The 115,343-nt window shown below is 51.9% G+C and carries 96 protein-coding genes and 1 pseudogene (2 of these 97 running past the window's edge); 73 read left to right on the plus strand and 24 right to left on the minus strand.

Annotation, left to right across the window (positions count from 1 at the left end):
• The 9 genes in view from RJP21_RS19065 to RJP21_RS19105 are tightly spaced (at most 48 nt apart) and all read left to right on the plus strand, a layout consistent with a single transcriptional unit that may run on beyond the window.
• Positions 1-2,600: the 3' portion of an extracellular solute-binding protein gene (locus tag RJP21_RS19065; RefSeq protein ID WP_310860718.1), read on the plus strand. The gene continues 286 nt to the left of window position 1, outside the view; 2,600 of the gene's 2,886 nt are visible here — the last part of the coding sequence; its start codon lies beyond the left edge, outside the window; the stop codon is at positions 2,598-2,600.
• Positions 2,601-2,615: 15 nt separating this feature from the next.
• The gene (locus RJP21_RS19070; protein ID WP_310860719.1) at positions 2,616-3,575 is read left to right on the plus strand and encodes a carbohydrate ABC transporter permease; all 960 of its coding nucleotides are present in this window, start codon (positions 2,616-2,618) and stop codon (positions 3,573-3,575) included.
• A gap of 1 nt (position 3,576) precedes the next feature.
• Complete coding sequence (locus tag RJP21_RS19075; protein WP_310860720.1) at positions 3,577-4,452, plus strand: carbohydrate ABC transporter permease; 876 nt, start codon at positions 3,577-3,579, stop codon at positions 4,450-4,452.
• A 13-nt stretch (positions 4,453-4,465) separates the two neighbouring features.
• Positions 4,466-6,514: a YIP1 family protein gene (locus RJP21_RS19080; RefSeq protein ID WP_310860721.1), complete on the plus strand. Its 2,049-nt coding sequence runs from the start codon at positions 4,466-4,468 to the stop codon at positions 6,512-6,514.
• Between the two features lie 16 nt (positions 6,515-6,530).
• On the plus strand, positions 6,531-9,122 hold the full coding sequence (locus RJP21_RS19085; RefSeq protein ID WP_310860722.1) for a DUF5696 domain-containing protein: 2,592 nt from the start codon (positions 6,531-6,533) through the stop codon (positions 9,120-9,122).
• Between the two features lies 1 nt (position 9,123).
• Positions 9,124-10,023 (plus strand): carbohydrate ABC transporter permease, encoded by a 900-nt coding sequence (locus tag RJP21_RS19090; protein ID WP_310860723.1) that lies wholly within the window; start codon positions 9,124-9,126, stop codon positions 10,021-10,023.
• Positions 10,024-10,056: 33 nt separating this feature from the next.
• Positions 10,057-10,977 carry a carbohydrate ABC transporter permease gene (locus tag RJP21_RS19095; RefSeq protein ID WP_310860724.1) on the plus strand — a complete coding sequence of 307 codons (921 nt, stop codon included), beginning with the start codon at positions 10,057-10,059 and terminating at the stop codon, positions 10,975-10,977.
• A gap of 48 nt (positions 10,978-11,025) precedes the next feature.
• Positions 11,026-11,277 (plus strand): DUF4855 domain-containing protein, encoded by a 252-nt coding sequence (locus tag RJP21_RS19100; protein WP_310860725.1) that lies wholly within the window; start codon positions 11,026-11,028, stop codon positions 11,275-11,277.
• Positions 11,278-11,321: 44 nt separating this feature from the next.
• Positions 11,322-12,989, plus strand: a complete 1,668-nt coding sequence (locus RJP21_RS19105; RefSeq protein ID WP_310860726.1) for a DUF4855 domain-containing protein — start codon at positions 11,322-11,324, stop codon at positions 12,987-12,989.
• Between the two features lie 158 nt (positions 12,990-13,147).
• Here RJP21_RS19105 and RJP21_RS19110 read toward each other — a convergent pair whose 3' ends face one another.
• Positions 13,148-14,305 carry a winged helix DNA-binding domain-containing protein gene (locus tag RJP21_RS19110; RefSeq protein WP_310860727.1) on the minus strand — a complete coding sequence of 386 codons (1,158 nt, stop codon included), beginning with the start codon at positions 14,303-14,305 and terminating at the stop codon, positions 13,148-13,150.
• Positions 14,306-14,624: 319 nt separating this feature from the next.
• On the opposite strand from RJP21_RS19110, the gene RJP21_RS19115 reads away from it, so the two are divergent.
• From RJP21_RS19115 to RJP21_RS31475, 4 genes are all read left to right on the plus strand, one after another.
• Complete coding sequence (locus tag RJP21_RS19115; RefSeq protein WP_310860728.1) at positions 14,625-15,203, plus strand: TetR/AcrR family transcriptional regulator; 579 nt, start codon at positions 14,625-14,627, stop codon at positions 15,201-15,203.
• 513 nt (positions 15,204-15,716) lie between these two features.
• Complete coding sequence (locus RJP21_RS19120) at positions 15,717-16,229, plus strand: hypothetical protein (protein WP_310860729.1); 513 nt, start codon at positions 15,717-15,719, stop codon at positions 16,227-16,229.
• 193 nt (positions 16,230-16,422) lie between these two features.
• Positions 16,423-17,064 carry a peroxiredoxin-like family protein gene (locus tag RJP21_RS19125; RefSeq protein ID WP_310860730.1) on the plus strand — a complete coding sequence of 214 codons (642 nt, stop codon included), beginning with the start codon at positions 16,423-16,425 and terminating at the stop codon, positions 17,062-17,064.
• Between the two features lie 48 nt (positions 17,065-17,112).
• Positions 17,113-17,235: a WCX domain-containing protein gene (locus RJP21_RS31475; RefSeq protein WP_483874795.1), complete on the plus strand. Its 123-nt coding sequence runs from the start codon at positions 17,113-17,115 to the stop codon at positions 17,233-17,235.
• 202 nt (positions 17,236-17,437) lie between these two features.
• Here the strand turns inward: RJP21_RS31475 and RJP21_RS19130 are convergent, their stop codons facing one another.
• The gene (locus RJP21_RS19130; protein ID WP_310860731.1) at positions 17,438-18,631 is read right to left on the minus strand and encodes an acyltransferase family protein; all 1,194 of its coding nucleotides are present in this window, start codon (positions 18,629-18,631) and stop codon (positions 17,438-17,440) included.
• 160 nt (positions 18,632-18,791) lie between these two features.
• Between RJP21_RS19130 and RJP21_RS19135 the strand changes: the two genes are divergently transcribed.
• From RJP21_RS19135 to RJP21_RS19155, 5 genes are all read left to right on the plus strand, one after another.
• Positions 18,792-19,712 (plus strand): AraC family transcriptional regulator, encoded by a 921-nt coding sequence (locus RJP21_RS19135; protein WP_310860732.1) that lies wholly within the window; start codon positions 18,792-18,794, stop codon positions 19,710-19,712.
• Between the two features lie 140 nt (positions 19,713-19,852).
• Entirely contained in the window at positions 19,853-21,163 is a 1,311-nt protein-coding gene (locus RJP21_RS19140) for an ABC transporter substrate-binding protein (RefSeq protein WP_310860733.1), read from the plus strand.
• An 80-nt stretch (positions 21,164-21,243) separates the two neighbouring features.
• A complete protein-coding gene (locus RJP21_RS19145) occupies positions 21,244-22,191 on the plus strand; it encodes a carbohydrate ABC transporter permease (protein WP_310860734.1) in 948 nt (315 codons plus the stop codon).
• A 3-nt stretch (positions 22,192-22,194) separates the two neighbouring features.
• Positions 22,195-23,028 (plus strand): carbohydrate ABC transporter permease, encoded by an 834-nt coding sequence (locus RJP21_RS19150; RefSeq protein WP_310860735.1) that lies wholly within the window; start codon positions 22,195-22,197, stop codon positions 23,026-23,028.
• Between the two features lie 381 nt (positions 23,029-23,409).
• Positions 23,410-24,048 (plus strand): hypothetical protein, encoded by a 639-nt coding sequence (locus RJP21_RS19155; RefSeq protein ID WP_310860736.1) that lies wholly within the window; start codon positions 23,410-23,412, stop codon positions 24,046-24,048.
• 897 nt (positions 24,049-24,945) lie between these two features.
• Here the strand turns inward: RJP21_RS19155 and RJP21_RS19160 are convergent.
• Positions 24,946-26,013, minus strand: a complete 1,068-nt coding sequence (locus tag RJP21_RS19160; protein ID WP_310860737.1) for a hypothetical protein — start codon at positions 26,011-26,013, stop codon at positions 24,946-24,948.
• Positions 26,003-26,575, minus strand: coding sequence for a sigma-70 family RNA polymerase sigma factor (locus RJP21_RS19165; RefSeq protein WP_310860738.1), 573 nt, complete (start codon positions 26,573-26,575; stop codon positions 26,003-26,005). The genes RJP21_RS19160 and RJP21_RS19165 overlap by 11 nt, the downstream gene beginning before the upstream one ends.
• Before the next feature lie 154 nt (positions 26,576-26,729).
• Here RJP21_RS19165 and RJP21_RS19170 point away from each other — a divergent pair, with 154 nt between their 5' ends.
• A complete protein-coding gene (locus tag RJP21_RS19170) occupies positions 26,730-27,101 on the plus strand; it encodes a hypothetical protein (protein ID WP_310860739.1) in 372 nt (123 codons plus the stop codon).
• Between the two features lie 62 nt (positions 27,102-27,163).
• Positions 27,164-27,340: a hypothetical protein gene (locus RJP21_RS19175; RefSeq protein WP_310860740.1), complete on the plus strand. Its 177-nt coding sequence runs from the start codon at positions 27,164-27,166 to the stop codon at positions 27,338-27,340.
• A gap of 543 nt (positions 27,341-27,883) precedes the next feature.
• Here RJP21_RS19175 and RJP21_RS19180 read toward each other — a convergent pair.
• Entirely contained in the window at positions 27,884-32,320 is a 4,437-nt protein-coding gene (locus tag RJP21_RS19180; RefSeq protein ID WP_310860741.1) for a glycosyl hydrolase, read from the minus strand.
• Positions 32,321-32,819: 499 nt separating this feature from the next.
• Between RJP21_RS19180 and RJP21_RS19185 the strand changes: the two genes are divergently transcribed.
• From RJP21_RS19185 to RJP21_RS19195, 3 genes are all read left to right on the plus strand, one after another.
• Complete coding sequence (locus RJP21_RS19185) at positions 32,820-33,767, plus strand: helix-turn-helix transcriptional regulator (RefSeq protein WP_310860742.1); 948 nt, start codon at positions 32,820-32,822, stop codon at positions 33,765-33,767.
• Between the two features lie 66 nt (positions 33,768-33,833).
• Positions 33,834-34,376 carry a DinB family protein gene (locus tag RJP21_RS19190; protein ID WP_310860743.1) on the plus strand — a complete coding sequence of 181 codons (543 nt, stop codon included), beginning with the start codon at positions 33,834-33,836 and terminating at the stop codon, positions 34,374-34,376.
• Between the two features lie 311 nt (positions 34,377-34,687).
• Positions 34,688-35,224, plus strand: a complete 537-nt coding sequence (locus RJP21_RS19195) for a GNAT family N-acetyltransferase (RefSeq protein ID WP_310860744.1) — start codon at positions 34,688-34,690, stop codon at positions 35,222-35,224.
• A 75-nt stretch (positions 35,225-35,299) separates the two neighbouring features.
• On the opposite strand, the gene RJP21_RS19200 is transcribed toward RJP21_RS19195, so the two are convergent.
• Positions 35,300-36,058, minus strand: a complete 759-nt coding sequence (locus tag RJP21_RS19200; protein ID WP_310860745.1) for an SDR family oxidoreductase — start codon at positions 36,056-36,058, stop codon at positions 35,300-35,302.
• A gap of 191 nt (positions 36,059-36,249) precedes the next feature.
• On the opposite strand from RJP21_RS19200, the gene RJP21_RS19205 reads away from it, so the two are divergent.
• Both RJP21_RS19205 and RJP21_RS19210 read left to right on the plus strand, forming a co-directional pair.
• Positions 36,250-37,149: an AraC family transcriptional regulator gene (locus RJP21_RS19205; RefSeq protein ID WP_310860746.1), complete on the plus strand. Its 900-nt coding sequence runs from the start codon at positions 36,250-36,252 to the stop codon at positions 37,147-37,149.
• 147 nt (positions 37,150-37,296) lie between these two features.
• Positions 37,297-38,010 (plus strand): class I SAM-dependent methyltransferase, encoded by a 714-nt coding sequence (locus RJP21_RS19210; RefSeq protein WP_310860747.1) that lies wholly within the window; start codon positions 37,297-37,299, stop codon positions 38,008-38,010.
• 585 nt (positions 38,011-38,595) lie between these two features.
• Here the strand turns inward: RJP21_RS19210 and RJP21_RS19215 are convergent.
• The gene (locus tag RJP21_RS19215) at positions 38,596-39,030 is read right to left on the minus strand and encodes a VOC family protein (RefSeq protein WP_310860874.1); all 435 of its coding nucleotides are present in this window, start codon (positions 39,028-39,030) and stop codon (positions 38,596-38,598) included.
• Between the two features lie 201 nt (positions 39,031-39,231).
• A complete protein-coding gene (locus tag RJP21_RS19220) occupies positions 39,232-39,774 on the minus strand; it encodes a dihydrofolate reductase family protein (RefSeq protein WP_160043590.1) in 543 nt (180 codons plus the stop codon).
• 338 nt (positions 39,775-40,112) lie between these two features.
• Here RJP21_RS19220 and RJP21_RS19225 point away from each other — a divergent pair, with 338 nt between their 5' ends.
• From RJP21_RS19225 to RJP21_RS19245, 5 genes are all read left to right on the plus strand, one after another.
• On the plus strand, positions 40,113-40,994 hold the full coding sequence (locus RJP21_RS19225; protein WP_310860875.1) for a sigma-70 family RNA polymerase sigma factor: 882 nt from the start codon (positions 40,113-40,115) through the stop codon (positions 40,992-40,994).
• Between the two features lie 154 nt (positions 40,995-41,148).
• The gene (locus tag RJP21_RS19230) at positions 41,149-41,427 is read left to right on the plus strand and encodes an ArsR/SmtB family transcription factor (RefSeq protein ID WP_160043588.1); all 279 of its coding nucleotides are present in this window, start codon (positions 41,149-41,151) and stop codon (positions 41,425-41,427) included.
• Positions 41,428-41,522: 95 nt separating this feature from the next.
• On the plus strand, positions 41,523-42,599 hold the full coding sequence (locus RJP21_RS19235; RefSeq protein ID WP_310860748.1) for an LLM class flavin-dependent oxidoreductase: 1,077 nt from the start codon (positions 41,523-41,525) through the stop codon (positions 42,597-42,599).
• 103 nt (positions 42,600-42,702) lie between these two features.
• Positions 42,703-43,881 (plus strand): MFS transporter, encoded by a 1,179-nt coding sequence (locus RJP21_RS19240; RefSeq protein ID WP_310860749.1) that lies wholly within the window; start codon positions 42,703-42,705, stop codon positions 43,879-43,881.
• A 261-nt stretch (positions 43,882-44,142) separates the two neighbouring features.
• Complete coding sequence (locus RJP21_RS19245; RefSeq protein ID WP_310860750.1) at positions 44,143-44,940, plus strand: histidinol-phosphatase; 798 nt, start codon at positions 44,143-44,145, stop codon at positions 44,938-44,940.
• 85 nt (positions 44,941-45,025) lie between these two features.
• Here RJP21_RS19245 and RJP21_RS19250 read toward each other — a convergent pair whose 3' ends face one another.
• Positions 45,026-45,589, minus strand: coding sequence for a GNAT family N-acetyltransferase (locus tag RJP21_RS19250; protein ID WP_310860751.1), 564 nt, complete (start codon positions 45,587-45,589; stop codon positions 45,026-45,028).
• A 325-nt stretch (positions 45,590-45,914) separates the two neighbouring features.
• Between RJP21_RS19250 and RJP21_RS19255 the strand changes: the two genes are divergently transcribed.
• From RJP21_RS19255 to RJP21_RS19275, 5 genes are all read left to right on the plus strand, one after another.
• Positions 45,915-47,216: an extracellular solute-binding protein gene (locus tag RJP21_RS19255; RefSeq protein ID WP_310860752.1), complete on the plus strand. Its 1,302-nt coding sequence runs from the start codon at positions 45,915-45,917 to the stop codon at positions 47,214-47,216.
• 34 nt (positions 47,217-47,250) lie between these two features.
• Positions 47,251-49,077 (plus strand): ABC transporter permease, encoded by a 1,827-nt coding sequence (locus RJP21_RS19260; RefSeq protein WP_310860753.1) that lies wholly within the window; start codon positions 47,251-47,253, stop codon positions 49,075-49,077.
• Positions 49,078-50,220: an ABC transporter ATP-binding protein gene (locus RJP21_RS19265; protein WP_310860754.1), complete on the plus strand. Its 1,143-nt coding sequence runs from the start codon at positions 49,078-49,080 to the stop codon at positions 50,218-50,220.
• On the plus strand, positions 50,217-50,981 hold the full coding sequence (locus tag RJP21_RS19270; protein ID WP_310860755.1) for a PHP-associated domain-containing protein: 765 nt from the start codon (positions 50,217-50,219) through the stop codon (positions 50,979-50,981). The genes RJP21_RS19265 and RJP21_RS19270 overlap by 4 nt, the downstream gene beginning before the upstream one ends.
• A 68-nt stretch (positions 50,982-51,049) precedes the next feature.
• Complete coding sequence (locus tag RJP21_RS19275; RefSeq protein ID WP_310860756.1) at positions 51,050-51,883, plus strand: MurR/RpiR family transcriptional regulator; 834 nt, start codon at positions 51,050-51,052, stop codon at positions 51,881-51,883.
• Positions 51,884-51,930: 47 nt separating this feature from the next.
• On the opposite strand, the gene RJP21_RS19280 is transcribed toward RJP21_RS19275, so the two are convergent.
• On the minus strand, positions 51,931-53,919 hold the full coding sequence (locus RJP21_RS19280) for a DUF4832 domain-containing protein (RefSeq protein WP_310860757.1): 1,989 nt from the start codon (positions 53,917-53,919) through the stop codon (positions 51,931-51,933).
• 181 nt (positions 53,920-54,100) lie between these two features.
• Positions 54,101-55,123 carry a LacI family DNA-binding transcriptional regulator gene (locus tag RJP21_RS19285; RefSeq protein WP_310860758.1) on the minus strand — a complete coding sequence of 341 codons (1,023 nt, stop codon included), beginning with the start codon at positions 55,121-55,123 and terminating at the stop codon, positions 54,101-54,103.
• A 432-nt stretch (positions 55,124-55,555) separates the two neighbouring features.
• Between RJP21_RS19285 and RJP21_RS19290 the strand changes: the two genes are divergently transcribed.
• The 7 genes from RJP21_RS19290 to RJP21_RS19320 all read left to right on the plus strand — a co-directional run bounded on the left by RJP21_RS19290 (position 55,556) and on the right by RJP21_RS19320 (position 64,346).
• On the plus strand, positions 55,556-56,920 hold the full coding sequence (locus tag RJP21_RS19290) for a DUF4832 domain-containing protein (protein ID WP_310860759.1): 1,365 nt from the start codon (positions 55,556-55,558) through the stop codon (positions 56,918-56,920).
• Complete coding sequence (locus RJP21_RS19295; protein ID WP_310860760.1) at positions 56,898-58,205, plus strand: acyltransferase domain-containing protein; 1,308 nt, start codon at positions 56,898-56,900, stop codon at positions 58,203-58,205. The genes RJP21_RS19290 and RJP21_RS19295 overlap by 23 nt, the downstream gene beginning before the upstream one ends.
• Positions 58,202-59,290, plus strand: coding sequence for a DUF4832 domain-containing protein (locus RJP21_RS19300; RefSeq protein WP_310860761.1), 1,089 nt, complete (start codon positions 58,202-58,204; stop codon positions 59,288-59,290). The genes RJP21_RS19295 and RJP21_RS19300 overlap by 4 nt, the downstream gene beginning before the upstream one ends.
• Positions 59,291-59,647: 357 nt before the next feature.
• On the plus strand, positions 59,648-60,913 hold the full coding sequence (locus RJP21_RS19305; RefSeq protein ID WP_310860762.1) for a Gfo/Idh/MocA family protein: 1,266 nt from the start codon (positions 59,648-59,650) through the stop codon (positions 60,911-60,913).
• 191 nt (positions 60,914-61,104) lie between these two features.
• The gene (locus tag RJP21_RS19310; protein WP_236575728.1) at positions 61,105-61,908 is read left to right on the plus strand and encodes an ABC transporter permease; all 804 of its coding nucleotides are present in this window, start codon (positions 61,105-61,107) and stop codon (positions 61,906-61,908) included.
• On the plus strand, positions 61,908-62,804 hold the full coding sequence (locus RJP21_RS19315; protein WP_310860763.1) for a carbohydrate ABC transporter permease: 897 nt from the start codon (positions 61,908-61,910) through the stop codon (positions 62,802-62,804). Before RJP21_RS19310 ends, RJP21_RS19315 begins: the two co-directional genes overlap by 1 nt.
• A 72-nt stretch (positions 62,805-62,876) precedes the next feature.
• On the plus strand, positions 62,877-64,346 hold the full coding sequence (locus RJP21_RS19320) for an ABC transporter substrate-binding protein (RefSeq protein WP_310860764.1): 1,470 nt from the start codon (positions 62,877-62,879) through the stop codon (positions 64,344-64,346).
• A gap of 73 nt (positions 64,347-64,419) precedes the next feature.
• On the opposite strand, the gene RJP21_RS19325 is transcribed toward RJP21_RS19320, so the two are convergent.
• The 3 genes from RJP21_RS19325 to RJP21_RS19335 are packed head-to-tail and all read right to left on the minus strand — an operon-like array spanning position 64,420 to position 67,700.
• On the minus strand, positions 64,420-65,760 hold the full coding sequence (locus tag RJP21_RS19325) for a sugar phosphate nucleotidyltransferase (RefSeq protein ID WP_310860765.1): 1,341 nt from the start codon (positions 65,758-65,760) through the stop codon (positions 64,420-64,422).
• A 39-nt stretch (positions 65,761-65,799) separates the two neighbouring features.
• On the minus strand, positions 65,800-66,909 hold the full coding sequence (locus tag RJP21_RS19330; protein ID WP_310860766.1) for a glycosyltransferase family 4 protein: 1,110 nt from the start codon (positions 66,907-66,909) through the stop codon (positions 65,800-65,802).
• A complete protein-coding gene (locus RJP21_RS19335; RefSeq protein ID WP_310860767.1) occupies positions 66,906-67,700 on the minus strand; it encodes a DUF6492 family protein in 795 nt (264 codons plus the stop codon). Before RJP21_RS19335 ends, RJP21_RS19330 begins: the two co-directional genes overlap by 4 nt.
• Before the next feature lie 202 nt (positions 67,701-67,902).
• On the opposite strand from RJP21_RS19335, the gene spoVB reads away from it, so the two are divergent.
• From spoVB to RJP21_RS19355, 3 genes are all read left to right on the plus strand, one after another.
• On the plus strand, positions 67,903-69,459 hold the full coding sequence (gene spoVB / locus RJP21_RS19340; RefSeq protein ID WP_310860768.1) for a stage V sporulation protein B: 1,557 nt from the start codon (positions 67,903-67,905) through the stop codon (positions 69,457-69,459).
• A 455-nt stretch (positions 69,460-69,914) separates the two neighbouring features.
• Positions 69,915-70,823 carry an HD domain-containing protein gene (locus RJP21_RS19350; protein WP_310860769.1) on the plus strand — a complete coding sequence of 303 codons (909 nt, stop codon included), beginning with the start codon at positions 69,915-69,917 and terminating at the stop codon, positions 70,821-70,823.
• A 122-nt stretch (positions 70,824-70,945) separates the two neighbouring features.
• Entirely contained in the window at positions 70,946-72,340 is a 1,395-nt protein-coding gene (locus RJP21_RS19355) for an MATE family efflux transporter (RefSeq protein ID WP_310860770.1), read from the plus strand.
• A gap of 146 nt (positions 72,341-72,486) precedes the next feature.
• Here the strand turns inward: RJP21_RS19355 and chrA are convergent, their stop codons facing one another.
• A complete protein-coding gene (gene chrA / locus RJP21_RS19360) occupies positions 72,487-73,713 on the minus strand; it encodes a chromate efflux transporter (protein ID WP_310860771.1) in 1,227 nt (408 codons plus the stop codon).
• A gap of 486 nt (positions 73,714-74,199) precedes the next feature.
• Between chrA and RJP21_RS19365 the strand changes: the two genes are divergently transcribed.
• The 3 genes from RJP21_RS19365 (at position 74,200) to uvrA (ending at position 78,171) form a co-directional block, all read left to right on the plus strand.
• Complete coding sequence (locus RJP21_RS19365; protein WP_310860772.1) at positions 74,200-74,742, plus strand: NADPH-dependent FMN reductase; 543 nt, start codon at positions 74,200-74,202, stop codon at positions 74,740-74,742.
• A 259-nt stretch (positions 74,743-75,001) separates the two neighbouring features.
• On the plus strand, positions 75,002-75,493 hold the full coding sequence (locus tag RJP21_RS19370; RefSeq protein ID WP_310860773.1) for an EVE domain-containing protein: 492 nt from the start codon (positions 75,002-75,004) through the stop codon (positions 75,491-75,493).
• A 131-nt stretch (positions 75,494-75,624) separates the two neighbouring features.
• A complete protein-coding gene (gene uvrA / locus RJP21_RS19375) occupies positions 75,625-78,171 on the plus strand; it encodes an excinuclease ABC subunit UvrA (RefSeq protein ID WP_310860774.1) in 2,547 nt (848 codons plus the stop codon).
• A gap of 113 nt (positions 78,172-78,284) precedes the next feature.
• On the opposite strand, the gene RJP21_RS19380 is transcribed toward uvrA, so the two are convergent.
• Complete coding sequence (locus tag RJP21_RS19380) at positions 78,285-78,761, minus strand: hypothetical protein (RefSeq protein ID WP_310860775.1); 477 nt, start codon at positions 78,759-78,761, stop codon at positions 78,285-78,287.
• Positions 78,762-78,978: 217 nt separating this feature from the next.
• On the opposite strand from RJP21_RS19380, the gene RJP21_RS19385 reads away from it, so the two are divergent.
• Positions 78,979-79,854: an ADP-ribosylglycohydrolase family protein gene (locus tag RJP21_RS19385; RefSeq protein WP_310860776.1), complete on the plus strand. Its 876-nt coding sequence runs from the start codon at positions 78,979-78,981 to the stop codon at positions 79,852-79,854.
• Between the two features lie 104 nt (positions 79,855-79,958).
• On the plus strand, positions 79,959-80,723 hold the full coding sequence (locus RJP21_RS19390) for a hypothetical protein (RefSeq protein ID WP_310860777.1): 765 nt from the start codon (positions 79,959-79,961) through the stop codon (positions 80,721-80,723).
• A gap of 73 nt (positions 80,724-80,796) precedes the next feature.
• Here RJP21_RS19390 and RJP21_RS19395 read toward each other — a convergent pair.
• From RJP21_RS19395 to RJP21_RS31315, 3 genes and pseudogenes are all read right to left on the minus strand, one after another.
• Positions 80,797-81,015: pseudogene (locus tag RJP21_RS19395) on the minus strand (helix-turn-helix domain-containing protein); the annotation flags it as partial.
• Complete coding sequence (locus RJP21_RS19400) at positions 80,996-81,214, minus strand: hypothetical protein (protein ID WP_310860778.1); 219 nt, start codon at positions 81,212-81,214, stop codon at positions 80,996-80,998. The pseudogene RJP21_RS19395 and the gene RJP21_RS19400, both read right to left, overlap by 20 nt.
• Before the next feature lie 268 nt (positions 81,215-81,482).
• The gene (locus RJP21_RS31315) at positions 81,483-81,572 is read right to left on the minus strand and encodes a putative holin-like toxin (protein ID WP_397386245.1); all 90 of its coding nucleotides are present in this window, start codon (positions 81,570-81,572) and stop codon (positions 81,483-81,485) included.
• A 186-nt stretch (positions 81,573-81,758) separates the two neighbouring features.
• On the opposite strand from RJP21_RS31315, the gene RJP21_RS19405 reads away from it, so the two are divergent.
• From RJP21_RS19405 to RJP21_RS19425, 5 genes are all read left to right on the plus strand, one after another.
• Complete coding sequence (locus tag RJP21_RS19405; protein ID WP_160043554.1) at positions 81,759-82,442, plus strand: response regulator transcription factor; 684 nt, start codon at positions 81,759-81,761, stop codon at positions 82,440-82,442.
• 18 nt (positions 82,443-82,460) lie between these two features.
• The gene (locus tag RJP21_RS19410) at positions 82,461-83,495 is read left to right on the plus strand and encodes a sensor histidine kinase (protein WP_397386246.1); all 1,035 of its coding nucleotides are present in this window, start codon (positions 82,461-82,463) and stop codon (positions 83,493-83,495) included.
• Positions 83,496-83,758: 263 nt separating this feature from the next.
• The gene (locus tag RJP21_RS19415; RefSeq protein ID WP_160043552.1) at positions 83,759-84,544 is read left to right on the plus strand and encodes an ABC transporter ATP-binding protein; all 786 of its coding nucleotides are present in this window, start codon (positions 83,759-83,761) and stop codon (positions 84,542-84,544) included.
• Positions 84,531-86,462 carry an ABC transporter permease gene (locus RJP21_RS19420; protein WP_310860780.1) on the plus strand — a complete coding sequence of 644 codons (1,932 nt, stop codon included), beginning with the start codon at positions 84,531-84,533 and terminating at the stop codon, positions 86,460-86,462. The genes RJP21_RS19415 and RJP21_RS19420 overlap by 14 nt, the downstream gene beginning before the upstream one ends.
• A gap of 63 nt (positions 86,463-86,525) precedes the next feature.
• On the plus strand, positions 86,526-86,858 hold the full coding sequence (locus RJP21_RS19425) for a YxeA family protein (protein WP_310860781.1): 333 nt from the start codon (positions 86,526-86,528) through the stop codon (positions 86,856-86,858).
• Positions 86,859-87,192: 334 nt separating this feature from the next.
• On the opposite strand, the gene RJP21_RS19430 is transcribed toward RJP21_RS19425, so the two are convergent.
• Both RJP21_RS19430 and RJP21_RS19435 read right to left on the minus strand, forming a co-directional pair.
• On the minus strand, positions 87,193-88,128 hold the full coding sequence (locus RJP21_RS19430; protein WP_310860782.1) for an NAD(P)/FAD-dependent oxidoreductase: 936 nt from the start codon (positions 88,126-88,128) through the stop codon (positions 87,193-87,195).
• 636 nt (positions 88,129-88,764) lie between these two features.
• Positions 88,765-90,270: an oligosaccharide flippase family protein gene (locus RJP21_RS19435; RefSeq protein WP_310860783.1), complete on the minus strand. Its 1,506-nt coding sequence runs from the start codon at positions 90,268-90,270 to the stop codon at positions 88,765-88,767.
• A gap of 393 nt (positions 90,271-90,663) precedes the next feature.
• On the opposite strand from RJP21_RS19435, the gene RJP21_RS19440 reads away from it, so the two are divergent.
• The 5 genes from RJP21_RS19440 (at position 90,664) to mazF (ending at position 94,216) form a co-directional block, all read left to right on the plus strand.
• The gene (locus RJP21_RS19440) at positions 90,664-91,773 is read left to right on the plus strand and encodes an amidase domain-containing protein (protein ID WP_310860784.1); all 1,110 of its coding nucleotides are present in this window, start codon (positions 90,664-90,666) and stop codon (positions 91,771-91,773) included.
• Positions 91,774-92,083: 310 nt separating this feature from the next.
• Positions 92,084-93,142 (plus strand): 8-oxo-dGTP diphosphatase MutT, encoded by a 1,059-nt coding sequence (mutT, locus tag RJP21_RS19445; RefSeq protein ID WP_310860785.1) that lies wholly within the window; start codon positions 92,084-92,086, stop codon positions 93,140-93,142.
• Positions 93,143-93,177: 35 nt separating this feature from the next.
• The gene (locus RJP21_RS19450) at positions 93,178-93,543 is read left to right on the plus strand and encodes a nucleoside triphosphate pyrophosphohydrolase (protein WP_310860786.1); all 366 of its coding nucleotides are present in this window, start codon (positions 93,178-93,180) and stop codon (positions 93,541-93,543) included.
• A 107-nt stretch (positions 93,544-93,650) separates the two neighbouring features.
• Complete coding sequence (locus RJP21_RS19455) at positions 93,651-93,881, plus strand: AbrB/MazE/SpoVT family DNA-binding domain-containing protein (protein ID WP_310860787.1); 231 nt, start codon at positions 93,651-93,653, stop codon at positions 93,879-93,881.
• Positions 93,875-94,216, plus strand: coding sequence for an endoribonuclease MazF (gene mazF / locus RJP21_RS19460; protein WP_310860788.1), 342 nt, complete (start codon positions 93,875-93,877; stop codon positions 94,214-94,216). Before RJP21_RS19455 ends, mazF begins: the two co-directional genes overlap by 7 nt.
• A gap of 171 nt (positions 94,217-94,387) precedes the next feature.
• Here mazF and RJP21_RS19465 read toward each other — a convergent pair whose 3' ends face one another.
• On the minus strand, positions 94,388-95,392 hold the full coding sequence (locus RJP21_RS19465; RefSeq protein WP_310860789.1) for a phosphotransferase: 1,005 nt from the start codon (positions 95,390-95,392) through the stop codon (positions 94,388-94,390).
• Between the two features lie 497 nt (positions 95,393-95,889).
• Here RJP21_RS19465 and RJP21_RS19470 point away from each other — a divergent pair, with 497 nt between their 5' ends.
• The 9 genes from RJP21_RS19470 (at position 95,890) to RJP21_RS19510 (ending at position 107,311) form a co-directional block, all read left to right on the plus strand.
• A complete protein-coding gene (locus RJP21_RS19470; RefSeq protein ID WP_310860876.1) occupies positions 95,890-96,816 on the plus strand; it encodes an ABC transporter permease in 927 nt (308 codons plus the stop codon).
• 39 nt (positions 96,817-96,855) lie between these two features.
• Positions 96,856-97,737: a carbohydrate ABC transporter permease gene (locus RJP21_RS19475; protein ID WP_310860790.1), complete on the plus strand. Its 882-nt coding sequence runs from the start codon at positions 96,856-96,858 to the stop codon at positions 97,735-97,737.
• Between the two features lie 119 nt (positions 97,738-97,856).
• On the plus strand, positions 97,857-99,434 hold the full coding sequence (locus RJP21_RS19480; protein ID WP_310860791.1) for an extracellular solute-binding protein: 1,578 nt from the start codon (positions 97,857-97,859) through the stop codon (positions 99,432-99,434).
• A 93-nt stretch (positions 99,435-99,527) separates the two neighbouring features.
• The gene (locus RJP21_RS19485; RefSeq protein WP_310860792.1) at positions 99,528-100,571 is read left to right on the plus strand and encodes a response regulator; all 1,044 of its coding nucleotides are present in this window, start codon (positions 99,528-99,530) and stop codon (positions 100,569-100,571) included.
• Positions 100,571-102,421: a cache domain-containing sensor histidine kinase gene (locus RJP21_RS19490; protein WP_310860877.1), complete on the plus strand. Its 1,851-nt coding sequence runs from the start codon at positions 100,571-100,573 to the stop codon at positions 102,419-102,421. Before RJP21_RS19485 ends, RJP21_RS19490 begins: the two co-directional genes overlap by 1 nt.
• Positions 102,418-103,185 (plus strand): SDR family NAD(P)-dependent oxidoreductase, encoded by a 768-nt coding sequence (locus tag RJP21_RS19495; protein ID WP_310860793.1) that lies wholly within the window; start codon positions 102,418-102,420, stop codon positions 103,183-103,185. The genes RJP21_RS19490 and RJP21_RS19495 overlap by 4 nt, the downstream gene beginning before the upstream one ends.
• A 29-nt stretch (positions 103,186-103,214) precedes the next feature.
• Positions 103,215-105,560 carry a DUF4962 domain-containing protein gene (locus RJP21_RS19500; protein ID WP_310860794.1) on the plus strand — a complete coding sequence of 782 codons (2,346 nt, stop codon included), beginning with the start codon at positions 103,215-103,217 and terminating at the stop codon, positions 105,558-105,560.
• A 61-nt stretch (positions 105,561-105,621) separates the two neighbouring features.
• Positions 105,622-105,939 (plus strand): cupin domain-containing protein, encoded by a 318-nt coding sequence (locus RJP21_RS19505; RefSeq protein WP_310860795.1) that lies wholly within the window; start codon positions 105,622-105,624, stop codon positions 105,937-105,939.
• Between the two features lie 148 nt (positions 105,940-106,087).
• Positions 106,088-107,311 (plus strand): MFS transporter, encoded by a 1,224-nt coding sequence (locus RJP21_RS19510; RefSeq protein WP_310860878.1) that lies wholly within the window; start codon positions 106,088-106,090, stop codon positions 107,309-107,311.
• Between the two features lie 4 nt (positions 107,312-107,315).
• Here the strand turns inward: RJP21_RS19510 and RJP21_RS19515 are convergent, their stop codons facing one another.
• Positions 107,316-107,978, minus strand: coding sequence for a YitT family protein (locus RJP21_RS19515; RefSeq protein WP_160043681.1), 663 nt, complete (start codon positions 107,976-107,978; stop codon positions 107,316-107,318).
• A 258-nt stretch (positions 107,979-108,236) separates the two neighbouring features.
• Here RJP21_RS19515 and RJP21_RS19520 point away from each other — a divergent pair, with 258 nt between their 5' ends.
• From RJP21_RS19520 to RJP21_RS19530, 3 genes are all read left to right on the plus strand, one after another.
• On the plus strand, positions 108,237-110,123 hold the full coding sequence (locus RJP21_RS19520; protein WP_310860796.1) for a terpene cyclase/mutase family protein: 1,887 nt from the start codon (positions 108,237-108,239) through the stop codon (positions 110,121-110,123).
• A 123-nt stretch (positions 110,124-110,246) separates the two neighbouring features.
• Entirely contained in the window at positions 110,247-110,531 is a 285-nt protein-coding gene (locus RJP21_RS19525) for a hypothetical protein (protein WP_310860797.1), read from the plus strand.
• Positions 110,532-110,788: 257 nt separating this feature from the next.
• Entirely contained in the window at positions 110,789-111,295 is a 507-nt protein-coding gene (locus RJP21_RS19530) for a GNAT family N-acetyltransferase (RefSeq protein ID WP_310860798.1), read from the plus strand.
• 83 nt (positions 111,296-111,378) lie between these two features.
• On the opposite strand, the gene RJP21_RS19535 is transcribed toward RJP21_RS19530, so the two are convergent.
• On the minus strand, positions 111,379-112,116 hold the full coding sequence (locus RJP21_RS19535) for a GTP pyrophosphokinase (RefSeq protein WP_160043680.1): 738 nt from the start codon (positions 112,114-112,116) through the stop codon (positions 111,379-111,381).
• Positions 112,117-112,477: 361 nt separating this feature from the next.
• Here RJP21_RS19535 and RJP21_RS19540 point away from each other — a divergent pair, with 361 nt between their 5' ends.
• Positions 112,478-115,343: the 5' end (the start) of a phosphodiester glycosidase family protein gene (locus RJP21_RS19540; RefSeq protein ID WP_310860799.1), read on the plus strand. 3,254 nt of this gene lie beyond the right edge of the window; the window shows 2,866 of its 6,120 coding nt (coding positions 1-2,866); the start codon lies at positions 112,478-112,480; its stop codon lies off the right edge, out of view.

A 115,343-nucleotide genomic window follows, 5' to 3' on the forward strand; every position in this document is an offset into this window, starting at 1 on the left:
TTGAGGGTGCGAAAGGAACGGCTGTACTGTCCGATGAGGAAGGGGAGCTCACCTGGCAGGTGGATGTGAAGCAGGGCGGGCTGTATAACCTGGCGGTTCGATATTATCCCGTTGAAGGAAGAAGCGAAGAGATCGAGCGCTCGCTGCGGATTGATGGCAAGGCCCCCTTTTCCGAAGCGGAGCGGCTGATTTTCCCGAGAATCTGGGGCAATCAAAGCGATACGATCCAGCAGGATTCGCATGGCAACGACTTGCGGCCTTCCCAGGTGGAGAAGCCGGCTTGGCATGAGGTCGTATTGACGGATACGGACGGATATTTCGATGAGCCGTTCCGCTTTTATTTACCGGAAGGAAAGCACACGATTACGCTTCAATCGGTACGTGAGCCGATGTTGATCGACTATTTGCAATTACAGCCTGTTCAGCAGGTTCCGGCCTATGAAGAGTTAAAAGAAACGTACAAGCAGCATGACTTTTCAAGCCCTTCCGGGGTCATGGTCAAAATTCAGGGTGAAGCGGCCAGCTCCAAGTCCAGTCCTACACTGTACCCGCTGGCGGACCGGTCGAGTCCTGCGACGGAGCCGTATGATTTGACGAAAGTTCGTTTGAATACGATCGGCGGCAACAACTGGCGCATTCCCGGACAAATCATCACCTGGAAGGTAAACGTGCCGGAGGACGGGCTGTACAAAATCGGGATCAAATACCGGCAGAATTTGGTGCAATCCCTGGAAGTGACCAGAAAGCTGATGATCGACGGCAAGGTGCCCTTTGCAGAAGCGAACGATATCTCGTTCCGGCCTGGAGGGAGCTGGCAAATGCTGCAGCTGGGCAGCCGCAGCGATGAGCCGTATTTGTTCTATCTGAGCAAAGGCGAGCATGAACTGTCGCTTGAAGTGACGCTCGGCCAAATGACGCCGCTGCTTGCCAGCGTCGAATCGACGATATTGGAATTAAATCAGCTATACCGCAAAATCATCATGATTACGGGAGCATCGCCCGATCCTTACCGGGATTATGAGCTGCAAAAGCAGATCCCTGAACTGCAGCAGGTGTTCGAGAAGCAGGCCGGGCAGCTGAGCCGTGTGATTGCCGGAATGGAGGAGCTATCCGGCGGTAAAAACGAGCGTACGGCCGTTCTGAATACGACCGCTTTTCAGCTGAAAGACCTGGCGGCAGAACCGGAATCGATTACGAAACGGCTCGATGCTTTTAAATCCAATATTGTCGCTCTGGGAACCTGGATCCTGACGGCCAAAGAGCTCCCGCTGGAAATCGATTATCTCCTCGTCGCTTCGGAGGATCAGTCTTTCCCGAAGCCGGACGTTTCTTGGCTGAAGCACGCAATGTACGGTATCAAGTCTTTTGGAACATCCTTCTTTGTTGATTACGGAGATGTCGGCACGGTGGATTCCACATCCGATCAGGATGCAGTAGACGTGTGGGTTACAGGCGGCAGGGACCAGGCGCAGTTAATCAAAACGATGATCGACACTTCGTTTACGCCGCAAACGGGCATACCCGTGCGCTTACAGCTTGTTGATCCGTCGGTGCTGCTGCCGGCTACCCTGGCGGGATCCGGCCCGGATGTAGCGCTGCAACAAGACAATGTCGTGAACCTCGCTATGCGGAATGCACTGCAGGACTTGTCCCAATTCGGCACGTTCCAGAACGTGAAGAAGCGATTCATGGACAGCGCCTTTGTGCCGTTTGAGTACGAGGGAGGCGTGTATTCCATTCCGGAGCAGCAGACGTTCCCGATGTTGTTCTACCGCAAGGACATTTTGGAGGAAATCGGCGTTTCGCCGCCGCAAACCTGGGACGATCTTTACGCGTTGATTCCAGTGCTCAATAAGCGCCAGATGAATATCGGGCTGACGCCGGAGTTGACGATGGACATTTTGCTGTATCAAAACGGCGGCTCCTACTATAAAAACGGCGGAAAAGCATCCGGCCTGGATTCCGAAGAGGCATTGGCCGCCTTCAAGCACTGGACGGATTTGTATACGAATTACAAAGCGCCGCAGACGTTCGATTTCCTCAATCGTTTCCGCATCGGGGAAATGCCGGTCGGCATTGCCGATTATACTACGTACAATTCCCTTATCGTGTTTGCACCGGAAATCCGCGGCCTATGGGGTTTTATGCCGGTTCCGGGCTTTCGCGGCCAGGATGGAACGATTCACCGGGAAGCGGCTTCAACCACGCTTGGTTCCGTGATGTTCAAAACGGCGAAAAATAAAGAAAATGCATGGAAGTTCATCGACTGGTGGACGGATAAGGAAGCCCAGCTGACCTACGGACGTGAGATGGAGGCGCTGATGGGGTCGGCGGCCCGCTACCCGACCGCGAACATGGAAGCGCTTCGCGAGCTGCCGTGGCCGAAGAAGGATTATGATCAACTGCTTCAGCAGATGGAATGGGTGAGGGGTATTCCCGACGTGCCGGGCGGATATTTCACGAAACGCCACTTGAACAACGCGTTTTTTCAAGTGCTGAATAACGGCACGAATCCGCGCGAAACGCTGAAGGATTATGTAAGAACGATCAACCAGGAAATTACGGTGAAGCGCAAGGAATTCAAACTGCCGACTGATTAGAGAGGAGGGTGTGACATGGGCGTTTTGAATAAACAACCGGGGACTGCGGCAGCAGGATTTGGCCCGAAACGCGGCACCCGTCCGAAGAAATGGATACATGAAATCCGGGCACACAGGCAGGATTATCTTATGCTTACGCCATATTTTCTCATCTTCTTCACGTTTACGGTTCTGCCTGTGGTCATGTCCTTGATTTTGAGCTTAACCGATTTTAACATGCTGGAATTTCCGCATTGGGTCGGTTTGAGCAATTACGCCCGTCTGTTCATTACCGATGAAGTGTTTCTGATCGCGGTCAAAAATACGCTGCTGCTTGCAACCATTACCGGTCCGATCAGCTACATCGCCTGTTTTGTGCTGGCATGGCTCATTAACGAAATGTCGCCGAAGATCCGGGCGTTTGTTACGCTCGTATTTTATGCCCCGTCGTTGTCGGGCAACGCGTTTATCGTATGGAAGCTGCTGTTTGCAAACGATTCCTACGGTTATATCAACGCGTTCCTGCTGAAAAACCGGATTATTCTGGAGCCGATTTTATGGCTCTCCAGCCCCCGGTATATCATGATGATTCTAATTATTGTGCAGCTGTGGTTGAGCCTCGGCACCAGCTTCCTGGCTTTTATTGCCGGACTGCAAGGGATGGACAAAACGCTATACGAAGCCGGGGCCATCGACGGTGTTCGCAACCGCTGGCAGGAGCTGTGGTATATTACGCTTCCGTCCATGCGACCCCAGCTTATGTTCGGAGCGGTCATTCAAATTACAGCTTCGTTTGCGATCGCTGAGGTATCAACGCAAATTGCCGGCTTCCCAAGCGTTCAGTATGCGGGACATACGATCGTGACCCATCTGGACGATTATGGCAATATTCGCTATGAGATGGGCTACGCGTCAGCCATCGCCACCGTGCTGTTTGTCCTTATGCTCGGCTCTAACTTATTCGTTCAAAAGCTGCTGCGGAAGGTGGGTGAATAGGATGATGGCAATCCGCATCCCCCGGAAGAGGGTCCGCAACCGTTCATATATCGTGGACCTGATGTTGTTTTTAATTTTGGCAGGCATGGGAGCCTTTATGGCAATGCCGCTGGTGTTTGTCATCAGCAACGCTTTCAAACCGCTGGATGAGATATTCCTGTTTCCGCCCAAATTCTTCGTGCGTTATCCGACACTGGATAACTTTGTGCAGTTGTATCACTTGATGTCATCCTTTTGGGTGCCGTATACAAGGTACATTTTTAACACGGTGTTCATCGCCGTTGTCGGAACGGCCGGACACGTCATTCTGGCATCGATGGCGGCTTATCCGCTGGCCAAGCGGAATTTCAAAGGGCGAAATGCGCTGTTTACCATCGTCGTGCTGTCACTGATGTTCTCCGGGCACGTGACGGCGATTCCAAACTACATGACGATGTCATGGCTTGGACTGCTGAACAGCTACTGGGCCGTCATTATTCCGGCGCTTGGTTCTTCGCTCGGCCTGTTTCTGATGAAACAGTTCATGGAGCAGATGGTGCCGGATACGCTGCTTGAGGCAGCTCGGATCGACGGTTGCAGCGAGTTCCGGATTTTCTGGCGCATCGTGATGCCGATTGTGAAGCCGGCGTGGCTGACGCTGATCATCTTTTCGTTTCAAGGGTTATGGGGGTCGGGCGGGACCGGCAAAATCTACATCTACAGCGAGCAGCTCAAGACGATCGATTATGCGCTGGATCAGATTTTAGCGGGAGGCATTGTCCGTACGGGACCTTCGATGGCCGCTTCGCTTCTGATGATCTCCGTGCCGATCACGATCTTTATTATTTCGCAGAGCAACGTCATCCAGACGATGTCTACTTCCGGAATGAAGGATTAGAGGGGGCAAATGAATGAAACGCATATGGACGACGCTACTCTTGCTGCTCGCTGTTTCCATCGCTAGCCAGGCCGCTCCCGCTGCTGCAGCCCCCTATTACGGCTACAACTACTCTTCCACCGGGGAAGCGCTCCCTGCGCCTTTGCCCTATTTGCCTGCGAAGGTCATTTATGGCAAGGATGTATCGGCGGGGGCATTCAACAATCCGGAAGATGTGTTTGTCGATTCTGAAAAACTCGTGTATGTCGCCGATACCGGCAACAACCGCATTGTGGTCATGGACAGTGAATGGCGGCTTGTTCGCATTATTGATTCTTTCCGCCGCGAGGGCCGGAAGGATACGTTCAATCAGCCTAAAGGCGTATTTGTAGATAAGGCCGGTCATGTCTATGTGGCCGATACGAACAATGGACGAATCGTTGAACTGGGCGAACGTGACGAATTTGTCAGGGAGATCGGAGCACCAAAATCCGATGTCATCCGAAAAGATTTCAAATTCGTACCGACCAAGCTGGCGCTTGATTCTGCGAAAAGGCTGTTTGTCGTCAGCCAGGGAGTTTTCGACGGCATTCTCGAGTACGATGCCAAAGGGCAGTTTACCGGGTTTTTCGGCAAAAATCCGGTCCGTTTTACCGCGTCTGAACTGTTCTGGAAGCAATTTTCGACGGAAGCACAGCGGCAGCAAATGGCGCTTTTCGTGCCGATCGAATTCAACAATCTAGCCGTGGACAGCGAGCAGTTTGTTTATGCAACCGCTTCGGAGAACAGCCTGTCGAGCGAGATGGTTAAACGTTTGAATCCATCAGGCACCAATGTGCTGCGTCATGACGGATTTCCGGTCGTGGGCGATCTGAGGGTGACCCAAATAGGCAGCTTCCGCGGCAGTACCACGTTAACCTCGGTTGCTGTCAACAACAACGGCATTTACCTTGTTCTGGACTCCAAACGGGGTCGCACATTTGCCTACGATTACGACGGCAATCTGCTGTTTCAGTTTGGGCAGATCGGCGACAAAGAGGGGACATTCCGCACGCCGGTAGAGGTTGAATGGTTCGGTGACGATATTCTAGTACTGGACCGTTCGCTGAATCGGTTAACGCTATTCAAGCCGACGCGGTACGGCTCGCTGGTGCTGGACGCGGCATCGGCCTACTACAACGGCAAGGAAGAGACAGCAACGCGGTTGTGGAACGAAGTCGGCAAGCTTAATCACAACTTGGAGCTGGCGCATGTAGGCATCGGAAGAGCTGAGCTGGAGCAAGGAGAATACAAACAGGCAATGGCCAGCTTCAAGCTGGGAGGGACGCCGATGTATTATTCCAAAGCATTTGAAGGGTATCGGAAAATATTCCTCTGGGACAATTTTACGTATCTGTTTATCGGATTGGCTGTTGCGATTGTTGCAGTAGTGATCGGCAGACGCCTTATACCCAAAACGTCCAGCGACGATTATGGTCCGGTCCGAACCGCATTCTTCACCACGGTAAGACCCTTCAAGATGTTCTGGGAGCTGAAGTATGAAGGAAGAGGAAAGCTTTGGGTTGCGGTCACGATTGTCATGCTGGTCGGCTTTGTTTTTGTGCTCCGCGCCTTTTATTCCGGCTATCTTGTGACCAACATCGATTGGCTGCACATAAGCAGTGTGAAAGAATTTTCGTTTGTCATCATTCCGTTCTTCGTCTGGTGCCTGGCGAACTGGTCGCTTACGACGCTGATGGATGGCGAGGGGAAATTCCGCGACATTGTGATCGCCAGCGGCTACGCTATGCTGCCCTTGCTAATCGTTTACGCGTTGCAGCTAGTCTTCAGCTGGGTGATTACGCAGCAGGAGATGGCCTTCTATCTATTGCTTGGATCGGTAGGCACGCTGTGGTTCATACTCCTGCTGTTTGTGGCTACGATGACCGTGCACCAGTATACGCCGCTGAAGACAGTCATAACGATGATTCTAACGGTGGTTGTTATTGCCATTATTATCTTCTTGGCTTTATTGCTGTTCAGCCTGATTCAGCAGCTCGTTGTGTTCGTGTCGACCGTATACCGGGAGCTTTCATTATGGTAGTGGAGGGGGAGGAGCAATGAATAAGTCGTTTACGAAAAAATGGGTCCTTCCGGTTGCGGTAACGGCGTTGCTGCTCCTCGCAGCGGGAATATGGATGCTGCTTCCGCGAACCGAAAATCCATCCGCTGTGATCAGCGAAGCTGAGCATGAGCTGGATGCGAGCCGGGTACATACGGCAGCCCTTCAGGCGAAGGCGAAAAAAGCTTGGGCACCGGAAAGTGGGCCTGCTCCCGAAGGAATGAAAAAGATGGCGGAGAGCAATCAACTCACGTTATACATGAATCCGAAAACGACAGAGTTCGCTGTCAAGTACAAGCCGAGCGGCCGGATCTGGTACTCCAATCCGCCAAGCCGCGAAGAGGACACCATCGCCTCCGGCAGAAACAAGGGCCGATTGTCAGCCTTGTTTTCCCTGTCATATCTAAACGCATCGGGACAGAACAATGAGCTGGACAGCTTTATGGACAGTGTCGAGCTTGGGCAGTTTACAACGGAACCGCTTCAGGATGGTGTTCGGGTGATGTATACCGTCGGCGAAATCGTCCGAGGGATCGAATCCATACCGAAGGTGATCTCCAAACAGCGTTTTGAAGAGAGAATATTGAATCAGCTAACGGATAAGAAAGACATCAATGAGATCAAGAAGCGTTTTAAATATGATGATGACCGCGGCGTCTATACACGCAGGGAAATGTCCGAACTGGCTTTGCAGAAGGCGCTGGCCATTATGGATGAAGTCGGCTATGGGGATGAAGATCTCGCCTATGACAACAAGGAGAACAATATAGAAGCAGAAGCGGGCGCTGATCAGGCGCAGTTCATGGTTCCCGTCGATATTCGGCTGGAAGGGGATCAACTGGTCGTGCATGTCGATGCCGGAGCCATCAAGCAGCTCGGAACGCTGCCGATTCAAACGCTGACGCTGCTCGAATATTTTGGGGCGGCAGACACGAGAGCATCGGGATACCTGTTTGTCCCTGATGGATCAGGCGCACTCATACATTTGAACAACGGCAAAACGGTTGAGCCTGCCTTCCACGCGCCGGTGTACGGGGAGGAAAATGCCATCACTTCCGAGGAGCGCCTTACGGACAATGATCCGGTCAGGCTCCCTGTGTTCGGGATGAAGCAGAAGGATGGGGCTTGGCTCGGGATCATCGAGAAGGGGGAAGCCATCGCATCCATTAAGGCGGATGTCAGCGGGCGATTGAACAGCTACAACTATACGGCCCCGATGTTTACATTGCTTAATACCGATCGCGTCGTCATTAAGGGCGGCTCGGTGACGGTATCGAATCCAGTGCACCAAAAGAACCCCTATAAGGGAGACATCACCGTCCGTTACGGATTTCTGGCGGGCGAAGATGCCGATTATTCGGGAATGGCTAGGCTGTACCGCGACTATCTGGTTCAAACGGCTGGTTTGCGGAAGCTGGAGCCCATGAAGGATATACCTTTCATCCTGGAGCTTGCCGGAGGCGTTGAGACACGCAAATCACTGCTGGGTGTTCCATACGACTCTGTTGCGCCGCTCACGACATACGATCAGGCTAAGGAGTTGATCGAACGCCTCAAGGAGCGTCAGGTGAATCAGATCAAACTTCGCTATACGGGCTGGTTCAATGGCGGAATCAACCATCGCGTGGCTTCTCATATCAGCTTTGACAGCGCGGTAGGCGGGGAGAAGTCTTTTAAACAATTTTCAGACTATTTGCACAGCAGCGGCATTCCATTCTATCCCGACGCCGCGTTCATGAGCGTATATCATAACGGCTCGGGGTTCCAGGCATCCCGTGACGGAATCAAGTACATGTCGCAGCAGACGGTCAGTCAATACAAGGTCGATATGCCGACGTTCCTGTTGGTGGCCGACCAGTTCTCCCATTACCCGTTATCCCCGGTCAGGCTGCCGAACGTCGTGAAAGGTTTTATTGACGATGCGAAGCCGCTCGGCCTTGGCGGGTTGTCGCTTCGGGATCTGGGAGACACCGTATATTCCGACTTTGATTCCAAGAAGGAAGTCAACCGGCAGGAGACGCGCCTGATCGCCGAATCGCAAATCTCGGCTTTGGCCCATAATTTCCCCGACCTCTTAGCAAACGGGGGCAACGCATACGCCTTGCCTTATGTCCAAACGATCGTAAACGCACCCACAGCCGCGAACGGCTTCAATATTGAAGATGAAACGGTGCCGTTCTATGAGCTTGTCCTTCACGGGTATGCGGATCTTGCCGGCAAGCCGTTTAATCAGGCGGAAGATCAATTCAGCCGTGCCAACATCCTGAAAGCGATTGAGACGGGGACAAACGTTTATTACCGCTGGGTTGCCGAGCTGCCCGAAGAGCTGACGTCGCCTGTGGGATTAGAGATGTATGCCAACGAATACGGAAACTGGCTGGATGAAGCGATACAAGCGTACCAAGAAGTAAATGAAGCTTTGCGCTCTGTTCGTCATCTGGCGATTCAAAAGCATGAGCGGCTGATGGAAGGGGTTTACGAAACCGTGTATGAGGATGGCACTTCGATCATCGTCAACTATAATGACAAACCGGTCGAAGTCAAAGGCGCTAGAATTGATGCCGAGAGCTATCGGATGGGGGGACATTAACATGATCCGGTTCAAGTTTACCCTATCGCGCAGAAAAGCACTGATGGGATTCATGTTTACGCTGCCGTGGCTGATTGGCTTCGTATTTCTGTTCGCGATCCCTTTGTATCAGTCTCTGCAGTACAGTCTACACAGCATGAAGCTGGGAGAACGAGGGTTAGTCCAAAGTTTTATTGGTCTTGAAAACTACAAACATGCTTTCTACGTGCATGCCACGTTTAACCAGGAGCTGACGAAATCGGTTATCGGCATGCTTGTCAACGTACCGCTCATTATCTTTTTCAGCTTGTTTGTGGCTACGATTCTGAATCAGAAATTTACGGGCCGTTCCCTGGCACGACTCATTTTCTTTCTGCCGGTCATCGTTACCACCGGGGTTATTTCCTCCCTGGGTTGGGCGGATACGATGACGCAGGCAATCGGGGATACGTTGAACAGCGGCCAAAGTTCGGGCATTCTGAGCAATTTTCAGTTGGAAGCATTCTTGAAGGAAATGGGCCTTAGCCGCAGCATCGTGGGCTACTTGGCTGATGCGGTATCCCGTATTTACGACATTATCAGCTCCTCGGGCGTTCAAATCTTGGTGTTTCTGGCCGGACTGCAATCGATCTCTCCATCCTTGTACGAGGCTTCCCGCATTGAAGGGGCCACGGCATATGACAACTTTTGGAAAATAACCTTTCCAATGATGACGCCGCTGATTTTGACCAACACCATTTATTCGATTATCGATTCGTTTCTTAACAGCAGCATGGCCCAGCTGCTTAAGGATACGTCGTTCCGGCTGTTCGATTTCGGGCTCAGCGCGGCGATGGCATGGATTTATTTTGGCGTTATTGCGCTGATGGTCGGGTTGTTTGCGGGACTGATCTCAAGAAGAGCGTTCTATTATGATACTTAGCCCGCTGGCCTTAAATAGTGAGGAGGTCAACCAATGTCTGCATCTGCAATCATCAGATTAAAAACATGGTCGTGGAGAGTGTTTCGCACGGTCATGCTCACGGGGATCGCATACGTCATCTTGTATCCGATTCTGCTCAAGGTTTCATTGGCGCTGCGCGGCAGGGCGGACATCTATGATCAGACGATCATCTGGTTTCCGAAGCACGCTACCTTCGACAATTTTCTGTTTGTCATCGACAGAATGAAATATTGGGAGGCGCTGCTGAACACGGTAAGCCTTTCCGCTATGGCTGCTATTTTACAGACGGCTGCTTGCGCTTTGGCCGGATACGGTTTTGCCCGCTTGAAGTACAAGGGGCAGAGCATTCTGTTTCTGCTCGTCATCTTTACGATTATCGTTCCTCCGCAGACGATCATGATTCCGACGTATTTGCATTTTCGGTATTTCGATTTATTTGGGCTGGTGGAGCTGTTTACCGGAAAACCCGGGGTCAATTTGCTGGACACGAAGTGGCCGTTTATTCTAACCTCGCTGACGGCGACGGGACTTAAAAACGGTTTGTACATCTATATTTTCAGGCAATTTTTCCGCTCCCTCCCGAACGAGCTGGAAGAAGCGTCACTCGTGGATGGCGCGGGCGTCTTCAAAACGTTTTACCGCGTCATGCTTCCGAATGCGCTGCCGGCTATTGTGACGGTCGTCCTTTTCTCGTTTGTGTGGCAGTACAATGATTCCTTCTATGTATCCATGTATTTGATGGAAACCAAAGTGTTGTCGATGCAGCTCGCGGCACTGCCCGGCCTGCTGGCCGCTGACGCGCCGGATCACGCGCTTACTTCGATTCGCCTGAATGCAGGGACGGTGCTGGTCATCATACCGATCGTCATTTTCTACCTGCTATTGCAGAAGCAATTCGTGGAAAGCGTCGAGCGTTCAGGCATCGTCGGTTAGGCCGTAAGCAAATCGAGGTAGTGAAAGGAGTGGGGTGAACGTGAGCATGTGCAACCATTTGCACAAGACGATGAGCGCATGAATCAGGATCCCGGCATGCGGATCAAATATTTGCATTATTTAAACGGGGGGGGGGTGGATTATGGCTACATGAATGACGCCTTCAAAGCGTATTACCAAGGGAATGCCGCGCTGCTCGACAGCTCAAGAAGCAAAGACCCTTCTATTAGGCAGCTGTATGATTGGATGTACCAATTCATAAAAGGTACCTACGGGAAACAGCCGGAAACTGAACCGTAAACCGGTGATCTTAGCAATCTATAAAACAATCGGAGGTTGAGCTCATGAGATTTATGGGGAATATCGGACGTAAGCTGCTGATTTTGGGACTCGCTGGAATGACGCTTACAATGAATGCATCAATGGTGAAGGCCGGAGGGGATCAGGCACAGCCGAGAAATTTGGCTGCCGGCTTGAAATATACGCTGTCGGAGAACCCCGAAGACAGTTACCCGGACCGAAACTATGGGTTGACCGATGGCGTCTACGATCCAACCCTGACATATACTGATCCTGCCTGGCAGGGCCATCTGAGAGGTAAAGTGAGAGAGGTCGTCTTTGACCTGGGCGAATTGAAATCGGTCAGCGAAGTGAAGGCCCATTTCATGCAGCATTCCGAGTTTGGCATATTCTATCCGAACACGGTGTCCATGTATGTATCCATGGATGGCAAGCAATGGGGCACGCTGGCGAATGTCAATACAAAAATACCGATATGGGAGCAGGGACCTGCGACCGACCAGTTTTATCAATGGACTGGGAAGACGGACGGCGTACCTTCTGGTGGCAATACAAATGCGGTCATGGCTCAAGCTCGTTACGTCAAAGTAACGTTCGTGGCGGGGACGTTTGCGTTCCTCGATGAAATTGAAGTATGGGGCGTTGACGGAAAGGCTAATAACTCCGCCAAAATTCCGGTAGACGAACCTGCATATGCTGGGGCCACGGGGGGAATCAGCAACCTGGCGCTGCTTTATAACGGCTGGTATGACCATGGGGAAGGCGACTGGACCAAAGAGAAGATCATTCCTTACATCAGCTATGTCGATACGAACGGCCAGCCCAAAGACTGGTTGTATGACGGCGTGCTGTATCTCGGCTTGTATGGTGATCATTGGAGCGGCAACTATGGAACAGGCACGGCAACGCTGGCGGACTGGAAGTGGTATCTGGACAAAACCTTTGCTCCGGAAGGCGATCTGAAGCAGCTGGATGAAGCGACGAAAGAAACAGCCGCCAAGCTGGGGGACCCCAAGCATAAAACGAAAGTGGTGCTGATGATCCCGCATCCAGGAGAAACACTCAGCGATTTCGGCGATGTCGATGGCGACGGCATTTCGGAAAATATGGTGTCCGCAGAGGTTGGGAAAGAAGCTGCATTGGCCAATCGGGAAAAAGCTGTGAAGTGGTATATGAACGAGCTTCGTCAACGATGGAGCAGCGCCGGGTATTCCCACCTGGAGCTGACCGGCATGTACTGGCTGGCGGAAAGCGTAGGAGATGAAGACGACCGCAGCCTGGTTCAATATGCAAGCCAATTGGTGCATAAAGAAAAGAAACGGTTTTACTGGATTCCTTACTTCTACGGCAACCAAAACTATGCCGGAAAGCAGCTCGGCTTTGATGTCGCTTCGCTGCAGCCGAATTATTTCTTCGACGAAATGCCGGCCGACCGTATTGAGACGGCAGCCACTCTCGCGAAACAGTATCATATGGGCATGGAGATGGAGTTTGACGAGCGGATGAACACGGACCCTACCTTCCGGCAGAAGTATATAGAATATTTAAACGGCGGTATCGACTACGGCTACATGAAAAATGCGTTCAAAGCCTACTATCAGGGCAATACAGCCCTGTTTGACAGCGCGAAAAGCCAGGATCCGGCAGTGCGCGAGCTGTACGACTTTATGTACCAGTTCGTGAAAGGAACTTATGTGAAGCAAACCCCTTAATCTTTGTTTGGACCGTGAAAAAAGATCCCGAACAAACGGCGTTCCCTTGGCACGCAAGAAGAAGCTGACGATATTCGTTCAGCTTCTTTTTGCGTCTATAAGTTGAACCTATGATTTTGCACGGATGAAGGCAGCCGGGGTGAAATGTTCTGTTCAACTTATTCACAGCTGGGCTGAATAATCACTTCCTGGGAATGATCCTCCGGTGCCGCGAAATGAAGCAGACGCGCCCCTTCCATCAGCAAAGCGCCGGTCTCTTTCTGGGAAAGTGTAATGAAAGGTTCAATGCTCAGAACCGTTTTCTTCCGTTCTTGTATCAGCTTCCATGTTCCGGCAACATATCCGTCGATCAGTATCGTCGATCGGATAATTCCGTTTATCGTGAATACGCTGCTACGGTATTTGTCATCCAGTATTCTGCTGCGGTCCGCATGGGACAACAAGATATTGTCAAAATCGCCGAGAAACCGCGGTTCCGCCGGGGTACTTCCATCAGGCCGCGGAGCATCGGGCAGATCGAATAGTTCAGCTCCATGCACATCCCGGAAGGTGATCAACTCAGGACGAAGCTTTTCCATCGTTTGGTTTAAACCGGTTAGTCCTGACCATATCTGGATGTCTTTAACCGTAGCCGGACCAAATGCCGCCAAATACCGCCGGATCAAAGTTTCCGCATCGGGTTTTGGGCATAGGGATTGATGAAGCCATGTTTCCAACGTAGTATGTGCGGCTTGTCCTCCTTCCCCCCAAATCCCCCGTGGCGGTATTTGCACAAGCGGCACCAAATTCCGAATGGCAGCTGTAGCCGCCTTTGACGGAAGATCTGGCCAATGTTCCAGCAAATGCCCGCCCAATTCGCTGAACGTCATCGGTTTGTCTTCGACCAGTTTCCGTCCATTCACAGCGAGCTGTCCGAGATCCACATCCTTGAGCTGTCGGCCGTAACCCCCCTTTAAGCTTCGTTCCATGACGCTCTGCAGCCATGGGCGAAGCTGCAAAGCGTCGGGGGAAGAGACCAAGTGAAGGGTGGCGCGCATCAAGGCCATGCGTACCACCTTTCTATCCCGGATCAGCTCTGATAATTGATCCTGCTGGAAGTCTTCCATTCGGGACCATAAAGCGAAATACGGCGCGTTCTGGGATTGGGCTTGCAGACCGATCAATTTTTCTACAACATCCAAAACCGGAAGCTTTTCGCGCTTTAGCAGCATTTGCCTGGCGAGCGTGGCACGATTCAAGGCGCGGGAATCGAGCACTTTGGCGGATTCCTTTTCCATCCCGGAACCTGGTTTTCGTGTCGTCTTGTTTTTGTTCATGCTACAGTCTCCTATTCTTTCGTAACATGTTATTAAGCAGGATTTCCATGGAACCCGCGGAAGAAACGGCGGATATCGCCGATCATTAAATCAGGCGCATCGATCGCGGCGAAATGAGTACCTCTGTCGAACTCGCTCCAGTGGACGATATGGTTATTTTGCTCGGCATATCGGCGAATTGCAACCCTGCACGTGGAGAGCGTGGCTTGGTTGGTGAGAGATGGTACTGTAAATCATTTTACCCTACTGAAAATTCAAATCCAGCTTTGCCCCTCTGCCACCATTTGACAAACTACCTACCAGAAGGTAGAATGGCGATATGACCAATTTATCTAACACCTATGATGAAATCCTGGCTTGTGCGCGTTCTCTGATCATCGCTGGTGGCTACAACGGCTTCAGTTATGCTGACATCGCTGATGTGGTGGGGATTCGTAAGGCGAGCATCCATCACCATTTCCCGAGTAAGGTCGATCTGGTCCGAACGCTGGTTGCGCGGTATCGGAAAGAAGCCGAAGAGGGGATGGCGAATCTCGAGCATCAGGTATCCGATCCGCTCGAACTGCTTCAGTTCTATACTGGTTATTGGGAAGCCTGCATCATGGACGACAGCGCTCCGTTTTGTGTCTGCGCGTTGTTGGCAAGCCAGCTCCCCGTCCTGCCCGAGGAAGTTTGCCAAGAGGTCCGGGCGCATTTCCGCTCCCTGTCGGCTTGGTTGACATCCGTGCTGGAGCGCGGCGCACGGCAAGGGCAGCTTCAACTGATGGGTACCCCTCATGATGAGGCCGAAGCGTTCATGGCGACGGTTCACGGCGCGATGCTCTCGGCGCGGGCTTATGGCGATCCGAAGATATTCGGCGTCGTGACAAGCTCGCTCTTGGAGCGATTCTCTTCGTGATGAAAGCCGCGATGGCGGTGGTTTGTAATCATGATCTAGAAGAAAAGAGGTGAACACTTTAGCTTTACCCATCTTGAGAGCAGGCTATGTTCTAATGAGGATAAGTCCGCTATTTTACGAACGAATCGCATCTCATCCGCCAAGTGCAGATACGAGGCATGCCGTCTACATAACGTCAGTCTACTGTGGGAACGGCGTATTCTTGTCGCTGAATGATTGCCAAACGGCCCCTGCTGCCCATCGATGGATCAGACATACATCAAGTGCTGCTGAGTATGGGATATCGGTTGTGGCCGGTCCCGTCGAGTGGTCCGAATGTGATGTTTTTTCACGATGGGCACGTGGGGACGTTTAAAGCAGCTGGCGGAGTCTTGTCTTTTTAATCTACCTATTAGTAGGTAGTGAATAACAACTCAATGAATTTTTGATCAGGAATGCTGTCAGCCGCTAGTATCGGCTCGCGCCAAGACAAAACAAATCAACCTTGTCCTTAAGGACTGGAAGGAGACCATTATGTTTGGAATTTCATCACTCGGCTGGGTGCATACACTCAGCAGCCTGCCCGCCATTCCGCTGGCTATCTATATGTTTGCTCGCTACGGACGGATTGTGCCTCGGTCAAAGCCCGGTGTCGTCTACTTCATTTCGATGCTGATTGGCGCGATCACCGTATTCCCCATCGCGCATCAGTCGGTCAGCTATGTGATTGGTACGGCAACGATCCTGCTGCTGCTCGCCGGATACGGCATCGGGCGTATTTCGAGTGGGCGTGCGGGCAGGTACCTCGAAACCATCTTCCTGAGCCTGACGGCGTTTCTGCTGATGTTGCCGACCGTTACCGAAATCCTGACCCGTGTTCCTAACGGCCATCCCTTCGTCACCGATCTGAGTTCGCCAATTCTCCTCGGCGCTCAAGCCAGTCTCTTCGTCATTCTCATCGTTGGCTTGACAGCCCAAATCATCCATCTGCGCAGACAAGGCAGGCTCACGGCATTCGCCTCACCAGCTGAGATTTCTGCCGAATGAAGCATCATGAACTGAGATTTAACCCGACATTTAAACCAGTTATATAAAATGAATTAAAGAAATGAAGGTTATAGGGCCGCAGTGGGTCGTTATAACAAGAAGTTCAATGTAAAACTTTAGTTCAATGTATATAGTCTATCTAATTTAAAGCGCTTCTATTGAGATAGTATTAAATTAAAAAGGAGAATAAAACATGTCATTAACTCAAGCTTTAGCGGAAGCCAAACAGCAATTTATCGCGCATACCCCTTTGGAGATTCAAACAGAGATGTTCCGTCAGATCCGGGAGCAGCAGGAATCCGGTATTCCTTACGGCCGGCAGGAGGGGGAGAAAGCCAAAGATTTTACACTCAAGAATGCTTTGGGTGAAACGGTTAATCTTTATGATGAACTGTCCAGAGGACCTGTTGTCCTGACTTTCTACCGGGGCGGATGGTGCCCGTTCTGCAACAGTCAGCTGAAGGCCTATCAGAAGCTACTGCCGGACATCGAAGCCCTTGGGGGCCAGTTGATTGCGGTCAGCCCGCAAAGCCCGGACAACACGCTTTCCCAGCAGGAGAAAGAAGAGCTGACCTTCCAAGTGCTGAGTGACACCAACGGTCACGTGGCTGCTTTCTATAACATCCTTTACGACGTTCCGGATTATATCCAGAACATGATGAAACAAATGGGCATGGACCTGGCGGAATACAATGCAACGAACCACTGGATCCTGCCGATTCCTTCCACCTTTATGATCGACGAATCCGGCATGATCCGTTCTGCCTACGTGAATCCGGACTTTATGCAGCGGTTGGATCCGGAGAATATTTTGCACGAACTGAGAAAGCTGTAAACCCTACGATAATAATTGTGCTATACCTCTGTGTTTCATAGGAACGGGATGCTGCTAAGCTATGGACCGGATGTTCAGGTACTGGAACCGCCATTTGTAGCGGAAAAGATCAAAAACATGGGGAAACAAATATATAATAACTACGTAAATACGGTGAATGCTAACATATAATGACCAACTAAAAAGCAAGATGAACTCGCAAACAGCCATTTCCGGCAAGATCCGGGAATGGCTGTTTTGTGCTGTATTTACACCTTGAATATGGGCTGCTGCACCGCTACAATCTATCTCTCTGAAGACTCGTTTTAACAGCTGATATGTTTTAACGAGCCTTCGGAGATGTTGTCGGCGGGATTTTTGCAAAATCCCCCGATTACATGCTTTTTGTTTTTTCAGCCTGCATGCCGCCTGCCCTTTGTCGAACGAGAGGATCGAAGATTCGCTTGCTCCAATGACCCAGTACGGATAGGGTTTTCGCATCGACGAATCGATAGAACAAATGGGCTAATGCAAAAATGAAAGGGGTGGTTAGTATAAGGGTGAGAACTACGCTCATTCCGTACGAGAAATGGGGGTGCAATTGATAGAAAATATAGGATCCGAGTGAGCAAATGATCGTGAAATGGAGCAGATAAAAGGAAAACGATACTTTGCCAAGATAGGAAAACAGCTTCCGGCTGAACAACGATTGAAGGCTGGAAGAATTCAAGAGGGCTAACAATATAAAAAATGCGCCCAACGTATGGTAGAACACAAAAAACGAAAATGACGGAGTCTTCCATACCAGGACGGAATAGATGGTATTCTCGATACTCACATAAGGGTAGGAGCCGAGGTATAAGCCGACGCCAAGAAGAAGGGGGGTGATCCAAGGCCGTTGAAGGATGGCCAACCGATCCCGGCTGCTGAATTTTAGGTCGCTAAGCGCCATGCCCAGCACGAAGCCCAAATAATACGAATCGGCAAGAAGCACGACGAGGATCGCATAGGCTGCAATCCGAAACTTAAACCTGCCGACGGTCAAAAGAAACCCGAAGATCAGGAAGGAACCAAGCAGCTCATAGGTCATGGTCCATAAGACGGGATTATAAGCCGATCCATAGGTAAAAAACGTGTGGAATAAAGCCTCTTGCAGCATGACGAGAAAATTGGAACTGGCCAAATACGGATCGTGCATGGAAGACAACGTTGTTTGGCGGATTTTGTCAAAGTAACCGAGATCGAGCACGATGACCACGTAGGCCAATAAGACGGACAAAACGGCGGGAATAGCCAATCGGAAATATCGGCGCAGGGCGGAGGAATAAATATGTAACTTGTCTTTCGTGTGAAAATACCGCCAGCTAAGCACAAAACCGCTCAATACGAAAAAGACGCAGACGGAAAAATTGCCGTTGAACAATAGGTTCAGCGGGGTCCGTGCAGCAACACCTTCAAAGGCAAAATGGGCGATCTCCTGTTTTCCTTCAAAGACAGACGGCGCAAATACCTGAAAAAAGTGAGAAACGACGACCACGCAAGCGGCCAAACCTCTTAAACCATCCAAATAAGTGATTTTTGATGCCATACAGGCTCAACTCCCCGTATTTTTGTGATTTTCAAGGTTCAATTCTATTTCATTTCAGAAAGGAATGATTGTACTAACGTAACGAGTTTAAACCGCGAGCGAACGGCAACCAAAAATGTAGGTGTTACGAAAAAGGGGATATATAGAGGAGTGATTTGCGATGAAAAAACTCGATATCGATCAATTGACCCGCTCAGGAGTGATCTACTTTAACTCCAAGCTGGAGATGCTGGAAGATTTGCATTGCAAGATGTATCGAATGGACTCTCTCGTCAGCTTGTCCACCCATTTTCATGACTATTTTCAAATATGGTACGTATCCAAGGGGGAATTTCTGCATACGCTCGGCTCGCGGCAGTACCGGATCAAAAAAGGGGATCTGTTTCTGGTGCCCCCCTTTACGATGCATCGCATCCAGGCATTCGAACAAGAGAAGGTTGAAATTTTAGGCTGCGAATTTATGCCGTCCTTTATCAACGAACGGTTCGACGATCCCCGGGATCAGGCGTTTTTTGACGTCCATTATTTGAAGCATTTTATGCGTTCGGACTGCGCTCACCATTCGCAGATTGTATTTGATGGAGTAACGGAGGGGAAAATCCGAAATTTGCTTCAGGATATGCTGGGCGAATACGAGGAACGGGCGCCGTTTTTTCAAATCGTGCTGAAAGCGGATCTGCTGCAGCTGTTATCGGTCATCATTCGTCAGGTGAACGGGGAGCTGGTCAAAGCGGGGTTCCAAAAAATTGAAAGGTATCGGGACACGATGAACAAAGTCGTTGAATATATCGACCAAAACGCGCATGAGAACATTAAGCTCGAGCATATTTGCGCCATATCCAATATGTCGAAGCCGACGATTTGCAGGCTGTTTAAAGAGTGGACAGGCAAAACGTTCAACCGATATCTTGTTGATTTGCGGATCGCCAACGCGCTTGTGCTGCTGCAGCGTCCTTCAATGACCGTCACGGAGGTATGTTATGCCACAGGGTTTAACGAGCTGGCTTACTTCTGCAGAATTTTCAAAAAATACACCGGCATCTCTCCGAATCAGTTCCGAAAACAGGCCATGAACAAGTAGTTCAAACTTTTAACGATAGTCCAACTTTAAGATACAATAGTGAAATTAACTAAAGCGCTTACATGCTAACATATGGGATAGTTGATGACGGCAAACGAGCTTCGTTGGCGTTGCTGTCCAAAGAATAGGAGGGAAGAGACATGAAGCGAAAAGGGAGTTTATTAGGTCTCGTCTTCGTATTTTTGCTAGCGGTTTTATCCGGCTGCGGCGGTAAAGAAACTCCAAGCTCCGGGAAGGAAAACGGCGAAACGAAGGGCGGGGATTCCAAAAAGGATCCGGTTGAGCTCAGCTTTTGGTACGGATGGACCGGTCCGGAAGGTGAAGCGCTCGAAAAATTGATTAAGAAATGGAATGACGCCAATTCTGATATTCATGTGAAGGGATTGTCGCAAAGCGATTACCAGAAGCAGCTGACGGCCATTACGGGAGGCAATCCCCCGGATGTCGCGTCCAACTTCGGCCAGGATGTCGTGCCGTGGGGAGAACGGGGCGCCATGATGCCGCTGGACGATTACATCAAGAAGGATAACGTTGATTTGGGCGATTTTGTACCCGCTGCACTCAGCACCTCCCAATCCCAAGGGAAAACGTATGCTCTTCCGATTGCCATGCACGTATCGATGCTGTTTTACAACAAAGAGGTGCTGGAAAAAGCAGGCCTGAGCGGTCCTCCGGAAACGATGGGCCAGCTCAAAGAATACATTACAAAGCTGAGCGTCAAAGAAAATGGAGGAAAACTTCAGCAGCTAGGCCTATGGCCGGGGGTGGATGCCTTTACGTTCAGTTACGCCTATGGCGGCTCCTATTATGATGCGGACAAAAAGCAGGTGACTCCGGACAATGCGGGCGTTAAAGCGGCCGTCGAGTTCGGAAAAGGGATTTGGGATCAGTTCGGATCCAAGGAGCTGGACCGGTTTGCATCCGGACTGGGCCAATACATGTCGCCCCAGAATCCTTTTTTTACAGGCAAATATGCGATGACGATCGACGGCGAATGGCTGCCGACCTTCATCAAACAGTTCGCTCCGAACTTAAAATACGGCATTGCCCCAATCCCTTACGATGAAAATAATCCCAATCTGAAAAATCCGGGCAACGTAACGACAAGCGTATTTTATATACCAAAAGGCGTGAAACATCCGGATGAATCGTGGAAATTCCTGAAGTGGATGACCGAGCCGGAACAAATGGCGGAGTTTACCGCGGCGATCGGCAATTTGCCGACCCGAACCTCGCTGCAAACCAACGGCATTTACAAGGATGTGCCTGGCTTCCAGGAGTTTTTGCAATATTCTTCGAGCCCGAACCTGCGCTCCTTCCCGGCAACGTCGTTTTCGACGGAGTATATGACGGAGTTCTCCACGCAATACAACGCGATTCTCCGCGGAGAAGTCGGCGTGGATGAAGGCTTGAAAAGGGTCAAAGATAAGATTCAGCCTCTGGTTAAATAATCCGGCATTCAGACCAAGGATCTGGCCCGGCCTCCAACGGGACGGGTTAGATCCAAACTATCTGCGAGGAGGACGGATAGATGAGAGACTCCATCTCCGGCCAAACGTCATTGAGGAGAAAGGGGTGGACAAGGAAGGAATGGCGTTATTTCTGGATCGGGCTCGCCTTTGCTTCCCCATGGATCGTCGGTTTTCTGGTCTTTACCGTGTATCCTTTCTTTAGTTCCCTATATTTCAGTTTGACGGAATACGATCTGTTTAATCCCCCGAGATGGGTAGGCATGGGCAATTACAAGGCGATTATGAAAGATCACAACTTTTATAAATCCATCAGCAATACGCTGTTTATGGCGTTTATATCCGTTCCCGTCACGTTGTTCAGTTCGTTGCTCATCGCCATGCTGCTGAACTTCAAAGTCAAAGGCATCAATTATTATCGCACGATCTTTTATCTTCCGGCGGTTATTCCCGGCGTGGCTAGCGCCCTGCTCTGGACTTGGATGCTGAATCCGGATTTCGGTCTCGTCAACATTTTTTTGCGCTGGGTGGGTCTTCCCGATCCGGCTTGGCTGCTGGACCCGCAGTTTACCAAACCTTCTTTGATTCTGATGGGACTTTGGGGCTCGGGAGCGGGGGCGCTCATTTTTCTGGCGGCTCTGCAGGGCGTTCCGCAAACGTATTATGAAGCGGCGCAGGTCGATGGGGCCAACTGGTGGCATCGGTTTTGGAAAATCACGGTTCCGGCGCTGTCGCCGATTATTTTGTTCCAACTCATCATGGGGCTGATCGGCGCGTTTCAGATTTTTACGGAATCTTACATTCTTGCGGGGGGGAAATCGGGCAACTCCCTTGGCGGTCCTGGGCAGTCGTTGTTATTTTACGCCGTTAATCTGTACCAGGAAGCCTTCATGAATCTGAAGATGGGCTACGCTTCGGCGCTCGCCTGGATCCTGTTCATTATCGTCATGCTGATTACGCTGCTCGTGCTGAAAACATCCAAACGCTGGGTCTATTACGGAGGTGAATAGCGGATGAGCGCTGCAAAGCTGGTTCGAACGAAGATTTTTCCGCATACGATGCTGATCCTGTTTTCGGTGTTTTTTCTGTTCCCTTTCGTTTGGCTTGTGTTCACCTCGCTCAAATCGCCGAATGAAATATTCGAGCTGCCCCCGCGGATCATCCCGGCATCTTTTCAATGGTCGAATTACAAGGCCGCGTTTGAAACCGTGCCGTTTGGCCGCTATATGCTGAACACGGTGGTGATCTGCGTCGTATGTATCATCGGGCAATTGTTTGCCTCCCCGCTTGTCGCTTATTCGATCTCTCGAATCCCGTGGGTGGGGAGCAAAATTATTTTCGCGATCGTTCTCGCCACGATGATTTTGCCGTCGCAGGTGCAATTGATTCCGCAGTACATTATTTTCGCGAAGCTGGGGTGGATCAACACCATTCTGCCGCTGACGATCGGGGCGTTTTTCGGGGCGCCGTTCTACATTTTCTTGTTGAGGCAATTTCTGTTAGGCGTTCCCAAAGAGCTGTCCGAGGCAGCAAAAATGGACGGGGCGTCGGAATTCCGGATTTACGCGCAAATTATTTTGCCGACGTTGAAACCCGCGTTAGCGACGGTTGCTTTGTTTACCTTCGTGGGTGCCTACACGGACTTTATGGGACCGCTCATTTATTTGAACGATGCCGCCAAATGGACGCTGACGCTCGGTTTGCAAGGTTTTCAGCAGGATCACGGTGCGCAATGGGAAAAGCTGATGGCCGCGTCGACGATTATGGCGATTCCGATGATTTTGCTTTATTTTTTCGGGCAGAAGTATTATATGCAGTCCGGATCGGCTTTTACGGGGTTTAAGTGATTCGAAGTGCGGAATAAATAGCGAAGCAGCCAGTTTCCGGTAAGACCGGGAATGGCTGCTTTGTGTAATTTTGGGTAGGGATTCCAAGATATAATGATTAAGGACAAAGCGGTGGAGCGGCCATGGCGTAACACTCCCGAAGGGAGATGTTTGCCATGGTAGTACTTGTGGCGCTACTGGATATCCTCAAATGGATCGCTACCATACTGAGCCTAGTGTGGTCAAATCTATACGAATTTTCATACACAATTGCATAAAGACAGCTAGATCGTAGATGCTCCACTTTTTGTTCAACTCACGGCAGGTTAATTCCATTATATGGTATGCTAGGGAGGACTAGTTTGAGACTGAGATGAATCCGTTATATTGAGGAGTGATAAAATGAGGCAATCAGGATTAGTTTTATTAGTGCTAGCGATGATGTTCTTAGATTCAGCATGTAGCAGTACGAATAAGCCCCTGAGGACCGAAGTTGTTCCCGTGGAAGCCCTCGAAAAAGACCAATTAAAAAAGTCTTTCAGTAATGATACAAACACGAATCCTGGTGAGGAATACGTTGGAAAGTTCTCTTATCTGAAACAGTTGTCTTTAGAGAAGCAGGAGGCTTTTACTCGTTTTAAAGTTGAGAGGAACTTGCAGAACCTTCACAATTTTACCCCTGAGGAAATGGTGCTGATTTATCTCTATTGTATATCAATAGGCGACCCAGACTTGATATATGCGATTACTTTTAATGGGGGGCAACTTCCTGATCTAGATAAATTTCGGAAAGATTATTTCGAGTATGCAATGAATGATGATTCCGAAACAGCAGTACATTACAGATATTATGATTCTATAAAAGTGGATGAGAGTACGGCAGAGGAGAATAAGGTAACTGTACTTATTACGGTTAGTATAGAAACAACAACTCATACCATGGCTTTAGGGCTAAAGAAAGAAGATCAAGTCTGGAAGTTGGATATCTATCATTTGATAAAAGCATATATAAATAAAGCGAGTAAGAACAAAACAAAATAGGTTAATTCAAATCATAAGAGCTAGTGGCTCCATTTTGACTAATGAGTCTCTATAAGGATAAATTTTTTACAATACAGAAATGATATTAATACCAAACAAGTAAGGATCTGGATTGATGAAAAGCTTATCTAAGATTATGAAAGAAAATGGGATAAAATTTATGGGGAGTTCATTTATCGATATCCTCAAACTTAATTCCAACAATGAATCCCCTTGAGAGGCTGACGTTTACTGGATTGAAATTTCGGACAAAAAACGTCCTGCAGTTCTCGTAACTGAAATAGACAAAAAATACTTAATGGTTCCTTTTTCGTCTCTTAACAATGGAAATGGGACAAAAGATTATGACGAAAGCAGCGTAAAAATTAAACGTAAGCATAATCCATTTCTTAAAAAGGACTCAATTGCTGTTGTAAATGAAATGAGAACAGTTAAAACAATGCCTGAAAAAATAGAAACTATACGTAGTAGAGACGTGAATCGAATCAGATTAAGAATTAAATTAATACCTGGACCGGTGAGTTTACTCGATTTATAAATAAGACGCCAACTCATATATTTAGTTGAACCAAACGGTACGATCGTTGAATCATGATATAAAGGCAGCCGGTCAATGAACTGCTTTTTTGATGCTCCCGCAAGAATACAACATGTAAACAATGTGCAGAGCCTTACATCTCAAAGGGGTTTTGTCACACATTAGGTAACCGAGTAATTTGTACGCTAAGCCTCTCTTAATCTAAAAATGGCCGGTTTCCTCTACAATAAGGACCCGGCCACTTATTATTTTTTACCAAGCTCGATATCAACGAATACATCACTTGGAGCAATGCTTGCATGATAATACGATTTTGCTTCGGAAATGCGCATACAGCTTCTCGACTTGACTTGTTATTTCTACCATGGCGTTTCCGTTTTGTGCTCAATCACTTGCAATACTTTCGGTTCGAGAGCTTTTGACAGTTGTTCCATTTGTTTCTTTGATACCTTGGCACCTTCAACTTCTTTCTCAGCCTGTGTTTTTGCGATGACATCAATGACTTGTTGTTTAGAGACATTTTTGGATGCTGCAATCTCCGCAACGGATTTGCCCTTTGCTAATTCTTGTTTTAATTCTGTCGGGTTCATCTTTAGTAAAGCAAATAGTTTTTCATCGTTTAAAAAGGAATCGGCAGTATAGTCAGGTTTACCATTTACAGAGAAGAAACCTTCTACTTTAACAGGATTTGAAGGTGTAGGTTCGCCGCCGATCAAAGAAACATTGATTGCATTGCCCTGAACAAAGGCTTGGTAGAATGGTGTTTCTGCTCCCTTTTTGCTGTAATTCAACATGAACGTTTTTTGATCCGAGTTCTCCATTTGCTCCATACGAAACTCGTAATGATCAATGCTGCCGTACATTTTAGTAATGAGATTATCTACCTTCGCCTTGATGTCCTGACCGGTTAAAGAAATGACGGGCTTCTCTTTAGGCTCCCAATTCTCCTGGTTCACGTGTTCGATCACACCCGTAATACCGTTTATATCCAGTCTAATTTTTTTGCCGGTTCCTCCTTTTTCCTGCAGTACGATGCTTGTTTGGATCGCCTGCTTTTGGGTTGAATTCGTGGCGTCTCCCCCAAGGTAGCTTGCATCGACAATCTCAAACGATTTTGCTTCGGGAAAAGCGCCGTACAGCTTCTCAAGCGCTGCTTTGCCAACCTCATCCACTTTGACTTGTTCAGCAGTCATTGGTGTTCTAGTCAGCATGTCTATCAGGGTAGGGGCCGCAAAGGCTGCGGTTGGAATCAAAAGCGCTACGGCAACAATACCGCCAATCAATCGTTTTTTCATAGGTTTTTCGCTCCTTTTTCGTTGCAAATATTGAGAATAGGATCGTTCTATTCGTTTGGAGATGGCCGGAGGGCACTCGATCGTTTCTGCCTCTTTGCGCAGATGTTCACGGATTTCGCGTTCAATAGTCATTGATCTTTTCCATCCTTTCAGGGGGGAGATTACATAAGTATTTTCGAAGCGCCTGAAGGCCGGCATGATATCTGGATTTGACTGTACCCACTGGAATATCGAGCAGCGTTGCAATTTCTTCAAGAGTATAGTCGTGAAAAAAGCGGAAGATAATCACTGTCCGCTGTTTGTCGGTCAGTTTTCGTATGGACTGCGATATCATTTGGTCCGTCCCATCCAGCGCAGTATGTTGATCCCAATAAGACTCTTCCCGGGTGAAGGAGCGGATGCGTTCAAAAATTCGGAATCTCCTCCAGCTCTTGACCCGAAATCTTTGCACTTGGCGGATGACCAAGCCATGCAGCCAGAAGTGGAAAGGACGGTTCGTGTCGTAGTTCGCAAGGGAGAGCCACATTTGCATATAAATCTCATTCATGACATCTTCCCGATCCTGCTGATGATCCACCAGAAAGGAGACTGTACGGTAGACATCCTGATAGGTAGCATCATACACTGCATGAAACGCCTGTTGATCACCATCCTTCATTTTTTCGAGTAATTGGTACATATATTCGTTTTGCATCAGAGGGCCCTCCTGTAAGCTGCTTACACACTATATTGCCTCTCTATCGGAAAAGGGTTCGGTGTTAAAAGGAATTTATTTAAAAATAGAGAATTGATTCCTTTATAAGTTTTTTGGCATATCGATCGAGTAAGGGTATTGGTGGGGGAGAACGATGAAAGTATATAACAAACATTACCTCAAAGCATGTGAAAGCTACTTGTACATGACCAAAGACGAAATTATCACCAGGCAGCTCCGAATCGAAAACTGGCTGCTTTTTAATGAATCTCTCATCAAAATAGGGCTCGTCGTCTTTTTGGGGGCTGTTTTTTGGACATCAAGGTTGGCGCTTGTCCACCAGCTTTCTTTTACGTCATGGAGCCTGTATGTAATGATCATTTATATTGGCCTGCTGTATTTTGCCGGCCAGAGTTCAAAACGCTGCCGGGCGTATAGCGATGCGGCCGAAGTGATGCTTCAGTTTGACAGCGAAGAAGCCCGCCGCACCTACTTAGATGAAATGCTGAAGCCGCAGTTTCAGTAGGGGAAACGTGCCTTTGCGCATCGACCCATTACAATATGAGGCATAAAGGAGAACTCGACGGGGTGCGCTTACTCTCCCGCAAGACGGTAGAAGCGATGACCACCGATCATTTTACCCCAGAGCAGCATGGACATGCGTTTTTCGATGAAACGGATTTTGGCGGTACTCCGGTATGGCCCAACAAAGGGTACGGCTATGGGGTGTCGGTACGAAACGCGGGAGATTGGGATCGTCCCTAGCATAGGTTCCTTTTTCTGGGCGGGAGCCCTGGGAACCACCCGGATCGCAGATCCTAAGGAGGAGCTGATGGCTCCCCTTATGATTCAGCTGCGTGGTGCGCAGATGCCGAATAACAGCAAGCTCCCCTTCGATTTATGGACGATGATGTAACAGGCGATTGAGGATTGAAGGGATCGTTGCTAGGAGTTTTAGTCACTTTTTAGTATTTCGATGAATTAACGCAAAGATTAATAAGGATAAAAAAAGTAGGGTTAGATAGGTGAGTATATACTTTGTGAGAGGCGATTGAGGATTTGATGTGAACGTTGCAAAAGCAATAATGAATGGTAATGCGACAAAATCCAAAAGATATCTTTTGCGAACCTTGTATATTTCGAATAATTTCTTTCGTCGAAAGTTCAACAGATTCCATCTCCTATCACATGATATTAAAGAGGCTGCCGTAACCCTTTCGACAGCATGAGGATGCTTGCTTCCGGCAAGCATCCTTTTTTGTCATTATGAGTTTAAAACAAACTCCCCGTCTATACCAGAAGCATATTCTATTGGCCGCTTCCTTCGCCTAATGTTTTTTCTTGATCAGCGGCATCATCCGGTTCATCGGTTGCCCTATCTCCGGTTGTTTTTTCTTCAAGACGGCGGGTGTCACTCGCCCCGGCATCCAGCTCTTTTTCGTCCAGGGTTACGTCATCCACGTACACCGTCATTTTTCCTTGCCCGTTCGGCGAGGAAATCTGCAGGCCGATCGCTTTGATCAGCGTTTTGTCGATGGCTTCGCCATGGATGTCCTTGCCGTTCAGGCTGAGCGTGATCCACCGGTATTCGTCGGTCAGCTCCACTTCATCGGTTGAAGCCCAATCCCAGTTCGCGCCCGTTTTGATGAACAGCTTGGCTTTGGCGGTGCCGCCGGCGACTCTGGCTCGAACCTTTAACGTGCCGCCTTGGCTGAGGTCCTGATCGCTCATGTAGGCGAGCTCGAAATGCTGGTCGCCGGCAGCCGTGGCCGGGAAATCTGCGCTGAGAACCTTGCTGCCGCCGTCTTCGGGGTTCGCGAGGTTGTCCGCGCCCAGCGTATTGTCGTTTAGCGTCCAGCCGGCCATGTTGTCGTTAAAATCGAACAGCACGCCGGGCGCGACGCCGCCGCTTTCGCTGCCGCTGGGCACGGTGCCGGCATTCGGATCAAGCAGCGCATGGATGTCGTCAAAATACATGGACGACGTCAGCCGATTGCCGTCCGGCACGGCGTTGGTGTAAATCGAAAAGGCCTGGACGTTCTTCAGGTTCGTCTTCGTTAGCGTGCCGGTTGCGCCGTTGGCGGGCTTGAATTCATGGAACGGCGCGGTGATCAGGGCAGGTTCGGTCGTTTTCGTGTCGGGGTAATATTCATACGTTTTGCCGCCCACGTTGATTTGCATCACCAGCTTCTGCCCCTGGCCGTCCGGCTGGTACCAGAACTGCAAGGCGTTGTAGCCGGACCAATCGTCGCCGTTCATCGCCTTGGTGATCCCCGCGTAGCCGCTGCCCGCCAGCGTGTACGTGTATTTCAGCCCGTAGCTGCCGCCATGCTTATGCACGCCGTCCAGCGCAGCGCTCGCCGGGTCGCCGCCGGCGTGGACGAACTTGCCGGCAAGGGCGTCGCTGCTGCCCAAATATCCCTCGAAGTCATCGACCATTGCGGGGTCACCCGATGTTTCGTTATAAGCGTTGTAAAGGCGGATGTTATCGACATAGACCGGAAGCGCTTCGCCGCCCGAATTCAGCCCGCTGCCCACGATGGACAAGGCGATGTCGTCGGCTGCCGCCAGGGCGTCCATATTCGTAAAATCGATCGTCGGGCTGAATTTGACGAATTCCACGCCATCGATCGTCTCCTTCGGCAAGGAAGCGAGCGGGACATACGTCGTATCCATGCCGTATTTATTGCTCCAATCCGGCGGGAGCTGGCCGACGGCACGCAGGCTGGCGTTAGCGCTGGTCTCCCCGGCGGACAACGGCACCCACACGTCCATTTTGACCCGTTTGATATCCGCAAGCGAGCTGGCCCCGGCCTTGGTTTTGGCATTTTTCAGCTCCAGCTTCAGCTCCTGCCATGAATCGGTTCCGTTCAGATGCGGCACGCTGATCTTCAAGGATCCGCCGTTAAAATCGCTGTACGCCACGCTTCCGTCATGCGTTTCCTTCAGCGAATCGGTATATTCGCCGTTGTATTGGATGCCTTCGACGTCCGCGGCAGCATCGAAAGTGTAGGTCCCGGCGAGCACCTCGCCGATTTTCACGAACACGGCGTTCGTTTGCTGATGCAGGACGGCGCCGTTTTTGCCGTAGATTTTGACGGTAAAGTCCACGGTTTTGCCGTTCAGGCTTGCCGCCGGCGTCCACTCCGCTTCGTAGTAGCCGCTGTTCGGGTTCAGCGCCATCGGGTATTCGGCATCAGAACCCTGGATGCTGTACACGACGCGGTCCAGCGTTTCATTCAGGACGCGGGCGCGGAGCACTGTCGAGGCGTCTTTGATCGTGCTTTGGTGGGTCGGAGAGGCGATATGCATGAAACCCCGCCCGGACGCCGTGTTGACCTTTTTATCGTAAGCACCGGTCACGCCGTCGCTGAACAGCGTGTACGCATCCTGATAGAACTTCTTGAAGTCCGGCAGCATTTCATGCTCCTGGTTCGGATCGCCGGTCGGATAAGGGACGTAAACGGAATCCGGTCCAAAATTGGCCCAGGTTTGCATGTACGCCATCTTTTTTGCGTCCGGATCGGATTGGAGCGTGCCCGCCAGCTTCGTGTAGAAGTCGGGGGTGGTGTTGCCCTTGATTTTCATTTTCTGATAGCCGAATTCGGTGAAAGCAGCGACCTTGCCGCGGCTGTCGGCGATTTGGGACACGGTTTTGGCTTCGGTCTTCACGCCGTTGAACCAGGAGTCGCCTTCTCCGTTGTAATAGCTGTCGAAACCGAGAACGTCGACGTAGTCGTCGCCCGGGTAGGTTTTCAGATAGGTGTCGGCGGAGTCGCCAAAACCGCCGCCGGGCGAGTAGGCGTAAAGGAAGTTATGAACGCCTTTTTTGTCGCGGAGATATTCGACCGTATAGCGGTAAATCTCCTTGTATTCGTCGGTCGTCGTAAAAGCGGCTCCCCACCAGAACCAGCTGCCGCTCTGCTCATGGAAAGGTCGGAAGATGACGGGAATCGGCTTGCCGTCGTCCGTCTTGAGGTGAAGGGCGAAATCGGCGATTTGGTCGAGAAAAGCGTTATACGCCGCGTTTTTGTCCCCGCCCGGCAGGATGTGGGAAACCACGTTGCCTTTGGTGTCGTAAAAATCCCCGCCCGTGACGAAGTTCGGCATATGCGAGCTGAGCGTCAGCACGCCGCCGTCCGCGTAGGCTTTTTTCATCACGGCGACAAGATTGTCCCGGCTCTGCTCGGCGTTGCCGGCGACGCCCGGCTTTTCTTTGCCTTCCAGGCTCAGCGTATCCCAGCCGAATAGCCCCGGATAGGCGCCTACGCTGTTGAAGGTATCCGACTGCGTTCCGTCCTTCGCCGTGATGGACAAGCCTTCGGTCGTGGCGTGCTGCTGGCCGAACAGGATGTTTTTACCGCGGAGCTGGTTCAAATAGACGAACAGCGACCTGGTTCGGTCGGTTGCCGCCGCGTCCACCAGATTGACGGTCGGGACGTTCTCTACCGGACCGCCTTCATTGCCCCCGCCGTTTCCGCTTCCGCTGCCGCCGGAAGAAGAACCGCCTGGGCTGCCGGAAGAGCTCCCGCCTGCCCCCGGGGTACCGGACGACACCGAACCTGTGCCGATCGTTCCTGCGGAGATGGCGACGGTTCCCGGCTGCAGGGCGGTGCCGTTTAATGTTACGCCGGTGCCTTGGATCACCGCCTGCTTGATGCTTCCCGTACCCGTGATCGCGGTGCCGGCGGCCGAGGGGGTTACGGTCAGGGAGGTGACGGAGGCGCCCGCGCCAAGGTTCAGCTGCACGGGGCGGTTGAATTCGGCGCTGTCGATCGTTGAGGCGTCACCTGCGTCCAGCCGCGACGCGCTGTTTGCCGTCAGCTGCCCGATACGGGTTGCGCCGGACATCTGCACTTGCACCTGACCGTCGCGGCGGTTGATGAGGACGGTCCGGAGCTCGGAGTCCTTCAAAATGACGGTCTGCCCGCCGCCTTCGATAAAGAGGGTTCCCTGCACGGTGACATGGTCGAGGGTTATCCCGCCATCGCCGATGCCCGGCGCCAGATAGAGGTTGCCTTGGATGACGGCGTCCTTCAGGACGACATCCCCGTGGTTTACCACGGCGTTGCCGGTGATCTTCCCGGCCACAAAAGTACCCGCGGCCGGGTAATAGGTGTTGACCAGCTTATCGATCAAGGTGAAAACCTCCGCGCGCGAGATATGTCCCTCGGGGCGAAAGGTTCCGTTCGGATAGCCCTGGAAAATGCCGGAGAGCGTCCGGACCGCTTCGCGCGCATACGCCCCGATCTTTTCCCGGTCCGAATAGGGAAGGGGGGAGGCGGCTTCGCTTGCGCCCAATTCAAATGCCCGGGCCAGCAGCACCGCTGCGTCCTGGCGGGTGAGCGGATGGTTTGGTTTGGCTTCGTTGCCGGGGTATCCCTTATAGTATCCGGCTTCTCTGGCGGAGGAGAAAGCGTTTGCAAACCAAGCGTCGACAGGCACATCCGCAAAGGCTTCTTTCGACTGCGCCGCAAAGCCGAACAGTTGGTTCAGCAGCGACACGAATTCGGCCCGCGTGATTTCCCCGTTGGGATGAAAGGTTCCGTCCGGGTAACCCTGTATTAAAGCGTTGCCCTTCCATTTTTGAATGCTTGCCTGAGCCCAATGTCCTGCAATGTCGTTGGCCGCTTTGCTGCCGCCGGTCGTTTGAGAGGCTGCAGTTCCGTTAGCGGGAGAAGACAGCAGCGAAGCGAACAATACCGCCGACAAGGCGGCGCTCAACCATTTTGTTGATGCATTCATAGAAACTCCCCTTTGCCGTGAAAAGATAAAGGGCTAACAAAGCGGATTGATAAACTAACAAAAATGTCGAAAATATTCATTTGTAACCGCTTTATTTATCCCTTTTCGAGACATTATACTACCATGAGGGGGGATTATTGGCAACATAAAGTTATTTTATTAAACTAATAAAACAATAACAAAAATATGTTTGTTATTAAAAACGGAGGATTGTTTATCGCCCGCGATTCAAAAGCATGTGGTTCATATGGTGAATTGAGAGTTTGGATGACGGCCCTTTTGGGCACCGTGATGCTGGCCCGCTCCGGCAAGAGACCAAGCCCTGGAGAAATTGGCCGATAAACACTCTTCCCGATCCCTGCTTTCCACCAAAAATGTAATATGTTAAAATCTCATGGCAAGTAAAGATTATAGAGGAACATGGATGTCAAAAGAATTTACCTACCATGAATCATTTATCCATATATCTTGCGGTTGATCTATCCAGCGGGGTGAAAATATGAACAAAACGGAACGGCAGCTGGCCATTACGCTTGAACTGCAGCGGAGCAAGCTGGTTCGGGCGGAAGATTTGGCGGCGCAATTCGAGACAAGCGTCCGGACCATCTACCGTGACATTCAAGCTTTGAGCGAAGCGGGAGTTCCGATTGTCGGAGCTCCCGGACAGGGATATTCCCTGATGGAGGGATATTTTCTCCCGCCGGTCAGCTTTACGGCCGAAGAGGCCGTGGCTCTGCTGATGGGGGCGGATTTTATCGAGCAAAGGCTGGATGAGGAATACAGTCCCGCAGCGAAGGCGGCGAAACGAAAAATCGAAGCGATTTTGCCGGAACCGGTGCTCAGCGAGTCGACGCGCGTACGGGAAACGATGCGGCTTCTCCAAGCAGGCGAATCGGAAACCCGCCGGAAGGAGAAGGAGTATCTTGGGCAAGTTCGGCATGCGATTTTGGAGCGCCGTAAAATTCGGTTTACTTATCTGAAAAAAATGCCGGAATCGGACGGCAATCGGAAGAATATAAGGGAAGCGGCCCCCTATGGACTAACGCTCGTTCAGGGCAATTGGATGTTGCTCGCGCGCTGCGACCTGCGGCAGGATCTCCGCCATTTCCGATTGTCGCGGATGACGGAGCTTGCCGTGCTGGAGGAGCGCTTTTCCATGCCGCCCGGGTTCGATTTGAACCGTTACCGCCCGCCCGATGACCGCAACGTTCGGGTGGTGGTTCGGGCCAATCCGGAACTGGCCGACAGAATCGCCGAAACCGCTCATTATTATTTGGAAGAAACGGAAGAGCGTGAGGACGGTTTGCGGGTCGTCTTTCGCGTACGACGGCCGGAGGAGCTGCTGCGCGTGGTCCTCGGTTGGGGCGGGGATGTGGAGGTGCTGGAGCCGGAGTCCTTCCGCCGCCGAATACTGGAAGAAGCTGAAAACATCTTAAAACGCTACTGACACACTGTTGTCAGTAGCGTTGTTTTATAGTGGGAGTAAATCCACCACTGAAGGGGAGTTGTTCCCATGTTGAAAAGTACAGCGGGAGCACTGCAAGATTTTGAAGCGACGGTAGACCGGTATTTGATTGAACTGGAGCGCATCGATATGGAGTCGTTGCTGGCCAAAACGAACGAAGAAGAATGGTCCATCGGGCAAATGTTTGTGCATTTGATTCAAACGGCGCAGTTCATGCAGCTGCAGAATGCCGACCACTGCCTTGCCGGAAGCGGAGCGGCGGTTACCACCACGGAGGACAAAACCGAGATCGGCAGGACGGTATACGAGTCGGGAAGTTTTCCGCCCGTTCGCGTCCGCGTGCCGGCTTCGCCGCAATATACCCCGCATCAGCCGGAGAGCAAGGAGCAGCTCATCGAAGGGCTCCGCGGTGTAGTGGAACGGATGAAACGTACGGAGCCCGCTGTAAGCCAGGCGCCTGAACAAATGAAGCTCCCCCATCCGCGTTTTGGGCCGTTAAACGCCAAGGAATGGTTCTTGCTGGTCGAGATGCATTATCGGCATCATTTTTTGCAGCTGGATCGTTTGAAAAACGAGTTGAGTTTGGTTTAATCGCGCAGCGTCACCGCCTGCATCGCGTGGTCTAAAAGAGCAAATAAACAGCAGCAGTCCAGGGCACGTCCTTCCTGGGCTGATGCTGTTTATTTTTTTGGCTTCCGAACGGATTTGAAGGGGCTGCGGGTATCCGTCCCCCAGTCTAACGAGGTGTGGTGGGATGACTGGTTAAGCTCGAGCTGCCCGATCCTCCTGATTCATGGCGGGCAGAGCTTCATCCCGGATACCGATCAGGCGAGACGGATGGAAGCCAAACCGCCACTGCTTTGTTATACTTAAAATAAGTAGAAGACATAGGAAGCAAAGGTGTGAAGTTTTTGACCAGGCCCTATATGATGGAGACAAATCGTTTAGGATTTTCGGAGTGGCGGGAAGATGATTTGGAGTTGGCGATGGAATTATGGGGCGATCCGCTCGTGTCCCGGCTGATCAGCGCAAACGGACGATTTTCGGAACAGGCGATCCGTGAAAGATTACAGACAGAGATTCAAAATAACCTGACGTTTCAGGTCCAATATTGGCCAGTATTTGAACTCTCAAGCGGTACTATGATCGGCTGCTGCGGGTTAAGGCCATATCGTAATGAGACTCGTATATTTGAATTGGGATTTCACCTCAAACCGGAGCACTGGGGCAAAGGATATGCTCATGAAGCCGCTTCTGCAGTTCTGGAGCATGCCCAAAATGAGCTTAAGTCGGAGTTCATTGTGGCAGGACATCATCCGGATAATACGGCTTCTGCAAAACTTCTGGGTAAACTCGGCTTTCAATATACGCATCATGAGTATTATGAAGCAACCGGTCTCGAGCACCCTACCTATCGATTCAAGTGTGAATCGCGTTAACGGAATCGGATATTTCAACGAAACATGGAAGAGGCAGCCGGCTGATGATGCCAGGCTGCTTTTTCCCCTTTATCACTACACTTGTGCGGTAGGACGGATCACAATTTCGTTGATATCCACATCATCTGGCTGCTCGATCGCGAAAGCGATCGCACGGGCTACCGCTTCCGGCGGCAATCCCAGTCCGTCCCGAACCGCTGCCAGCTGATCCCTCACTTGTTGATTGGGTATCCCGTCAATAAAGTTCGTCTGCACAACGCCTGGCGAAATAATCGTTACGCGGATGTGATCGCCGGCTTCCTGCCGGAGCCCTTCGGAGATGGCGCGAACGGCAAACTTGGAACCGGAATAAACCGCCTGGTTCACAACGGTCTTCAGTCCAGCGGTAGAAGCGATATTTACGAAATGCCCGAAGTTCTGCTGGCGGAAAACAGGCAGCGCGGCGGCGATGCCGTATAACACGCCTTTCGTATTGACGTCGATGGTCGCTTCCCAGTCTTCGACACGCAGTTCGTCCAGCGGGGAGATCGGCCCGATGCCTGCATTGTTGATGAGCACGTCCAGTTTGCCGTAACGTTCGCAGGCCAGCTGTACCAGATGGGACAGATCTTCGCGGCTTGTTACATCCATGCTGGCATATACCGCCTCACCGCCACGGCTTTCGATGCGCGTCACGATGTCCTTGAGCCGATCCGTACTACGCGCCCCAATAACAAGCTTCGCTCCACACTCGGCAAGACGTACAGCCGCTGCTTCTCCAATTCCACCGCTTGCGCCGGTAATGGCAATCACTTTACCCTGAATTCCTGATATCGTTTCATCGTTCCTATTCACAGCCGAATCCTTCTTTCATCTGATATTTATCTTGCTTATCCCATGATAAGAAAAATCAGCTGAAACCATGTAGACCATTCTTGCGCGATCCTTGCCTATTCCTGTCCGGTCTTGGTTTATAATAGGTTTACTCTATACAATGAAATGAATCCATTTATATAGGTTGAACGAAAAGGAGCTGTGAACAAGCCTTGAACCAAACCATTTCTGAATTGGCCCGGCTCATTGCCCGTCATGCGCCGGTCGATGGCGTTCATACAACAGCGATTCCCGAGCTCTGTTTCCGGCGTGCGTCCAAGGAATCCGAGCCAACGCATACGATCAACATGCCCTCGCTGTACATCATTGCCCAAGGCACCAAAACGGCCGCGTTAGCCGGGGACACCTTCCAGCTCGATCCAGGTACGTATATGGTGACCTCCGTCCATCTGCCGGTGATCGGGAAAATCATCAAGGCTTCGCCGGAAAAGCCTTATTTAAGCTTAGCGTTGACGCTCAATCCGGATGTCATTGTAGATATAAACAAGAAATCCAGCCCTTCTCCCAAGGAAAGGGGGGAGACTTCAGGGCGGGGCATTTTGGTCAATCCGTCCACCCCTCCCTTGCTGGATGCAATGCAGCGCCTCGTCCATCTGTTAGATACGCCTGCGGATATTGACATGCTGGCACCGCTCGTCATCCGGGAGATATTTTATCGGGTACTACAGGGTGAACAGGGAGCGCGCATCAGGCAGTTTGCCGTGATCGGAAGCTATGCCCAGGGCATTTCAAGCGCAATTCATCGGATCAACATCAATTACGCACAGCCGCTGGTAATTGAAGAGCTGGCTGCTCAATTCAGCATGAGCCCGACAACCTTTCACAAGCAGTTCAAACGGGTAACGGCGATGAGCCCGCTGCAGTATCAAAAAACCATCCGGTTGCAAACGGCAAGGCGTCTGCTGCTCACAGAAGGCTTGGATGCTGCAACGGCCGGATTTCGCGTCGGCTACGAGAGCCCCTCCCAATTCAGCAGGGAATACGCCCGTTTATTCGGACGGCCGCCGATGAGCGATGTCCAGCACCTGCGCGATTCGCTAGGGGAAGGATAAGGGGACTTGGATCAGTTCGACTTCGCCTCGTCCACTGCCTCTGCACGGATATTAAACGTCTATATTATTTCTTTCCCTATCCTCCAGAAGGGCAATGAATTATGATCAGTGTAGTGAAATTCAGGAAGCGGAGCGGGAGGGGAAACGATGTTCGAATCGATTTATGATCAACTGAACCTATGGGGGAAGGACGATACGTTTTTCATGCGCATCATTGAGCGGATCAAGCCGGACGGAATAGCCGATTTGGGCTGCGGGACGGGAAGGCTGACGCTGCATTTGGCGGGTAAAGGCTATCACGTGATCGGCCTCGATCCCGATGAAGCATCGATTCAGATCGCCAAGCAAAAAGACACCGGGAACGCCGTGATATGGGAGGTTGGGACGTCCGAGAATCTGGGAGTGGACCGGTTTGATTTGGTCATGATGACGTCCAACGTGGCGCAGGTTTTTGTGGCGGATACGGAATGGACTGCTACGCTGCGCAACATTTTTCAGTCCTTGAAGACGGGAGGGTATCTTCTGTTCGACACCAGAAATCCCCTCGCACGCGCATGGGAACGCTGGACCAAGGAACATTCCATCAGCGAGGTCGTGGATCCGGTAACGAAGGCGAGCATCAGAACCTGGCATGAAACGACTTCCGTCCATCTGCCTCTGGTGACGTACGATACCTTTTATGAAAATCTGGATACCCTTGAGGTTCAGAGTGAAGAAGACACGCTGATTTTTAGGGAGAGGGAGACGTTGAGGCAGGATCTGCTTGCGGCAGGTTTTCAGCAGGTGAACGTATACGGAGACTGGGAATTTCAGCAGGCCGGGCTCAACGCCAAATCCTTCATCTTCGCCGCCAAAAAGTGAGTAGAAGCAGAATACATTCATGGTTGCTGCAGTCATAACCACCGGCTAAGCCGGTGGTTATGACTGAATAACTATGATGTGTCTGAAGAAACAGACCGAAGCTGATTCGTTGATTGACCGGTTTTAGCGATTGGACATCGCGCCTTGGCATGATGAACCCGACGATGGGCGCACCACCGCGGCGAAAACGACAATAAATATTCTATTCCGTCACCGCATGGATTCCATCGATCGCTCACAGCTTCGATACAGTCCGTCGAGCTCGGCGTTGTTCCTTACTGCCTTTACGATTATTCACGTCCCTATTTCATTAACGGTTCCAAAGGGTATACCTCAGCGACTCATGCTCCCTGTGAACGAAGCGGGTCAGGAACGGCGATTCCGGCCCGGTTGAGGTGAGACGTCTTTACGTTAACATAATAGAGTCACCAATTTAAGAAGGAGAGCCACAGAATATATGCGTTCTCCTTCTTGAAATTTTCAACTATCATCCTCCGCTAACGGAATGCCGACATATTGAAGCAGGGGCTCGTAGGTAAATGATTTTCTCAAAAACAAGCTGTCCCACCGCTACCGCGCGATAAGTCACTGACGTCCTTTAGTAAGGATCCGGAACGTGATGCCGAATTTATCCGTAACATTGCCGTAAGCGGGGCTGAAGAAACTGGCTTGCAGCGGCTGGTTCACTCGACCGCCTTGCTTTAATGCTTCGAAATATCGGGTCGCTTTTTCTTTGTCATTGGTTTGAACAACGATGGTGATTTGCGTCCCTTTCTCGTAGGTGCTTCCGGTAACATGGTCGGAAATCTGCAGTTCGGAATCACCGATTTTCAAGACGGCGTAATTCACCCAATCCTTCTGTTCAGGCGGCAGCGGAGCCTCCGGATTTTCCGGCAAATCTCCGTACCGGAGCATATAGGTGACCTTGGCATCCAGCGCCTTCACATATAAATCGATGGCCTTATTTGCATTTCCATTCATTTCAAGAAAAGGGATCAAACTCGAACTCACAACAATCATCTCCTTGGTATAAATGTTCGCGACGGACAACCGGCAGAGAATCTTCTTTCGCATGGACCGGTATTCCTTGTCACTAACCATGTCGTAAGGCACGAAGGAAACGTGACGGAAATGGCGAAAATTTTTTTGATGAGAAAAAACGGGGATTCAAGGTGAAAATGTCGTTATGAAAAGGTCACTACGCTCACTATCGAACGACTTTCAATCATTTTTTTTGCGATAAACTACCCTTAGAACATCACTATCACCGACTTTGCTGCAACTTTCTAAAAGTAAATTTACTTTAGAAAATCCTTGGGGAAAGAGCTGAACCCCATTCCCTAAAAGCGTAGGCAAATAGTAGATATCGTACAAGTCAATCAGATTCTTATTTAGAAACTCACGAATGATCACTCCGCCACCCATCAGCCATATATTCCCTGGCCGATCTGCCCATATTTGTTTTACAAGTTCATCAACAGGGGTATTGACGAATGACACTTCATTATTCGAGAAACGATTCGGGTCGCGCGTATATACGTAGCACTTTTTCGCGGCATACTTCCATTGACCTTGTGAATGCTTTTTGATATATTCGTAGGTTGCTCTACCCATAATGATCGTGTTTATCGACGAATACAGCCGATCAAAGCCATAATCGGGCTGTGGATCAGGTGTTTCATAAAGAAAATCAAGCTTGTTATCTTCACTTGCGATATACCCATCTAGACTTGCGGCAATATAAAGAATGACTTCGTTTTTCATCCATTTCCCCACTTTCTATTATCGTTAATTTTTTAATATCAGATGTAGAAACAGTTAAATTCCATTCAAGCGTATTACTCGTTTCCATCAACTCCATCATACAACGAAACTATGACAACTAACGTCATAGTTAGAATGAGTTGAACAATAATATAGGACATTTCAACCATACAATCCGATCATGCAACACCATGTTATTAAACAGTTTTCAACCAACATTTTCCGAAGAGCCGAAAAAACATGAGTCATGGAATTGCAGTTTTCCTACAACTCCGTCACATCTGCTGGGTTTGATTCGACATAGTAATAAAGACGAAACGAAGGAAGGAATGTGGACTTTGAACGATCACAATTGGCTGGTGGAACAATTCGAGGCGCATCGGAATCACCTGCAGGCGGTGGCATACCGGATGCTCGGATCTCTGAGCGAAGCGGAGGATGCTCTGCAGGAGTCATGGATACGACTTAGCCGCTCTGATTCTAGCAGCATCGAGAATATGGGGGGATGGCTGACCACCATCGTTTCGAGGGTTTGTTTTGATATGCTTCGGGCTCGCAAATCGCGGCGTGAGGAGCTTGCCACGGTTAATATTCCTGAACCGGTAACTAGCCGCCGGGACGGAAGCGATCCCGAGCACGAAGCGCTGATGGCCGATTCTGTCGGCCTTGCGATGCTCGTTGTACTCCAAAGATTAAATCCTGCTGAACGCATTGCATTCGTGTTGCACGATGTATTCGCCTTGTCTTTCTCTGAGATCGCTCCCATTATTGGGCGTAACGAGGCCGCGGCAAGACAGCTTGCAAGCCGCGCACGCCGCCGGCTTCAGGGGGCCGATTCATCATCGGAAACAGCGGAGTACAGGCAAAAACGGGAGCTAGTCGATGCGTTTCTTGTTGCGTCACGTAACGGAGACTTTGAAAAACTTCTCACGGTATTAGACCCGAATGTTTTACTCCGGAACGACACTGCATTTATGCCTGCCGCCAATACGCCTGTTGTTCGCGGATCTCAAGCTGTGGCCAATCAATTCGCCGGGCGGGCTCAGGGCGCACGGCTGGTGCTCGTAAACGGATCCGTTGGCGCCGTTGTGGCTCCTCGCGGTCAAATACTCTTCGTACTCGAATTTACCGTTGCAGGAGGCAAGATCACCGGAATCGAAATGATTGCTGATCGGTCACGCCTTCGCCGGCTCGACTTGGCTGTGTTGAATGATTTATAAGATGCGCAGCCGGCCAAGAGCCGGCTGCTTTTTCAATGAAATAGCAAGCATTTTTGCATCAACTAGCTGGACATCCTTTACTTTCGAACAGCATGATGTTAAACTTGATTTCGATAGTTATAGAACTGTGGAATAGAAGGAGGAGTTGATCATCATGGAAGATCATCAAGTGGATATGCAAGCCGTTAAGGTATATAAAGCTTTGGGGGAACCTACTCGGCTGAAAATCGCTTTGCTGCTCTCGAAAGAAAGCAATTTATGTTTCACGGCCATCGGTGAGAAGCTTGAATCGGTTGCAGGATCAACGCTGTCACATCATCTGAAGCAGTTGACGGATTCCGGCCTGATTGATTCCCGCAAAAGCGGATCGTATATTCACTATAACGTCAACCGGGAAGTGGCGGAAAAATTTGCGCCTTATTTGTTGGCGTAATTTTTTTGAATATCATTTCTATAGTTCTAGAACTGATGAATTGATGAGTATACGCAATCTTCCTCTATTCCCTACGAAAAAGGAGAGAATTACTTATGGGCGACCAAGCAAATACGATGGAGATTGGAATCAGTACGTTTCTTCATGCAGATCCCGAAAAAGGGGGCGTCTCACATGCCGAGCGGCTGCGTCAAGCGGTCGAAGAGATCCGATTGGCGGATCAAGTCGGCCTTGACGTCTTTGCCATCGGCGAGCATCACCGTATCGACTATACAAGCTCGTCGCCAGCCGTCATATTGGCTGCCGCTGCGGCGACAACGAAGAACATCCGGTTCTCGAGCGCGGTGACGGTGCTGTCCTCGGATGATCCGGTGCGGGTATATCAGAACTTTGCGACCCTTGACGGATTGTCGAACGGGCGGGCTGAGATCATGGCCGGACGAGGCTCGTTCATCGAATCGTTTCCGCTGTTCGGCTATGACCTGAAGGATTACGAGGAATTGTTCGAAGAGAAGCTGGAACTGCTGCTCAAGATCCGCGCTTCGGAGCGGGTGACATGGCATGGCGGACACCGTCCTGCGATTGACAATATGGGCATCTATCCTCGTGCTGTGCAGCAGCCTTTACCGGTCTGGATCGGCACGGGCGGCAGTCCGGACTCAGCCATTCGTGCAGGCTTGCTGGGACTACCGATCGTCTTCTCAATCCTTGGCGGACCGCCGCAGCGATTCGCACCCTTGGTGGAGCTTTATAAAGAAGCGGCCGTGAAAGCCGGCCACGATCCGAACCAACTGCAAATCGCTACGCACTCGCATGGCTTTATAGCCGATACGACGCAAGAGGCGACGGAGCGGTATTACCCCGTGATGGCCGCCCAAATGAACCGGATCGGACGGGAACGCGGTTGGTCCCCTTATACACGTGACTCATACGATGCATCCTGCAGCCTTCATGGCGCTCTTTATGTCGGTGACCCTGAATATGTGGCGGAGAAAATCTTGCTGCTGCACAAGAACCTCGGCCTGACCCGATTCCTTATGTACGTTGATTTCAGCACGCTGCCTCATCGCGAATTGCTGCGAACGATTGAGCTGCTGGGCACCAAGGTAGCGCCAATCGTCCGTAAAGAGCTCGGCCGTCAAGCATCAAGCAGTACGGATGGAGTGAAGTGACCCGATCGAGGTGGGAGATGCTGGAGGGTGGAAGCTGCATTTTTTTTAACTAAGAATTCTATAGATTTAGAACTGTAAAAATGAAAAAGAGGAGAGAAACAACTTGAGTAACACATGGAAAATCTATATATTGGCCATTGCCAGCTTTTTAGTCGGAACCTCTGAATTCGTGATTGCCGGCATATTGGATATGCTCGCAAGAGACGTCGGCGTGTCGGTAGCGGCAGCCGGCCAACTGATTACGGTCTATTCGCTTGCCTATGCGATCGGCACTCCGATTCTGATTGCACTCACGGCAAGAATGGATCGGAAGAAGCTTATGCTGTCGGCTTTGGGTTTGTTTTTCTTAGGTAACCTGATCACCATTACATCGAGCGGCTACGGCATGCTGATGGGGGCAAGAATTATTTTGGCGATCAGCACCGGGGTATTCATGGTGGTCGCCCTTACCGTTGCGGCCAAGATTGCGAATCCCGGCAAGCAGGGCGGTTCGATCGCCACCGTTCTTTTGGGCTTTAATCTCGCGCTCATTCTGGGGGTTCCGTTGGGAAGGCTCATTGCGGGCTCGTATGACTGGAAAATCATTTTCACGGGGATCGGCGTGCTCAGTTTGATTGCCATGATTGTCCTTCTGCTGACGATTCCCAAATCAGAGGGAGAGGCTCCCGTTCCGATTCGGGAACAGCTCGCCTTGCTAAAGACGCCCCGGATCTCCGTCGCGTTGTCCATCAGTTTTTTCTGGATATTGGGATATACGATTCTGTACACCTATATCACGCCGTTTCTCCTGACCATTACGGGAATGAGCGAACGGATGGTAAGCATCGGGCTGTTTACATTTGGCCTGGCAAGCCTCCTGGGTTCCCAAGTTGGCGGTTACGGCGCAGATAAATGGGGGATCCCCCGCACGATGGTGGGAGGTCTGCTTTTTCACTCGGGTATTTTATTTTTGCTGGCGGCTTTTGCTCATTCCTCCATGCTTGTACTGCCGCTCCTGATGTTGTGGTCCTTCTTCGCCTGGTCGACGGGTCCGGTTCAACAGGTGTACTTAATCGGTATGGCTCCCCAAGCTTCAGGAATCATCTTAAGTTTGAACAACTCCATCGTGCAGTTGGGTATGGCCGTAGGCGCTGTCATCGGGGGCATTATTGTGGACAGCATCTCTTTGACGGCAGCAGGATGGCTGGGTGGAATAGGAGTCGCCCTTGGGCTCATTCCGGCCGTGTATTCTTTGACGATGCGCCGCCGGTCTGCATTTGAAGAACAAACATTGGAGAACTGACAAAAACAAAAACGATTCCCTATGGCTTTCGTTCATGTATAATGAGCTTACGGACGAATGGTGTCCGGTATTAAAAAGTACCTTGGATTACGGACTGACCCCATAGAGTGAGACAAATGAAAACACCTTCAAGAAAATACAACCATGTCGCAGGATATGGAGACAACCTTGGAGGTGTTTTTTTGCGGCAACAAGAGAAGTAACGGATGGCCAAGGCTAACTTTAATTTTGTAGTGATTAATCAACTACCGGAGGGATTCGATGAAATTTGATTTTCATACCCATCATGAGCGCTGCGGACACGCGGCCGGTTCGGTGAGAGGCTACATTGAAGCGGCCATCGGCCAGGGGCTGGATATGATCGGCATCTCGGACCATACCCCGTTTTTCGCATCTGACGAAGACCATCCTTCCCCGGACGGGAGCATGGCGAAATCGGAGTTTCCCGTCTATATTGAGGAGGTATTAAAGCTAAAGGAAGAATATCGAGGGAAAATTGAGGTGCTGCTTGGCATCGAAGCCGATTTTTTGCCGGAGCATCTGGACTTGTACCGCTCTGTGATTGCATCTTATCCTTTTGATTATGTTATCGGCTCCGTGCATGAGTTCGCCGGCATCGGCATTTATGACTCGGCGCATTGGGAAGGTTTGACCGCGGCAGGGAAATTGGAAGTAAAAAATTTGTTTTATGCTTATATCGCCCAATCGGCGAAATGCGGCTTGTATGACATTTTGGGGCATGTGGATTCTTTGAACCGTTACTTCAAAGGCTATCCGGAGATTCGTACCGAAGCCGCCGAAGTCATGCTCAAGGCGATTGCGGAAAGCGATGTCGCGGTCGAAATCAATTCGTCCGACGACCTTTGGGTGCCGGATGGAGATTTGCTGGAACGAGCGCTCCATTATGGGGTGAAGGTGACTTTCGGCTCTGATGCGCATGAACCCGAACGGGTAGGCGAGCATTTCGCGGCCGTCGCCAGCCATTTGTATGAAATCGGTTACCGGGAATGGGCCGTATTCCGCCACCGCCAGCGGTTGATGGTTCCAATCGGTCGGTGAGTACACGGGTGAAAAGGTGAAATTGGCTTTGAAGCCGCCAATCCCAACCATCGGGAACGGCGGCCTTTTTTGTGGACGGATGATTTTATCCTCTATCCAATTTCAGAAAATCCTCCTTCAGCAGCCCCATCACGATGGTGTCAACGTACTGTCCATCAATAAAGGAATGCTCGCGCAGCCTTCCTTCAATGACAAAGCCGCATTTTTCGTAGGAGCGGATGGCCCTTGCATTGCCGCCCCATGTTTCGAGCTGAACGCGTCTCAGGTTCATCGTCCGGAACACATAACGGATCAATGCTTTCAGGGCGTCCGAGCCCCAGCCTTGTCCCCAGTAATTTTTGTTGCCGATGCCGATTCCCACGGTACACCTGCGGGAGACGATGTTCACGTCGCGATACTCAATAAAACCGATATGCTCAGGTTGATCACCGCGCGCGTAAATGGAGAATCGTCCTTTTTCCCGCTTATCCAGTTCTATAATTTCCTGTTTGTAAGCATCCTCCAGATATTCTACAGGGACATGGCTGAACATAAATGCGGCCGTACCCGCCTCGAGCTTGGCTGATTCCTCGTCGTTCCTCCAGGCATATGCCCGTCTGTAATCGTCAAGAGAGACGGGGCGCAGCTCGACCTTTTCACCCGTGATCAATAGGATACACCTCCATAAGCAACGATCTACCTACAATAGAATCTTCACAGTTTTGATTATCATTATGACAGAAGGATATATGATGAACAAATCAGGGGGGGCGCGATATTCCAGTGCCGGATTTTCCGACAAAACAGGCAATCATAATATGTGCCAAAATGAAAGTTTTTTATCTTTTAACAATTGTATGATAATTTTTTACCGAAATTGCACGTACGCCTAACATTCCGTTGACACTCCCTCACTATAGTGAAGATGTAAGCGAAAGATCCGGATGACCATACGCTTCGCGAATTGAAGTTTAACGATGGGGAGGCCACGGAACATGAGAACAAAAGGGAAGGTAAACGAGAGGACCGTCTTGAAGTGGAACGCCAAAGGAATAACGGGGATTGAGCGGGATACATTCGCGCCAAGGGGAGAACGAAACGCCTGGTCCTGGCCGGGCAAAGCGGCGGCGCTCGTCTTGGGCACGGCCCTGCTGCTGACCGCATGCGGACAGGGGGAAAGCGGAACGGCAGGCAGCCCGGATGCGCCAACCAAGCCGGCCGAGTCGGCCGAGACGGTTCAAGGTTCGGCGGCCGCTTCCGGCAGCGAAACGCCGGAGGCGCTGTATGAGCAAGCCAAAAAGGAAGGCAAGGTCATCGTCTACTCGACATCGGGTCGCGCCAACGACGCTGCGGAGACGTTCATGAAACAATATCCCGGCATCAAGGTCGAGGTGAGCAAGGTCAAGTCCGACGAGATGATGGACAAGGTGACGAAGGAGCAGGACGCCGGACAATTCAACTCGGACGTGATCATCACGAAGGAAGTAAGCGGAGCCGTCGAAGAAGAGATGGTGAAGCCGGGACGGTACGTCAAGTACTTGCCGGAGGATCTGGCGGAGAAGGTCGACGAGCCGTACCGCACGCAGTCTGAAGGGTATGCCAACTATCTGGAGTTCCGCACGCTTTTTTACAATACCGATCATTACAAGTCGGCTCCGGTCACCAACTGGTGGGACCTGACGACCCCGGAATTTAAGGGCAAGGTGTACACGGCCGATCCGCTCAGTTCGCCGGCGTTCATGGATTTGTTTACGACGATGGTCCTCCACAGCGACGATATGGCGGCGGCATACAAGGAGAAATTCGGCAAGGACATCGAGCTGCACGGAACGGAAAACGCGGGTTACGAGTTTATCAAGCAACTGTTCGATAACGGGCTGGTCGTGTTAAAAGGAAGCGACGACGTGCTGGATGCGATCGGCAAAGCAAACAGCGACGCGGTCGGGCTGGCGGTGTCCGGCGACGTGTCGAAGGTCGAGGAAAAGGGCTGGAACGTCCTTCCGATTTACGATATGAAACCGAAGACGTCGGTGCCGGATTCCGGATATTTGTTCCTCGCGAACAAAGCGCCGCATCAGGCCGGAGCAAAGCTGTTCATCCGCTGGATGATGGGCGAGAAGGACGGTCAGGGCGAAGGCATGGCGCCGTTTAACGAGATCGGATCCTGGGTGCCGCGCTCGGATGTGAAGACCAAAAACGACGTGGCTTTCGAGGATCTGAACCTGTGGATTTACGATGGGGAGAAGCTGTATTTTGAGGCGCCGAAAGTCCGGGATTTCTGGATCAAGCAGAAATGACGAACGTGAATGACACGGACGGGAGGAAAACCGGATGCTGCATAAACCCATGCTGAATACGTGGCAGGCCAGATGGCTGAACCGGTGCCGCAATGCGCTGCGGAATCCGCTGTACCTGATTGGGACGGCGGCCCTTCTGTTTCTCGCGTACACCATCGTCTGGCCGGTCCTGAACTTAATCTACTCGACGTTCATTTGGAAAACCCAGGATGCCCGGCTCACGCCCGCGGCGGATCCGGGGCACCTGACGCTGTACCACTGGAGCCGCGTGCTGGCGAGCGACATGAGCTGGTCCCTTTTTTACAAGCCGGTGCTGAACGCCTTATCGGTGGGGGTGACGGTTTCGGCGCTGTCGATGGTTTTCGGCTGCGGGCTTGCCTGGCTTGTGACGCGGACGGATATTCCGCTGAAAAAGACGATCACGTTTCTGGCGATCATTCCGTATTTGCTGCCTTCGTGGATGCTGTCCCAGGCGTGGCTGACCTTTTTCAAAAACGACAAAATCGGCGGCACGCCAGGCATTCTGCAGTCGCTGCTGCATGTGGCGCTCCCGGACTGGCTGTCGTACGGCTTCGTGCCGATCGTGTTGACCCTGTCCATCCACGACAGCGTATATTTCTTTCTGCTTGTCGGCGCGGCGCTCAGCTCGATGAACAGCCAGCTGGAGGAGGCGGCCGAAATGGCGGGAGCGAGCCGGCTGCAGGTGCTGCGGCGGGTCGTGTTCCCGCTGATGCTGCCGTCGGTGCTTTCGGGCTTCATTTTGATATTTACGAAGGCGGTCAGCGCCTACGGCGTGCCTGCGCTGCTTGGCACCCCGGTCAATTTTTACATGATCTCGACGATGTTGTATTCCAGCATGCGGTCGCGTCTCACGACGGAGGCGAACGTGCTGTCGTTAACGCTGATGCTGATCACCATGCTGGCGATTTATTTCAACCAGCGCCTGATCGGCGGCCGGCGCAGCTATGTGACCGTGTCGGGCAAAGGCAGTGCCGTGACGCATATGCCGCTCGGCAAATGGCGGCGTCCGGCGGCGGTGGCGACGGTAGCCGGGATGGTAGCGATCGCGGTCGTCCCGTTTTTGGTGCTGCTGCTGCAGACGTTCCTGCTGAAGAACGGCTCGCTCAGCCCGGACAACTTCACGCTTCATTACTGGGCGGGCGGTTCGGATCCGGATATCAACACCGGGGAGAAGGGTGTGCTGCAGAACCCGATTTTCTTGCTCGCCCTGAAAAATTCACTGGTTATCGCCGGCATCGCCTCGGTCGCGGCCGCGGTGATCGGATTGCTGTTCGGCTACGCCGTCGCCCGCGGCAAAAACACGGCCATGGGCAAGCTGGTGGATCAGCTGTCTTTCTTCCCGTATTTCATTCCGGGCATTTCGCTTGCCGCGATTTATATTACGATGTTCGCGAAGCCGGTTCTGTTCATCCCGGCGCTGTACGGCACCATTACGATCATTATTTTGATTACGGTGGTCAAAGAGCTGCCCTTTACCGTCAAGGCGGGCGGCGCCGCCATGATGCAGATCGGACCGGAGCTGGAGGAAGCGGCCGTGCTTGGCGGCGCCTCCTGGTTTACGCGCTTCAAGCGCCTGCTGCTGCCGCTTAGCCGCAAGAGCCTGCTGTCGGCCTTCATCCTCGTGTTCATCGGGGCGATGAAGGAGATGGAGCTGATCATCATGCTCGTGACGCCGCGGACGGAGACGCTGACGACGCTGACCTTTTATTATGTGGAAAAAGGGTACGACCAGCTGACAAACGTCGTGCTGATGATCATTATCGCGATCGTCGTGGCGGTCTACGCCCTTGCCGTGAAGTTCGGGAAGGCCGATTTAACCAAAGGATTGGGAGGGCAATGAATGAACGCGATTGAACTGCGGCAGATTCATGTGAAGGTGCAGCAGAAGCATATTTTAAAAGGCATCGACCTGACCATCGAAGAAGGGGATTTCGTGACGCTGCTCGGCCCGTCCGGCTGCGGCAAGACGACCCTGCTTCGCACGATTGCGGGACTGCAGAAGCTGAACGGGGGAACGGTCGTCATTTCCAGGAACAAGGTGGCCGACGGGAGCTTGGCGTTCCATCTGGATCCGGCGAAGCGGGGCGTGAGCCTGGTGTTTCAGAGTTATGCGCTTTGGCCGCATATGACCGTCTTTGACAACGTCGCGTTTGGCCTACAGGTCCGAAAACAGCCGAAAGCCGAGATCCGGAAGAGCGTCAGGGCTGCCTTGGACAAAATGCGCATCCCCGAGCTGGCGGACCGCTATCCCGGCGAGCTGTCCGGCGGGCAGCAGCAGCGGGTGGCGATCGCCCGGGCGATCGTGACGTCCCCGTCGATCCTGCTGCTCGACGAGCCGCTCTCGAACCTGGACGCCAAGCTGCGGACCGAGATGCGCGCCGAATTGAAGCGGCTGCACCGCGAGCTGGGCACGACCATCGTCTACGTGACGCATGACCAGCATGAGGCGATCACGCTGTCGACGAAGGTCGCCGTCTTCTTTGGCGGCGAGCTGGTGCAGGTGGACACGCCGCGCGAGCTGTACCGCCATCCGCGGACGCTGCAGGTGGCGGAGTTCATGGGCAGCTCGGACCATCCGCTGAACCGGGTGGAGGGCATGTGCCGCGTGAACGGAAACGAAAGCATCCTCGGCACGCCGCTGGGAAGCTTCCGGCTGGCAGGGCCGGACGGCGGGGCGGATCGCGCCGTGGTCCTGACCCTAAGGCCGGAGGATATCGCGCTGCACGAGGCGCGGGTTCCCGGCTCGATCCCGGTGAAGGTGGAAGATGTACTTCCCGCCGGCGGCGAAACGCTGGTGAGAGCGGCCTTCGGCCAAGAGAAGCTGAGCGCCCGGGTCATGGGAGACCCGGATTACGCCCTGGGTCGCGTGTTGTATGCGACCTTCCGCGAGGACCGCATCAACCTGTACGACCGTGAGACAGGCAGCCGCCTGAACACGAAACTGACGACGATTACACCCATATTGGAGGAAATGCACCGATGAAAATTGACTTTCACTTTCATGTTAAACTGTCCAAGAAAACCGATTTCTCCATGAAGCATTTCAACGAAATGCTGGATGAAGCCCGCGATCAGGGGCTGGAGGCGATCACGCTGACCGAACATTTCAATACGCGCCGCTTCGACGAGGTGTACGGGACGCTCGACCGGGTGCTGCCGTGCAACAACCATTATTACGATCGCGACGGCTTTAAAATTTTTACGGGCATGGAAGTGGACGTGGCCGAAGGCGGGCATATCCTTGTCTCCGGACCGAAGGACGCCCTGCTTGAGGTCCGGGCGCTGCTTGAGCCGCATACGAAGCCGGATTCGTTCATCGGACTGGCGGAGCTGTTCGATCTATGCGAGCCGCGCGGCATGATGGTGATCGGCGGCCACCCGTTCCGCAAGTCCAATCATCTATATCATGTGGACTACGAGCTGCTGCGCCGGTTTGACGCCTTCGACCTGAACGGCAAAGACCTGCACGAGATCGGCATTCAGGAAAATATCGCCCTCGTGCTGCCGCTCGGCGCGGAACTGGGCGTGCCGGTCGTGGCGGGGAGCGACGCCCACCAGATGTTCCAGGTCGGCTGCGTATACAACGAGCTGCCGGGCGATTACGAGACCGTCGCCGAGCTGAAGGCCGCCATCCGGGCCGGGGCGTGCAAGCGGGTCATTTCCCCGAGCCTGCATTTGCAGGTGCGCGCGGCGGGCGCGGTGAAGAAGTTGTTGAAGAAAAAGTTCGAAGTGGAGGCGGTTTAACGATTCATTCTCATCATCGTTAAGTCCGTCGATCATTTATCCCGCTTTAGAGAGGTGGCAAAAACCCCATGAATCTGGCGCTGGAAGGCCATAAGCTGTCCCGCGGACACCAGCGGATCGCGGATTATATCAGCAAGCATATGGAAGACATTCCGTTTATGGTGGAGGAGGATATCGCCGCCGCCTGTCAGGTCAGTACGTCGACGGTGTCGCGGTTCTGGTCCGAGGTCGGGTGCAGAAACCTGAAGGAATTCAAGCAGAAGGTGAAGGACGAGATGCTGCTGTCCCCGTCGCAGAAGCTGCAGTCGGCGTTTTCCAAAATGGACGAAAACGACGCGGCCGCAAGCCTGCTGGTCGGCGCGGATTATTTGCAGCAAACGGCCGACCGGCTGAGCCAGGACGCGTTTGACCGGGCGGCGTCGCTGCTGCGCGAGGCGGGGACCGTGTATATTTACGGGCCCGGCTCTGCAGAGAGCCTGTCCGCGTTGACCGATTTCCGGCTGACGCGGTTCGGCATGCGGGTCAAACGGCTCGACCGGGGCGGGCATGAGCTGCTGAACCTGCTGGTGCATGTGCAGCCGCAGGACGTCATTCTTATCTTCGGCTTCGTGTCCGAGTCGCCGGAGCTGTCGGTGCTTTTCGATTATGCCCGGGACAAGGGCTGCCGTACGCTGCTCGTCACCGATCTTGCGGTGAGCGCCATGCTGGAGAAGGCGGATGTGACCCTGTACACCGCGCGCGGCCAGCTGTGGGAGTTTCACTCCATGGTGGCGCCGGTGGCGCTGCTTGAGACGCTGATCGTGGCGGTCGGCAAGCAGATGGGAGCGCAGGCGGTCGCGGGAAGCGAGGAGCTGCATGAGCTGCGGAAAAAATATGAGAAGGTGCTGCCAAAGCGGGTTTAGAGCCGCTTGGCAGCTTTTTTTTGCTTTGGCAGTCTATTGCTTTTGAATTATTTGGTCCATGTGCCGATCTTGTAAGCTCCATCCGAAAGCCGGTCCGTATTAGCAAAGTCGACCGCCGGTTGTTTCGTGGACGGATTCAAAATCGCTACGGTCAGCTGATAGGTTCCGCTCGGCAGCGTCTTTGTAGGGAGCAAGCCTGTGACCGTATGCAAACCGGTTCTCCAGGTTCTTAAGTCCGCCGACGTCGTTTGACGTGCCACGATAGCGCCTCCGCTGTTGCGCAGCTGAATTTCGACCGGCCAGTTGAACGGGAAGTGTTGGACGCCCTTATTTTCCACCGTGATGGATACGTCCAGCGTGCTTCCGCCATTTTCTTGCGGATATGCCGCCTTCTTCACGACAAAGTGGTAGCCCATTCGTTTCTTCAGCGTGTCCATGTTGCCTTGCAAAGGATTGCCCAGCGCCAAGGATGCCGGAGAATTCGGTCCAAGCCAGCTCGGCTTGCTGAGCTCGGTTTGCCGCAGCGTCTCATTGAAGCCGCTGCCTGTCGTAAGCGCAGCCTTCAAACCATAGTCCCCGCCGTAAAATTCACCGCCGGAGACACGGGTGTCCCAAAAGTTGGCGTGGTTTGGCTGTTTCTGGCCGATATCATCCCAATAACCGTTTTGGGTGCCCGTATACCATCCCCATTCGGAATCGAAGCTTGGCTGATCGCCGAATACGTCATTGTACATTCCCATGATCAGACCTTTGTTATTGTTCTTGGCCAATTCTACGCTTCGTCTGATCAAGAGCTGCGTATGATCCTCCTGATCGGTGAATGCGTCAATATAATGCTGAATGTACTGGTTGGAGATTTCGTTTTTAGGGAATGCGCCCGTATAGTTGCTTTCCCCATTCGGACCAACGTAAGGCCAAGTATGAAATTCGGCCCAATGGCCCAGCGAACCGATTTGTACAAAAGCGATCGGGCTGTCGGGGGAGTTGTAGTGCTTGGCAATCGCCTCGATCGCAAGTTTGTGTCTGGCGATCAAATATTCGGAACTGTAATTCGGGGAGAAGCCCGTATTGTTGCCGGCCCCCATGCCTCCGGTTTTATCTTGGTAGGCCGTACCTGGAGATTGTCCCGAATTTACCATGTCGTTATAGAGCCAGTCAGGGATATCCCGGTGCGCCGCCCCGGAAGGATTGTCCAGAATAAAGCGCAGCACGACCTTGACACCGCGGCTTTGCCAATAGCTGAAATGATTGGACGCTTCAATGGCGCTGAAATCGTAATTGCCCTTCGTTGGCTCAAACTCTTTCCAGGTGATGCCGGTATAAACGAGACGATGGTTCTGAGGGTAGCCGGTGGATTTCGCTGAAGGAGCCCAGCCCTTAAACGGATTGTTTAGCGGGTCATCCAGCTCGGTCGGGTAAAATTCGATAGGGTTGCCTCCGGGAGTTTTGTCATTAAGCGTATAGGCAGGCAGAGGTTGGTTCTTTGCCGGCAGACGGTTGACATCGGAATTGTTGTCCAGATAACCGATATTCACGCTGCTGCCTTTGGCAAGTCCAAGCGCAGCGAGAGGAATGGCGACTTCGACAGCCGATGCGGTGCGTGCATATTGGGAAGAAGGAAGAGACGAAGACAAATTCCAGCTCCAAGTGCTTCCAGTGCCCGCGTAGCGGTACAGGGAATTATTTTCGAGGAGCCATTCGACTCCCGTCGCACCCCACCCGGAGGCTTGGTATCCGGTGGAAGCATTCCCGTCCGTATTCAGCCAGAAGCTCCCCATGGCGGTGCTAAGCCCTGAGCCTTGCACAAGCAAATAAAGATTTTTGTCATCGTGGGAAGCCTTTAACACTTTAGCGGTTCCCGAATTGGTGGAAATGGCCGGTATTCCTTCCCAGTCGCTTGGATTCCCGTCGACAACGATCGAAGCGGCTGCTTTTGCAGTCGACATCAGGTGGGGAAAAGGGAACAGAGTAAGGAGCATGGCCGCTACAGTACAAACAGTGAATGTCCATTTCATGTGTATACCCCGTCTTTTCATCACAAACCTCCTCACAGAATGATTGGTGTCATAAAGCTGCGGGTTCAAAAGTTTTTTGCAAACTTAGAACATACGGTATGCGAAGTTTCACCTCCTTTCCAGTCATATCGTCCGACGCTCACCATGAAAAAGAGCACTATGCGCCGGACGCTTCGTCGTCTGGTTTACGTTCGCCCGGCCATTACGTTGAACTGCGCAATACTAAACGGGTAGGCAAAATCACTTTCTTAGGCAGCAGCTGGTTTCCGTTTATTCTGTCTATTAAGTTATCGACGGCGACCATGCCGATTTCTTTGGTTGGCACATCGATCGTAGATAGCGGAGGGTTGGAATATTTGGATACCTCAATGTTGGACAGCCCTATAACTGCCACTTCATTTGGAACGGAGATGCCGTTGTTGTACAAGCCGTTGAGGGCGGCCATGGCCATTAAATCGCTGCCGACGAAAAAAGCGGTCGGGTAATTTTTGGTTTGACATAACCGATTGATTAGTTCGATGCAGACCGTTTCATCCCACATGCAGTCCATCACCCAATCGGGATTTACGGTTAATCCGGCAGCATGCATGGTGGCATAATAACCCCGGTAGCGGCGGCTGTTTTTCAAATTGCCCCCAAATCCGCCTCCCCCGATATATCCGATTTGGGTATGGCCCTTTTCAATAAGGTGGTTTACAGCCATCGTAGCAACATGGTAATGATCATAACCCACATTATCGATATCCTCGCGTTCTGTATCAATGCCTACGATAAACGGCACCTGCTTGCGGATGTACTCGTAGGTTTCGTTGTTCAAGGATTCCATGAGGATCAGACCGGTAATCGGCTCATTGAAGGTGTTGAATAAAATCTTATTGTCGTTCAGTTCAATGCCGGTCCGAATGAAGGCAAGATTATAGCCTGCGCTGAGCAATCGCTCCTCCACGCCGGATAAGATCGACATGAAATAAGGATCGTTGTATTTGTCTTTGGTCACGCTTAATACGCATCCGATTTTGGCATGCGACATCTGTTCGGAATGATCTTTGGCCGAAACCTTCCGCTTGGAATTTGAGCTGATTTTATAGTTAAGCTGCGTAACGGCTTGCCACACTCTTTCCCGCGTTTCGTCCGTGATTTTATATTTCGTATCATTGTTCAAAACTCTGGATACGGTGGCGGTGGATACACTGGCTAATTTGGCAACATCCCGAATCGTACTCATCTATATACACAATCTCCTTTTAAGTTACTCAATCTCATAATGGATTAAAATGCGAAATGAAGCGATATAAGGTTGAAGCAAACGATGGCATTATGAAATTGATTCATTGATCACCATCTAGAGTTTATCGAAATGTTACATGGTAAACAATGATGGGCTTGTCGGCTTTTTGTTGCGCGGGTTTGTTGCGTTGCGGTGTTACGTTCTTTCAGTTTATATTTATTCGAGGATAAAATCAATGATAACATGTATATTGCGTGCTTTAGCACTAGAAAATTTATTAAATTTTAAAAATTGATATTGCAGTATTACGTTCGGATGGGTTAACATGTAATCACTAAACAGAACAAAAGTAAACGCAATAAAATAACGTAACAACAACGTAACAAAATGCGATCTCTGATTCGTACTTGGCAGGGGGGCTGATAAGACGTGAACAAAGCCGTAACGGTTTACCCAATTGTTTTAGATGACCTCATAAGCAACCCGGGCATTGGGTTTACGGCAGCACCGGGGTTAATGGGGGACCCGGAGCGTATTTACGACAATCGGGGGGAAGAGCAGGAAAAATATAAGTTCACGGAAGATAGCGAAACCTGCAACCATCCTGACAGCAAAGTGTATTTCTGCAGCGTGCGCTGGCGGGACGTGGAAACGGCTCAAGGGGTGTACAACTGGGAAGTGCTGGAGGAAAAGCTGGACTACGCCAAATCGATCGGCTGCACGGCAGTGGTTCGTTGTTCGCCTTACGCGTTAAGCGAAGAGGATGATATACCGGCATGGTTTCGGGCGGAATATCCGGAGGAACCTGATTTTCCCTTCTGGAGAGTAGATCCGAAAGAAACGCCGTATGCAGCGTATTGGTCTGATTTTATTAGGGCATTTGCCGCCCGGTTTGACGGGCACCCGGTCATCAGTTCGGTAGATTTGACGATTGTGGGGGCCTGGGGGGAAGGCGGGGGAACCGAGTTTTTGGACCCGGAGGCGATTAAGCAAATTACGGATGCCTACTTCGATGGGTTTAAAATCACGCCACTTCAGGCGCTGCTGCATGACTCGATGTCGATCCGGATCATCAAGGACCGTAAAGCCAAAGTGGGCTTTCGCGTCGATTGCTTGGGGGATATGGGAGGGTTTCATGGCAAAGCGTGGTCGCATATGACCGATTTCTATCCCCAAAATATTCAGAATTTTAACATGGGCGATGCTTGGGAGAAAGCTCCGGTTTTGTTTGAAGCATGCTGGCATATGAATGACTGGTATCTGCAGGGCTGGGATATCGATTATATCATTCAAGAAACGCTGAAATGGCATATTACTTCTTTTAACAACAAAGGAACCGTGGTTCCGGAACCTTGGAAAGAGAAGGTTAAATCATGGCTGAATAAGATGGGATACCGCTTTGAATTAAGGAAATTTACATACGACTCCGTCGTGAAGGCGGGGGGAGAGCTGGAAATCCGTGCTTTGTGGGCCAACGTAGGAGTGGCTCCGATTTATAATCGTTATCCGCTCGTGGTCAGGCTCACCGGCCATGATCAAACCTATACGCTCCATAGCAGAGAGGATATTAGGGAGTGGCTGCCGGACGAAGACATCGCCTGGGAAGAATGTTTCGTTTTGCCGGAAGAAATGTCCGAAGGAGAGTATCGTTTGGACATCGGCATCGAAACCGGCGTGAAGGAAATCGGAAATGTCCGGCTGGCGATCGAGGGATATACGCAAGGTTATTACCCGATGGGTAAGGTCATCGTTAAACGGGGGGAAGAAGGGAATGGAGAGGCAGCCAGATTTTAACGAGTGTACAGCCATCTGTAATTTTGATTATTTGCCTGAAGGATTGGAAGCCAAATATAACCGCTATCATCCGGATCATAAGTCTTATCTTATTCCGCGCGATTTTCTGTCCGAACTCTTTGAGCAGTATCAAATTCCTGAACATACCCGGCAGCGGCTCGTTCGCGGAATCGAAGAGATTGAGCAGCATGCCGTATTATTTCACTTCACCAAATTTCTAGTGGAAGAGATGTGCTCTGCGCGCAATCGCTGCGACGAGACCCACTATACCAATATGACTCCGGGATGCATGGACCAAGACGGAGATTTATATTCATTTCTTTTGCTGCTGGCCTGTGTCGTCCCTTCGATGGAAATGCTCCAGAAACGTTCCGTACCGAAAGCGTATTATGAACGGATTCCCCATCAGCCCTTGAAGCATCAATTGGAAAAACTGGTGCAGCACGGCGATGCCAAGGTTCATGATTTCCCGTGGGCGATGAATTTTTATACCTGCTCCATCTTTTTGTTGGATCGGTTTTATTTTATTCCATACCGGTTCGGAGACCCCTTTACCATGTTCCGCCATGTGGACACGCAAGAAGTGATAGCTCTTCGGCACGCGGGTGAAGAATTTCGCAGCGATGGACAACGAAACGGAGTGAATGATGTATATGACCGGCATGGATGTTTCACTTCGGAATGGCAGGAGAACGGTGAATCGGTCAGAGCCAATCGGATCAATCCGATGGGGTTCGTTGAAAGAGAAACGACGTCGATCCTGAAGAAGGATTGGGAGCCTGCACTTCAGGAAGGGGACATGCTTTTAGCGCTTCACATCCCATCCGGGCCCGGATATACGCCGGAGCGGCTGAAAAATTCCATGTCCATGGCCATGGAGTTCTATGGCGAATATTTTCCGGAGATGCCCATCAAAGGCTTCTGGAGCGCAAGCTGGCTTTATGATACCCGGTTATCGCTCATATTGGACAACGAAAAAAGCAATATCGTGCGCGTTCAACGACAGTTCTACAATTATCCGACCTTGGAAGGGGACGGGATGCTGCGATATGAAGTTTTTGGAGACCGAAACATCGATCCGGTCCGCAGCCCCGGCGGATTTACAACCTCGCTGCAAAAAGCGGCTGCAGGCTATATGCAGACGGGAGCACGTTTTAACACGTTAAGCATGATCGTATTGAAAGAAGACATCGGACGGATCGGCAGCATGCCTTATATTACGGAAGCGGATATGGAGCAATTTCGCAGGACCGTTGACAGCCATCTAAGGGAGGTAACCGGATGAGCCGATATTCGCTTGAAAACTACGAGAGGTACAAAACCGTAAAAATCCGGCCGGAGCCCTTATCCCAAAAGGATGCTGTTTCAAACCGCGGCTTGTTCGATTATGTTTCCTTTTCATGGAAAAAACTTGAACCGGCCCGGGGGGAATATAGGCTTGAAGCAATCCAAGAAGCACTCGGCACGGCAAACAACCCGATTCTTGTCCTGACGCCGGACTTGCCTTTATGGGTTAAGGATGACGCCGGCGATTGTTTTGCGGCTTTCGTCCGAAAAGTCGGGAGTCATATCGACTCGGACAGACGCCTTACAGCCGTTGCGATATCGACCTTGGCCGGCAGCAAGGAAGAATGGAACGCCTATGTCGATTCGTTCGAAACGCAGACGCTGCTTGCCGATGTGCAGAACGATAGACTCATTCAACATTTAAGGGAACGCAGCCGTGGATTCGGCCTGCTGGTGAAGTGCAGCGAGGAGAATTGGATCGAATGCTGCGAGGCTTTTGCCAGAAACCGTCTGCAGAAGGTATGGAAAAGTTATCCCGTTGTCCTCCATGTGACCGATGCGGTCTGCGGTCCTCATTGCAGGCGCGAGGCGTATCGCTGGCATGCGGCCCTCTCGAATGTGGATATTGGGCTCGGATATAACCTGACGTTACGAAGGCTGACTTATTCGGAAACCGTATCTAGCCGCGGAAGCTTGCCGCTGCGATTTTGGTTCGTAAACACGGGCATTTCGAGAATTTATCGGAAATTCCAATTATGGGTGCAGCTAAAGCGGGGGGAGATTTCCTATGAACTTCCGTTGTTTGCGGCAATGCATTCATGGTTGACCGGGGATCTTGTGCATAACGAAATCATCCCCTTGCAGGATATGCCGCCGGGAAAATATACGCTCAGTCTGGGACTTTTTTTCGAGGACCGTTCTTACATCCCCCTGAATATACAAAACCCGCATCAGGATGGATATTATGAAGCCGGCACGATCCAAGTCGAAATCACCGATGAAGATCCGCTTAAGAATATATGGGATTCGTACGATCCGGAAGGATATTATCCATTGGAAGATCCCAAGCTTCCGGAAGCATAAACAGATTTCTATATAAGTTGAACTAAAGAGAAGGACAAGGATTAGGCAAGAGGGTTCAATATTCTCGAGAAGATACAACTTTAGAATATTGAACCTAGGGGAAATGATTCTGAAGAAGCTGAAAGCTTTTTGAAAAAAAGCTGCTTCGGAAGCGTATGCTGCGTTCGCCTAAAAGCTTTCCGTAGGAAAGCTAGCATCGAAAGCATATGCTTTGTGAGCGGATTTCTACCATGGATTAGGTTCAAATCATAGAAATCCGGGAGCAACAGCGATCGAAAGAACATTTCACCCGGCTGCCTCCATCCGTACAATCATTGGTTCAACTTAAATAAAACAAATACAAGTTTACTGGAGGTTATGGATTTGAAGCTAGCATTAATCGGCGCAGGACAAAGAGGCATGATCTACACAAGACATGCTTACCAAAGCGAGGAGATCGTCGCGGTCGTTGAACCGGATGAAGGCAGAAGAAAGGCCGCGGCCGACGAGTTTCGGATTCCTCCGGAGAGACAATTCGAATCCGTAGACGAATTTTACCGGCTGGGGAAGATTTGCGATGCCGTTATTATTTCTTCCATGGATCGAGACCATTATGCGCAAACGATGGAAGCGCTTAATATCGGTTATGATATTTTGCTCGAAAAACCCATTTCGCCAAGTCCCGAAGAATGTTTGAGAATCCAGCGGAAAGCCAACGAAAAAGGCCGCAAAGTGATTGTATGCCATGTGCTAAGATACACGAATTTTTTTGCGGAGATCAAGAAAATCATCGATAGCGGCGAGCTCGGCAAAATCATCACCATTCAGCATAACGAGAACATCGGCAATTTCCACATGGCCCACTCCTTTGTCAGGGGCAACTGGAGAAGAAGCGATCTGGCGAGTCCGATCATCATGCAGAAGTCCTGCCATGACATGGATATTTTAGCTTGGCTGGTGGACAGCGGGGCGAAACGAATCTCTTCCTATGGCAGCCTCGCTTATTTTAAAGAGGAAAACGCGCCGGCCGGCAGCGCCGAACGATGCCTGGACTGCAAGGTCGCTGCGGACTGCCGTTTCGATGCAAGAAAAGCCTATTTGCCGGTACGAGGGCAATGGCCGGCTACGGTCGTTTCGGCGGATCAGACGGAAGAGGGATTGCTTCAGGCGCTGGAAACGAGTCCGTACGGGCACTGCGTTTACCGGATGGACAACGATGTGTGCGATCATCAGGTGACCGTCATCGAGTTTAAAAACGGGGTCACGGCAACGTTTAATTTAAGCGGGTTTACCAATAAAATGCACCGCACGCTCAAAATCATGTGCGAGCATGGAGAAATTCGCGGGGATGATTACAAGAATATCATTGAAGTCACAAGATTTAACTCCAATATGGCTGACGCCGGCCAGCAAACGGTCATTCACCCGGCAGCTTTGGGCGGCGGGCATAACGGCGGCGATACCGGTCTGATGAACGACTTTTTGGAAAATTTGGAGAAAGCCGATTTCAACAGCAGATCCTCGATCGACATGTCCGTCGAAAGCCATCTGATGGCCTATGCGGCGGAAGAGGCAAGAGTTAACGGTACCGTGATCGATCTTGATCTTCTCAAAGAGCAGCTTGAGCACAGCGTTACAGCGTGATTGTTTCAATTCAGGATTTTGCAAATATTTGCAAAATCCTCAATTCACAATGCAAAGGTAGTGATGGAATGAATTCAGCGGGTAAGGGGTTTCTATATGAAATAAAGAAAAACAGAATCTTGTATCTCATGTGCGTGCCTGCTCTTATTATTCTGATCATGTTCTCCTATATCCCTTTTGCAGGCGTATGGATGGCATTTACCGATTTTAACGTCGTTGACGGCATCTTCGGCAGCAAATTCGTCGGTCTGGACAATTTTAAGTACTTTTTTTCATCGAACAGCATGGGCTGGAAGGTTACTTACAACACGCTGTACATTAACTTTTTCAGCCTCATCTTAGGCATTGTCATTCCGGTCAGCATCGCGATTTTCATCAATGAGATCCGGCATAAAGCGTACAAAAAGATCGCTCAAAGCATGATGTTTTTTCCCTATTTCATCTCGTGGGTTGTCGTGGGAGCGATCCTGTACGGCATTTTCTCCACCGACGTGGGGGTTGCCAATCAGATCCTGAAGTTTTTTGGAGCGGATCCGATCAGCTGGTATTCGGAACCGAAATATTGGAAATGGATCATTATCTTGTCGAGCGTGTGGAAATGGAGCGGGTATAGTTCCATCATTTATATGGCGGCGATGGCGAACTTTGACGCGAGCTTATATGAAGCGGCCAAAGTCGACGGCGCCAACAAATTCCAGCAAATTCTGCATTTGACCGTACCCATGCTGAAACCGACGATGATTGTCTTAAGCTTGCTGAGCGTCGGACGGATTTTCTATGGCGACTTTGGGATGATTTACGGCATCGTCGGCAACAACCCGGTTTTGGCGGATGAGGTCACGGTCATCGATACGTATGTTTATCAGTCGATGCGCACGCTGGGATTCTCTTACTCTACGGCCATCGGGCTGCTTCAGTCTGTGATGGGATTGATCCTGATTACGGGTGCAAACCAATTTGCTAAGAAAATAAATGACGGAGAGGGTCTATTTTAATGATGGGAAAGAATAGATTGCTTGGCGATAGATTGGTGATCGGCGTGGCATATGTTTTCATCGGCTTATTTGCGCTCGTTTGCTTATATCCTCTTCTATTAACCTTAAGCGTCTCCTTTTCTTCGGAACAGGCGATTGCGAGGAACGGGTATTCGATTTTTCCGCTGAGTCCCAGCGTGGATACTTATAAATACATCTTTGTGAACAGCGGCATGAAAATATTAAAATCCTACGGGGTGACTATTTTCGTAACCGTTGTGGGTACGGTAGGCGCGTTGCTCATTACAAGCATGATCGCATTTTCCCTGTCCATCAAAAAGCTGAGATACCGCAACGTACTTGCCTTTATCTGCAATTTTACGATCATCTTTTCCGCCGGCTTAATTCCGTGGTACATCGTGAGCGTCAATTATTACGGACTGAAGAACAGTATTTTGGCCTTAATTCTTCCTTCCATATTTAGCGTGTGGAATATGTTCCTGCTCCGTACGTATTTTGCAAGCGTTTCCCCCTCATTGTACGAAGCCGCCGAAATCGATGGGGCCAATTATTTTACGATCTATGTAAAGGTAGCGCTTCCACTAAGCAAGACCGCGCTGCTTACGGTTGGTTTGATGTATGCGCTGCAGTACTGGAATGATTGGTGGAATGCTCTGATCTTTATTAATGACCGTGAATTGTTCCCGCTGCAATATTATCTCTACAACATTTTGTCCAACGTCAATGCCATTAGCTCCGGACGAATTCCATCAGGGGCGTCTGGCAACATCACCTTGCCCGCTGAAACGGTGAAGATGGCGATTACGGTCATTACGATCGGACCGATCATTTTCCTTTTCCCTTACATTCAAAAATACTTCGTGCACGGGATCATGACCGGCGCGGTCAAGGAATAAACGGGGTATGGTTACTGGCCGATCCAGGCTTTTAACATAGATTAACCATTTTATTAGGGAGGGTCATCATTCATGAAAGCAAGGAAAATGCTTATCTTTTTGGTTTTATTGATTGCGTCCGTTTCGGTGATGGCAGGATGCGGCAGCGACAAAAAAGAAGGAACAGAGAAAGCCGCGCTCGAAACCATCCGGATTTTGTACCCTGGAGAGGAAACGGATCGGATGAGCGAATTTCTGAAAAATGAATTTGCCGAAAAGATGGCTGCCGATCTGAATTTGAAGGTAGAAGTCGTATTTGTGCCGTGGGCCCAATATTGGGAGCAAAAAGATATTATGCTGGCCGCCAACGAACCGATCGATCTTTATTGGGACGGCCTCCCGGATCTTTCGACGATCGTGAACAAGAAGCAAGCGATGGCATTGGATGATTTAATCGCGAAATATGGTCAGGATATGTTAAAAGTGTTGCCGAAGGAACAGCTTCAAGGCGCAACGATTGACGGCAAGGTTTATGGCATTCCATCGGCGTACGCGCCTTCCTCCGCCATGTATCAGCTGGTCGCCGTTCGTCAGGACATCCTCGAAGCCGTAGGGATGACCGACATCAAAACCGCCGATGATCTGAAAGAATTTGCAACAAAGGCGAAAGCCAAGTTCCCTGAAATGAAAGGGCCTGCCGACATTATTTTTAAACCGCTAACAAGGTATTTTGGCGACGAACAATATAACTGGATCGCCTCCGAGGATTTGGTCGTATTCGGGGAAGACACCAAAAAAGCGTATAGTTATTATGAATCGGACGCTTTCCAGAAAGTAGCGAAGTTTAACCGTGAAATGTATAAAGCAGGGTTATACACGGAGGATCTGACCATTAAATACAATGAAAGAGACTCCCGCATGCAAACAGGTTTGTATTTATGGGTTGAAGGTTCCGTGGGCAAGGAAATGGAAATCATTAATGCCATCAAAGCCAATGCACCAAATGCCAAAGTTAAAACGTACCTCTTAGCGGAGGATAAACCGCGTTATATTACGGCCACGGGCGGAGAGGTTCTGGGCATACCAATAAACGCTCCGAATCCTGAAGGTGCTATGAAGTTCATTAACTGGATTTATAAATCCAAGGAAAATTATTTGTTTGCTCTCTACGGCGTCGAAGGCAAAGACTACGAAATTGTGGATGGAAGAATCAATAAACTGACTCCTAACGAATTTTTCTATGAATGGATGTTCAGAAACCAAAATTACCAAATGTTCGGGCCGGATGTATCGCAAGAGTCCATCGATAAATATAAGAGCTGGGACGACCAGGCGATCCGATCCGCTTCACTCGGCTTCCGATTCAATAACGAGAAAGTCAAATCGATCGAAACGGCCCTGAAAGAGGTTACGGGCAAGGACTTGGCTGCCATCCGTTCCGGTTTTGTGGACTTTGAAACGGGGTATCCGAAGGCCATTCAGAAGCTGAAGAAGGCAGGCATCGATGAATATGTAGCCGAGGTGCAGCGTCAGTTGGACGAGTATCTGGCCAGTAAAAAATAAGAGTCCGCTATAGTGATCCAAAGAAGAGGCCGTCCCCAAAGATCTTAGATCTTGAGGGCGGCCCCTGACTTTCCTACCACTCCATCGCAACACGAATAACATCCTCCTGAGCGAGATTCTTGCCCAACAGAACCTCCATCAGCTCAAGATCTGTCACCGCCTTGATTCCATGCTTGAAGCCGGCCGGGATCTGTAATACATCGCCCGCCTGCACCTTATAAATTCTGCCTTCCATTAGAATCTCCGCGCTGCCCGTTACAATTACCACGATTTCTTGCCGTTTGCGATGCCGATGATAGCTCGTATATTTTCCTTGGATGAGTTTTACCTGTTTGATCATGGCTTCATTTCCCGTTTCATCTGTCCCATGATTCAGAACCCGACAGGAGCCCCATCTTTTTTCTTCATACATGGGAACCTGCGGCACATGCTCGAGCTTTTCCTTAATCTGATTGGCTTTATCCTTATTAGCGATCAGGATGCCGTCAGAGCTTGCCGCAACGATGAGGTCAGAGACGCCGATAATTTCGATGGGATAAGGAAGTTCGTTAATGAGATGGGTATTCGAGGAGTCGTCCGAAATCCCCCCGGATCCGATCGCTTTATCTTCGAAATGACTGCTTAGCGCCGTCCAACTCCCCAGATCATTCCAATAGCCGTCATATCCCATGACAACGGCAGGCAGGGTGTGTTCCACGACTTCCCGGTCGAAACTGGTATTTGCCAGATGTTCGTAATGAGCCAGCCAATGCTCAACTTGGGTCGGATGCCCCTTGTCCTTTAAATAAGCGAGCATGAACTTCAAGGGGAATGCAAATACGCCGCAGTTCCACATCGCGTGATGCTCGATTAAACGAGAGGCGGTTTGCTTATCTGGTTTTTCTATGAATTGGTGAATGAAAGAATATCCGTCATTCCCCTTGGGCAGAACCGGAACGATATAACCTAGCTGATCGGAAGGGTGGGTAGGTTTTGTTCCGAGGAGAGCGAGATTTGCTTTAGAATGCAAAAGAACATCGGGAAAGCGAAGAAGCAGCCGGAAAAACGCGGTATCTGCAAAAGTGTCTACCGGAAGAACACAAACCGTCTCATTCGGATCTGCTTGCAGCATCTCGCGAAGATAACTTACGGCATAAGCGATGGCAGTGAAAGTTCCTCTTTTATAAGGTTCAGCCAGAATCGGAATATGCTCGCCAACATAGTTGCGCGTAATTTCCACTTGACTGTGGTGGGTGACGATACACGTGGATTCAAGCAACCCCACCTCATCCAATTGCCGGCATATCCGTTCGATCATCGATTCTCTGACCCCGGCTTCGGATTTCAAAAGCCTAAGAAACACCTTGGAGCGAATCTCGTTGGATAAAGGCCATAACCTTTTTCCTGATCCTCCGCACAATAGTACAATACGCAAGCTGATTCCTCCTTCCTTGGGGAACATCACCCTCCGTTCTTATTTCTTGGATCGAATGACTTCTTCAATCGCATGCTTCATGAGCGCCCCGGCCCGGTCCCAGGATAATTGAAGCATATCCTTTCTGCCCTGGCTTCCCTTTTGTTTGCAAAGCCCGGGATTTTGGTACGCTTTCCTCATGATTTTTTTCAAGCTGCTTAGATCCGGTTCCGCCCATAGTTGTCCCTTTTGCGCAAACAGGTTGCTGAATTTTTTCGAGATGGCTCTGTTCATGCTGCTTGACGGGCTCCGCAGCTGATACGGAACGAAAAATGAGTTGCTGAGTGTAAGGAAATCCATTTGCCCGCCCCAACTCGTCGTGATGACCGGTACGCCGCTCGCCAGCGCTTCCAGAAAAGGCAGTCCAACCCCCTCGCCACGAGTGGGGAGGACGAAAACGTCGCCGAGCGTATACAAACCTTTCAGCCGGTTTTCACTGAGCTGGCGGCCGATAATAACGACGGGGGCGGTATCTTTTCGAATACCCAATCTTTTTTTGTATTGCGCTATTTTTTGCTGAATCCATTTTTCGTCCTCATGCGCCGCATATCCGTTCGTTTTGATCACAAGCATGACGTTATCTTTAGAGGAAAACTCTTCCCAGTATGCCCTTAAGAGGCCTTCCGGATTTTTGCGATGCTGAAAGCCAAATACGGACACGAACGTAAACCTGCCCGCCGCACCCGGCACAGACATCTTCTTATTGTTCGGGTTAAACTCTTTGGTGTTTACGCCATGGGGAACGACAAAAATCGGGACTTTAACGCCGCTGTTCCTTAGCGTTCTTTTATTATGCCGGGAGGGGACGAAAACCGCGTCAAATTTGTTCATATGGGGAAGCCAGCCCTTGGGGGTCCTGCTTGTTTCCCAAACGGTATTCAAAATAATGAAATCATATTCCCTGCGCTCTTTTTCCCAATGAATGCTGCTGGGAATGCGGTGATAAATCAGCACTTTTTTGCCTTGGACGCCGTTTTTGCGGTGGTTTGACGCTCCGATGTTAACGGCCACTCCCTGCCGCTTTAGTGCTTGCGCATACGCTCTGCTGGCACGGCCAAGACCGCTTACTTTGTGTACGGGTCCCTTCCAGACGACATGATAGGGTGTCATTTGGCTGCCTTCTTCGCAGATTTACGATACCCTTTGCGTTGGTGAAAAGAAATGGAGCGATATGACTTGGCGAGGGAAGCCAGCTTGGAAGGCGATAATTGCGAAAAACTCGAATGCAAGCTTTTATTATTGGCAGGCTTTAAGATCATCTTTTCAGGCTCAGACGAGTGCAGGAAGTTCCCATACGTTTCAAATTCCGAAAAAGCGAATTGCTTGGATTTATTCATGCTTTTCATGATCGCCGAATACCAGCTGCTGCGATGTTTGGATTCAATCGCCCGTTTCAGCTGCTTTACTTTTGATTTGTTGAACAGCATGTAATGGGTCACGAAGGAGGAGCGGGAGGAGCGGCTTTTTCCCATCAATTTTTTATACGTCTTGAAGTATTCGTCCTGGCTCCAGTTTCTGCAATAAAATACGGTTTTGTTGCCCACCTTGAAAACATGCGGACGAATAAGCACGGTATCGGCATCAATGACCAAATAGTGCTCCGATGAGCCCAAAGTATTGCCGCCCAGCTTAAGCAGCTGCTGATAAAGCCATCCGGACCGGTCCCATGTTTTGGATTGATAATGGATGTTTTTCTTCGTTATAGGCAGAACCGTATCCTCATGAACGAATCTGCATCCTTTTTTCGCGCAAAGATCAAGAATTCTTTGCTTCCGCGGAGCTACAATCATGATTTCGCGGATCGGGTGCTTCACATATTTTCTTACTGCATCAATAACATGGGGGAGTGTAGCCAGATCTTTCTCAATCGCAGGAATGAACACATCAATTGGGGTTGTCATTTGCTCATCTCCATCTATCTGTTATATGGATTATCGTATGCCGGAAGAATGAAACGGGGTGGGTATAAGGGACGCGAAAAACGCACAAATGCAAGGGTTCCGGTCTATCGCTCTTTTCTCCGCACTTTTCTGCATGTATTGCCCCCTGTCCGAATAAATTTAAAAAAGAGAACAGGACAAACAGTAGGTGGGGATGCGACCAATGGGACTAAAAAAGCAAAGCTTTATCCGCGGGACGTTTATTTTGACCGTATCGTCGTTTTTTACCAAAGGGCTTGGTTTCGTGAACGGCATTTTGCTTGCGCGTTTTTTGGGGGCGGAAGGGGTCGGGCTGCTGATGATCGCCCATCCGCTGCTTCCGCTGTTTATTACGATGACGGAGCTTGGGCTTCCGGTGGCGATTTCGAAGCTCGTATCGGAGGCGGAGGCCAAAGGGGATGAAGCGCGGATCAAACGGATTCTCGCCGTATCCCTGTCCATAACGGGCACCCTGAGCGTCGTATTGACCGCGTTTGCGCTATTCGGCTCGAAATGGATCGCTTCGATCGTGTTGGCCGATCAGCGGGCGTATTATGCGATGGTTGCCATCACGCCGATCATTCCGATCATCGCCATGTCCGCGGTGCTGAAGGGATATTTTCGCGGCAGGCAAAACATGAACCCGCTCGCCTTATCCGATATCATCGAAAATTTGGCGCAAATCATCGTCATTATCGGCGTCGTCAAACTGCTGCTTCCTTACGGCATCGCGTATGCCGCCGCAGGGGCGATGGCCGCTTCCGTCATCGGGGAAGGCGCGGGACTGCTTTATCTGTTTTCGGTGTTCAAATGGGCCAACCGGGGGAAACCGAAGGAGACGCAGGCGATTCTCCCCAAAACATCGCACAAAGGGGACCGCACGCTCAGAGACCTGCTGCGCATCGGCCTGCCGATGACGGGCAGCGGCTTCATCCATTCCTTGTACCATGCGTTTCTCCCGCTTGTCATTACAAAAAGCCTGGTGTTGTTCGGCGTCGGCGTCGAGATGGCGACGAAGCAATTCGGCATGCTGGCCGGTTACGCCATTCCGCTGCTGTTCCTTCCCGGCTTTTTCACCCAATCGCTGTCGACGGCGCTCATCCCGGCGATCAGCGAAGCGAGCGTGGACAACAACAGCCGGCTGGTGCACAGCCGCATGGACATGGCCATGCGCACCGGACTTCTGGTCGGGGTGCCCTGCACCGTTATTTTGTATTTGTGGGCGGTGCCGCTGACGACGATCGTTTATCATTCGCCGGAAGCGGGCGTGCTGCTCAAGCTGTTGGCGCCGCTGTTTTTCCTTCATTATTTCGAGGCGCCGCTGAAGGCCATTTTGCTTGGTCTGGGCAAAGCGTCGACCGTGATGTGGAACCATATCATGACGAACATTTTCGAGATCAGCCTCATTTTCGTGCTTGGCTCCAACGTCGGGATCAACGGGGTGGCCATCGCCTTCGGGCTCGGCATTTTGCTGCAGACGGTGCTGAATTTTTTTGCCGTGGCGCAAACGATCGGTTTTTATTTCGATTTCCGCATTCTGCTTAAGGCAGGCGCGGGCGGAATCGTATTGACGTTTACGGGCCTTGCCTCCCACCGTTTTTTGGAGCGCATGGAATGGGGGCAAACCGCCGCCTTGTTCGGCTCGCTGCTTATCTCGCTCATCGCCTATCTGGCGGTTTTGCAGTTAACCCGCGCTTTGCGGAGCGGACCAAGGACGCCGACGATTACGCCGGTTTCTTGAGCGGGCAAACATAAACGCTGACATACAGGCGTCAGTCATGTTTCGTTATCCTATCCATAGAGAACGATATCAAATGAATTTTGGGAGGAACGAAAAATGAAAAGTGGGCAAGGGTTTGTTACGGCTTCGGTGACGGATCCGTTCGGCAACGTTTTGGGGATCATGTACAATCCGCATTATTGGATACGCTGAATCCCGGAATTTGACGCACATACTCCTTAGCAAGTCGCCTAATCGGCGGCTTTTTTCGTTGGAAAGAACCATGGAGCAAAATCCGAAATATAGTATTAAAACATCCGAAAAAAGGGCAAAAAGGCAATAAGCGAAGCGATGTCCAAAATAGAGATCGACTTCCTGAACCGGTTCGTTCATAATAACGGTAATCGATCGGATAACGACGCATGATTCGTTACCTTTAGGCCGTGTTTAAATACTCCCAAAGGATGTGAAAACGAATGAATCGAATCGACTGCGCCATCGAATTTGCGGCATACGCCCATCGGCACCAGTTCAGAAAAGGCAGCCAAATTCCTTATATCAGCCATCCTTTCGGCGTCGCCATGATCCTGCTTGAGGCCAAATGCAAAGAGGAGGTCGTCATGGCCGGCCTGCTTCACGATACGCTCGAGGATACCGATACGACGGACGAAGACCTCCGCAGCCGGTTCGGCGAGGAAGTGCTGCGGCTGGTGCAAGGCGCCTCGGAACCGGATAAAAGCTTGTCCTGGGAAGAACGCAAGGAACATACGCTTGAATTTTTGAAAAGCGCCGACCTGTCCACCAGGCAGCTGTCCTGCGCGGACAAACTGCATAATTTGCGCTCCGTTCGCAGGGATTTTGCTGTCCTTGGCGATGAGGTATGGAATAAATTCAAACGGGGCTACGACAAGCAGAAGTGGTATTACGTGAATTTGGTGGAAAGCCTCGGGTATGCTTCGCGTTTTCCGCTATTGGATACGTTCCAAAGCGAGGTCGAGTCCTTTTTCATGGGGCTGGAGTTTTCCGCAGAGGAGAAAAGCTGCCGCAGAAACCCCAAGTTTTTCGATGCGATGTTTGAATGTTTATTCGCTGCTCCCGAGCGGGTTGCCCAAATCGAAGACGAACTCGGGGAAAATGGACAGCTCGGCTGCAAACGGGCGGTCTTTGACCGTATCGAGCGCTGCCGGCAGGGGGATGCGGAGTGCGCGGAGAAAAAAGAAGAGATCTACCGTTATTTCACTTCCCGCGGCATCGATTTTGAAATCGACTCGGAGGGCACGGACATCATCATTTCCGCTTGCGCCGCCATGCAGGAGACGTTCCGGCTGTACCCGCATGAGGTGTATCATCATCTTCGCCGCAGTTTAAAAAAAGGGCGTTTGTAGACAACCGCGAGCATGCGCCGGGATCATTTTTTCGGAAAAAACGAATCCATCACATCCATTCCGCCCAAACCGTGCTATAATACGGTGAACGCTTTAAACTACACGGAAGAAGAGATGACATTTTGGGTACGCCGGCTCCATATTACAAACAAAAAACGAATGTGTTCCTGAATAAGTATTTTACCGGAAGCAAGCTTGATTACAGGCAAATTATCGCGATCATTATCCCGATATTTGTGGATCAAGCTTTTATTATTTTAATGAGTTTGTTGAACACGGCGATGATCGCCTCCTCCGGGGTTGCGGCCGTAAGCGCGGTCAGCATGGTGGATTCGCTGAACATTTTCCTCGTGAACGTCTTTATTGCCGTCGCGACGGGCGGGACCGTCATCGTGGCGCAGTACAAGGGCAGCGGGAACGACAGCATGGTGTCGAAAACGGCCGCGCAGGCCATTTCGGCGGTTGCGTTCATTTCGATTCTGCTGTGCGTGCTCGTGATCGCTTTTCACACTCCTCTGCTGAATTTGCTGTTTGGGCAGGCGGAAGCGGACGTATTCCAAAATGCAAGGCTGTATCTGATCGGAAGCTGCCTTTCGTATCCGTTTATCGCGGTGTTCCAAGCCGTGACGGGGTCGCTTCGAGGGGTGGCGGAGACGAAAGCTTGCCTCGGGCTTTCCCTGATTTTGAATCTGTCGTACCTGCTGCTGAACATTTTGTTTATTACCGTGCTCGATATGGGCATCATGGGACTCATTATTTCGCTGATTACAGCGAGGGTGCTCGGCATGGGCATTTCGCTGTTTTATTTGATCCGAATGAACCATACGCTTCGCTATCGCCTCAAGGATGCGCTGAAGATCGATTTTTCGCTGCTGAAAAAGATCATGATCATCGGCATCCCGTTTGCCGCGGAGCAGATGTTTTTTAACGGCGGCAAGCTGCTGACGCAGACGTTTATCGTGCAGCTCGGCACGCTCGCAATTACGGTCAACGCGATCGGCGGCTCGATTTCGCTCCTGTTCCAGATCGGGGGCAGCGCGCTCAGCATTGCGGTCGTGACGGTGGTCGGCCAGTGCATCGGGAACGGCAACATTCCGGACGCCCGGAAATTCATCAAGTCTTTCATCGGGCTGTCGACGGTATTTTTTGTCGTGATCGCGGCGGTCATTTTGCCGTTGTTCCCGTTTATCGTGCATTTGTTTTCGCCGCCGGCCGAGATTATTCCGGACATCTTTCAACTTACGCTTCTCATCGCGATTACGCAGCCGATTTTCTGGTCGACCAGCTTCATCATGCCGTCGGCGCTGCGCGCGGCCGGGGATTCGAATTTCACCTCGGTGACGTCGCTGCTGTCGATGTGGGTGCTGCGCGTCATTTTGGGTTATGTGCTTGCCATCCCGCTGAAATTCGGCATCATGGGCGTCTGGGTGGCGATGGTCACCGAATGGGGCGTGCGCGGCGCGATTTTCTGGTGGCGCTTCAGGGGCGAGAAGTGGTACCGCAGGAAGCTGATCTAGAAATGAAATAAAAACCGGATGGCAGTGATCATGATTGCCCACTTGGAATTGGCATCGGAGCCCTTTTAGGAATCCGTGCCTTCCAAGGGGGCATTTTTTTATGGAAATAAAGAGGTAAAGATGCTGCGAGTATGCGTAAAAAGGTCTCAGGTTAATGCGGAAATCAAGGCCCCGCCGGCTGCGCAAAACAACACGACGGCCCATGGGGGAAGCTTCCATAACATCAGCAAACCCAATGCGGCGATCGCAAGGCAAAAGTCATAAGGCGTATAAATGGCTTTCGTCCACACCGGATTATAGAGGGCGGCCAGCAAAATGCCGACGACGGCGGCGTTGATCCCTTTGAAGACCGACTGAAAATCAGGGCGGCGGCGAATCGCATCCCAAAACGGCAACGCGCCCGTAACCAGTAGAAAAGAAGGAAGGAACATCGCGATTAAGGCGAGCCCTGCTCCGATCCATCCGTTCATGACGGTTCCCAGATAGGCAGAAAAAGTGAACAAAGGCCCCGGGACGGCTTGAGCGGCCCCGTAACCGGCAAGAAACTGGGCATCGGTGACCCAGCCTGCAGGTACCACTTCGGCTTGCAGCATGGGAAGCACGACATGGCCCCCGCCGAAAACGAGCGAACCGACACGGAAAAAGGTATCGAACAAAGCCAGCACCCCGGAAGTGAACCCGGTTCGCAAAATCGGCAGCCCGAGCAGCAAGCCGAAAAACAAAATCCAGGCGGCAACTCCCGTACGCCTGCGGATCGATATGCCCAGCCGGGGAGCTTCCGGGATGTCGGATGTGGTTAGAAACCATCGGCCGAACAACCCCGCCGCGGCAATGAGTATCAGCTGGCTGTAAGCGGAAGGCCATAATAAAGTGATGATCGCGGTTAAGAGGGCGATCGTGCCCCGCGTCCGGTCGGGTGCCAGACTTCGGGCCATCCCCCAGACCGCTTGCGCGACGACGGCCACGGCCGCGATCATCAGTCCGTGCAGCCACCCGGCGCTGCTGACATCGACATGGTGAAGCAGATAAGCGAAGAGCATTAAAGCCAACGCGGAGGGCAGCGTAAAACCGATCCAGGACACGATCCCGCCGAGCAATCCGCCGCGCATCATGCCAATGGATATACCCACCTGGCTGCTGGCCGGCCCCGGAAGGAACTGGCACAAGGCGACCAGGTCGGCATAACTTTTTTCGTCCAGCCATTTTCGGCGGTTGACGTATTCGTCGCGAAAATAGCCCAAATGGGCGATCGGCCCGCCAAACGACGTCAATCCGAGTTTCGTCGACGCCCCGAGAATTTCGAGAATCGTACCTTTCCGCCTGCCTTCTGTTTGCGTTTCGGCATGCGATTTGGCTTCCGTTTGTCCCGCCATCTTTTGTTCCCGACCTCATCTCATGTTTTTCTGAAACTCCCTATAGGTTAAACATAATGGATATGCGTTTCTTAAGCAAAACAAATTATCATTCAAAGTGCCGACAAAAGCCTGTTGGGGTGAAGAATGCTCAGGCTGCCGTCTCATTGCTCGGATTAGCATAGAGGAAGATTGACTGCTCTCCTATTCATATACTTCAGTGTATCATTACATAAATAAATATATATTTCCGTTTATTTATTATCAATCATATAATGTGAAACAAAGGCAGATGCAGCGTCAAATTTGCAAGATCAATCCATGTAAAAATCTATGACATGTCAATGAAGGAGGGGGAAAACGTTTTAAAACTTGGAGGAAGGCTTACTCTGCCAAACCGGGCACGGGAAAGGGCGAATCATCGTCCGAATTGCGGAGTAATTCCGCGAGTTAACCTGAAAAACGACCAGCTATTAAAGTTGGCGATCGTAAATATAGGAGGATAAAATGGAAAAGTTAAACATCGGCATCATTTTAGGAAGCACGCGCCAAGGGCGTTTAAGTCCGCAAGTCGGAAATTGGGTGAAAGAAGTCGGGGATCAACGGGGAGACGCGAATTATGAAATCGTAGACATAGCAGACTATAAATTGCCGTTTTATGGAGAGGGTACCGGCAACGAACCCGGATTGGCGGCGTGGTCGGAAAAGCTTTCCGGCTTGGATGGTTTTGTATTTATTGTTCAAGAGTACAATCACAGCATTACGGGAGCATTAAAAAATGCGATGGATTCCGCACGCGACGAATGGAACAATAAGGCGGCGGGGATCGTCAGCTATGGTTCGACGGGCGGAGCCCGCGCGGCCGAGCATTTGCGGGGAATCTTGGGCGAATTGCTGGTTGCGGACGTTCGCGTGCATCCGACATTATCGTTGTATGCGGATTTCGAAAACTTCAGGACATTCAAACCGGCCGAATTGCATCTTCAAAATGTGAACGCGATGCTGGATCAAACGATTGCCTGGAGCGGCGCATTAAAAACTTTGCGGTGAACACGGCTGATGTTTTGCAAAAGTGAGTCTTGCGGCCTTAAGAGCCTCCGCCGTTTGCGGCAAAGGCAATTTTTGGCGTATATGCGCGCTTGCCGGGCAAAATCGCCGCTATCGGATTGTGGCGCATCGGGAAAAAACGCTACTGACATACTGCTGTCAGTAGCGTTTTTTTATCATTAGACCATCAAACGAAAAGTGGTCATGGTAAACGGATCCGCATCCAGCGATGCCACTCGTTCAATTTTTGGAGGTGCATTTCATGCGTGAAACCAACGTTGCAAATATGTCGAGTCAAAACCAACAGCAGCGGCGTTATTGGATTGGCGTCGTCTCCGAAGCTCATGTCAGATATGGAGAGGAAGGCGGTTTCGCGCAGCTTTGCCACGGCAAAGCCGCTCCGCTCCGCAGAATGCGACAAGGGGATTGGCTCATGTACTATTCGCCGCGGACGGAAATGAAAGGCGGACAAACGCTGCAATCTTTTACGGCGATCGGTCAGGTCGTGGACGATGAAGTCTATCCTTTTAAAATGAGGGAGGATTTTGTCCCATATCGCCGGAATATACGTTATTTCCCTTGCCGTAGCGTGAAAATTGCCGGTTTGTTGGACAAGCTGAGCTTCACCAAAGGAAAAGTTGGCTGGGGGTATTCATTTAGGTTCGGGCAACTGGAGATTAGTCAGGAGGACTTTATCATCATAGCGAATGAGATGCTTGGGGAGGGATGGGAGGAAGCGCTGCCCCTTTCTTAGCTCTAGACTATCAAAGAGGAAGGACGGCTTGGACTAATGTATCCCTCATCTCTCAACTACGTCAACTTATGTCATAATTGAGGTTTATACTGATGGTAAAGTCAGTTTTAGGTGAAATGAGGGAAACAGCCATGACCGAATATATCGAAATCCGAGGCGCGAGGGAGCATAATTTAAAAAACATCTCCCTGCGGATTCCAAAACGCAAGCTGATCGTGTTAACCGGACTTTCGGGTTCGGGAAAGTCATCCCTTGCGATGGATACGCTGCAAAAGGAATGCCAAAGACAATATATGGAGTCCATGGGGATGGTGACGGACTTCATCAGCAAACCGCGGGTGGATTCCATTCGGGGCCTGTCCCCGTCCATCAGCGTGAGCCAGCACCGTTCAAACCGGAATCCCCGGTCGACGGTCGGCACGGTTACCGAGATATACACCTACTTGCGTGTCCTCTATGCCAAGCTTGGCGTTCGCGTTTGTCCATCATGCGGCAAGACGGTTCCCGCCGATTTTGAAAGCGATCCGGTCATCATGGATATGGACCAGGAAGAGCTTGAAGAGCAGAATTCAAAAACGCCCGGCGTGAAATGTCCCCACTGTAAAACGCAAATGCCGAAATTGAAAATGGCCCATTTCTCCTTCAACAAACCCGAAGGAGCATGCGAGGCATGCACCGGACTTGGGATGATAACCACCGTCGATATCGGACAGCTGCTCGACGAAGACAAGAGCATTCCCGAAGGCGGCGTCCTGATGTGGGAAAATTGGGTCCGCGACTATTATTCGGATGTTTTGTCCGCCGCCGCCAAGCATTACGGCTTTGCATTCGAGCCGAACATGCCCATTCGGCGGTTTGACGCGAACACGCGCGATTTTCTGTTATACGGAGCCGGCAGTGAGGAGTTTAAGGCGCATTTTCCGGATATACGGCCCCCCAAATCCGTCGGAAAAGGCAATTTTGAAGGCATCGTGACCCAACTGTTAAGGAGACATCGCGAGAAAGACGGCGAATTTCAATCTTCCGGCAAAACGGACCGTTATTTCATTCAACAAACCTGTCCCCATTGCAAGGGAACGCGGCTTCGGCAGGAAAGCCGGCAAGTGACCATCCATGGCTTGTCCATCGTCGAGGTTGCCTCCTATTCTCTGCGCAAACTTCTTGCCTGGCTTGAGAAGATGGAGGAGCAGCTCACGGAGGCGGGCCGGCTGATCCTGGAGCCCATCTTGAACGATCTGGCAGAACGGATCCGCCGCCAGATCCATGTCGGTCTGGATTATTTGACGCTGGACCGCCAGGCCAACTCGCTTTCAGGCGGCGAAGCCCAGCGGCTCCGGCTTGCGTCGCTTCTCGGTTCCGGCCTGACCGGTGTCCTGTACGTGCTCGACGAACCCACCACCGGGCTTCACCCGCGGGATACGGGCAAATTGGTCAGCGTATTGAAGCAGCTGCGCGATTTGGGGAACACCGTGCTCGTCATCGAGCATGATACGGAGGTGATGAGAGCGGCGGACCACATCATCGACATCGGACCAGGCTCCGGCAAACACGGAGGCACCGTTGTCGGCTCCGGAACCTTGGATCAGCTGAAAGCCAGTCCCGAGTCCGTAACCGGCCGATTTTTGCGCGAAGAGGAACAGGGGCGCCCCGAACGGCAACGACGCACCGGAAATCAAGAACGCATCACGATACGAAACGCATCCGCCCATAATTTGAAAAATATGACCGTCGCATTTCCGCTAGGCTGTCTGATCACCGTTACGGGGGTATCCGGCTCCGGCAAATCCACCCTCCTCTTCGATATATTGGAGCCTGCGGCCAGGGCGCGTCTTCACGGGACGAACGTGATGCCAGGCAAACACGAGCGCATTGACGGATGGGAGCATATCGACAAAATCATAGCCGTTGACCAGTCCCCCATCGGACGAATATCGCGTTCCAACATCGCGACATACACCGATCTTTTTACACCGATCCGCAGCTTGTTCGCCAGCCTTCCGGAAGCGAGGAAGAAAAAATTGTCGTCCAAGCATTTTTCCTTCAATACCCCGGGCGGCAGATGCGAGAAATGCCAGGGCATGGGCACGCTGCAGCTGGAAATGCATTTTTTGCCTGACGTGGAAGTACGCTGCCCGGCCTGCCGGGGGAAACGGTTCACGGATGAAGTGCTCGAAGTGAAGTACAACGGTTACAGCATATCGGACGTTCTCGACGGGACGGTCCGGGAGAACGCTCCGGTTTTCGTGGAGCCGGAAATTGCCGGGAAGCTGAAGCTGCTGTGCGAGGTCGGACTGGACTATTTGCAGCTGGGACAACCGACATCGACCTTGTCGGGCGGAGAAGCCCAACGCATCAAACTGGCGAAGGAACTGGGCAAAAAAAACCAAGGACATACCCTCTATTTGTTGGATGAGCCGACGACGGGGCTCCATCCATGGGATGTACGTCAGCTCTGCTCCTTGCTGAACCGATTGGTAGACGCCGGCAATACGGTGATCGTGATCGAGCATAATCTCGACCTTATTGCGGAATCGGACTGGGTGGCCGATTTCGGGCCGGAGGGCGGCGAAGAGGGAGGACGCTTGATCGCTCAGGGCACGCCGGAAGAAGTCGCCGCCACCAAAGGTTCCCATACCGGAACATACTTGGCGGCCCATCTCTCGCGCGCTCGGAAGTAATCTAAGCCGGGAGGAGCCTTTACGCCATACCGTTCATCGGAAAATGATAAGGCAGTTCCAAAGAAAACTTTGGAGCTGCCTTTGCCGTTTTGTTTAAGATTTTTATTTTAAAGTCATTCCGTTACTTCAACCGTTTGGGGATCGGTTTCCATTTTATAGTCCTTGATGCTTCCATCTTTATTTACTTTAAATTCCGCAACTGCAGAAATGATATAGACGCCCGGTTCCTTCATCTTATAGTGATATACCTCTGAAATCGTCTCTTTACCGGAGAGCGTCCGAACCTTGCCTACATCATGAACCCCAAAAGAGTTGATTTGCTTTCCGTTTCTATCTTTAATCAAAAATACGAATATGTTCTCCCTGCTCATCATCGTCATTTTTTGTTCCGTGTTCACTTGAAGCTTGGCTTTTACCGCAAACGCCTTGCCCGTTTTCAGTTTCTTCGGAACGGTGACGCGGGCCGTAAAGTCCTTCATATCCGTTTTCTTGGATTCCATCCCTGTGTTTGTTGAAGGAAGTTGCTCCAGATTAACGGACTGAAAGACGAACAAATTCAAAAGAATGGCAACAACGACCATAATCTTCATGGATAAACACCTCCATTTAAAAGACGTCGGAAAAATGCCGACTGTTGCTGCTTTATCTATAATATTCTCCGAAAAGTGTGGACCCCGTGCATTAACCGGAGCTTGCACCAGGCTTCCCAACTGCACCCCCCAACATAAGCTTCCTGTTTTGGTATAATCATAGCTAAATAAGCATTTGCCGGGAATTCTTTCTCCAAATCAGGAAACGAGGTGCCTCATGGAAAATCAATTATTCGACCGCATTAAGGGCGGGCTGTATGGCGTGGCCGTAGGTGACGCGCTGGGTGGAACGACGGAGTTTATGAGCGCAAAAGAGGTCGAGGCGAAACACGGCTATTTGACGGAGATCATCGGCGGGGGCGTGTGGAGCCTGGAACCGGGGGAAGTGACCGACGATACGATGATGACGCTTTGCGTGGCGGAAGGGATTCTCGAAAATCCGAAGGAGCCGTTGGAGGCGATCGGGCGCCGTTTTATGGCATGGTATGGGTCGCATCCCAAAGACATCGGAAACATTATCCGCCACGTGTTTGAAAAATACGAGGGGGACTGGTTCGAAGCGGCCTTTGTTGCGCATATGGATATGGGGCAAAGCGGCGGAAACGGATCCCTCATGCGATGCCTGCCGGCGGCGCTGGCCTACAGCGACCCGGCGGACATGGAGCGGGTGACAACCATGCAGTCGCGGATGACGCATTACGATCCAAGGTGCGCGGAAGCCTGCATCCTGTACAACCGGATCGCTGAGCGTCTTTTGCAGGGGGAAAACCTAAGAGCGGCGATATTGGCCGAGGCGGCGGGAAGCGAGTACGAAGGTGTGATTGAAGCGCAGCCGGATTGCCCGCCGAGCGGTTACGTGGTCCATACCTTCCGGTGGGTGCTGCATATTTTGCTCCATGCGCCGGATTTTGCGGGCGTCGTGCAGCTGGCGGCAAATTTGGGAGGCGATTCCGATACGATCGGCGCCATCGCGGGCGGGTTAGCCGGTATCCACTATGGTTATGAAGGCATTCCCGCCCGATATGCGGAGGCGATTCTGGTTAAAGAGAGGCTTGACCGGGTTATTTCGGGGTTGTATGCACTCAGAACTTAGATGACGGAAATTTAAACAATGAAATACATTTTATAAACTTTTTGGATGGATTCGGAGTGTACAATGAAGGAAACGCATGGTAAGCGAAAACGGGGAGAATTCATATGAACACGAAGGTTTTATTTTCTGCGTCCCTTTTATGGTTTGGACTGCTGATAGGCTGCACGCCTCGGGCGGCGGTTGAGCTTGATCGCTCCACGGATCTTTCCGCGTCGAATCCCGCCGATCAAGCCATTGAAAAAGACGAAGTTTCGCCCGGGGCGGAAACCCCAAGCAAGCTCGCCAGCCAGTTTCCGAAATCGATTCTTACGGCTTCCACCGAACTCGACTCGGTGAAAGATACTCCATCCGTTCGTGCCGAGACGGTCACGGAGCAAGGAACTTTAATGATGATTTCGAACGGGTGGGAGGAGCTTGGTCATTTGGTCGTGCCGAGCAATTACGGACGGGAAGGCGACAAAACGTTTCAAAGCGATTATTCCGTTATTTATCGGCAGGGAAAAGAAAATCGGGTATTGCTGGAGCTGCCCGCTTTGATGTTTGCACGGCCCGATGACGAAAAGCTGTCCTTCGAGAGGGTTCGTTTCAAGGATGCCGACGTTTACGTTCTTAGCCCGCAGTACAAAACGGGTCATGGGGTGGAAGGATATCTGTTTGCGGTCGATCAACGCAGCGGCGAAGCTTTTCCTCTGCAAATCGTTAGCAACGGATATGAGTTTCCTACGCTGGTTTATTCCGAAATCGATCCGTTTCCTCATGTTGAAAACGACAAATTGGTCGTGCATCCGCCTGTTGGGGCGGGCGGCGACCCCATCGGGAAAATACAATACCGGTTGGATTTGGACAAGAAGCGGCTGGTATCCGAATAAATGAAAAGGCTCTCCAGCCTGCCATCCTTTTCGGGTACAGGTCGAAGAGCCAAGCAGAACGATAGGTCACATTTTACCCTTCGACATAGGACAAATATTCGAAAGCCGTCGTGCCGTACATCTGTTTAAAATGCCGGTTCAGATGGGCCAGGTCAACAAAACCGCAGCTGCTTACGGCCAGATAAACGTCTTTTTGCTGTTCGATGATTTGCTTTGCCTGCTCTAACCGGCAGTTGACGAAATACTGGTAGGGCGAGATGCCGGTGTTGGCTTTAAAAGCGCGGATGAATTGGTGGATTGCCGGCGAGCAATTCCCGGTTTACCGTCACCGAAGCGACGATCAGCAGAACAAAAGCCAGAGAGGCTCCGGCAATATACTTTAAGGTGGGCTTGAAGCCGCCTTGATTCACGGCAGCCAAAATGACGATATTCGAAGGCCCGGGCGTAAAGGTGACTACGATACAGTATAACAGAAACGACATGGTGTTCATGCTTTCAGGCTCCTTCAAGAGTAGGTTTCTTGCATTATAGAGCGCGGAAGCCGATAGGGAATAGTACGTTATTGCAAGGAGCCGCGTGAAGTTCGTGGTGAATGGTTTGGCGGGGCGAAGCGTACCTTGAGGTATATTTCGCCATATGCTAAGATAACAATAAAGAAGGGACCGTGCTGGAACACGATCCCTCAGCACAACAGCCGCTAAAAGAGCGGTCGGCCGTAAGGTTGATCAGAAAATAGACCGAATCCTTACCTAGGGCGGTCTATTTTCGTTTATTAAACGAAAGCAGCGCGACGATTAACGTCCCGAAGGCAAGCATCAAGCTTATCGCTTCATACGCTGTCATAGGCATCACCTCCCGTATGGGAGACTAGCCGACCGCCCTTATAGCCGAAATGTTGTACAATCCATATTATACCATAGGGCCCTCGTTGGAGGGCCTTTTTCTATTTAAGGAAAGGTCCTTTATCTTGCCTCGTATTTCAAATCACGCCCTCTATGATTTACAATACATGTAACGAAAGGGGACGGTATTCCGATGGATATGAACATTTTTATCGTCGAAGACGATGCCCATATCTTTGAAGCTCTGAAGGAACGGCTGGAAAAATGGTCTCTGCGCGTCACGGGACCGGATTCGTTTGATGACGTCATGCGTTCCTTTATTCAGATTGAACCTCATCTTGTCATTTTGGACATTCAGCTTCCGAAATACGACGGCTTTCACTGGTGCCGGGAAATCCGCGCCGTATCGAAGGTGCCGATCTTGTTCCTGTCTTCGCGGGATCATCCGATGGATATGGTGATGGCGATGAACATGGGCGCGGACGACTACATCCAGAAGCCTTTTCACATGGATGTGCTGCTGGCCAAAATCCAGGCGATTCTCCGCCGGACGTACGCTTACGGAGAAGAGGCGGCTGACGTGATCGAATGGAACGGCGCGGTGATCGACATGAAGCGCGGCGCCATCCGCAGAGACGGCCGGGAGGCCGATTTGACGAAAAACGAATTTTTCATTCTCGCCGTCCTTGTTCAGGCGAACAATGAAATCGTATCACGTCATGACCTGATCCGGAAGCTGTGGGAGGATGAGCATTTCGTCAATGACAACACCCTCACGGCCAATGTGACGCGCTTGCGCCAAAAGCTGGCGGTGCTTGGGCTCGAAGAAGCGATCGTCACGAAAAAAGGGCTTGGTTACATGGCCGTCACGTTATAAAGGGGGCGCATGGTTGGCGTGTTTTTACGTTATGTTGGTTATAAAAAAAGCTGGATCTTTTTGTTTCTGGCGCTGCTCGGTTTGACCGACGTACTCATTCTGCTCGATCACGGCATTGCGGTTAACGCAAGCTCCATGATCTATTTGAACGTCTTATTTCTGTTCGTCGTTGCCGTGTTTTTGGTGTGGCGTTATAAAACGGAAACGAAATATGCGGCGGCGCTCGCGGCACGAAGCGAAAACATAACTGAGGACTGGATCGAAACCTTGCCGGAGCCCGTCTTTTTCCCGGATGTAGTCACAAGCGAGGCGCTGCGTTCAGCCGATCTGTTTTACAGACGAAAGCTCTCCGATGTGAAGCAGGCGCAGTTGATCGAAAATGATTTTACGGCGTCCTGGATTCATGAAGTGAAGGCGCCGCTGACCGCGATGAAACTTACGATCGATGCCAACCGCAACGATCCTGCGATCCGGAAAATCGAAGCCGAGTGGCTGCGGATTCATTTGCTGATCGACCGGCAGCTGCATATGGCGCGCCTTCCTTCCCTCGAGTCGGATTACGTGCTGGAGCCGGCGTCCGTTCGGCGGCTTGCCGCGGAAGAGGTGCGCGACCTCGCTTCCTGGTGCATGGAAAAAAACATCGCGGTCGAATTCGAAGGCGAAGACGGGGAGGTCGTTACCGACCGGAAATGGTGCCGGTTTATCATCAGGCAATTGTTGACGAACGCCGTCAAATACAGCCCGGAGGGCGGGACCATTCGGATCGCAACAGGCGTGACGGGGAACGGAAATGCGATGCTGGTCATCAAAGACGAAGGGCCGGGCATTCCGGCGCATGACCTGCCGCGCATTTTCGATAAAGGCTTCACCGGCGGGAACGGCAGAATCCAAAACGCGGCGACGGGCATCGGGCTGTATCTTGCGCAAACCGTCGCGTCCAAAATCGGGATTACGCTCGGAGCATCATCCGGACAAAACCAAGGAACGGCGCTGCGGATGATTTTTACGGCTAAAAACGATTTTGAGTCGGTTCGGAGAGGGATGCTGACATAATGCATTCGTTCCGTTAGCCGGAATATGAACGACGGATTGTTTTCATAATGATAAATGATAACAACCAAGCAGCCAGGGCTTTCCTGACTGCTTTTTTGAATTGGCCGGTCTGTTCGAATGTTGCGGAAAAAGGGCGGCCCAAAGCAGCCGCGCTCAACGTGACGACATTGTCACATAACCCCGCCCGCTTGTCATCCAAAACGTGCGACAACACCCGGTGAACGAAAGTACAATGAGGATACAGCAAAACATGGAGGTTCATTATGAATGATATAAATTCGCAAAAAACGGTGCTGCGCGCGCAGAACGTCCGCAAATCGTACGGCTCGAAAGGCAGCGCCCAGCAGGTGTTAAAAGGCATCGATCTTCGCGTCATGGAAGGGGAATTCGTGGGCATCATGGGGCCTTCCGGCTCTGGCAAAACGACCCTGCTGAACGTCCTCGCGACCATCGACCGCACGACGGAAGGAACGATTCTGATCGACGACGCCGACATTTCAAAAATGAAGGATTCGGAGCTTTCCGCGTTTCGCCGGAACAAGCTGGGGTTCATTTTTCAGGATTACAACCTGCTTGACACGCTGACCGTGAAGGAAAACATCCTGCTTCCGATCTCCCTGAGCAAAATGGACAAAAGGCTGGCGGAAGAGGAATTCAAGATCATCGCCGACATTCTCGGCATCCGGGAACTGGCGAACAAATACCCCCATGAAATATCGGGCGGCCAAAAACAGCGCACGTCCGCTGCCCGCGCTTTGATCCACCGGCCTTCGATGGTTTTTGCGGATGAACCGACGGGCGCTTTGGATTCCAAATCGGCTTCCTCTTTGCTGGGAACGATGGAGGACCTCAACAAAAAACGTGCCGTAACGATCGTGATGGTCACGCATGATCCCGTTGCGTCCAGCTACTGCAGCCGGGTCGTGTTCCTGAAGGACGGACAAATCTATTCCGAGCTGTACCGCGGCGACAAAACGCGACCGTCCTTCTTCAAGGAAATCATGGACGTGCAGGCCGTGCTTGGGGGGGACAACGTTGACGTTATTTGAACTGGTCATCCGCAGCATTCGGAAAAACATCAAACATTACTACCTGTACTTTTTTGCGCTCATATTCAGCATGAGTTTGTACTTCGTCTTTGCGACGCTGCAGCATGATTCGTCGGTCGTGGAGCGGATGGGCTCGGACGTGAATTTTGCGACGTCGTTCCGTGTGGCGGGAATTTTGCTGCTCGTCATCGTCGCCGTATTTACCGTCTACGCCAACAGCATCTTTCTGAAGCGGCGCAGCAAGGAAATCGGGCTGTACCAGCTGATCGGCCTGTCGAAGATGGGCGTGGCCCGGTTTTTGATCATCGAAAACATGCTGCTGGGCTTGGGTGCCCTTCTGCTCGGTATCGGCTGCGGCGCGCTCGTATCGCGGCTGTTCCTGCTCATTCTGATGAAGCTGCTGGGCTTCGAAGGCATCGTCGGGATCGCTTTTTCGGCCACTGCTGCGCTGCAGACGGTGATTGTTTTTGCCGCGCTGATCATATTCACGTCGGTCCAGATGACGCTCACGGTATACCGCAGCACGCTGCTCGAGCTGTTTAACGCGGACCGCCAAGGCGACCATCCCAAAAAGCCGAAAACGATCGCGGCCGCGTTCCTTGCCCTGCTTGGCATTGCGCTGATCATTTACGGTTATGATCTGTCGGGGCATATGGTAAACGACATGCTGTTTTTTAACATGCTGTTGGTGCTGCTTTCGACGATTCTGGGGACGTACTTGCTGTTCCGGGTGACGATCGGCTGGCTGTTTTACCAGTTCCGGAAAAGAAAAGACGGGCATCTCGGGCTGCGGAACAGCTTGTCCCTCGCCCCGCTGATGCACCGGATGAAGGCAAACGCCAACTCGCTGACTTTGATCACGGTGCTGTCGGCCATGACGCTCACGATGGTGGCGCTGGCTTACTCGCTTTATTTTTCGGCGGAAAGCGATACCCGTATCTCGCTGCCGTACGATTTTGTGTTCGAAAATAAAGAAAAGGACGCCAAATCGTTTGGCGCGGAGCTGGAGAAGGCAGGCATCCGGTTCGATTATCAACCGGTCGAAGCGGTCCGGCTAAAAGGGCGGATCAGCGATCCGAAAGGGATATCGGAAGAATCTGCTCAGGGGATGCTTTTTCTCCCGGCGGAGCAGCTGCAGAAAGCAGGCATGAAGGTGAAGGTGCCGCCGAAAGGCGAGGCCGTTCTGTACGATGCGCGGGTGAATCTCGAAGGAAAAAAAGACAAGGAAGGCATGGGGTTTCCGAAAGAAATCGTTCTAGGCAAAAATGGGGAAACGAAAAAACTCCGGCTGACGGACCTCGTCATTCAATACGTCATGAACTACAGCGTTTACGGCGCTCAGCTGGTGACCTCGGAAGCGACCGTGCAGGAGCTTGAGAAGAGCATGCCGGGATCTCCCGGATACGAAAAAGTCCGCTTGGATACGTACCAGGTCCCGAGCAAAGCGGAGCGTGCCAAGGCATCGGCCCTTTACGCCAAATACGTGTCGGAGGACGACTTCGAACCCGATTTTCATACGCAATACGAAGCTGCGCTTCATTCGCTCGGTCTAATGATGTTTATCTCGGCATTTCTGGGGCTTGTGTTCCTCATTTCGACGGGCAGCATTTTGTACTTCAAGCAAATGACGGAAGCGGAGCAGGAAAAAAGAAGCTTCAAGACCTTGCGGCAGCTCGGCTTTGACGAGAAGGACATCATGAGGGGCATCGTGCGCAAGCAGCTGTTTGTTTTCGCCATCCCGCTTCTGATCGGCATCCTGCATTCCGTCTTCGCCGTCAAAGCGGCCTCGATCCTGGTGCTGTCCGACATCACCGTGCCCTCAGTCATTGCAATGGGGCTGTATGCGTTAATCTATTTTGTGTTTGCGGTTTTGACCATCGGCTATTACCGGAAAATCGTCAAAAACGCGATGTTTTAGCAGGCTCAACGTTAGGAAAACCATTTTTGTATCGAATCCGTGGGATAAAGAGGAGGAACCATCATGAAAAAATTCGGCGCAGTTGCCGCTTTTATCATCGTCATTTTTGCAGCGTTTTTCGTTTTTTCGTACAAGGACGTCGTCGATCGCTTCAACCCGTTCATAACCAAAGAATACGTCTACGTCCAGGTCAATCAACCGGCAAAGCCGGAAGATCACCGATTCAAGTACAACCTGAGCGGGTACAATACCGAGGGCAAAAAGAAAGACGTGACGTTTACGTCCAGCGTTGATTTGAAGCAAGGGGTCTATTTGAAGGTGCTCGCGAAGGGGGCGTATGTGCAGGAATGGGAGCAGGTGAAGAAGGAGGATTTGCCGAAGGGGATTGGGTGGTAAGGAGAATCAAGGTTAGATAAAAATAAGGTTAGAATAGCAGCTTGAATGGGGAAAGCATTCGGTGAAGCCAAACTGTAACCCGTAAGATGGACACTTTGAAAAAAGTGACCTCTTACGGGTTTTTGTGTTTTAATCATACTATCGAGAATACACGGGGAAAAAACACGTACATGCGCTATGGCAGTGTTCAGCGGGCATATCTTTCTTGTGTGAAGAAAGACTATTGCGCCTTTTCACTTCCGAGAAGGAAGTGAAAGGGCGCTGTTGTATATACGGGACCATTTCACAGATCCATGGCCTGGGCCCATGGAAAAGAAATTTCGGTCATCGGTGCCTATTCTTTCTTCTTCGGATTCAAGGATGTTTCAAGCAAATAGTCAACGACCCAAGGTCCAATATTAGCACCGGCGGCGGCTGAATGAACGAGATGGGCAAGCTGATCAGTAGCATTCCCGATCGCCCATACTCCTGGTCGGCTCGTTCTTCCGTACGTATCGGTAACTGCGAAACCGGCTTCGTCTACTTCACAGAGAGAGGCAGCCAGTTCAGACACGGCTTTGAAAGGGGCTGCCACAAAAACGGCTTCACATGGCACTTCCCTGCCGCTCGCTGTGGCGACGGAGACAAGTTGGTCCCCTTCCCGTACCAGAGCGGTCACCTCGTCTTGAACGGTTTTAACTCCGAATCCATCAAGCCTTGTCAGCGTGTCGGAGTCGAACTCGTGTGGGCTTACGACCGTTACGTCTGAAGACCACGCAGTCAGGAACTTTCCGAGGTGGGCAAGGCGCTCCGGTAGTCCAAAGGCTACGAAAGGTTTGTCCCGAACTTCATATCCGCTGAAGCATGGGCACAGATGAACGTACTTGCCCAACCCCTCTTTTAAGCCGGGCACCGTTGGGAGCACATCGACCAGCCCTGTGGCCAGCACGACGGCCCGAGCCGTGATCTTCATCTTGCTGCCCCAGACATCAAAGAGCTCGTCGGGCCTTCCTTCGATCTTCAATACGGTCTCCCTGCGAATTTCTCCGCCGTAGCTTACCACCTCGGAACGCCCGCGTTCCAAGAATTCTGCCGGTGTACTTCCTTCATGCCCAAGGTATTCATGAATCTTAAAGATCATTGAATTGCGAACGGGTCCTCCGTCATAAACGACCGTTCGGCGACGGGCTCGAGTGAGAAAAAGTGCTGCACTTAGCCCTGCAGCTCCTGCCCCTACCACCGCCACATCGAAGATATCATCATGGTCTTCTGAAGTTTTGCGATTCATCATGTTCTTTCCTCCTTATAACGATCTCTTAGTAAAATGAGTACGATTATATAACAGATATTATGAGTCTATAATAACTACGATTACTAAAAGCTGTCAAGAATGTTTTTCTTTAAGGGTAGCGACGTCCAGGAAAATGTAGTTTTACACCGTTAAGGAAATCCAAATATTAAAAAGCCTAAATTCTCCACTGGAAAAACTAGATGTAAAAAGGTATGGACGAAACAGACACTTTACCGTAGAGCGACGCTCGTCAATACCGCACAAGGCTGGAAAGTAGATTCAATTTCTTTTGAACTTGTGGATGAAATCCTAAATCCGTAAATAAAATGTTGATCGACCCCGAATTTCAAGCAAGATGGGCGGCTTTTCTTACCAAGATAAGTGAACATTTGTTGACGCCGTCGGGTGAGGCGGATTCGTTAAAAGGGGTATGAGTTGGATGGCCGCTCCCGCCGATGTTGGCGGGGGCGGTTTTTTATGGAGCGCTTCAAAATAAACGGATTCACAAAAAAGCACACGATCTTTTCAGATGTGTGCTTCTACTCCACAAATATGAAGGGGAAGACTGCTTATCTAAATTAGAAATTTAAAACAATGGATGCCGATATGATCCAACAAATCAGTGCGAATAAAGCTTTATTTTTTCCGATATCGGTACAAGATGTATAAACCAATGTTCACGGTAAAAAACAATAAGCTTACAATCGATCGGATGACCGAAGATTCCAGGCCGATATGTACCAGAAAGACATCCAATGGAGTATGGAGAAAGGGGATCAGCACAAGAAATAGCGAGGCTCTTAATAAGTGGCCTATGGATAATACACCTTTGCAATGTTTGCGCAAAACAAGAGCATTCCAGAGCAATGGAACGAGTTCGAACAAAAAAATGCCGATGGCCGCGCCGGCGTAGCCGAACCCGGGTATGGCCGTTAAGCAATAAGCGGCAACCGCTGAGCAGACGAGACCCAGGAGAGAACCGGTTAAAGGCGCCTTTTTTTGATCGATCGTCCATAAAATCGTTGTCGTAAGTTCCCTCATGCCCGCCACGATGGGGGCAAAAGACATCCAGCGAATGGCCTCAGCCGCATCTTCGTTTCCAAAGATAAGCTTGGAGAGCTCGTCCGCATGAAAGAGCAGGATCATGGCAGAGCTGATCCCCCACAACCATCCGATTTCCAAGCATAAATTCGACCGTTCTTTAAAATCATCGCTTTTGTCGTTTTGCCAACTGGCCGACAGTTTAGAAGCCATCGTATACGACAATGCCGCGGTAACAATGGTTGGCAGGTAAACGATGATCGATGCCATGCCGAATATTTCTCCGAAAACCGCGACGGCACCCGCGTGGCTAAGTCCTGCGATCTGCAGCCGGCGTGGAATAATAAGCGCATCGAGCAGGTCGGAGGTGGGCGAAATTAAACGGGTAAGCATGATGGCAAGGGACGACTTCATAAAAAGAAAGGCTTCCGGCCCAAACATGGACCGGCGTAATGTCGACGTTTCGTCCAAGTTTAGGGCGGACGTCGTTTTTTTTCTGTATCTTAACCCCCATAAAAAACATAGGGCGATCGCGCCGCCTGTAAATGCACCGAACACGGCCCCGCCGACGGCGGCATGCATGCCGTATTTTATCCATAAGACAGCCAGTAAAAGCATCGTGCCGGCGCGTACCGCTTGTTCGATCAGTTCGGAAACGGATATTTGCATGTAAGACTCGACCCCTTGCAAAAAACCGCGATATAGCTGCAACAAGGGAATAATGACAAGTGCAGGTGTTATGCAGCGGATGGGGAATGTCAGACGGCTGTCTCCGAGAACATGTGCAAGATATGGCGCTGCAGCGAAGCCGATGGAACCGGAACAAACACCCAAAATGATAAACGGGACAAACAAACGGTTAAAAAATTGCAGTCCGCGCGCGGGGTTTTTGGCCGTCATGAGTGCCAGCGATGTCGGGAAGCCGCCTACGATGAGCGTAAGCGCGAATCCAAAGATCGAGTAAACCATTTGGTAGATGCCGGCTCCTTCCGAGTCGAGCAGACGAAACAATGGGATGCGGACAGTAAGCCCGATGGCTTTAACCAGAAAAATGATGCCAGTGCGCAATACGGTTTGTTTTAGGAAGGAAGGAAGCGGCATGTTCTCACCCCAAAGAAACGTTGTCCCAAAATTATATGAACGAAGTGATGAAGGTAGTCCGAGGAGGTGAAAAATTATCCAGGACCAAGATATGGATTGCGTTTTTTTAGGGATATTCCATTTTCATGGTGGGAAGCATAATTGTTGAATTTCAATAAAAAGAGGGGTCAGTCATCACATGAAAGCCATTTGGATCATCCCTTTCATTGCCCTGATCATCGGTTCCGGATGCAGCGCAAACCGCACACAGTCCAAGCATTGCCGGATATCATTCGAACGTTTCGTAATAACGGAGTGAAATTAGTAACCGTCCCGGAACTTCTCGATTTGCCTGAAGGCAAATGATCATAGAAAATTCGATGAATTGATAAAACAATAAGGGAGATTTTTGCTGTGTTACGATTGCTTTTGCTGATTGGCATTTCTTTCACCCTTTGCTTATCGCCATTGAATACTTATGCGCTTTCCCCCCAGCAGGACGAAGATAAAGAAAAGATGATGCCGTTTCTGGAGCAATTGTATCAAGATCGCAATAGTCTGCTTATTCATCAGGAGCCGAAGTCGATTGAGAAATATTATGCTCTGTCCGAGGCCGGGGGCCGCCACGCTTATCAAATGGAATTAAAACGCGCAGCGTACATCCATGCATGGATTGAAAAACGCGGACTTCGGCTTGTCGCCGCTGAACCGCGCATTCGAATCGCCCGTTTTAAGGCAAGCGGAGATCAAGCCGTTATTTCCTTGGTCCAATCCGCCAAAATTTCTTACAGCTACAAGTCGTTGTCCGTTCCCCCGCAATCCTTTGGGCTCGGCACCCGGCATGCCCTCATATTAAAAAAGACAAACGACGGATGGGTAATAAAAAAGGAATGGTATCTCGATCCGCTTGAAGAAAACCCGGATTTAATCCCGGATTCCCCTTCCGGCTTTCCACATCTTTCGCCCGGACAGGACACCGCAAAAAAAGAAGGAAGATACAAGCGGGAGCGTGCCGTCGCTTACGCCAACAAATATGCGGGACTGGCTTGGGGGGCTGGCAATAACAACCGGTACAACCGGAATTATCGGGATTATACGTCGCTGGGGGGAGACTGCACGAATTTCGCATCCCAGGTGCTTGGCGATAAAAAGGAGGGCGGCGGATTGCCGATGTCCGGCATATGGGGATACCGGGGAGGCGGAAGCCAGGCATGGGTGCAGACGGATGCCTTTCAGCGCTTCTTGTTTTACTCCGGATACGGCCGCCTCATTGCAAAAGGGACCTTTGAAGAAATTACGCGATCCAGCGACAAGCACCCGCATGGCGCGATTGCCAAGCTGCAGCCGGGCGATCTGATCGGTTACGAGCTGAAAGGGGACACGGACCACTTTTCAATCGTCGTCGGGCAAGACGCCAACGGCTATCTCCTGGTGAACTCGCATACGGCCGATCGGTATCGCGTACCATTCGATTTGGGCTGGGATCAAACGACGAAGTATATTTTGATTCATGTTAGGGATTAGGGGGGGCGGTTCCCTGGGGTGTTTATGGAAGGGATGGTTGAGTAGTTTGAAATGGACTTCACATCATGAGGGTGTGGGGTTTTTTTGTTTAGCATTTAATATGTGCTGACAAAACAAGTATCTTCTCAAATATATAATCGGGGTATGGAACAAAAAGCTCTTCTCGATGAAGAGATTGTAGAATATGTGAAACAAACTTAGTCTTAAAACGAACTAAAAAACAAAAACAAGCTCAGGACAATATGGGATAATGAGATAATAGTTGTTAGAAGAAAAATTAATTGAGCTATTGAACAAGGAGGTTCCCCCTTTGATCCAAGTCGCCGCAGCAATCATCGAAAACGAGCAAGGACAAGTCCTCATCGCCAGAAAAAAGCCCGGCAAACCGCAGGCAGGCCTGTGGGAATTCCCGGGAGGCAAGCTAGAGTCCGGAGAATCGCCAATTGACTGTCTGAAACGTGAGCTTCGCGAGGAGATGCAAATCACGATCGAGCCTTACGCATGGTTCGGAACGAACGACCATCATTATGGCGAAAAGCATATCCGGCTGATTGCATATAAGGCACGGTTCATTGACGGCACCATCCAACTGGTAGATCACGACGAGGTTCGTTGGGTGAAGCGGCATGAGCTTGGGGAGTATGCCTTTGCGCCGGCGGACGTTAAGTTCGTTGAAATGCTGGCGGCTGAAGCGGGATGCTCGATTGGGCATGCACGGCCTGCGGAAGACGCTACTGTGGTTGAGAGGGGAATCGGAGAACTTTCATCCATCAAATCAACGCTGAAACAGGCATACGACAATCATGCAGACCTCAGAAACGCTGCGGAACTGGAAGGCTGGAAGGCCGAGGAACGGGACAATGTGCTGAATGCGTTCCAGTCGAATGATGTGCACAGCGTTCTAGAAATCGGCGCGGGTCCGGGGCGGGACAGCTTGTTTTTTAAAAAGCATGGGTTTGATGTCACGGCCGTAGACTTATCCGAAGAAATGGTCCGTTTATGCAGGCAAAAAGGGCTGAGCGCAAGGGTGATGGATTTTTACCATCTTGAGTTTGCGGATCGCTCCTTTGATGCGGTATACGCCATGAATTGCTTGCTGCATGTGCCGAAAGCGCAGCTGCCCGGCGTGCTCACGGAAATCAAACGCGTTTTGAAGCCCGGCGGATTGTTCTATTTGGGGCTTTATGGAGGCATGTCTACGGACGGCATTTGGGAGCAGGATACGTATGAGCCGAAGCGTTATTTTGCCATGTACCCGGATGAGGAGATTCAGCGGATCATCCAAATCTATTTTCAAATGGAAAACTTCCATACCCGTGATATGGGCGAAGGAAGCCCTCATTTTCAAGGGATGCTGCTTAGAAACTAGGAAGGAATAGTGCGGCGCCCCGTTAAAGAAAGAAGATGAGTGTACGTAAAAAAGACATCCATGAACCAGAAAAACATCATGCGGTATACAACAAGCTTGTACGGGATTTGATCCCGGACATCATCGGCGCGCAGGGGAAGCAATACACGATCCAGATGCTGGACAAGGAAACTTATGCTGCTGAATTAAGAAAAAGGCTGCAGGAAGAGCATCAGGAATACATATCGGCAAAAACGGATCGGGAAGCCGTCGAGGAGCTGGCGGTTATGCTTGAGGTGATTTATGCTTTGGCGTCCGTCCATGGGGCCACGGAGCAGGATTTGAATCAGGTGAGTGACGAAAAAGCGCAGAAGCGGGGCGGATTTCGGGAGCGCATCCTGCTGATCGAGGCGGAAGACTAAATGCCGGAAATAGGAAACGCATAACTCATAAAGGCAAAGGACCCAAATTTGACTTTATGTCATATTGAGTATATACTTTGTATATACATTTTTTAGGGGGCGGTTCCATGTTTCATGTGCAAAAGTGGGGCAATAGTCTAGGCATTCGCATCCCGAAATCCCTTGCTTTGAAGGTTGGTCTGGAGGAAGGGTCGGAGATCGATCTCGATGTAGAAAACGGTCATTTGGTAATCAAGCCAAAGTCCACTACACTGGGGGAGCTTCTTGCTCAAGTTACTCCTGAGAACCTTCATGAAGAGGTGTCGACAGGAGATCCGAAGGGTCGGGAAGCATGGTAAATAACGATTATATACCGGGTCGCGGCGACTTGGTTTGGTTGCAGTCCAACCCACAGACAGGGCATCAACAGGCAGGCAGGCGTCCGGCTCTAGTGATATCTCCTGCAGCCTATAATGGAAAGGTTGGACTTTCCTTGTTATGTCCGATAACCTCAAGGAGAAAAGGCTACCCCTTTGAAGTCATTATTCCGCAAGATTTGCCGATTGATGGAGTAATCCTTGCCGATCAGGTCAAGAGCCTCGACTGGCAGTCCCGTCAAGCGATGTTCATCTGCAAAGTTCCGCCCAAAACCCTCTCCGAAGTTATTTCAAAACTGAGCTTGCTAATCCTCTGACAAAATAAAGCTTCCGAGACCTTGGTCAAGACCCCATTTAGTGGACAACGAAAAAAGCTCCAGGATACAAGCTGGCTTCGGCACTTTACCGGCGTCAGCTTGTTTAACTTTCGCTCCGGTCGTTTATGATCATAGAAGCCTCTGCTGCCATTATTACGGCATACACGCTCCTCACTCCCCTAACCCCGCCCACGCATCCATAAACTCCACCGCCTTTATCCGCTGCTGCCACGTCCGATCTATCGTACGCAGCATTTGCCGGCTGCCTGCGCGGGAAGGGAATCGGAAAGCGGACCAAACTTCCAGCGGCAGCGCATAAAGGGCTGCGATGGTTTTTCGTGCAGCCTTGCCTAATGGCCGGTGTTGTTCGTACCCTGTCAGAAACGATTGGATGAACTCGGGATTGAATTGGGTCGTGTTTTTGATCGCCTTGGCCGTATCGATAAAGGCCGAGCCCAGCCGAATCCGGTCCCAGTCGATGAGAAAGAGACGGCCGTCGCCGGAAAGGATGACATTCGGCATCGTGACGTCGTTGTGAACGAATGAGGGACGAGCGGCTTCGTCCTTGATGAGCCGGATCGTCTCCAGGGTGGCGAGCTCGCTCCATGCCCGTTCCGAAAGCGATGTGCAGGCTTTGCCGTACGTTTCGATCCATCTTCGGTATCTCCCTTTTTGATGCAAACGCGCCGTCGTTTTGCGGAAGAAGGAATCCTTTGTTTTCCATAACCGAATTTGTTCAAGGGCGGGAGCCCGTTTGAGACCGGCCTTTCCCGGGGGGATGGCATGAAGCGCGGCTAAAGCCTGCCCGAGCTGCTCAAAGTCCTGCGCCGTTTGTATGGGGCGCCCTTCGATCCATGCCGTGACGTAGAAAGGCCTTCCCCGATCCAGAATCCACAGCTTGCCTGAATTCGCCGGAAGCCACGGCGGCATGTTCAAGTACCCGCTGTTCATCAAATGCCTGACATCATCTGCGGCTGAATTCATTTGTTTCACGGTGCTCGTGCGAAGAAGCTCGCTTCTGATAAAGGGTTTTAGCGCATAGGTTCCCGTTTCCGTTTGCATGCGAATCACGGCATGTTTACGGTAAAGGGACGGCATCGGCGCCGAGGAAATCATGTTCAATCCGAATTGGCGGGCGATGCCGCGAATTTGCGAGCGTGGATATGGAACGGGCATGGAAAGCACTCCCTTCAGCGATCACGGCCATGCTGCCCCGAGGAGCGACGATGGACGTTTGATCCTATCCTATTCGTCCCAACAGGGAGTGTATGGATGCACGCCTGTAACTCTTCCCATGAACAGCCCATTTTTCTTGCAATCATCCGTAAAGGGGATATGGCGGCAAGTCTAGCGTTCACATCCGCTTTTTAATATTTTTCGATAGCACCTTTTAAAGGCGAAGCAGGAACCCAAGCATCAGTTCATCCGGCACGCTCTTAAGGGGTGCATTTTTTTGGCAACGCCTCCTTCCGATCCATCCCTTTTTTCCACCTTAAAAAATCACCAGCCCACAAAGAATCCAGCCATGGAGCATCCCGCCTTCCGCCGTTAGTATGAAAGTAGAGGATTTGGCAAAATCCGAAAACTTTTGAGTCTCTAACCTATTCCCATGCGGCAGAAGGAGGAACGATATGTCAATGAAACCCGAAGCGGCCGAAGCGCTGCCCCCTGGCATGGGGCGAAGACGTGCCAGGAGCGGCGGCATCGCCCGGCTGATGTGGAAGTATAAGGCGCTGTACATCATTTCGCTCCCCGGCATTTTGTATTTTCTCATTTTCAAGTACATTCCGCTTGGCGGCTCGATCATCGCGTTTCAGGACTACAACATTTTTAAAGGGTTTACCGGCAGCGAGTGGGTGGGTTTTGCGCATTTCAAGACGATGTTCGAGCATTACGATTTTTTGCGGATTTTGAAAAACACGGTGCTGATCGGGCTGTACGACCTTGTCATCGCGTTTCCGGCGCCGATCATTTTGGCCATTTTGCTCAATGAACTGCGGCTTGTCATTTTTAAAAGGGTGGTCCAAACCGTCGTGTACATGCCCCACTTCCTGTCCTGGGTCGTCATCGCCGGCATGTCTGTCGCCATTTTGTCGCCCGCCACGGGCATTCTCAATCAGCTGCTCGTGTTGTTCGGCATCGACCCGCTCTATTTTTTAGGCGATAACCATTACATCCGCAGCGTGCTGGTCGGCTCGGGCATTTGGCGCGATACGGGGTACGGCACGATTTTGTACCTGGCGGCTTTGGCGGGGATCAACCCGGAGCTGTACGAGGCGGCGGAAATCGACGGGGCGAACCGCTGGAAGCAGACGCTGAAAATCACGCTCCCGGCGCTCCTCCCGACCATCATGATTTTGTTCCTGCTGCATATCGGCAAGTTCCTGGATTTCGGGTTTGAACGGGTATGGGTGTTCCTCAACGCGCTGAACACGGAAAACGGCGAAATTTTGGACACGTACATCTACCGGGCGGGCCTGTTGTCCCAGCAGTACAGCTACACGACGGCGGTCGGGCTGTTCAAGTCCGTGGTCGGCTTGGTGCTCGTGATGGCGGGGAACTTCTTCAGCAAAAAGACGACGGGCGAAAGCCTGTATTAGAGGATTTTAGCAACATCCCGATGAAGAGGAGGAGGACCCATGAACCGGAAAATGTCCGGCGGCTACAAAACGTTTAACGCGTTTAATATTTTGTTTTTGACGATACTTGGGCTGGTCATGTTCCTGCCGTTCCTGAACGTGATCGCGCAGTCCTTCAGCTCCTCGGCGGCGATCACGTCGGGAAAGGTCACCTTTTGGCCGATCGAATTCACGCTGATCAATTACGAATACGTGTTCAGCGACGCGTCCATTTGGCGCTCCTTTGCCGTCTCGGTGTTCATCACGGTTGCAGGTACGCTGGTCAATCTGGTCGCCACGGCGACGCTGGCTTATCCGGTATCGCGGCAGGAATACGTGGGCAGGCGGATCGTCGTGCTGCTGGTGCTGGTGACGATGATTTTCAGCGCGCCGCTTATTCCGAACTTTATTTTGATCAAAAACCTGCACCTGATGAACACGCCATGGGCGCTGATTCTGCCGGGAGCGATCAGTGCGTTCAACTTTTTCGTGATGCACTCGTTTTTCAAGCAGCTTCCGGCCGAGGTGATCGATTCCGCGCGCATCGACGGATGCGGCGAGCTGAGAATCATGATGAGCATGGTCGTGCCGTTGTCCAAGCCGGTGATGGCGTCGCTCGGCATTTTTTACGCGGTGGGACATTGGAACGCCTACATGAACGCGCTGTATTACATCGATCAGCCGAAATGGTGGCCGCTGCAGGTGAAGCTGAAAAAAATGTTCGAAACGGACGATATCAGTATTGACCCCGGCGCATCGCAGTTCAGCGATTTGGCGTTTATGTCCCCGGAAGGCATCAAGATGGCGACGATCATCATCGCAACGCTGCCGATCATTTTGATTTACCCGTTTTTGCAAAGGCATTTCGTGAAAGGGCTTACGCTCGGAGCGGTCAAATCTTAAAAAATGCCCAGCGCACATGAAGTTGCTCCCTCACGGTTGCTGGGGCTTTAACGATACAATCTGGCTAGCGAAAATCATCCATGACCTGCAAACATCATTTTTTGAGAAGAGGGGATAACATGAAAAAATGGGCAAGCTTGCTGCTGGCGGGCGTTATGGCTGCAGGGCTGCTGGCGGGATGCTCGGGAAAACAGGAGACGTCCGGCGGGCAGGGGGAAAGCAAGGAAGAAACGAAGCAGGCGGCAGCGGATGAGGTCACGAAGTTTTCGATTTCCTTGCGGACGCTCAACTTCGGACATGTCGAGAAATCGCCCGATATCAACCAGGACAAATGGGTGAAACGGCTCGAAGAGCTGACCAAAACGGATTTGGATATCCGTCTCGTGCCGCATAAGGAATACGAGCAGAAAATGGCGCAAATGTTCGCGACGAACGACATTCCGGACGTGGTGCAGGGCCAGGGCGGCGTGACGGGCAAAGAAATGGCGGGTTCCGTGGAAGCCGGCGTATTCATGCCGCTCGACGATTTGCTGCAGCAGTATGGACAGAACCTGCTCAAGAAAATTCCGAAGGAAGCTTGGAATCGCATGACCTATCAAGGTAAAATTTATGGTATCCCGGAATGGCTGTCCAACCCTTCCCGCCGGGCGACGTGGATTCGCAAGGATTTGCTGGATCAGACGGGACTGCCCGTGCCGAAGACGGTCGACGAGTATTTGAACGTGCTGCGCGCCTTCAAAAAGCTCGGCGTGGAGAACCCGTACATGGGAAGGCAGGATTTCAAATATGCGGATACATTCTTTGGTGCGTACGACGTATTCCCGTATTTAAGCCAGTTTGAAGAAGCGAACGGCGAGGTGCAGCCGAAGTTTTTCGATTCGGAAAACATGATGAAAGCGCTCTCCACGTATAAAACGATGTACGATGAAGGGCTGATCAATAAAGAGTTCGCGACGATCAATCCGACGACGTTCAAAAACACGATCCTGGCGGGCAAAGCCGGCATCTGGTCGATGAACGCCAACGAGCTGATCCAGTGGGAAACCCAGCTGAAGGAGTCGGTGCCGAACGCGAAGCTGGAAATCATTCCGTCTCCGGTCGGACCCGACGGCAAAGGCGGATATTATTTGTACGGGGACGTCAACCGCTCCTATTTCATCAACGCCAAATACAAACATCCGGAGAAGGTCGTTCAATTCCTCGACTGGATGGTGTCCGACGAAGCGGAGAAGTTCTTCACGTTCGGGGTCGAAGGCGAGAACTACACGATGAACGGCGACAAAATCGACTACAAGCAGCCGACCGATGCCCAGGCCGTCGACGAAGAACGTTACCGCCAGTCGTTTTTGTGGCTCGTGCAGGATACGACTTATAACAAAGGTTCGCTCAGCCTGACGGAAGAAGGCCGGAACCTGATGAGCGTGTTCGATAACATTCTCGCGAACGAAGGCCGCGACGGCATGGAATTCGAGCCGAGATTGGAAGCGCTTAAAAAGAACCCGGACATTACGCCGCTGTCGGATACGCCGCCGCCGGTCCTCATCACGCATATGGTGAAAATGGTGTACGGACAGGAGCCGATCGAAAATTGGCCGAAGGTGATCGAGGAGTGGAAATCGAAAGGCGGCAAAGACGTGCTGGCCGAAGCGAACGAACGGTTCCAGAAAAAAGAAGGCGTATTCCTGCCGCGCAAATAAACCGGCTCTAGCCGGCCTTTGGACGAAGCAGGTGTCTTAGCTAAACCCCGGCCTATACCGGATGAACGAAATCGAAAGGAGCTGTTCCATCGGATGTATCGCATTCTCATTGTTGATGACGAACCCATGATTTTGAAAGGCCTGACCGTATTCATTCGGCAATCCGGGGTTCCGGTTTCATCCATCCGCGAGGCCGCCAACGGAGCGGAAGCGCTGGAGGCGGTCCGGGAAGAGCTCCCCGATTTCGTATTCACGGATATCCGCATGCCCGTTATGGACGGCCTGGCGTTATGCGAAAAACTCGCCGAAATGGACGTTCCCGTACAGACGGTCGTCATTTCGGGGTACGACGATTTTACGTATGCCCAGACCTGCATGAGCTACGGGGTAAGGGAGTACCTGCTGAAACCGATCGGCAAAAGGCAGCTGCATGATACGCTGGGGCGGCTCGTGCAGCGTGCGTCCAAACTCGGGCGCTCCGCCTATTTGTCGGTGGCCAAAATCGACGAATGGCTGGAACGCTTCGACCAGGCGATCTATTACGTGGACCGCGAGCAGGCGCAGGAGCTGCTGCAGTCATGGGCGGACGAGATTTCGGGTTACCGGCTGCATGATGCCGAGAAGACCGAAATGCTCGAAGAGTTTTATGCGCTGCTGATGAAAAAGCTGAAAGCAAGGGATGTCCATATTCCGCTTGCCGAATGCCTGCATCTGGAGCGCGGTCTGCCGTTTGCGGATGCCTGGAGCCGCTTCGAGGACAGCGTCGGTCAGACGCTGGAAAGCCTGCATCGGCGGAGGAAAGGCAAGCTGAAGGACCCGATCGAAGAGGCCAAGGCGTATATCGAACGCAACCTCGCCAGCGAGGTCTCGCTGGAGGAGGTGGCCGAACTGCTCGGGCTGCATCCGAATTATTTCAGCGTCATGTTCAAGCAGATGACCGGGGAGACCTTCGTCCAATACCGCACGAAACGGCGCATGGAATACGCCAAGCGGATGCTGGGCGAAGAGCGGCACCGGATCACGGACATCTCTTATGCGGTTGGATACGCCGACCACTCCAACTTCACGAAAACCTTCAAAAAATACGAGGGCATTTCGCCCTCCGAATACCGGCAGAAGCTGGGGATTTCGTCTTGATGTTCGGCAAAAGCATATCGCACCGCATCTTCTTTTATTTTACGGTGCTTATCGTCATTTCGTTGTCGGTGGTCGGCGCCATCACGTACGTCCAGTCCTCGAAGCTGCTGGATCGCCAGCTGGAGCGGTATTTATCGCAAATGATCGCGCATGCCGCGTACCATACGGATTTGTATTTGCAAACCTTTGACAATGCGAGCAAAACGATTTTATCCGACCGGGACGTGCTCCAGTTCATGGAGATGGACCCGGACAACAGCTTCCAATATTACGAATTGTCCCAGCGGATTCAAAACAAAGTGTTCGATCAGGCGTTTATCATCTACCCGCAGATCGACCTGATCTATGTTATCAATCAAGACGGCAAGGCGATTACGACGAAAGACATCATTCAGGACGAAGTGAAGGATTACAAAGCGTATTATGAGCTGATCGAAGGGCAAATCCCGAAGGACGGGCTCGGGGCGCTGATCAATTCGGCTTCGGTCGCCCCGGGGGACGCCCAGTACATTACGTTCATCCGCCGCGTGCGCGGGATCGTCTCCCACCAGCCCCGGGGCATTCTCGGAATGAAGCTGAACACGAAGGAAATATCGAAGCTGTGGGGCCAGATGGATCTCGGGAAAAAGGGATATTCCTTCATCGTGGACGGACAGGGCCATTTCGTCGATCAACCGAATCAGGTTGCCGCGGATGAATACATGAATGAGGAGATCAAACGTCAGCTGCTGGCGGGAGACCGGGACACGTTCACGGCAAAGGTGAACGGCGAGCGGCGAATGTACGTGTCGCAGCGGCTGCATGCGGCCGATTGGCGGATGGTCATCTCCGTGCCGGTGTCCGAGCTGCGCGAGCCGATCATGAGCATCCGGTACACGACGGTCATCGCCGGCGCGTTTACGCTCATGATCGCGTTATGGTTCGCCGGCCGGTTCGGCAATTCGCTCGTGCAGCCGCTCAAGAAGCTGGTGCGGAACATGCGCATGATGGATAAAGGCGAATGGAAAACGATCGACGATGACGGGCGCCAGGACGAGTTCGGCTTTTTGATCCGCAGCTATAACATGATGCTGACGCGGTTATCCGAGATGATCGAGCGGGTGTACGAAGCCGAAATCCGTTCCAACAAAACGGAGCTGAATTTGCAGCGGATCGCGCTGGAGCAGCACAAAGCGGAGTTTCAGGCATTGCAGCTGCAGATGAACCCGCATTTCCTGTACAACACGCTGGAGACGATCAAATGTTACGCCGTCGTCCAGGACTCGGAAGAAATCATGGAGATCGTCGAAGCGATGGCCCACATGCTGCGGTATGCGCTTCAGACGAATTTGGCGGAAATTACGGTCGTCAACGAATTGAAGCATGTGCTCAGCTATATGACGATCCTGAAATACCGGACGCAGCGCGAATTCGAGCTGGACGTGGCGATCCCGCCGGAGCTGCTGCTGCACAAAATGGTGCGCCTGACCTTGCAGCCGCTTATCGAGAACATGTTCCAGCATGCGTTCCCCGACGGCATTCAGGATCACCACCGGATTCGGATCGGCGCGTTTATAGAGGAAGAGCGTTTCCACGTCGTCGTGGAGGACAACGGGGCGGGCATGGCGGCGGAACGGCTTCGTTCCGTGCGGGAAAAGCTGCGGCTGAACCGGCTGGCCGAATCCGATACGGGTTCGCTCTATCATAAAGGCGGTCTCGGCCTGATGAACGTGCACCGCCGGATTCAAATGGTGTACGGCGAAGCTTACGGTCTTACGATCGACAGCGTCCCCGGACAAGGGACGGCCATTACGATGTCGTTGCCGCTGGACGGCAGCATGGCATGCATATACGAAGAGAGGGTGGGATGACAGTGGATTTGCATGGCAAAATCGCGCTTGTGACAGGGGCAAGCTCAGGGATCGGCCGTGAGATCGCAACGACGTTGGCCGCTGCCGGCACCGCGGTAGCCGTACATTACCGCAGCGGCCGGGAGCAGGCGGAAGCGTTGGTCGCAGACATTGCGGAAGCCGGCGGCAAAGCGGCCGCGTTTAGGGCGGACGTGACCGATACAAGGCAGCTGGAGGCCATGGTTGAAGCCGTTCAGGCGGAGTTTGGCGTCCCGGTCGATATTTTGGTGAACAATGCGGGCCATTTGGTGAAACGCGTGCCGAACGTCGACATGACGGAGGAGCATTACAACCGGGTCATGGACGTGAACTTTAAGTCCTGCGTGTTCTTAAGCAAGCTGGTCATTCCCGGCATGATCCGCAGGGGAGGCGGAAAAATCGTCAACATGACGTCCATCGCGGCGCATGACGGCGGCGGCCCCGGCGCATCGGTTTATGCGGCGAGCAAGGCGGCGGTCATTTCCTATTCCAAAGGGTTGGCCAAGGAACTGGCCGGACACCGCATCAACGTCAACTGCGTGTCGCCGGGATTTATCGGGCAGACGGCTTTCCATGCGACCTTCACCTCCGACGAAGGCCGCGCCGCGACCGTCGCCAAGATCCCGCTTGGGCGGGAAGGCACGCCGCAGGACGTGGCAAATGCGGTGTTGTACCTGGCGTCGCCGTTATCGGATTACCTGACCGGGGAGACGATCGAAGTGAACGGCGGATTGTTTATGCGTTAACGACGACATGGCACATGGAGGGGAAAAGCATGAATGCAGTAAATGCGTTGTTTCAGCCCGTAAGCGGGGACCTTACCGTTCAGTATGCGCCGCGGGAAGACACCGTGCTGTACGAGAATCCGCCGCGCTTCACGTGGATTCCGGCTAAGCTGGAGGATGACCGGTACGTGCTGGAAATCTCATCGTCCGCAGCGTTTCAGACGGAAACGACAAAGAGGTACGAGCCTATAGGATACAACTTTTTCACGCCGGACGAGGCCTTGGAGCCGGGCGATTATTACTGGCGGTACGCGCTGCTTGAAGCGGAAGGAGGCGCGGGCGGGCAATCCGAATGGAGCGTCGCGGCGGGAGGGCAGTCCGAATGGAGCGTCGTGCGCGCCTTCCATGTACCGGCGGGACTGCCCGAGACGCCGCTGGCTTCGGCGGCGGACCGTTACCGCCGGGTGCAGAGCGGCCACCCGAGGCTGTGGCTGCAGCCGGGCGAAATCGACGCGTACCGCGGCAGCATCGCGGAGAATGCGGAGGGCACCGGGTGGCGCGCGTTTTACGAGCATTCCGTCAAGCCATGGCTGACGCGCGAGCTGATCACGGAACCGAGGCCGTATCCGGGCCATCGCCGGACGGCCGCGTTATGGCGGGAAAGTTATCTGGCCTGCCAGGAGGTGCTGTACGCCATCCGGCATCTGAGCATCGCGGGCGTCGTGCTGCAGGATGCCGATGTGCTTGCCAAAGCGAAAGCATGGCTGCTGCACGCCGCCTCCTGGGACCCGGAAGGGCCGACATGCCGGGATTATAACGATGAAGCCGCCTTTCGGATCGCGGGAGCGCTTGCCTGGGGATATGACTGGCTGCACGATCAGCTGACCGAAAGCGAACGGGAGACGGTGCGCGGGCGGCTGCTGCGCAGAACGGAGCAGGTAGCCGACCATGTGATCAAACGCTCCAAAATCCATCACATCCCGTATGACAGCCATGCGGTCCGCTCCTTGTCTTCGGTGCTTGTCCCCTGCTGCATCGCGCTGTTCGACGACGAGCCGCAAGCGAAGGCGTGGCTGGATTATACGGTCGAATATTATTACACGCTGTTTTCCCCATGGGGCGGCGCCGACGGCGGCTGGGCCGAGGGTCCGCATTACTGGACGACAGGCATGGCTTATTTGACCGAAGCGCTTGATCTGCTAAAGAACTTTGCCGGATTAAACGTGTTCGAGCGGCCTTTTTTCCGCCATACCGGCGATTTTCCGCTTTACTGCTACAGCCCGACGACATCGACCCGGACGTCGTTCGGCGACAACTCGACGCTGGGGGACGACATCATCAAAAAGGTCGGTTACAATATGCGCCAGTACGCCGGGATCACGGGGAACGGCTGGTACCAGTGGTATTACGAGCAGCTGAAGGACCGGAATCCGGAAGCGGACCGGATGTTCTACAATTACGGCTGGTGGGATTTTCATTTCGACGATTTGCTTTATTACCGCAATTATCCCCGGGTTCAGGCCGTGGAGCCGTCCGACATCGAGCCGGTCAAATGGTTTCGCGACGTCGGCTGGGTAGCGATGCATCACCGGATGCACGATCCGCAGGAGCAGATTTCTTTGGTAGCCAAAAGCAGCCGTTTCGGCTCGGTCAGCCACAGCCACGGGGACCAGGGCGCGTTTATGCTGCATGCATACGGCGAACCGCTGGCGGTGGAAAGCGGCTATTACATCGCGTTTAACAGCTCCATGCATTTGCATTGGCGCAGGCAGACGAGATCGAAAAACGCCATTTTGATCGACGGCCAAGGGCAGTTCGCCGACATGAACAAGGCGCTGAATATCGCGGCCAAAGGCGAGGTTGAAGACGCGCGCCAAGGCAAGGATTACGCGTACGTCCGGATGAACCCGACGCAGGCGTATCAGGAACATGTTCCTTATTTGAAGCAGTACAGGCGGGAAATTTATTTTGTGCAAAATGCGTATTTCGTCGTCGTCGACGCCGTCGATCTGGAGCGGCCGGGCCGGGTGCAATGGCTGTTCCATACGCTGCACAAAATGGATTTGCGCGGGCAATCCTTTCACGTGAACGGCAAACGGGCGCTGATGGAGGGGCGGTTCATCTTCAGCTCGTCGGGCGAGCTGGCGCTCAGCCAAACGAATGAATTTGCCCGCGTCGATCCGGCGGAAATCGAAGGGCTCGACAAGCATTGGCATCTGACGGCCGAAACGAAGGAAGCGTCGTCGCACCGGATCGCCACGCTTTTGCTGCCGAAACGGCTCGATGAACGCGGCAAGTACGTTTCTTATTTTATGGACGACCAAGGGTTCAGCTATAATTTGTATCTTACCGATAACGGCAAAACGTTTAAGATCGAAATCCCAAAGGCGTTTTAACGGGTACGAAGCGACCGAAGCGGCCACTTGCCGCGAGCAAACTGAAGGAGGAGGCATTCCTATGAGCAATATCGGCGTATGGGAAGACGCAGAGCCTGGCGTTAGACGCAAAATCATGCCGCCCGGGGCTTCGCTAATGATGATGGAGGTTCATTTTGAGGAAGGGGCGGAAGGCTACGAGCATGCCCACCCGCATGAACAGCTGTCCTACTGCCTGAAAGGGCGGGTCGAATTTACGATTGACGGAGACAAACGCATCATTTCCGCCGGCGAAACGATCGTCATTCCCGGCGGAGCAAGGCACGGCGCCAAGGCGCTGGAGCCAAGCGCGCTGCTCGATTGCTTCACGCCGCTGCGGACGGACTTGATCAAAACCTAAAGCCTTTGGAAACGGCTGCATAACCTCATCCGCGCAAGGACAATCTAAACGGGAAAGGTTTGCATTTCCTTGCGAAGGAGAATTCACCGTGGCAGAACAACGTTCATCGGCGAAGACGATCGTGGCGATCGGCTCGATTCCGCTCATTATGACGCTGGGCAACTCCATGCTTATTCCGATCCTGCCCAAAATGAGGTCCGAGCTTCATATTTCTTCCTTCCAGGCCAGCTTGACCATTACCGTTTTTTCGATTGTGGCGGCTTTAGCCATCCCGATCCTGGGGTATTTGTCCGACCGGCTTTCCCGAAAAGCGATCATCCTTCCGGCGCTGCTGCTTTACGGCATCGGAGGCGTCCTTGCCGGACTTGGGGCAGCGATGTTTTCGCATCCCTTCATGTGGATTATGATCGGACGAACGCTTCAAGGCATTGGCGCGGCGGGGACGACTCCGATTGCCATGGCGCTGGCGGGCGATTTGTTCCGGGGGGCCGAGGGAAGCAGGGTTTTGGGGCTGGTGGAGGCGTCCAACGGCATGGGCAAGGTCGTATCCCCGATCCTCGGCTCGCTGATCGCTCTGGTCGTCTGGTACGGCGTATTTTTTGCATTTCCGGTCGTTATGCTTGCGTCTCTTATTTTAACCTGGTTATTCATTAAAGAGAAAAAAACCGAAAAGAAGCCGCCGCCTTTTAAAAAGTACATTCACGGATTGGCGAGCGTGTTCAAGCATGAGGGCCGCTGGCTGTTTACGGCCTATCTGGCCGGCGCGACGTGCCTGTTTGCGCTGTTCGGCATCCTGTTTTTCCTGTCGGACGTACTGGAGAAACCCCATAACATCGTCGGTGTCGTAAAAGGGCTTGTGCTCGCCATCCCGCTGCTCGTGATGTGCACGACCTCCTACATTACCGGCAGCAAAATCGGCGAAAACAAGAAGCTGATGAAAAGGCTCATAGTCCTCGGGTTTGCCCTGATGACCGTGTCGTACGTGCTTTTGTCATTTATCGGGCATTTGACGCTGTTCATCTCGATTCTCGCCGTCAGCAGCTTGGGCACGGGGCTCGTACTGCCATGCATCAACAGCTTTATTACGAAAGCCGTCGGCAAAGAAAGAAGGGGTTTTGTCACCTCTTTGTACGGTTCGGTCCGTTTCTTCGGCGTGGCGGCCGGCCCGCCGCTGTTCGGCTGGATGATGGGCTGGTCGCGTCTGGGCATGTTTTTGTCCATCGCCGGGCTGACGTTTTTGGTCGGGCTGCTGGCGCTGTTCATGATCCGGGTGAATCAAGGCGATCAGGAAGGAACGCCGTCCGGCGGCGGACGCTTTGAATCGAAGCGGAAATTGCCCGTCGGCCTGCTGAAGCCGGTTCGCGGCAGATAGGCGGTTATTTTTTGCCGCTCCGCCAGGCGAATCCGTACCGCGGTCTTATGCGTGGCCGGGAGGAACGCAGCATCCAATTGATGATCCGCGTGGACACCATTTGGCAGGCGATGGCGAGAATGATGATTTTCCAGTCGATGATCAAGGCCGTCAGGCCGAATATAAACCCGTTCATCCAAAACAGGGATGTGCCGGGTTTTATTTTTTTATACTTGTAAATCGCCAGGGCGGCGAACCCGATCCCCCCGTTGGACACCCTTTGCTTCATAAGCGTGGCCACGCCTGTCCCAAGAAAAACCGAACCGATGAGCAAGTCGATCCATACGTTGGGATACGGCTGTTTAACGTACACTTCGAAAAAGTTGACGGCAACCGACGTGACCGTGATGACATAAATCGTCCCGACGGTGCTGGTGTTGCCGAGGTAGGGGGCGGTGCAAATCAAAAAGATAAAGTTCGCGAACCAGAAGCCGAGACTCATCGGCATACCGAACGCGTAATTCAACAGAACCGCAATCCCCGATCCGCCGCCGGAGGGAATGTCGTGGGGGAACAAAAACACGGCCATGGCAAAACCTTGCACGATCGAACCGGCGGTGATCAGAAACCATTTTTTGAGAAGCTTCCGGTAAAACAAAGCTTTATGGGGGCCGGAGAGCATCGTCATTTTCACGGGCTATCATCCTTCTGAACATGATAAAAGCAGACAAGGCCTATCGCTAATATCCTATGCTTGTCTAGGGAAGGGAATGCCGGGAAATTTTATCGCAAGCCGGTTTCATCGGGGTCAAAGCCCGCCGGATTCGCGCGCCGGGTGGGTATACACCTCCACCAATTCCGCTTTCCCCACATACGATAAGAAATATCAAGGACAACGGTTTAACCTACTCGAGCGATATTTCTTACCCGTTATGAGGGAGCGGTGATGAATATGATGCGGAAGGTCGAAGCTGAAATCAGCCGTTATCTATCTCGGATTCGGTCCGAGCAGCGGCATGACGGGGCATGGGCATACGATTTCGAAACCGGCCCGATGACGGATGCGTACATGATCCTTCTGCTCAGCGCCCTTTTTCCGGACGAAACCAAGCTGATGCGGCGGCTGGCTGGGCGGCTTGCCCGGACGCAGGCTCCGGGAGGCGAATGGAAGCAATACGGCGACGATGACGGCCATTTGTCCTCCACCGTCGAAGCTTATACCGCACTGCTGTTATCCGGATTTATGGACCGGGAACAGCCGCCGATGAAACGGGCCGAAGATTTCATCCGCGGCCGCGGCGGCGTCGAAAAGGCCCATGTTTCCACGAAATTTATGCTTGCCCTGAACGGGCTGTATCCGTGGCCCGCCTTTTGCCCCATGCCGCTGTTTTTAATCCGTCTGCCCCAATGGATGCCGCTTAGCTTCCATCGCTGGAGTTCGTACGTGAAAACTCATTTTGCGCCGATTCTGGTGTTGGGAGACTGCAAGTTCCGATTGCCGCACCCTTCCGGACTTCACATCCATCATCTGTATGGCACGAAAAAATACCGCAAGCTGGAGCGGCTGGAGCGGCGGGAGGGCGAAAAAAGGAAGACGCCGGAAACGAGCGGCCGGATGTTGGGGCGGTCGAAGCCAAGCCGGGCGGTCCGCAAGGCCGAACGGTACATGCTGGAGCGGATTGAAGGCGACGGAACGCTGTACAGCTACGCAAGCGCCACGTTTTTTATGATCTACGCGCTGCTGGCGCTCGGTTATCGGCCGGATTCTCCCGTGATATCCCAGGCGCTGCGGGGGCTGCGGTCGTTTGTTACGGTTACCGAAGAAGGGGATGCGCATTTGCAAAATTCACCGTCCACCGTATGGGATACGGCGCTTGCTTCCTACGCGCTGCAGGAGGCCGGTCTTTCGGCGCAGGATGAAACCATCCGGTTGGCGGCCGAATTTTTATTGTCCGTTCATCACCGCAGACCGCCGGAGCGGCGGGCAGCAGGCAGGCACCAAGCCGCAGCGGGCGGTTGGGGCTTTTCCGCGAGCAACACGGCGAATCCGGACGTGGACGATACGCAGGCGGCGCTGCGGGCGTTGACGCGGTGCGCGGGCCAGCGGCATCCGGGCTGCGAGGAGGCTTGGCGCCAAGGCGTAGCGTTTTTGTTCGACATGCAAAACGACGACGGAGGTTGGGCCGCTTTCGAGCGGAACAGCACCTCCGCCATGACGCGCCTGTTTGCGCTCGAAAATTTCGCGGATACGGCGTACGATCCTTCGGCGGCGGACGTGACCGGGCGGACGCTGGAGTTTTTGGGAAATCACGTGAAGCTGACCCTTCGCCACCCCCGTGTGCAGGCGGCCGTGCGGTGGCTGCTGAACAAGCAGCGGCGGGACGGGAGCTGGTACGGGCGATGGGGAGTCACTTTCGTATACGGAACATGGGCCGCGGTGACGGGCCTTCGTGCCGTGGGCGTTCCTGCGGCGCATCCCGCGATCCAAAAGGCGGTGGATTGGCTGCTGCGCGTCAGGCTGCCGGACGGGGGCTGGGGAGAATCCTGCAAAAGCGATGCGGCAAGAGCGTACAAGGAGGCTCCGTATTCCACGGTCGTCCATACCGCATGGGCGCTGGATGCGCTGATTGCCGTCCATGACCGACCGGTGCAGGTCATCGACGAAGCCGTTTCGCTGCTGATCGATTGGAACCGGGAGGACGGCGGGGAGCGGGCGGCGTACCCGACGGGCGCCGGGCTGCCGGGCCATTTTTACATCCGTTATCACAGCTACCCGCGGATATGGCCTTTGCTTACGCTCAGTCACTATACGCAAAAGTACAAAAACGGCTGAAACGCCCCATTTTCCGGCGATTGCAGGTGTTTACCCTGTCCGGGTTCCCGGCTTCGCATATGCTGGATTATCCGTCTAGCGATAGACGTTTTCATGGAGCCTGCCTGAAAGGAGACGACATGCATGACCCAGCTTGACCCCCGCTTGATGGGAACCTTCCGCCGCAAAATGATGGACCCGCGTTATTTTCATAAAGTATGCGGCATTTTGCGTGCCCAAAAATACGACGACCTGCGATGCTACCACAAATGCTGCAGCATGATCGACCGGCTTTCCGATTGTTTGGGCGTTCCCGTGTCCCCCGCCGAACGCGAAAATGCCGCAAGATGGCTGATGGGCTGCGGCGTCGATCCCCAAAACCGCTTCCACCGCAGACAAATGTGGAATATGCTGTGGGGAAGATACTGAAGAAAAGATCCGCCTTTGTTAAAGCTGGAGGCTGTTCGATTGCGAACAGTCTTTTTTTTCGGGATTGGGTTGCATGCCGTACGAAGGGTTCGTTTACAGGATTTTTTCGGGACCGGACAGGGTTAGGTTTAAAGAAACAAGCGGTTGATCCGGACTACACGGGCAGGATTACGGCCTGCCGAAGGAGAAATAGGATGAGCCGAAGCATGGGGCGCTCATGCTGAAGGAACCTTTTTGTAGGAGGCAGGGAAAACTTTATGAAACTTGAAACCGACCGCTTGATCCTGCAAACGCTCGATCTGGATCTGATCGATGCGGCAGCGAAACGGGATGTACGGGCGATTGAGGCGTTAGGATATAAAACGAGCGGCGAATGGCCGGGACAGGACTTCTACGAGGCGCTGCCTTTTTTTCGGGAGCTGCTTGTCAAACATAACGGAACCCGCGGATTCGATTCCTGGATCGTCGTGACGAAGGAAGATCGGGAAATCGTAGGGGGCATCGGCTTTTTGGGCGAACCGGACGAAGATGGCATGATTGAGATCGGTTTTGCGACAAACGAAAGCCAGCAGCGGAAAGGCTACTGCCACGAGGCCGCGTCGGGGTTATTGGCATGGGCGGCAAGACAGGACGAGGTCAAAAAGGTGACCGCCAGATGCGAGCCGGGAAATACCGCGTCCCGGAAGCTGCTTGAAAAGCTGGGATTTCGCATCGATCGCACGGACGAGGAATTCATTCACTGGTCGTATCGCGGAGATAACTAGAACTGCACATCTATGAAAAAGGGAAAACCGGTACCTTGATGGTCCGGTTTTTCGCATTTTACGAGAGTATGATCGATTGAGTATTAAGATTTTGGCGAGATTATGTTCAACAGATTTTCCGGAATCCTAAACGGCTGGTTGTCGATCAGCAGCTGAAAATCCTCTTTGCCGTCGGATTGGTTGGCCCTTTTGATGTCCTCCATCTCGTGATGAAGCTGCTCCATCGTCGTATCCAGCTCATAGGCGGTGTCCGCCGCTTTTTTCAGATCGTCGATCAAACGCTGCGGAACGGTTTCGTAGTATTTATAGAAGATTTTATGCTCCAGGCTCGCCCAGAAGTCCATGGCAATGGTACGGATCTGGATTTCAACGCAAATGGATTCCTCGTGATCCGACATGAACACGGGGACTTCGACGATCATATGAAGGCTTTTGTAACCGTTTGGTTTCGGATTTTTAATGTAGTCCTTGACGGAAAGGGTCTTCAAATCGTTTTGGTTTTGCAGCATCGCGCTGATTCTGTAAATGTCCGAAATAAAAGAGCAGGTAATCCGTATGCCCGCGATATCGCGGATGGTCTCCTTGATTTCTTCGAGGGAGCTTGCCCCGCCTTTGCGCATCAGCTTCTTCAAAATGCTCTCCGGCGATTTCAAACGGGATTTGGTATGCTCGATCGGATTATAATCATGCAGCATTTGGAATTCTTCCTGCAAAATTTTGATTTTCGTCTCCACTTCCTGCAAAGCGAACTTATATTTCATCATAAAACGTTTAAGCTCTTTTTGGATCATTCGCATTTGTTCAATCGGATTGTCTGCCATTGGAATACCGTCCTTCTGTACATATTCGACATATTCAGTATGAAGCTTTTTGGAGAAGTCTGTCAAATGATGGATTGGTTCCGGCAGCGGCCGACCGTCCTTGTCGAATTCCGGCTCCATCCGGCGTTTCCTGTTCATGCCATAGCCCCTTTTCCCTAGGAAAAAAGATCCTTAAATTCTCTGAAATTAAATTTTATAGTGATAACAAACATATATAAAAAAATTTCAAAATTTAATTTTACGAGATTTTAACAAAGGTAGGGGAGGAAGGTTAACATCCAGGCGGTATACTTTTTTTCTGATGTGGTTCTATGCAACACCCGAATTCTGGCGGAAGAGGAAGAATAGGAGGAATGATAGAATGGTCAGGAAAAGGACGAAAAAGATATGGTCTTCGCTGCTGAGCGGCGCGCTGCTGCTGTCGGCGTTCATGCCGGCCCAGCAGGCGCTGGCGGGAAACGCGGGCGCGGCGGCGTTCGGTACGGTCGTTGACGAGAGACGGGCCGAGATCGGACCGGGCGCGGTGTATACGTGGAGGGACATGAAGCTGGACCGGGGGCTGGAAAAACTCCATATGGTCGAGTTTGATCCGAAAAATGCGGCGTTAACGCTGGAACCGGGCCTGACGGACGGCAAAGTGTACGGCATGCAGGGCGTCAGCAAAATGGCGAGCGACGCGGATCAACCGGGGAACCGGGTGATCGCGGGGATCAACGGCGATTTTTACGATATGTCGAACGGGGTTCCGCTCGGCATGTTCATGGGCGGCGGCAAAATGCTCGTCAGCCCTCCGGACGACTGGTATGCATTCGGCTTGAAGGCGGACGGCACGACGCTGTACGGACCGAGTCCCAGCCTGGCCAAGTCGCTCACGATCAGCGGGAAGACAGGCGAGCTCAGCTCGATAAACCGAACCCGCGGGAACCAGGACCTGGTGTTGTATACGCCGGATTTTTCAACCACCACGATGACGAATGATTTGGGGGACGAAGTCGTTTTGGACGTCGTGAAGGGCGAGGCGAAAAGCGGGCAGACGCTGCAGCTGAAAGTGGAGAGCATCCATAAGAACAAAGGGAATACGCCAATCGGGGACGGCAAGGTCGTGTTGTCTGCTTCGGGTACGAAGCGCGACATGCTCTCGGGCCTTCAAGTCGGAGATGAGGCAAACGTCAGCCTGCAGCTCGGCGGCGAGTGGAGCGACGTCACGATGGCGATCGGCGGTTCGGCGCTGCTCGTCAAGGACGGGCAGGTCCAGCCGAATACGGATCCGGCCGCGCATCCCCGTACGGCCATCGGAACAAAAGCGGACGGCTCGGTTGTGCTGCTCGAAATCGACGGCCGTCAGCCGGGATTCAGCGAAGGCGTCACGCTGTCCGAGCTGGCGCAGATTATGAAGGACATGGGCGTCGTGAACGCCCTGAACCTGGACGGCGGCGGATCGTCTACCTTTATTGCCCGGATGCCGGGAGACACCCAGAGGAAACTGCTTAATTCGCCTTCGGACGGCGGGGAGCGCAAAACGGCAAACGGGATATTGCTGGTGAACAAAGCGCCAGAAGGTTCGGCGGACAAGCTGGCCGTTCAGCCGCAGCTGCAGCGCGTGCTCGCCGGCTCGTCGGTGTCCTTCATAGCGGCGGCGGTGGATGCGAATCTGCATCCGGCAGCCTTTAGCGGGACGCTGCAGTGGAGCGTGGATCCGCAGATCGGCACGATCGACGATCAAGGCGTATTTACGGCCGGTTCGGGAGCCGGCATGGCGGACGTTTCCGCAACATCGGGCGCGCTCAGCGGAGAAGCGAAAGTCGAGGTGGTGGATACGCTGACGGAGCTTTCTTTTGGGGATGCGGTAAAAAGCTTCGCGCCGGGCAAGTCGGAAAAGCTCAAAGTGACGGCGCTGCGGAACGGGCAGGTCATTCAGGCGGATAACGGCCAGCTCGAATGGCGCGTGGAAGGGCCGATCGGATCGATCGACGCCAACGGCGTGTTTACGGCGACCGGCCAAACGGAACAAAGCGGCAAAATTTTTGTCGGCTACAAAGGGGTTGAGGCATCGGTGGACGTGAACATCGGATTGCCGCCGGTCATCCTGGAAGATTTTGAAAACGGATTGGACGCCTACCAGCCATCGGCCGGAGCCCAGTACAAAACGTCCAAGGTCAGCATCGAAACGAACGAGGACCTGGTGCGGTTCGGCAAGGGCTCGCTGAAGCTGGAGTACGATTTTACCGGCATGCCGGGCACGTCGGGCGCGTATTTGCAAACCAAAAGTGCCCCGATCGCGATTCCGGGTTATCCGGAGAAAATCAGCATGTGGGTATACGGGGACGGCAAGGGCCATTGGCTGCGTGCGCAGCTGCGCGACAGCAAAGGGACGATTGCGCTGGATTTGACGAAGGAAGGCATCGGCGTCGACTGGGTTGGCTGGAAGTACGTCGAAGCCGATGTGCCTAAGGGCAGAACGCTGCCGCTGACGATGGACATGCCTGTGCGGTACATGGAAACGTCGGGTGCGAAAAAAGACGCCGGCGTCATCTACGTGGATCAAATCCGGGCGCTGTACGGCCCGGCCGAAGACGACCTGGACCCACCGGTGCTTAAAAACTTCTCTCCGGCCGAGGGAGAAACGGTTCATGCGAACCAGCCGGTCATTAAGGTGTACGCCGAAGATGCCGGATACGATCCGGCGCAGCATCCGGGCACGACCTTGATCGACCCCGATTCGATCCGTTTTGACGTGGACGGGGTCCGGGTGCAGCACACGCTGTATCCACCGGAAGGGCGAATATATTATACGCCGGCCACGCCGCTTGCAGACGGGGTTCATCAAGCGCAGGTGTCGGTCAAGGATTTGTCCGGCAACCGGACGACCGAGGCGTGGACGTTCAACGTGGATACCGGCTCTTCCAAAATTGCGTATGATACGCCCAAGGTCGTTTATGCCGGAAATTCGTATTCGGTCGATATCAAAGGCGTTAAAGCTTCGGACTTGAAAAGCGGGCAAATCAAGCTTGCGTTTGATCCATCCAAAGTGGAAAACCTAAGGTTCGCCCCGGGGAAAAAGCTGAATGCCTCCCAAGCGCAGGCGGATATCGACACTACTGCTGGAACAGTCGTTATGACGATGGACAGGCTTAACGAATCGTCGCTAACCGATCAGGATCTCATTGGACAAATCCAATACGACGTGAAAAAGGACGCGACGGGCCAAAATACGATCCGGTTCGTGT

The organism is Paenibacillus sp. VCA1, from assembly GCF_031583795.1.
Taxonomy (GTDB): Bacteria; Bacillota; Bacilli; order Paenibacillales; family Paenibacillaceae; genus Paenibacillus_AQ; species Paenibacillus_AQ albilobatus.

What these genes read in the sequence shown, in the direction of transcription:
- spoVB (WP_310860768.1), top strand. Translation starts at nt 67,903, where the DNA reads ATGGGACTAAAAAAGCAAAGCTTTATCCGCGGGACGTTTATTTTGACC.
- RJP21_RS19515 (WP_160043681.1), bottom strand. Translation starts at nt 107,978, where the DNA reads ATGACGATGCTCTCCGGCCCCCATAAAGCTTTGTTTTACCGGAAGCTT.
- RJP21_RS19415 (WP_160043552.1), top strand. Translation starts at nt 83,759, where the DNA reads ATGAATGATATAAATTCGCAAAAAACGGTGCTGCGCGCGCAGAACGTC.
- RJP21_RS19485 (WP_310860792.1), top strand. Translation starts at nt 99,528, where the DNA reads ATGTATCGCATTCTCATTGTTGATGACGAACCCATGATTTTGAAAGGC.
- RJP21_RS19130 (WP_310860731.1), bottom strand. Translation starts at nt 18,631, where the DNA reads ATGGCATCAAAAATCACTTATTTGGATGGTTTAAGAGGTTTGGCCGCT.
- RJP21_RS19085 (WP_310860722.1), top strand. Translation starts at nt 6,531, where the DNA reads ATGAATAAGTCGTTTACGAAAAAATGGGTCCTTCCGGTTGCGGTAACG.
- RJP21_RS19400 (WP_310860778.1), bottom strand. Translation starts at nt 81,214, where the DNA reads ATGAACACCATGTCGTTTCTGTTATACTGTATCGTAGTCACCTTTACG.
- RJP21_RS19110 (WP_310860727.1), bottom strand. Translation starts at nt 14,305, where the DNA reads ATGAACAAAAACAAGACGACACGAAAACCAGGTTCCGGGATGGAAAAG.
- uvrA (WP_310860774.1), top strand. Translation starts at nt 75,625, where the DNA reads ATGACCGAATATATCGAAATCCGAGGCGCGAGGGAGCATAATTTAAAA.
- RJP21_RS19080 (WP_310860721.1), top strand. Translation starts at nt 4,466, where the DNA reads ATGAAACGCATATGGACGACGCTACTCTTGCTGCTCGCTGTTTCCATC.
- RJP21_RS19120 (WP_310860729.1), top strand. Translation starts at nt 15,717, where the DNA reads ATGTTTGGAATTTCATCACTCGGCTGGGTGCATACACTCAGCAGCCTG.
- RJP21_RS19070 (WP_310860719.1), top strand. Translation starts at nt 2,616, where the DNA reads ATGGGCGTTTTGAATAAACAACCGGGGACTGCGGCAGCAGGATTTGGC.
- mazF (WP_310860788.1), top strand. Translation starts at nt 93,875, where the DNA reads ATGGTAAATAACGATTATATACCGGGTCGCGGCGACTTGGTTTGGTTG.
- chrA (WP_310860771.1), bottom strand. Translation starts at nt 73,713, where the DNA reads ATGGCGGGACAAACGGAAGCCAAATCGCATGCCGAAACGCAAACAGAA.
- RJP21_RS19320 (WP_310860764.1), top strand. Translation starts at nt 62,877, where the DNA reads ATGAAAGCAAGGAAAATGCTTATCTTTTTGGTTTTATTGATTGCGTCC.
- RJP21_RS31315 (WP_397386245.1), bottom strand. Translation starts at nt 81,572, where the DNA reads ATGCCTATGACAGCGTATGAAGCGATAAGCTTGATGCTTGCCTTCGGG.
- RJP21_RS19310 (WP_236575728.1), top strand. Translation starts at nt 61,105, where the DNA reads ATGGCATTTACCGATTTTAACGTCGTTGACGGCATCTTCGGCAGCAAA.
- RJP21_RS19450 (WP_310860786.1), top strand. Translation starts at nt 93,178, where the DNA reads ATGAGTGTACGTAAAAAAGACATCCATGAACCAGAAAAACATCATGCG.
- RJP21_RS19435 (WP_310860783.1), bottom strand. Translation starts at nt 90,270, where the DNA reads ATGCCGCTTCCTTCCTTCCTAAAACAAACCGTATTGCGCACTGGCATC.
- RJP21_RS19425 (WP_310860781.1), top strand. Translation starts at nt 86,526, where the DNA reads ATGAAAAAATTCGGCGCAGTTGCCGCTTTTATCATCGTCATTTTTGCA.
- RJP21_RS19335 (WP_310860767.1), bottom strand. Translation starts at nt 67,700, where the DNA reads ATGACAACCCCAATTGATGTGTTCATTCCTGCGATTGAGAAAGATCTG.
- RJP21_RS19305 (WP_310860762.1), top strand. Translation starts at nt 59,648, where the DNA reads ATGGATTTGAAGCTAGCATTAATCGGCGCAGGACAAAGAGGCATGATC.
- RJP21_RS19255 (WP_310860752.1), top strand. Translation starts at nt 45,915, where the DNA reads ATGAGAACAAAAGGGAAGGTAAACGAGAGGACCGTCTTGAAGTGGAAC.
- RJP21_RS19350 (WP_310860769.1), top strand. Translation starts at nt 69,915, where the DNA reads ATGAATCGAATCGACTGCGCCATCGAATTTGCGGCATACGCCCATCGG.
- RJP21_RS19095 (WP_310860724.1), top strand. Translation starts at nt 10,057, where the DNA reads ATGTCTGCATCTGCAATCATCAGATTAAAAACATGGTCGTGGAGAGTG.
- RJP21_RS19430 (WP_310860782.1), bottom strand. Translation starts at nt 88,128, where the DNA reads ATGATGAATCGCAAAACTTCAGAAGACCATGATGATATCTTCGATGTG.
- RJP21_RS31475 (WP_483874795.1), top strand. Translation starts at nt 17,113, where the DNA reads ATGCTGCTAAGCTATGGACCGGATGTTCAGGTACTGGAACCGCCATTT.
- RJP21_RS19490 (WP_310860877.1), top strand. Translation starts at nt 100,571, where the DNA reads ATGTTCGGCAAAAGCATATCGCACCGCATCTTCTTTTATTTTACGGTG.
- RJP21_RS19530 (WP_310860798.1), top strand. Translation starts at nt 110,789, where the DNA reads ATGAAACTTGAAACCGACCGCTTGATCCTGCAAACGCTCGATCTGGAT.
- RJP21_RS19190 (WP_310860743.1), top strand. Translation starts at nt 33,834, where the DNA reads ATGTTGAAAAGTACAGCGGGAGCACTGCAAGATTTTGAAGCGACGGTA.
- RJP21_RS19295 (WP_310860760.1), top strand. Translation starts at nt 56,898, where the DNA reads ATGGAGAGGCAGCCAGATTTTAACGAGTGTACAGCCATCTGTAATTTT.
- RJP21_RS19505 (WP_310860795.1), top strand. Translation starts at nt 105,622, where the DNA reads ATGAGCAATATCGGCGTATGGGAAGACGCAGAGCCTGGCGTTAGACGC.
- RJP21_RS19210 (WP_310860747.1), top strand. Translation starts at nt 37,297, where the DNA reads ATGTTCGAATCGATTTATGATCAACTGAACCTATGGGGGAAGGACGAT.
- RJP21_RS19495 (WP_310860793.1), top strand. Translation starts at nt 102,418, where the DNA reads ATGACAGTGGATTTGCATGGCAAAATCGCGCTTGTGACAGGGGCAAGC.
- RJP21_RS19270 (WP_310860755.1), top strand. Translation starts at nt 50,217, where the DNA reads ATGAAAATTGACTTTCACTTTCATGTTAAACTGTCCAAGAAAACCGAT.
- RJP21_RS19125 (WP_310860730.1), top strand. Translation starts at nt 16,423, where the DNA reads ATGTCATTAACTCAAGCTTTAGCGGAAGCCAAACAGCAATTTATCGCG.
- RJP21_RS19170 (WP_310860739.1), top strand. Translation starts at nt 26,730, where the DNA reads ATGAAAGTATATAACAAACATTACCTCAAAGCATGTGAAAGCTACTTG.
- RJP21_RS19285 (WP_310860758.1), bottom strand. Translation starts at nt 55,123, where the DNA reads ATGAGTACGATTCGGGATGTTGCCAAATTAGCCAGTGTATCCACCGCC.
- RJP21_RS19470 (WP_310860876.1), top strand. Translation starts at nt 95,890, where the DNA reads ATGGGGCGAAGACGTGCCAGGAGCGGCGGCATCGCCCGGCTGATGTGG.
- RJP21_RS19260 (WP_310860753.1), top strand. Translation starts at nt 47,251, where the DNA reads ATGCTGCATAAACCCATGCTGAATACGTGGCAGGCCAGATGGCTGAAC.
- RJP21_RS19145 (WP_310860734.1), top strand. Translation starts at nt 21,244, where the DNA reads ATGAGAGACTCCATCTCCGGCCAAACGTCATTGAGGAGAAAGGGGTGG.
- RJP21_RS19510 (WP_310860878.1), top strand. Translation starts at nt 106,088, where the DNA reads ATGACGCTGGGCAACTCCATGCTTATTCCGATCCTGCCCAAAATGAGG.
- RJP21_RS19220 (WP_160043590.1), bottom strand. Translation starts at nt 39,774, where the DNA reads ATGAAAAACGAAGTCATTCTTTATATTGCCGCAAGTCTAGATGGGTAT.
- RJP21_RS19165 (WP_310860738.1), bottom strand. Translation starts at nt 26,575, where the DNA reads ATGCAAAACGAATATATGTACCAATTACTCGAAAAAATGAAGGATGGT.
- RJP21_RS19500 (WP_310860794.1), top strand. Translation starts at nt 103,215, where the DNA reads ATGAATGCAGTAAATGCGTTGTTTCAGCCCGTAAGCGGGGACCTTACC.
- RJP21_RS19475 (WP_310860790.1), top strand. Translation starts at nt 96,856, where the DNA reads ATGAACCGGAAAATGTCCGGCGGCTACAAAACGTTTAACGCGTTTAAT.
- RJP21_RS19135 (WP_310860732.1), top strand. Translation starts at nt 18,792, where the DNA reads ATGAAAAAACTCGATATCGATCAATTGACCCGCTCAGGAGTGATCTAC.
- RJP21_RS19155 (WP_310860736.1), top strand. Translation starts at nt 23,410, where the DNA reads ATGAGGCAATCAGGATTAGTTTTATTAGTGCTAGCGATGATGTTCTTA.
- RJP21_RS19315 (WP_310860763.1), top strand. Translation starts at nt 61,908, where the DNA reads ATGATGGGAAAGAATAGATTGCTTGGCGATAGATTGGTGATCGGCGTG.
- RJP21_RS19385 (WP_310860776.1), top strand. Translation starts at nt 78,979, where the DNA reads ATGGAAAATCAATTATTCGACCGCATTAAGGGCGGGCTGTATGGCGTG.
- RJP21_RS19535 (WP_160043680.1), bottom strand. Translation starts at nt 112,116, where the DNA reads ATGGCAGACAATCCGATTGAACAAATGCGAATGATCCAAAAAGAGCTT.
- RJP21_RS19275 (WP_310860756.1), top strand. Translation starts at nt 51,050, where the DNA reads ATGAATCTGGCGCTGGAAGGCCATAAGCTGTCCCGCGGACACCAGCGG.
- RJP21_RS19455 (WP_310860787.1), top strand. Translation starts at nt 93,651, where the DNA reads ATGTTTCATGTGCAAAAGTGGGGCAATAGTCTAGGCATTCGCATCCCG.
- RJP21_RS19230 (WP_160043588.1), top strand. Translation starts at nt 41,149, where the DNA reads ATGGAAGATCATCAAGTGGATATGCAAGCCGTTAAGGTATATAAAGCT.
- RJP21_RS19405 (WP_160043554.1), top strand. Translation starts at nt 81,759, where the DNA reads ATGGATATGAACATTTTTATCGTCGAAGACGATGCCCATATCTTTGAA.
- RJP21_RS19280 (WP_310860757.1), bottom strand. Translation starts at nt 53,919, where the DNA reads ATGAAAAGACGGGGTATACACATGAAATGGACATTCACTGTTTGTACT.
- RJP21_RS19265 (WP_310860754.1), top strand. Translation starts at nt 49,078, where the DNA reads ATGAACGCGATTGAACTGCGGCAGATTCATGTGAAGGTGCAGCAGAAG.
- RJP21_RS19365 (WP_310860772.1), top strand. Translation starts at nt 74,200, where the DNA reads ATGGAAAAGTTAAACATCGGCATCATTTTAGGAAGCACGCGCCAAGGG.
- RJP21_RS19465 (WP_310860789.1), bottom strand. Translation starts at nt 95,392, where the DNA reads ATGCCCGTTCCATATCCACGCTCGCAAATTCGCGGCATCGCCCGCCAA.
- RJP21_RS19330 (WP_310860766.1), bottom strand. Translation starts at nt 66,909, where the DNA reads ATGACACCCTATCATGTCGTCTGGAAGGGACCCGTACACAAAGTAAGC.
- RJP21_RS19390 (WP_310860777.1), top strand. Translation starts at nt 79,959, where the DNA reads ATGAACACGAAGGTTTTATTTTCTGCGTCCCTTTTATGGTTTGGACTG.
- RJP21_RS19235 (WP_310860748.1), top strand. Translation starts at nt 41,523, where the DNA reads ATGGGCGACCAAGCAAATACGATGGAGATTGGAATCAGTACGTTTCTT.
- RJP21_RS19215 (WP_310860874.1), bottom strand. Translation starts at nt 39,030, where the DNA reads ATGATTGTTGTGAGTTCGAGTTTGATCCCTTTTCTTGAAATGAATGGA.
- RJP21_RS19525 (WP_310860797.1), top strand. Translation starts at nt 110,247, where the DNA reads ATGACCCAGCTTGACCCCCGCTTGATGGGAACCTTCCGCCGCAAAATG.
- RJP21_RS19520 (WP_310860796.1), top strand. Translation starts at nt 108,237, where the DNA reads ATGAATATGATGCGGAAGGTCGAAGCTGAAATCAGCCGTTATCTATCT.
- RJP21_RS19480 (WP_310860791.1), top strand. Translation starts at nt 97,857, where the DNA reads ATGAAAAAATGGGCAAGCTTGCTGCTGGCGGGCGTTATGGCTGCAGGG.
- RJP21_RS19300 (WP_310860761.1), top strand. Translation starts at nt 58,202, where the DNA reads ATGAGCCGATATTCGCTTGAAAACTACGAGAGGTACAAAACCGTAAAA.
- RJP21_RS19185 (WP_310860742.1), top strand. Translation starts at nt 32,820, where the DNA reads ATGAACAAAACGGAACGGCAGCTGGCCATTACGCTTGAACTGCAGCGG.
- RJP21_RS19115 (WP_310860728.1), top strand. Translation starts at nt 14,625, where the DNA reads ATGACCAATTTATCTAACACCTATGATGAAATCCTGGCTTGTGCGCGT.
- RJP21_RS19140 (WP_310860733.1), top strand. Translation starts at nt 19,853, where the DNA reads ATGAAGCGAAAAGGGAGTTTATTAGGTCTCGTCTTCGTATTTTTGCTA.
- RJP21_RS19150 (WP_310860735.1), top strand. Translation starts at nt 22,195, where the DNA reads ATGAGCGCTGCAAAGCTGGTTCGAACGAAGATTTTTCCGCATACGATG.
- RJP21_RS19180 (WP_310860741.1), bottom strand. Translation starts at nt 32,320, where the DNA reads ATGAATGCATCAACAAAATGGTTGAGCGCCGCCTTGTCGGCGGTATTG.
- RJP21_RS19160 (WP_310860737.1), bottom strand. Translation starts at nt 26,013, where the DNA reads ATGACTATTGAACGCGAAATCCGTGAACATCTGCGCAAAGAGGCAGAA.
- RJP21_RS19090 (WP_310860723.1), top strand. Translation starts at nt 9,124, where the DNA reads ATGATCCGGTTCAAGTTTACCCTATCGCGCAGAAAAGCACTGATGGGA.
- RJP21_RS19245 (WP_310860750.1), top strand. Translation starts at nt 44,143, where the DNA reads ATGAAATTTGATTTTCATACCCATCATGAGCGCTGCGGACACGCGGCC.
- RJP21_RS19370 (WP_310860773.1), top strand. Translation starts at nt 75,002, where the DNA reads ATGCGTGAAACCAACGTTGCAAATATGTCGAGTCAAAACCAACAGCAG.
- RJP21_RS19105 (WP_310860726.1), top strand. Translation starts at nt 11,322, where the DNA reads ATGAGATTTATGGGGAATATCGGACGTAAGCTGCTGATTTTGGGACTC.
- RJP21_RS19380 (WP_310860775.1), bottom strand. Translation starts at nt 78,761, where the DNA reads ATGAAGATTATGGTCGTTGTTGCCATTCTTTTGAATTTGTTCGTCTTT.
- RJP21_RS19075 (WP_310860720.1), top strand. Translation starts at nt 3,577, where the DNA reads ATGATGGCAATCCGCATCCCCCGGAAGAGGGTCCGCAACCGTTCATAT.